The organism is Saccharicrinis aurantiacus, from assembly GCF_001660705.2.
Classification (GTDB): Bacteria; Bacteroidota; Bacteroidia; order Bacteroidales; family Marinilabiliaceae; genus Saccharicrinis; species Saccharicrinis aurantiacus.
In genome coordinates this window covers 57672-169010 of the sequence record NZ_LYBV02000036.1, presented here as the reverse complement: position 1 = coordinate 169010, position 111339 = coordinate 57672, and the positions used below count along the sequence as shown (strand labels likewise).

General features: G+C 36.0%; 90 protein-coding genes and 1 pseudogene (1 of these 91 cut by a window edge). 32 read left to right on the top strand and 59 right to left on the bottom strand.

The genetic code is table 11. The annotated features are described in order from the left end of the window. From A8B35_RS19575 to A8B35_RS19520, 12 genes are all read right to left on the bottom strand, one after another. The coding region (locus A8B35_RS19575) for an efflux RND transporter permease subunit (RefSeq protein ID WP_139314947.1) at window positions 1-1002 on the bottom strand (1002 nt) is incomplete at its 3' end. A 159-nt stretch (window positions 1003-1161) separates the two neighbouring features. Beyond that, the gene (locus tag A8B35_RS19570; protein WP_068475252.1) at window positions 1162-1545 is read right to left on the bottom strand and encodes a hypothetical protein; all 384 of its coding nucleotides are present in this window, start codon (window positions 1543-1545) and stop codon (window positions 1162-1164) included. 147 nt (window positions 1546-1692) lie between these two features. Continuing rightward, complete coding sequence (locus A8B35_RS19565) at window positions 1693-3453, bottom strand: S41 family peptidase (RefSeq protein ID WP_075603780.1); 1761 nt, start codon at window positions 3451-3453, stop codon at window positions 1693-1695. 74 nt (window positions 3454-3527) lie between these two features. Then, window positions 3528-4856: a MutS-related protein gene (locus A8B35_RS19560; protein ID WP_068475247.1), complete on the bottom strand. Its 1329-nt coding sequence runs from the start codon at window positions 4854-4856 to the stop codon at window positions 3528-3530. Window positions 4857-4934: 78 nt separating this feature from the next. Then, complete coding sequence (locus A8B35_RS19555; protein ID WP_068475244.1) at window positions 4935-5471, bottom strand: lipocalin-like domain-containing protein; 537 nt, start codon at window positions 5469-5471, stop codon at window positions 4935-4937. Between the two features lie 178 nt (window positions 5472-5649). Next, window positions 5650-6387: a YqjF family protein gene (locus A8B35_RS19550; RefSeq protein WP_068475241.1), complete on the bottom strand. Its 738-nt coding sequence runs from the start codon at window positions 6385-6387 to the stop codon at window positions 5650-5652. A 222-nt stretch (window positions 6388-6609) separates the two neighbouring features. Further along, a complete protein-coding gene (locus A8B35_RS19545) occupies window positions 6610-7182 on the bottom strand; it encodes a hypothetical protein (RefSeq protein WP_068475238.1) in 573 nt (190 codons plus the stop codon). 254 nt (window positions 7183-7436) lie between these two features. Then, entirely contained in the window at window positions 7437-7820 is a 384-nt protein-coding gene (locus A8B35_RS19540; protein WP_139314946.1) for a hypothetical protein, read from the bottom strand. 378 nt (window positions 7821-8198) lie between these two features. Beyond that, window positions 8199-8879, bottom strand: coding sequence for a hypothetical protein (locus tag A8B35_RS19535; protein ID WP_068475232.1), 681 nt, complete (start codon window positions 8877-8879; stop codon window positions 8199-8201). Window positions 8880-9097: 218 nt separating this feature from the next. Continuing rightward, window positions 9098-9910: a hypothetical protein gene (locus A8B35_RS19530; protein WP_068475226.1), complete on the bottom strand. Its 813-nt coding sequence runs from the start codon at window positions 9908-9910 to the stop codon at window positions 9098-9100. A 200-nt stretch (window positions 9911-10110) separates the two neighbouring features. Then, window positions 10111-10725, bottom strand: a complete 615-nt coding sequence (locus A8B35_RS19525) for an outer membrane beta-barrel protein (RefSeq protein WP_068475223.1) — start codon at window positions 10723-10725, stop codon at window positions 10111-10113. Window positions 10726-10806: 81 nt separating this feature from the next. After that, the gene (locus tag A8B35_RS19520; RefSeq protein WP_068475220.1) at window positions 10807-11685 is read right to left on the bottom strand and encodes a LysR family transcriptional regulator; all 879 of its coding nucleotides are present in this window, start codon (window positions 11683-11685) and stop codon (window positions 10807-10809) included. Window positions 11686-11866: 181 nt separating this feature from the next. Between A8B35_RS19520 and hutH the strand changes: the two genes are divergently transcribed. From hutH to hutG, 4 genes are all read left to right on the top strand, one after another. Beyond that, window positions 11867-13357, top strand: a complete 1491-nt coding sequence (gene hutH, locus A8B35_RS19515) for a histidine ammonia-lyase (RefSeq protein ID WP_068475217.1) — start codon at window positions 11867-11869, stop codon at window positions 13355-13357. Window positions 13358-13359: 2 nt separating this feature from the next. Continuing rightward, a complete protein-coding gene (locus A8B35_RS19510; RefSeq protein ID WP_068475214.1) occupies window positions 13360-15357 on the top strand; it encodes a urocanate hydratase in 1998 nt (665 codons plus the stop codon). Then, window positions 15357-16595 carry an imidazolonepropionase gene (gene hutI, locus A8B35_RS19505; RefSeq protein WP_068475210.1) on the top strand — a complete coding sequence of 413 codons (1239 nt, stop codon included), beginning with the start codon at window positions 15357-15359 and terminating at the stop codon, window positions 16593-16595. Before A8B35_RS19510 ends, hutI begins: the two co-directional genes overlap by 1 nt. Window positions 16596-16777: 182 nt before the next feature. Further along, window positions 16778-17731, top strand: a complete 954-nt coding sequence (gene hutG, locus A8B35_RS19500) for a formimidoylglutamase (protein WP_068475207.1) — start codon at window positions 16778-16780, stop codon at window positions 17729-17731. A gap of 150 nt (window positions 17732-17881) precedes the next feature. On the opposite strand, the gene A8B35_RS19495 is transcribed toward hutG, so the two are convergent. From A8B35_RS19495 to A8B35_RS19475, 5 genes are all read right to left on the bottom strand, one after another. After that, window positions 17882-19258, bottom strand: a complete 1377-nt coding sequence (locus A8B35_RS19495; RefSeq protein WP_068475204.1) for an alpha/beta hydrolase family protein — start codon at window positions 19256-19258, stop codon at window positions 17882-17884. 278 nt (window positions 19259-19536) lie between these two features. Further along, window positions 19537-20013 (bottom strand): MEKHLA domain-containing protein, encoded by a 477-nt coding sequence (locus tag A8B35_RS19490; protein WP_068475201.1) that lies wholly within the window; start codon window positions 20011-20013, stop codon window positions 19537-19539. A 7-nt stretch (window positions 20014-20020) separates the two neighbouring features. Then, window positions 20021-20869 carry a hypothetical protein gene (locus tag A8B35_RS23065; RefSeq protein ID WP_083634557.1) on the bottom strand — a complete coding sequence of 283 codons (849 nt, stop codon included), beginning with the start codon at window positions 20867-20869 and terminating at the stop codon, window positions 20021-20023. Between the two features lie 232 nt (window positions 20870-21101). Next, complete coding sequence (locus A8B35_RS19480; RefSeq protein WP_068475197.1) at window positions 21102-21713, bottom strand: indolepyruvate oxidoreductase subunit beta; 612 nt, start codon at window positions 21711-21713, stop codon at window positions 21102-21104. Between the two features lie 2 nt (window positions 21714-21715). Then, window positions 21716-23518 carry an indolepyruvate ferredoxin oxidoreductase subunit alpha gene (locus A8B35_RS19475; protein WP_083634554.1) on the bottom strand — a complete coding sequence of 601 codons (1803 nt, stop codon included), beginning with the start codon at window positions 23516-23518 and terminating at the stop codon, window positions 21716-21718. A gap of 472 nt (window positions 23519-23990) precedes the next feature. Here A8B35_RS19475 and A8B35_RS19470 point away from each other — a divergent pair, with 472 nt between their 5' ends. Then, a complete protein-coding gene (locus A8B35_RS19470) occupies window positions 23991-24383 on the top strand; it encodes a DUF302 domain-containing protein (protein WP_068475192.1) in 393 nt (130 codons plus the stop codon). Window positions 24384-24467: 84 nt separating this feature from the next. Here A8B35_RS19470 and A8B35_RS19465 read toward each other — a convergent pair whose 3' ends face one another. The 9 genes from A8B35_RS19465 to A8B35_RS19425 form a co-directional block, all read right to left on the bottom strand. Then, window positions 24468-25010: a dihydrofolate reductase family protein gene (locus tag A8B35_RS19465; RefSeq protein ID WP_068475188.1), complete on the bottom strand. Its 543-nt coding sequence runs from the start codon at window positions 25008-25010 to the stop codon at window positions 24468-24470. A gap of 46 nt (window positions 25011-25056) precedes the next feature. After that, a complete protein-coding gene (locus A8B35_RS19460) occupies window positions 25057-25914 on the bottom strand; it encodes a hypothetical protein (RefSeq protein WP_068475185.1) in 858 nt (285 codons plus the stop codon). Window positions 25915-26022: 108 nt separating this feature from the next. Continuing rightward, entirely contained in the window at window positions 26023-26733 is a 711-nt protein-coding gene (locus A8B35_RS19455) for a hypothetical protein (protein WP_068475182.1), read from the bottom strand. Between the two features lie 492 nt (window positions 26734-27225). After that, on the bottom strand, window positions 27226-28458 hold the full coding sequence (locus A8B35_RS19450; protein WP_068475179.1) for a LamG domain-containing protein: 1233 nt from the start codon (window positions 28456-28458) through the stop codon (window positions 27226-27228). A gap of 360 nt (window positions 28459-28818) precedes the next feature. Next, window positions 28819-30219, bottom strand: a complete 1401-nt coding sequence (locus A8B35_RS19445) for a flotillin family protein (RefSeq protein ID WP_139314945.1) — start codon at window positions 30217-30219, stop codon at window positions 28819-28821. An 18-nt stretch (window positions 30220-30237) separates the two neighbouring features. Further along, entirely contained in the window at window positions 30238-30798 is a 561-nt protein-coding gene (locus A8B35_RS19440) for a hypothetical protein (RefSeq protein WP_068475174.1), read from the bottom strand. 154 nt (window positions 30799-30952) lie between these two features. After that, window positions 30953-31357: a DUF5684 domain-containing protein gene (locus tag A8B35_RS19435; RefSeq protein ID WP_222844188.1), complete on the bottom strand. Its 405-nt coding sequence runs from the start codon at window positions 31355-31357 to the stop codon at window positions 30953-30955. 116 nt (window positions 31358-31473) lie between these two features. Then, complete coding sequence (locus A8B35_RS19430) at window positions 31474-32358, bottom strand: alpha/beta hydrolase (RefSeq protein WP_068475171.1); 885 nt, start codon at window positions 32356-32358, stop codon at window positions 31474-31476. Window positions 32359-32374: 16 nt separating this feature from the next. Continuing rightward, a complete protein-coding gene (locus A8B35_RS19425) occupies window positions 32375-33394 on the bottom strand; it encodes a J domain-containing protein (protein ID WP_068475167.1) in 1020 nt (339 codons plus the stop codon). Between the two features lie 321 nt (window positions 33395-33715). Between A8B35_RS19425 and queC the strand changes: the two genes are divergently transcribed. From queC to A8B35_RS19380, 9 genes are all read left to right on the top strand, one after another. Beyond that, window positions 33716-34384 carry a 7-cyano-7-deazaguanine synthase QueC gene (gene queC / locus A8B35_RS19420; protein ID WP_068475164.1) on the top strand — a complete coding sequence of 223 codons (669 nt, stop codon included), beginning with the start codon at window positions 33716-33718 and terminating at the stop codon, window positions 34382-34384. Between the two features lie 23 nt (window positions 34385-34407). After that, entirely contained in the window at window positions 34408-35265 is an 858-nt protein-coding gene (locus A8B35_RS19415) for a 7-carboxy-7-deazaguanine synthase QueE (RefSeq protein ID WP_068475262.1), read from the top strand. A 32-nt stretch (window positions 35266-35297) separates the two neighbouring features. Further along, window positions 35298-36182, top strand: coding sequence for an NADPH-dependent 7-cyano-7-deazaguanine reductase QueF (locus A8B35_RS19410; protein ID WP_068475161.1), 885 nt, complete (start codon window positions 35298-35300; stop codon window positions 36180-36182). A gap of 45 nt (window positions 36183-36227) precedes the next feature. Continuing rightward, window positions 36228-37160 carry a ketopantoate reductase family protein gene (locus tag A8B35_RS19405; protein WP_068475260.1) on the top strand — a complete coding sequence of 311 codons (933 nt, stop codon included), beginning with the start codon at window positions 36228-36230 and terminating at the stop codon, window positions 37158-37160. Window positions 37161-37337: 177 nt separating this feature from the next. Beyond that, on the top strand, window positions 37338-38501 hold the full coding sequence (locus A8B35_RS19400; RefSeq protein ID WP_083634552.1) for an efflux RND transporter periplasmic adaptor subunit: 1164 nt from the start codon (window positions 37338-37340) through the stop codon (window positions 38499-38501). Between the two features lies 1 nt (window position 38502). Then, a complete protein-coding gene (locus A8B35_RS19395; RefSeq protein ID WP_068475155.1) occupies window positions 38503-41670 on the top strand; it encodes an efflux RND transporter permease subunit in 3168 nt (1055 codons plus the stop codon). Next, a complete protein-coding gene (locus tag A8B35_RS19390) occupies window positions 41660-43060 on the top strand; it encodes an efflux transporter outer membrane subunit (protein WP_068475153.1) in 1401 nt (466 codons plus the stop codon). Before A8B35_RS19395 ends, A8B35_RS19390 begins: the two co-directional genes overlap by 11 nt. Window positions 43061-43167: 107 nt before the next feature. Beyond that, window positions 43168-43770 (top strand): porin family protein, encoded by a 603-nt coding sequence (locus tag A8B35_RS19385; protein ID WP_068475150.1) that lies wholly within the window; start codon window positions 43168-43170, stop codon window positions 43768-43770. 29 nt (window positions 43771-43799) lie between these two features. Beyond that, on the top strand, window positions 43800-44942 hold the full coding sequence (locus A8B35_RS19380) for an acyloxyacyl hydrolase (protein ID WP_068475148.1): 1143 nt from the start codon (window positions 43800-43802) through the stop codon (window positions 44940-44942). An 83-nt stretch (window positions 44943-45025) separates the two neighbouring features. Here the strand turns inward: A8B35_RS19380 and A8B35_RS19375 are convergent, their stop codons facing one another. After that, on the bottom strand, window positions 45026-46561 hold the full coding sequence (locus A8B35_RS19375; protein ID WP_068475142.1) for an acyl-CoA dehydrogenase family protein: 1536 nt from the start codon (window positions 46559-46561) through the stop codon (window positions 45026-45028). A gap of 307 nt (window positions 46562-46868) precedes the next feature. On the opposite strand from A8B35_RS19375, the gene A8B35_RS19370 reads away from it, so the two are divergent. From A8B35_RS19370 to A8B35_RS19360, 3 genes are all read left to right on the top strand, one after another. After that, window positions 46869-48311: a T9SS type A sorting domain-containing protein gene (locus A8B35_RS19370; protein WP_068475139.1), complete on the top strand. Its 1443-nt coding sequence runs from the start codon at window positions 46869-46871 to the stop codon at window positions 48309-48311. Window positions 48312-48487: 176 nt separating this feature from the next. Beyond that, window positions 48488-49888 (top strand): sulfatase-like hydrolase/transferase, encoded by a 1401-nt coding sequence (locus A8B35_RS19365; protein WP_068475136.1) that lies wholly within the window; start codon window positions 48488-48490, stop codon window positions 49886-49888. Window positions 49889-50031: 143 nt separating this feature from the next. After that, entirely contained in the window at window positions 50032-50505 is a 474-nt protein-coding gene (locus tag A8B35_RS19360) for a hypothetical protein (RefSeq protein ID WP_068475133.1), read from the top strand. 109 nt (window positions 50506-50614) lie between these two features. Here the strand turns inward: A8B35_RS19360 and A8B35_RS19355 are convergent, their stop codons facing one another. From A8B35_RS19355 to ahpC, 5 genes are all read right to left on the bottom strand, one after another. Next, a complete protein-coding gene (locus A8B35_RS19355) occupies window positions 50615-51598 on the bottom strand; it encodes a methyl-accepting chemotaxis protein (RefSeq protein ID WP_171973239.1) in 984 nt (327 codons plus the stop codon). A 639-nt stretch (window positions 51599-52237) separates the two neighbouring features. Further along, entirely contained in the window at window positions 52238-52753 is a 516-nt protein-coding gene (locus A8B35_RS19350; RefSeq protein WP_068475126.1) for a GNAT family N-acetyltransferase, read from the bottom strand. Window positions 52754-52756: 3 nt separating this feature from the next. Next, window positions 52757-53698: a bile acid:sodium symporter family protein gene (locus A8B35_RS19345; RefSeq protein ID WP_068475123.1), complete on the bottom strand. Its 942-nt coding sequence runs from the start codon at window positions 53696-53698 to the stop codon at window positions 52757-52759. A gap of 106 nt (window positions 53699-53804) precedes the next feature. Further along, window positions 53805-55367, bottom strand: coding sequence for an alkyl hydroperoxide reductase subunit F (gene ahpF, locus A8B35_RS19340; RefSeq protein ID WP_068475120.1), 1563 nt, complete (start codon window positions 55365-55367; stop codon window positions 53805-53807). 932 nt (window positions 55368-56299) lie between these two features. Beyond that, window positions 56300-56863 carry an alkyl hydroperoxide reductase subunit C gene (gene ahpC / locus A8B35_RS19335; RefSeq protein WP_068475117.1) on the bottom strand — a complete coding sequence of 188 codons (564 nt, stop codon included), beginning with the start codon at window positions 56861-56863 and terminating at the stop codon, window positions 56300-56302. Between the two features lie 297 nt (window positions 56864-57160). Between ahpC and A8B35_RS19330 the strand changes: the two genes are divergently transcribed. The 3 genes from A8B35_RS19330 to A8B35_RS23210 all read left to right on the top strand — a co-directional run bounded on the left by A8B35_RS19330 (window position 57161) and on the right by A8B35_RS23210 (window position 59710). Further along, the gene (locus A8B35_RS19330) at window positions 57161-58084 is read left to right on the top strand and encodes a hydrogen peroxide-inducible genes activator (protein ID WP_068475113.1); all 924 of its coding nucleotides are present in this window, start codon (window positions 57161-57163) and stop codon (window positions 58082-58084) included. A gap of 352 nt (window positions 58085-58436) precedes the next feature. After that, window positions 58437-59306: a hypothetical protein gene (locus A8B35_RS19325; RefSeq protein ID WP_068475110.1), complete on the top strand. Its 870-nt coding sequence runs from the start codon at window positions 58437-58439 to the stop codon at window positions 59304-59306. Continuing rightward, entirely contained in the window at window positions 59303-59710 is a 408-nt protein-coding gene (locus A8B35_RS23210) for a hypothetical protein (RefSeq protein WP_139314944.1), read from the top strand. Before A8B35_RS19325 ends, A8B35_RS23210 begins: the two co-directional genes overlap by 4 nt. 206 nt (window positions 59711-59916) lie before the next feature. Here the strand turns inward: A8B35_RS23210 and A8B35_RS19315 are convergent, their stop codons facing one another. The 5 genes from A8B35_RS19315 to A8B35_RS19295 form a co-directional block, all read right to left on the bottom strand. After that, window positions 59917-60132 carry a hypothetical protein gene (locus tag A8B35_RS19315; protein WP_068475104.1) on the bottom strand — a complete coding sequence of 72 codons (216 nt, stop codon included), beginning with the start codon at window positions 60130-60132 and terminating at the stop codon, window positions 59917-59919. An 82-nt stretch (window positions 60133-60214) separates the two neighbouring features. Beyond that, window positions 60215-60790: a nucleotidyltransferase family protein gene (locus A8B35_RS19310; RefSeq protein ID WP_171973238.1), complete on the bottom strand. Its 576-nt coding sequence runs from the start codon at window positions 60788-60790 to the stop codon at window positions 60215-60217. 29 nt (window positions 60791-60819) lie between these two features. After that, window positions 60820-61845: an XdhC family protein gene (locus A8B35_RS19305; protein ID WP_068475098.1), complete on the bottom strand. Its 1026-nt coding sequence runs from the start codon at window positions 61843-61845 to the stop codon at window positions 60820-60822. Between the two features lie 294 nt (window positions 61846-62139). Further along, window positions 62140-64266, bottom strand: a complete 2127-nt coding sequence (locus A8B35_RS19300; RefSeq protein WP_139314943.1) for a xanthine dehydrogenase family protein molybdopterin-binding subunit — start codon at window positions 64264-64266, stop codon at window positions 62140-62142. A 25-nt stretch (window positions 64267-64291) separates the two neighbouring features. Then, on the bottom strand, window positions 64292-64759 hold the full coding sequence (locus A8B35_RS19295) for a (2Fe-2S)-binding protein (protein WP_068475092.1): 468 nt from the start codon (window positions 64757-64759) through the stop codon (window positions 64292-64294). Window positions 64760-65105: 346 nt separating this feature from the next. Between A8B35_RS19295 and A8B35_RS19290 the strand changes: the two genes are divergently transcribed. Genes A8B35_RS19290 through A8B35_RS19275 form a run of 4 tightly spaced genes read left to right on the top strand, consistent with a single transcriptional unit; the run spans window position 65106 to window position 69282 of the window. Next, the gene (locus A8B35_RS19290; RefSeq protein WP_068475089.1) at window positions 65106-65672 is read left to right on the top strand and encodes a TetR/AcrR family transcriptional regulator; all 567 of its coding nucleotides are present in this window, start codon (window positions 65106-65108) and stop codon (window positions 65670-65672) included. A 31-nt stretch (window positions 65673-65703) separates the two neighbouring features. Further along, complete coding sequence (locus tag A8B35_RS19285; RefSeq protein WP_068475086.1) at window positions 65704-67137, top strand: TolC family protein; 1434 nt, start codon at window positions 65704-65706, stop codon at window positions 67135-67137. A 27-nt stretch (window positions 67138-67164) separates the two neighbouring features. Next, window positions 67165-68118, top strand: coding sequence for an HlyD family secretion protein (locus A8B35_RS19280; protein WP_068475083.1), 954 nt, complete (start codon window positions 67165-67167; stop codon window positions 68116-68118). A 12-nt stretch (window positions 68119-68130) separates the two neighbouring features. After that, window positions 68131-69282: an ABC transporter permease gene (locus tag A8B35_RS19275; RefSeq protein WP_068475081.1), complete on the top strand. Its 1152-nt coding sequence runs from the start codon at window positions 68131-68133 to the stop codon at window positions 69280-69282. Window positions 69283-69359: 77 nt separating this feature from the next. Here A8B35_RS19275 and A8B35_RS19270 read toward each other — a convergent pair whose 3' ends face one another. The 10 genes from A8B35_RS19270 to A8B35_RS23935 all read right to left on the bottom strand — a co-directional run bounded on the left by A8B35_RS19270 (window position 69360) and on the right by A8B35_RS23935 (window position 86281). Continuing rightward, on the bottom strand, window positions 69360-70073 hold the full coding sequence (locus A8B35_RS19270; RefSeq protein WP_068475077.1) for a hypothetical protein: 714 nt from the start codon (window positions 70071-70073) through the stop codon (window positions 69360-69362). A 79-nt stretch (window positions 70074-70152) separates the two neighbouring features. Next, window positions 70153-71424 (bottom strand): flavin reductase, encoded by a 1272-nt coding sequence (locus tag A8B35_RS23060; RefSeq protein WP_083634548.1) that lies wholly within the window; start codon window positions 71422-71424, stop codon window positions 70153-70155. A gap of 9 nt (window positions 71425-71433) precedes the next feature. Continuing rightward, window positions 71434-72579 carry an FMN-binding protein gene (locus A8B35_RS19255; RefSeq protein WP_068475074.1) on the bottom strand — a complete coding sequence of 382 codons (1146 nt, stop codon included), beginning with the start codon at window positions 72577-72579 and terminating at the stop codon, window positions 71434-71436. Between the two features lie 141 nt (window positions 72580-72720). Next, on the bottom strand, window positions 72721-76860 hold the full coding sequence (locus A8B35_RS19250; RefSeq protein ID WP_068475071.1) for a hybrid sensor histidine kinase/response regulator transcription factor: 4140 nt from the start codon (window positions 76858-76860) through the stop codon (window positions 72721-72723). A gap of 166 nt (window positions 76861-77026) precedes the next feature. Further along, entirely contained in the window at window positions 77027-78661 is a 1635-nt protein-coding gene (locus A8B35_RS19245; RefSeq protein ID WP_068475068.1) for a sulfatase, read from the bottom strand. 18 nt (window positions 78662-78679) lie between these two features. After that, window positions 78680-80179 carry a family 16 glycosylhydrolase gene (locus tag A8B35_RS19240; protein WP_068475065.1) on the bottom strand — a complete coding sequence of 500 codons (1500 nt, stop codon included), beginning with the start codon at window positions 80177-80179 and terminating at the stop codon, window positions 78680-78682. A 24-nt stretch (window positions 80180-80203) separates the two neighbouring features. After that, window positions 80204-81676: a sulfatase family protein gene (locus A8B35_RS19235; protein ID WP_068475062.1), complete on the bottom strand. Its 1473-nt coding sequence runs from the start codon at window positions 81674-81676 to the stop codon at window positions 80204-80206. A gap of 538 nt (window positions 81677-82214) precedes the next feature. After that, window positions 82215-83282 carry a T9SS type A sorting domain-containing protein gene (locus A8B35_RS19225; protein ID WP_075603777.1) on the bottom strand — a complete coding sequence of 356 codons (1068 nt, stop codon included), beginning with the start codon at window positions 83280-83282 and terminating at the stop codon, window positions 82215-82217. A gap of 855 nt (window positions 83283-84137) precedes the next feature. Further along, a complete protein-coding gene (locus A8B35_RS19220; RefSeq protein WP_068475053.1) occupies window positions 84138-85637 on the bottom strand; it encodes a reverse transcriptase domain-containing protein in 1500 nt (499 codons plus the stop codon). Window positions 85638-86125: 488 nt separating this feature from the next. Beyond that, window positions 86126-86281: a T9SS type A sorting domain-containing protein gene (locus A8B35_RS23935; RefSeq protein WP_083634559.1), complete on the bottom strand. Its 156-nt coding sequence runs from the start codon at window positions 86279-86281 to the stop codon at window positions 86126-86128. Window positions 86282-87282: 1001 nt separating this feature from the next. On the opposite strand from A8B35_RS23935, the pseudogene A8B35_RS23790 reads away from it, so the two are divergent. From A8B35_RS23790 to A8B35_RS19180, 8 genes and pseudogenes are all read left to right on the top strand, one after another. Continuing rightward, window positions 87283-87495, top strand: a pseudogene (locus A8B35_RS23790) (helix-turn-helix domain-containing protein); the annotation flags it as partial. 57 nt (window positions 87496-87552) lie between these two features. Then, window positions 87553-87966 carry a helix-turn-helix transcriptional regulator gene (locus tag A8B35_RS23785; protein WP_262506990.1) on the top strand — a complete coding sequence of 138 codons (414 nt, stop codon included), beginning with the start codon at window positions 87553-87555 and terminating at the stop codon, window positions 87964-87966. Window positions 87967-88441: 475 nt separating this feature from the next. Beyond that, window positions 88442-88930: a putative adhesin gene (locus A8B35_RS19205; protein ID WP_068475047.1), complete on the top strand. Its 489-nt coding sequence runs from the start codon at window positions 88442-88444 to the stop codon at window positions 88928-88930. A 570-nt stretch (window positions 88931-89500) separates the two neighbouring features. After that, window positions 89501-90124, top strand: coding sequence for a hypothetical protein (locus A8B35_RS19200; protein WP_068475044.1), 624 nt, complete (start codon window positions 89501-89503; stop codon window positions 90122-90124). Next, the gene (locus tag A8B35_RS19195; RefSeq protein ID WP_068475042.1) at window positions 90124-90753 is read left to right on the top strand and encodes a hypothetical protein; all 630 of its coding nucleotides are present in this window, start codon (window positions 90124-90126) and stop codon (window positions 90751-90753) included. The genes A8B35_RS19200 and A8B35_RS19195 overlap by 1 nt, the downstream gene beginning before the upstream one ends. A gap of 12 nt (window positions 90754-90765) precedes the next feature. Continuing rightward, the gene (locus A8B35_RS19190) at window positions 90766-91530 is read left to right on the top strand and encodes a hypothetical protein (RefSeq protein WP_068475040.1); all 765 of its coding nucleotides are present in this window, start codon (window positions 90766-90768) and stop codon (window positions 91528-91530) included. A gap of 31 nt (window positions 91531-91561) precedes the next feature. Beyond that, window positions 91562-92182: a hypothetical protein gene (locus A8B35_RS19185; protein ID WP_068475037.1), complete on the top strand. Its 621-nt coding sequence runs from the start codon at window positions 91562-91564 to the stop codon at window positions 92180-92182. A 19-nt stretch (window positions 92183-92201) separates the two neighbouring features. Further along, window positions 92202-92822: a hypothetical protein gene (locus A8B35_RS19180; protein WP_068475034.1), complete on the top strand. Its 621-nt coding sequence runs from the start codon at window positions 92202-92204 to the stop codon at window positions 92820-92822. Between the two features lie 114 nt (window positions 92823-92936). Here the strand turns inward: A8B35_RS19180 and A8B35_RS19175 are convergent, their stop codons facing one another. From A8B35_RS19175 to A8B35_RS19120, 12 genes are all read right to left on the bottom strand, one after another. Beyond that, window positions 92937-94571 (bottom strand): sodium:solute symporter, encoded by a 1635-nt coding sequence (locus A8B35_RS19175; RefSeq protein WP_068475031.1) that lies wholly within the window; start codon window positions 94569-94571, stop codon window positions 92937-92939. A 28-nt stretch (window positions 94572-94599) separates the two neighbouring features. Next, entirely contained in the window at window positions 94600-96123 is a 1524-nt protein-coding gene (locus tag A8B35_RS19170; protein ID WP_068475028.1) for a cellulase family glycosylhydrolase, read from the bottom strand. Window positions 96124-96201: 78 nt separating this feature from the next. Beyond that, a complete protein-coding gene (locus A8B35_RS19165) occupies window positions 96202-97224 on the bottom strand; it encodes a glycoside hydrolase family 130 protein (protein ID WP_068475025.1) in 1023 nt (340 codons plus the stop codon). Window positions 97225-97320: 96 nt separating this feature from the next. Next, window positions 97321-98844 carry a cellulase family glycosylhydrolase gene (locus tag A8B35_RS19160; protein WP_068475022.1) on the bottom strand — a complete coding sequence of 508 codons (1524 nt, stop codon included), beginning with the start codon at window positions 98842-98844 and terminating at the stop codon, window positions 97321-97323. A 74-nt stretch (window positions 98845-98918) separates the two neighbouring features. Further along, window positions 98919-100631, bottom strand: a complete 1713-nt coding sequence (locus tag A8B35_RS19155; protein ID WP_068475019.1) for a hypothetical protein — start codon at window positions 100629-100631, stop codon at window positions 98919-98921. 23 nt (window positions 100632-100654) lie between these two features. Beyond that, the gene (locus A8B35_RS19150) at window positions 100655-102160 is read right to left on the bottom strand and encodes a RagB/SusD family nutrient uptake outer membrane protein (protein ID WP_083634542.1); all 1506 of its coding nucleotides are present in this window, start codon (window positions 102158-102160) and stop codon (window positions 100655-100657) included. 12 nt (window positions 102161-102172) lie between these two features. Next, window positions 102173-105262, bottom strand: a complete 3090-nt coding sequence (locus A8B35_RS19145) for a SusC/RagA family TonB-linked outer membrane protein (protein ID WP_068475255.1) — start codon at window positions 105260-105262, stop codon at window positions 102173-102175. Window positions 105263-105749: 487 nt separating this feature from the next. Beyond that, entirely contained in the window at window positions 105750-107387 is a 1638-nt protein-coding gene (locus A8B35_RS19140; RefSeq protein WP_068475013.1) for a sodium:solute symporter, read from the bottom strand. A 2-nt stretch (window positions 107388-107389) separates the two neighbouring features. Beyond that, a complete protein-coding gene (locus tag A8B35_RS19135; RefSeq protein ID WP_068475010.1) occupies window positions 107390-108907 on the bottom strand; it encodes a cellulase family glycosylhydrolase in 1518 nt (505 codons plus the stop codon). Window positions 108908-108936: 29 nt separating this feature from the next. Continuing rightward, window positions 108937-109767 carry a sialate O-acetylesterase gene (locus A8B35_RS19130; RefSeq protein WP_068475008.1) on the bottom strand — a complete coding sequence of 277 codons (831 nt, stop codon included), beginning with the start codon at window positions 109765-109767 and terminating at the stop codon, window positions 108937-108939. A gap of 445 nt (window positions 109768-110212) precedes the next feature. Continuing rightward, window positions 110213-111226: a glycoside hydrolase family 130 protein gene (locus tag A8B35_RS19125; RefSeq protein WP_068475006.1), complete on the bottom strand. Its 1014-nt coding sequence runs from the start codon at window positions 111224-111226 to the stop codon at window positions 110213-110215. Between the two features lie 108 nt (window positions 111227-111334). Further along, on the bottom strand, window positions 111335-111339 hold the end of the coding sequence (locus A8B35_RS19120; protein WP_068475003.1) for a hypothetical protein. Its footprint extends 1522 nt past the window's final position; 5 of the gene's 1527 nt are visible here — the last part of the coding sequence; its start codon lies beyond the right edge, outside the window — the gene reads right to left on this strand; the stop codon is at window positions 111335-111337.

The following is a 111339-nucleotide window of genomic DNA, read 5'->3' as shown; positions in this document are numbered from 1 at the left end:
CACTAAATCTGATCTATCTAAGTAGGGTTTTATAACTACTCCCTCGGGTAAGGAATTGTTTACTTTTACGATACGCTGTTTTACATTATCGATAACCTTATTGGCATTGGCTCCTTTTAACATTAGGGTGATCCCTCCTACTGTTTCTCCTTTACCATCCTTTGTCATTGCTCCATAACGCACTGGGCTTCCGAAGTTAACTTTAGCTACATCACGCATTAAAATCGGAATATTATTAGGGGTACTTACCACAATACCTTCAATATCTTCAAGGCTTCTTAACAAACCTTCTGCTCTAATGTAGGAAGCACGATCCCCCTTTTCGACATAACCACTACCTGTGTTTTGGTTGTTATTTTCGAGAGCCTTTATAATATCCTCAATGGTAATATTAAATTGGTTTAATCGCGATGGATCTATGGCCACCTGATACTGTTTTAAATAGCCTCCAAAACCGCTTATTTCAACAATTCCTTTAATACCGGATAATTGTCGTTTCACTATCCAATCGTGAATAGTACGTAATTCTGTGATAGTATATTGGTCTTTAAATTCTTCCTCTACCTCAAGTGTATACTGATAGATTTCGCCCAAGCCTGTTGTGATTGGCATTAGCTCGGGTGTTCCATATTCGGCAGGTATCTCGTCAGAAGCTGTTATAAGCATTTCGCTAACCAACTGACGTGCATCCAAAAGAGGAAAAGTCTCATCAAAAACGATGGTTACCACCGATAATCCATAACGAGATATGGATCTAATATTATCAACTCCCTGAATGTTGGCCATGGCCATTTCCACCGGAAAAGTAATGAATTGCTCTACCTCTTCGGGAGCTAATGATGGTGAAACGGTTACTACTTGTACTTGGTTATTGGTGATATCTGGTACTGCATCAATCGAAAGATTTTTCATGGCAAATATACCCCATATGCATAAAGCCATAGTAAAAAGCAGCACAATAAATTTATTCTCGATGGAGAATGCTATTATTCTGTTGATCATTATAAGATTGTTTAGTGCGCAAAGCGCAATATGTATGATACGATAGACACCTTTATGGTACAAAAGGTGTTACTAGAAGTAATTTCAACACGGCAAAGCATAACACGACTTATTAATACTATAATAAGTGATATATGCTAAATGTTGAAATTGTATAAGTTATGATTGAAAGTATGGGGAGCCTCGGAAATGATTACTCGTTTTTAAATATTTACCGAGCTTTGTAAAAGATCTACAATATTTATAAGTATCACCTACCGGTAAGGTATTGATTTCTTCTAAAACAAACTGGCAGTTTATAAAAGGTAAGATGTTAGTGCATACAGCAACATTGCTATATTCATCTTGCTGATGTTTTGTAATGTTTTCGATGGTTTCATCACCACCTGCAAAAGCGAAAACATCCTTCAGAAATTCTAAAATACCTTCTTCGTGTGCTGGCTTCTCATGAAAATGGCCTTCGTGATCATTATGACCCACAAAATTGTGCATCATTATAATTACTACAGCTGCTATGAGTCCTATCTTTTGTATTGCCTTCACAGCTGCAAAAATAGATTTTTTCTTTAATATATCCTATGTAATTAATGTTTATGGGCTTGTTAATGGAGCATCATTCTATTTCATGAGTTAATGAAGATCCACTAACAGAGATACGACTATAAGCACGAAATTGATAAAAATATGATCTTATTTTTTTGCCAACTCCAATGCTTTTTCTAAAAACTCATTTCTACCATCCTTAAGTCCTTGTATTGTTTTCTCCAAATAAAAATCGGGCAATATACCAACACCATGAAGTTGCGAGCCATCATGTTTAATCACCTTCATTCCGGTCCAACTAATATTGTATCCTCCAGGCAAACTAAACCAATTAACATTTCCGTTTGTACCTGCAGTGGGTTGGCCAATTATTGTAGCCAAATTATATCCTTCAATATAGCCCATAAAACTTTCGGCATAGCTAATAGCCCGACCATCAATAATGAATATTATTTTTTTACCACCTAGATAAGGATTTCTAGGCACTACATAACCAAGCCAATTATACTTTTTATATTGAGTGATGCTATCCTGATCTGGATAAATAATTTGCGGCACTTGCATCCAAGCTGATGTTGTGTCGTCTATTGCCATAAGGTTAGTGATAAAGCCTCCACTTTTATTTGGGTATCCTCTTAGGTCACAAATTATAGATTTACTATCAGCTAATTTAGGCAATAAGCTATTTATTGTATCCATATCAATTTTATCCAAATTAAGATACCAGACACCTGTATCTATTTCGTTATGTGTAGGTTTTTTATCTATACTCTGCAACCAATCGTACTGATTAACGGTTCTTTTAAGTTGATACTCTTTGCCTTCAATTTCTATTTTTATATAGCTACAATAATCGCCTAGCAAGCTTTTTTTATTGGCTTTATGGTTTAAATATCCAGCGGTAGCTGCAGAAATCCGAGAATACACTTCTTCGAAATACTGGGTGGAATTCTTACCATTTATATGCGTAACTATATCTCCTACTTTAATGGAATCATTTTCTTGTTCAACATAGGTAATGACTAACTTATTTTCGAGCCATTCCCAAACGATAGGAGGCGCAGAATTATTTCTAATTGAATTATTATAAACCCCAATATGACCATCCTTAAGCGATGCTGTAAGTTTTTGCAGTGTAATTAAGTGGTCTAATTTAGTTTCGTCAGTATAACTTTGTTTAAGTGCGTTTCTAAGTTCAGCTTCCCAGTGAACATCAACAACATCAAAATACGGGTAAAAGTGCTGAAAAACATTATACACATTTACCACATTACCCAACCGGGTATGCAAGTCAAAGTCCTTTGAATCCTTAATAGACTCTATTTTACCTTTTAAACTTGCTAAGTTATTTTGATTAGCTTGCGGAAAAGTATAAACTCCATTACAATATAATGCAATGGGAATTTGGCAATATATACCTTCGCCAATTTGTTTAATAGTGTATTCATTAATATCCGGGCAATAGTCGAAAAGTTGGGCATTCTCCTCATCGTTGTTTCTATTTATCCTTTTACTTTCGTAAATACTTTTCTCATTATTCATTCCGATTCCCACCCCTCTATGCTGCCAAAATGTGTATCTGAACCCTTCTGTACTAGCAGGCTTGGTTAAGGTTGAATCAAAATCTGAAATATTGGTTGAAAATTTAATAGTAGGCGCTATTGGCTCAAATAGTTTTTCTAGTACCTGAATAACATCATTTGTTGAGCGGCATTTATCCATTTGAGCAGCACCATATATTGCAAAGCTTTTCCAATCGAGTTCAGCCGATTCATCGCTAGGGTGAAAGTATTTTACGTATCCGTATACTTTTGAGAATATGATTTGATTTTCTATTCTTCTTGATTCTCTAATACATCCCATTAATAAAATAATGGAGATGACTATGCAATAAAATTGTGTTTTCATTTTAGTTCGGTTTATATCCTCAAATAAGAATTTCGGTTAAAAAAATATGACGCATCACATGCGAGATGAAAAACTTAGTTTTCATTAATTGACTCCAATATTTCCAATATTTGTTCGTTTTTTAAAATGTGCATTCCTAATCGCTCATGAGAAACCCCTTCTTCGAGCAGAAACTTATAGTGCGGAACATTATCAATAATTTTAGAATCGAAATAATTAAAAGTTACAGAATCAATATCTTTAATTTCTTCAGCAACTTCAGTAATATGAGTTGATACACAAAAATTACAGTTTTTAATTTTTGCAAATGCCTTTATGATGATTAATGAAGCTTCAAATGCATCTTTAACATTAGTGCCCCTGAATAGCTCATCAAAAATTATAAAAAGTCTTTCTTGTTCTTTTATTTTTATAGCCGTATCCTTAACTCGCTTTACTTCGCTATAAAAATGGCTATACCCTTTATTCATATTATCTGATAGATTAATGGTTGTAATTAAACCATTATAAACTGAAGTAGTCATGCTTGAGGCTGGCACAGGAAACCCGAGGTGTGAAATATAAATTGATAAACCTATCGATTTCTGAAAAGTTGATTTTCCAGCCATATTTGGTCCGGTTAAAAAACAAAGGTTTTTATTATCGCTAAAGTTAAAATTATACGGAACTGCATTATCAAGTAAGGGATGATAAAGGTTTTTGATTGCTAAGCTCGGAACCGAAGAATGAATATACTCAGGGAAGCTAAGATTCTTAATGCTCGCAACTTTACCTACAGAATTATAGGCGTCAAATTTATCAAGAATAGACATCAGTTTTTGTAATTCTCCCTTGTATTTATCTCGGAATAAATTGTCAAGTCGGTTTAAAGATCTGGTTTTTATCTTGTCCTTAACTGTATTAAATACCTTAAAATCAGATTTATTAATAAACCTTGAAATAAAGGTAATATCATCGTTTAAAATTTCGGGGATGTTAAATTGTTTAATATCATTTACGCATTCTTTCAAATAATTGAATAATTTTTTGAGATACAAAATTCCAGCTTGAATAAGGTAATATTCGTTGCTTGGTTTTATTCTGTACGATAACTTTTGAATATAAGCATCTACTATGTTATCCTTTAATGTAGCAACGTTTAAATCACAATAGGTCTTTATAAAATCTATTTGATTATCGTTAAAAACTAAGTCAATTCTATTATTTGCAAAAAATTGAAATGCACTTTTTCTACTATTAAGTTTCTCTAAATCGCTTGTGGGGTTGCGCATTATTCTCATCAAATATTCTTGGCCACCTCTTGTTCTTGTGCAATTGTAAAAATCGAAAATGGATTTTGAGGATTTTCCTCCTCCAAATATTTCAAGATCTTTTATGGTTTGTTGGTCTAGTTCAAATTTCATTAATCTAATTAAGTTGGTAGTTAAAACTTCTTATAAGAGCGAACGAACATATTTACAGAACTGTAAATTGCCCATTAATTATTCATTTGCATTAGTAACCTTTATCCATAGAAGCCTTGTTCCTGCAAGTTCCTTTTCAATAGGTTGAAGTATTAGGGTATCACCTAAGAAAGAATATTTCCGCAATACAGTCTCGCTCCACATGTGTGGGTTTGAATGTGAGATTCTTTTATGCGCTATTATTTTCTTTTCCTTATCGATTGTATAATTAGCAAAATAGCTATAGGAAGTTGCGTGATGTTTAAGGGCCTCAATGGATAGAGAGTCAATAATAATTGGAAATTTTAGATCCGTTTTTTCATAAGCTTTCGGCACCAAATGTACCGACATGTGATTGGCATTGTCGTAAAGTATGCTTCCTTTCAGGCCATCAGAGAAACCAATTTCAGCATTTTTAAATTCGCTCCATTCTTTGGTTTGAGGGTTATAAAATTGCATTTGATATAAGGACCATAACCCAGCGAATTGGTTTATATTTTCGCTATTTGACTTGTTATTACAACTGAAAAATAAGCTTGTTAAGATGATGAGGATTAAAGGCTGTATTGTTTTCATAAGTATATAATTTGTGGGTTTACAATTAAAGAGTGACAGTTAGTATATGAGGCTTAATTTAACAGTATTATGTGTTGTTTTTTCTAAAATTTCAGTTTTATTTTAATTTTCATCATTCGTGTTATGGTGCTGAAAACTACTTTATGGTATTTGCTAGGCATTACAGACTGTTCATATCCTATTTATTATAGCTAGTTTTTTCTTTTCTACACTTTCCCCAAGCGATTACTTTTACTCCATTTGAATATTGAATTTTATTAGGCTCGCTTTTAATTAGTTTGTTAAATCTTGCATAGTTAAATTCTAAATTTTTTACTTCAATTTCTTTAATTGGCCATTCTAAATGATGAATCTCAAATTCGTTAATTGATTTTTCTGTGTCTTGGAAAAGAACATATCTTTCAGTGAGCCATTTGTCCAATTCCGTTTTCTCCGTAATTTTCTTTCCAACCGTGAACTGAACATTTAGTTGGTCTTTAAATTCCGAATTGTTGGATTTGTATTGATTTTCACCTCGTTCTATTTTTGAGAATCTATATGGAAGTTCTGATATTCCTTTTGCAACTTTGCAAGACAATTTTTTTCCACCTTCAATACTCAAAAAGTAAACACCCGTTTTATTATTTGATTTCACATATGTTCTAATATTTACTTCATCAAAATCTGAAATTGGTGCAAAAGAAGGTAGATTTTTCGGTCTTATCTTTTCCATTGTAAAAGCCACAACAGAAACCCAAGGTTTTCCCCCAAAAAGGTCAATTTCAAGTTCTTTTGGAACAAACTTTTTCAATTCAGATAACTCCACTTGCCAATGAAGAAATATTACGTTATTCCATTCTTGATAAAATTTCCATTTTTCAGTCGGCATTTTCCAAGGCCTGTGTTCAGTCGTATTTAATATTTCTCGGATTGTCATTTTCTCAAATTGGCTACGGCTACTTGTATGAACTGTGTGGAGATAAAACCTAAATCCACTTCCGAGATCCTACTGAGCCAAAGCTTGTTATTTTATTTGTAGGTTTTAATTCCAAATGGAATGAAAAGCGTTAGCGGAACTGGTTTCGCCATAATAGACTACCAAAATCGAACTGCCCCGCATTGCATAAACAAAATATTAGCTACTTTAATTTTACGTATTTTAAAATTCAATATTTTCAATGGTATCTTCAATAATCTCGATTGGCCAGTAAGGTTCATAAATTTCCAAATCTGGATATAACCTATGCATTATTGAAATATACAATCTGATATATTCTGAGTTTATCGAATCGTTTGATTTGTCAATTGCATAGAAATTACTCCATTGATTTAATTTTCCTACAGATATGATAATTCTGCGAGATTTTATTGAATCCCTGGAATTCACCTTTATTGATTCCGCTTTGTTTAATAGATATTCAAAGCTAACTGAGTCACTTGGTGATAATTCATATTTGATTGGAGTTTTAAAACCTTCATTTTCAAATAGCTCATTTTTAATTTCTGTTGTCAAAAAAAGTTCATCTTCAACCTTAAAGAAACGGACAAAATCCAATCGTCTGGAAATACTACCTGATAAATTAAAAACAAAAGTCAATGTGTCACTTTTATTCACCAACGAATAAATTGATTCTATACGGTTTGTTTCCGTTTGATTTTCAATTGACTTTCGTTTACAACTAATTGAAAGTATTAAAGTCAATATTATGGCTATGAGAATATTCTTGTTCATTGGTGATCTTTATCGTTGACGTTACGGATACGAGGCTGTAAGCTGATTTGAAAAACAAAACCTTCAAACACCACTTAGCCGTAACTTTTGTTTGGTTATAAATTTATTGCTTTCACTAGCCGAAACAAAAGTTTTGGCGATTTTATTAAATAAACTTAACGCCCAAATATATACTCACAGCCTATGAACTTTAGTTCTTTGTTGTAGCCCGTAATTTTTTGGTTTCTATTTAATATGAGAAATTAAAAACTGTCTCATATTCCATATTTTATGCCATTCATTTTAGAGTATGATTCAAGAGTTTTTAATATCTCAAAATTGTTTACGTCTGAATATTTACCTATTATCAAGTTATCGTAGTCAGCATCGTTTATCAGAATGTCCGCCAAAACAAAATGGTAGTCTTCATGACTAAAAGGATGCTTAATCCTTCTAACAACATTAATCTTTCTAATATCATTAGACGTCAATATTATATCTTTCCCATAACTATTCAACACAATATTATTGTTTTCGAATTTCAATTTTCCGACTGCTCGTAAGTCTTTCTTAAACTTTTTTACCAATAAATAACCGATAATAGCAATAACGACTCCTGGTAAGAAAAATAACAGATAGATTGACGATGAATAGGACATAATATCCTTCATAAAAAAGATATTCGTGTATATCGCTAAATAAGCTATTATGAAAAATCCGTTGAATTTTCTAATATTCCGGATTACAAAATCGACTACTTTTTTGTCTGTTGAATAAATATTAAAACTGCTCATAGGTGCATCTGTTTTGGGTTTGTATTATAGGCTATAACGGCTACTTGGATGAACTGTGCGGAGATAGAACCCAAATTCTCTTCAGAAATCCCACCAAGCCGAAGCTTTTGTTTTGGTTATAGATTTCATTCTAAACGGAATGAAAAGCGTTGGCGGAACTTGTTTCGCCATAATTCACTTCCAAATCACCACCGCCCCACATTGTTTATTCCAATTTGTTGTGGCTAGTTCGTTTTTACCACTTCATTCAAATTCAACTAAAAACTCTTTTGAAAGGAACTCTTTTAATTGATTAATAGTTTCACTCATATCTTCCGCATTAGTTACTTTCAAGTTTTCCACAATCTTATCTAGGTCCTTCTTCGTTTTAATCATTTCAAGTTTTCCAATTGTTATTTTCCGAGTCTGAAAATCCACAGAATGTAAAGCTTGAATAAAACCTTTGGTGTTTTCAACTGCTACCTTAGGAAAAACTCTATAAAAGTATTCTGAGTATTCAGCATTCCTATTGTTATGCCGATAAAGTATAGCCAACATTCTTATAGCACCTGTGTCTTTTAATGCTATTTCTTCGAGAGCATTCGTAAACTTGTAAAGTATTATTCCTTCACTGTTGCCGTTAGGGAAATAGCATCCTTCTTCATTGTTACTATTAACTTTGAATGCATTTTCAAACTGACTAATATTAATGGAATCAACATTATTACTATTCAATACAGTATTAATGACATTAAAAATATACTGAACATTTTCACAACTGTCTTTTGATGTATAGTTTACAGGAGTCAGTTCTGTTTCTAATTCTATTCTATGTGGGATAGAATCACTTTTCACAACTGTTTTCTCTTGCTGAATAGCCTTAGTTTGAACATTCTGACAACTCAATAAGGAGATAATGGTCAATATTAAAAAATAGTTTTTCATAATGCTGTATAAAACTAGCCACAACGGCTACTTGGATGAACAGTGTGGAGAGTAAACCTAAATCCACTTCCGAAATCCAACCGAGCCAAAGCTTTTTATTTTATTTGTTACTTTTCATTCCCAAATGTAATGAAAAGATTTGGCGGAACTTGTTTCTCCATAATACTTTCCAAATAATCTGCGCCCCCACATTGTTTATTCCAATTTGTTGCCAACAGTTATTTATATTTAAAATAATATTCGTTTTCATTCAAATATCTGTTAATCATTTCTGACAATAAATAACTTTCTTCCAAGTGCTTCTTATTTATAGATATAAATGATTCAAACAGTTCGGATGAATTATCATATGTATAATTAGTACCCAATTTATAAATTTCCTCATATGCCTTTTTGCCTAAGCCAAATTGATAATCATAGACAGAATATTCATTCTCTTGCTTTCGCCCTTTATCAACTACTAGAACCTTCATCTTTCTACTAAAAGATGACAAGGTAACCAGATAGTCTTCATCAAAATATGAAAAATCCTTCTTGTGATTAAGAACCATATTATCATTGAGAATTCTTATTAGTTGAACAAGCGTTGATTTCCCAAAATAACCACAAAACCTACTCTTTTCATTAACTTTGTTTAAAAGTACAACACCTTTATTACTCCCTTTAAATTCTTCATTATATAAAAAGAACAAGTTATGATAATTCCCTGCCCAACTATGTTCTAAGCAATAATATAGTTCGATAAAAAAAAAATCAGGATTAAAAGATATTGTATCCCTAGTCAAATATGTTTCGGTTTTCTTTAAACTATCTAATTTAAAATCATAATAAAGCCAATTATTGTACATAATTGACGTATCAGACTCTGCTATTTGTACTGTACAACTTCCTTTGTATTTTATTATGTCGTAAATTTTTAAATTTTTAGAGCTATGAAAAGTATCAACTTGAATTACTTGACCAAAGTTAGTCGTAGGAATTAGAATAATAAATAGGGATAGAATGAGTCTAAATATTGTTAAAAGTTTCATATCTCTCTTGAGTTCAATTGTTGGCAACTTGAATATATCCTCACACTATGCATATATTACCATAGAGTATATCTGTATACTCACCTTAAATGGCAATATATATGCCAGTGGGGGATACACAATTTGGCTATGAAAATAGCAAAACTTTAATTATGTACATCTACATATGTTAATTTAGAACTAAAATAAATAGGCCTTTATCACATATTAGGGTCTCCTAAAGCTGAAAAGGTAAGGTATGGGGCTGTAAAGTTGGGGTATGGTAGCAAAAAGCGACTCTTTGTCAGTAAAAGGCGAGGTATGATCATAAAAAGGCAAGGTATGGCGGTACAAAGTTTAGGTATGGCGGCAAAAAGTGACTCTTTGTCATAAAAAGCTTTGTAGAAATAAAATATTCCTTTTTCCTTCACTGAAAGAAGTACTCCACCATAAACTCCTGCAGATAAACTAATACGCTTACTTAAATAAAAATCAAACAGTAATGGGACTTGTAAGTAGCTTACATGTCGACTCCCTTTAAAAGTTACGACTCCTAACTCTTCATCAATCTCAGTATTAATCATTATTAAATTTAATCCTGAAGTAAACCCTGAACGTTCACCTGAACGTAATGAAACAACTGAATTAATAAAGTAACCAAAATCAGAATAATACTTACTTCCTAAGCCTTCACTATTAGCTGAAGCAGCTACAGAAGATTGAGACGGAATAGAAAGACTTGTCCCTATATTTAATTGGTAATATAATTTCTTAGATTCTTGACTTGCTGCATTTATACAAAACAAAACACAAATCAACAATAGGAGTTTCTTCATAGTTAGGAATATTAAAGTTATGTTAGATTTTGTGCGAAAATAATAAATTACTCCCTTAATTATTGTTGATTACTTAAATATTTAGATCAACTCCAAAAAAGTACCCAATACTGGATTTGGGTTATTCTCGTTCCATATAATTTTTAGCGAAGTACGCTGCGGTATTTTATCCAACTCAATTACCTTAATGGCCATATCGTAACCTTGCACCAGGGAAGTGGGCACAATAGACACGCCCAACTTATTTTCTACCAAGCGAAATATAGAACTGGCATTTACCGTAGAGTGCGAAATAATGGGTGTAAACCCACTATCGTCGAATATTTGCATTACTGTTTCGTAATACGATTCGCTGTACTGCGAGTCGAACAAAATAAAATGCTCATCCTTAAACTGCGAAAGCCCCGTAAAGGTATCTTGAGTGATGGGGTGCGATTTAGGCAATACCACCGCAAAGGTTTCTTCCTTGGTTTCCTTTACGCCAATGTGCTTGGGCAACCAACTTTGGCGCACAAAACCAACATCAATGCCATTGTTCAGTATGGCTTCAACTTGGGTACTATTATCCATCTCCTTAAGGGTAATCAGCACCTTATTATTTACTTCCTGAAACTTTAATAACAAATCCGGAATCTCACGCTGCATGGCCGATCCCACATAGCCAATGGTAAGCTTTCCGGCCATGCCATCGTTCAGTAATTTGGTGTGCTCAATCACTTCATCAAGCATTTTAAAATGCTTCTCTAGGGCAGATGCAAAATAAGTACCTGCTGGCGTTAACTCCACCTTTCTATTGTGACGTTCAAACAGCTTCACCCCCATATCATCTTCCAATTGCTTAATCTGCCTGCTTAAACCAGGCTGCGATATGTACAATTTCTCTGCCGCCTTACGAAAATGCAATTCCTGAGCAACAGATAAGAAATATTTGAAGTGACGGTACTCTATTTGATAACTCATAGTTATTAATTGGTGATTAATATAGTCTTGTTAGGCATCAAAATTAGAGATAATTTTGCAATATATCTAGTTGAGTTGATTAGATATTAGATGAGTGACAATAGGCTTGTAGCTAGAATCATAAGCTTAACTCAAACCCTACCATCTATTTAATTATAGAATAATACAAAAAATAAATACGATGTTTAAATACGGAATAGATTCCCTTACCACCGAAAAAGTAATGGCCTTAGCCACTGGCGAACTTAAAGGCGCAATTACTGACGAAGCCATAGAAAAAGTAAACGCCTGTAGAGCCAAAGTAGAAATTATGGCCAACTCAGACCAAGCTGTTTACGGTATCAATACTGGTTTTGGCCCCTTGTGCGATGTGCAAATTACAGCCGAAGAAACCAGTCAATTACAAGAAAACTTACTGATTTCGCATGCCGTTGGCGTAGGTAATCCCATCGATAAAAAGCTATCTAAAATCATGATGATTTGTAAGGTACACGCTTTATGTCAGGGTTTCTCGGGCATCCGTTTAGAAGTAGTGGAACGCATCATCTATTTCATCGAAAACAATATACTACCTGTTGTTCCTGAGCAAGGTTCTGTAGGCGCATCGGGCGATTTAGCACCACTTTCTCACTTATTTTTGCCACTTTTAGGCGAAGGCGAATTTTGGGTTAAGGATGAAATTATTCCTGCTGCTGAAGTTTTAAAACAACACAATTTAGAGCCAATTACACTGCAAGCCAAAGAAGGTTTAGCCCTAATTAATGGTACCCAATTTATATTGGCGCACACGATTATGGGCATCGAAAAAATGGCCTACCTATTAGAGCTTGCCGATGTGGCTGGTGCATTTACCTTAGAGGGTTACAAAGGTAGTGAATCGCCATTTATGGAAGAACTGCACACCATCCGTCCTTTCAAAGGAAGCTTAGAAGTGGCTCGCCATATGCGTCGTTTATTCGAGAAATCACAGAACATTGCCTCGCACAAAGATTGCGAACGCGTGCAAGACCCCTACTCTATGCGCTGTATTCCACAAGTACACGGAGCCTCGCGTAACGCCTGGTATCACCTTAAGGAATTGGCCGAGGTAGAGATGAACTCCGTTACTGATAACCCAATTGTATTGAGCGAAACAGTAGCCATTTCGGGTGGTAATTTCCACGGACAGCCTTTGGCAATGGCCTTGGATTATGCCTCTATTGCTGCTGCCGAGTTGGGTAATATTTCCGACAGAAGATGTTTCTTAATTATAGAAGGTAAATATGGTTTACCGCGTTTATTAACCGAAAAAGGCGGCTTAAACTCTGGTTTTATGATTCCGCAATACACAACAGCCGCATTGGTTACTGAGAACAAATCATTATGTTTCCCGCCTTCGGCTGATAGTGTTCCAACCTCATTGGGTCAGGAAGATCATGTTTCTATGGGAAGCATCTCTGGTAGAAAGTTTAATCAAATTCTAGGTAACTTAGATAAAATATTGGCCATTGAATTAATGTATGGTGCGCAAGCAGTAGAGTTCAGAAGACCAAATACTTTCTCTGATATTATTGAAGAGGCTTACGCATTAATCCGCAGCAAGGTGGATAAATTAATGGACGACCGCATTTTAAAGGACGACATTAACAACATGATTGAATTGGTAAAAACAAAATCGTTTAGGGTAAATTAATTATGGATTTTAAACAACAGATATTACAAGGAATCCCTTCTCAACTTCCTGAAAAAAGGGAATATCCTATAGGTGCCAACCGCGCTCCAAAAAGAAAAGATATATTATCGGCCGACGAAAAAAAGTTGGCCATCAGAAATGCCTTGCGCTATTTTCCTGCCGAGTGGCACGCTGAATTGGCACAAGAATTTGCCACCGAATTAATGGAATATGGTCGTATTTATATGTATCGCTTTAAGCCTGAATATAAAATGCACGCCCGCGCCATTTCAGAGTATCCGGCAAAAACGGAACAAGCAGCAGCCATTATGTTGATGATTCAAAACAACTTGGATCCCGCAGTGGCACAACATCCCGAGGAGTTGATTACCTACGGTGGTAACGGTGCTGTTTTTCAAAACTGGGCGCAATACTTGCTTACCATGCAGTATTTGACCAACATGACCAATGCACAAACCTTACACATGTACTCGGGTCACCCAATGGGATTGTTCCCTTCATCGGCCGATGCACCACGTGTAATTGTGAGTAATGGTATGATGATTCCGAATCATTCTAAACCCGATGATTGGGAAAAATACAATGCCCTTGGCGTTACCCAATACGGACAAATGACAGCGGGATCGTATATGTACATTGGCCCACAAGGTATTGTACACGGAACTACCATCACGTTAATGAATGCCTTCCGTAAAATTCTGAAAGCAGACGAAAAGCCACAAGGTAAAGTGTTTGTTACAGCAGGATTGGGTGGTATGAGTGGTGCGCAACCCAAAGCAGGTAACATCACCGGATGTATTTCTGTGGCTGCCGAGGTAAACGAAAAAGCAGCACGTAAAAGACACGAGCAAGGATGGGTTGATGAGTTGATTGAAACCATGGATACCTTGGTGGAAAGAGTAAAACAAGCCCAAGAAAATGGAGAAACCGTTTCCATTGCTTTTATTGGTAATGTGGTGGATATCTGGGAGCAGTTCTATAACAAAGGTATTTTCATCCATGTGGGTTCCGATCAAACGTCGTTACATATTCCATGGACAGGCGGTTACTACCCTGCGGGCATCTCGTACGAAGAGGCCAACACCATGATAAAAGAAAATCCTGCTTTATTTAAAGAGAAGGTTCAGGAATCACTGCGCAGACATGTGGCAGCTATTAACCAACATACAGCCAAGGGTACTTACTTTTTCGATTATGGAAATGCCTTCCTACTTGAATCATCAAGAGCTGGCGCCGATGTAATGGCCGAAAACAATATTGATTTCCGCTATCCATCTTATGTGCAAGATATTTTAGGTCCAATGTGTTTCGATTATGGCTTTGGTCCTTTCCGCTGGGTTTGTGCCAGTGGTAAAGCCGAAGACTTGGCCAAAACAGATGCCATTGCAGCGCAGGTTTTAGAAGAAATTATGCAGCAGTCGCCACCAGAAATTGCATTGCAGATGCAAGATAATATTACTTGGATTCAGCAAGCTGGTGCCAATAAAATGGTGGTAGGTTCGCAGGCCCGAATTTTATATGCCGATGCCGAAGGACGTGCAAAAATAGCCTGTGCCTTTAACGAAGCCATTGAAAAAGGTATTATTGGTCCTGTGGTATTGGGTCGCGACCACCACGATGTGAGTGGAACCGATTCGCCATATCGCGAGACTTCGAACATATACGATGGTAGTAAATTTACTGCCGACATGGCCATACACAACGTAATTGGCGATAGCTTTAGAGGCGCCACATGGGTTTCTATCCATAACGGTGGCGGCGTAGGCTGGGGCGAAGTAATGAACGGCGGTTTTGGTCTCCTACTCGATGGCAGCGAACAAGCACAAGAGAAAGTGAAGCGTATGTTGTTTTTTGATGTAAACAACGGTATTGCCCGCCGAAGTTGGGCACGCAATAAGGAAGCCATGTTTGCCATAAAACGCGAAATGGAACGTTCGAAAACACTGCGCGTAACGCTTCCTAATATAGTTGATGATAAATTACTTGAAACCTTATTTTAATGGAAAAGCTATTTATCAATATTAAAGAATTGGTACAAGTTCGTTCAGAGGCACCGCAATTTGTTGCGGGTGCCCAAATGAACGAACTTCCGATTATTGCAAATGCTTTTTTATGGATTAAGGATGGTCTTATAAAAGAGTACGGCAGCATGGATGCTTGTCCTGCGCTAACTGATGTGGAAACCATTGATGCCACCGGAAGATTAGTACTTCCAGCTTGGTGCGACTCGCATACGCATATTGTATATGCCGGCAACCGCGAAGGTGAGTTTGTGGATAAAATAAAAGGTTTGTCCTACGAGGATATTGCCCAAAAAGGTGGTGGTATTCTGAACTCAACCAAAGTATTAGCCAACACCTCTGAGGATGAGCTGTACGAGCAAAGCAAAGAGCGCTTACTTGGTGTTATGCGCGAAGGTACGGGTGCCATCGAAATTAAATCGGGCTATGGACTAACGGTAGATTCGGAGTTAAAAATGCTTCGTGTTATTCAACGCTTAAAAGCGGAATTTAATCTCCCTATAAAAGCTACATTTTTAGGAGCTCACGCCATTCCCGAAGCCTACAAAAACAATAAGGAAGGCTACCTTTTGTTATTAACAGATGTACTTTTACCTGAGATCAAAAAAGAAAACCTTGCCGACTACATTGATGTGTTTTGCGAAAAAGGCTATTTCTCGGTTGAGGATACAGAACGATTGATGCAAGCAGGAGCCGCTTTGGGCATAAAAGCAAAAATTCATGTAAATCAGTTTAACGCCATTGGTGGTGTAGCAGCAGGTGTAAAAAACAATGCCTTGTCGCTCGATCATTTAGAGGTAATCAACGACGAAGATATTGTAGCTATTAAGGATTCTAAAACCATGCCTGTGGCTTTGCCAGGATGTTCTTTCTTTTTAAATATCCCTTACACACCAGCGCGTAAAATGATTGATGCAGATTTACCTATAGCTTTGGCTAGCGATTACAATCCGGGTTCAGCGCCATCGGGTAATATGAATTTTGCTGTGGCAGCGGCTTGCATCAAAATGAAAATGACCCCGGAAGAGGCCATCAATGCAGCAACCATTAACGGAGCGTACGCCATGGGGGTAGAAGCTGAGGTGGGTTCAATCACTGTAGGTAAAAAAGCCAATTTATTGTTGACGGATAAAGTAAATTCGTACCACAGTTTACCATATAACTTTGGCAGCAATTTAATTGATAAAGTTTTTATTAGCGGTGAAGAGCATAGCTAGATTAAAGATTTTAGACATTAGATAAGAGGCATATACTGTATTAACACAGAGACACGATATTGCGTCATCGCGATGAAAGAAGCGATCTCAAGGCGAAATTTATAAATATCTCTAATTACGCCTTGAGATTCCTTCGTGCCTCGGAATGACGAGCAGGCTGGTTAATCAAAAATTAAAAAGAAATGACAACAAAAAACCACATACCAGCATCCAAAGAGCTTTGGCAAGGACGAGCGACTAGCGTTGATAACGAATATTGGTATCAAATTATTGATTGTTTGCAACCAACGGATTCTCTTAGCAACTACAATTATGCTATTGTGGGTTATACCTGCCACGAGGGTGTAAAACGAAACCAAGGACGTTTAGGAGCAGCCAAAGGTCCTGATGCCATCCGTAATAAACTGGCTAAAGTTCCCGTTCATTTCAATGATATCAAAATTGCAGATGTGGGTAATATTCCTTGCATTGACAATAACATGGAAGCTTGTCAGGATGACTATGCAACGGTGATTACCCAAGCCTTAAATGCACAGTGTTTTCCCATTGGTATTGGTGGTGGTCACGATATTGCCTATGCTACTTTTAAAGGTATATGGAATAGCTTTGAGGCAGACAACAAACCAAAAATTGGCATTATCAACTTTGATGCGCACTTCGATTTTAGAGTAAAAACTGCAGCTGGAAACTCGGGCACACCCTTTTATCAGATTATAGAAGAACATCCACGAAACGTAGAATATTTAGCCATTGGCATACAGCAACAAGGCAACACTCGCGCTTTATTTAACTATGCCGAAAGCAAAAAACTAAGCTTTATCCCTTGGGAAAACTGCGAAGAATATGGTGATGGATTTGAGAAAATCAAGGCAGAATTAAATCAATTTGCAAGTAAGGTAGATCATCTTTATATCACCATCGATTTAGATGCTTTCTCATCGGCGTTTGCACCCGGAGTGAGTGCGCCATCTGCTTTGGGCATTACGCCAAAGTTTGCCTTAAAAGTGCTCACTGAGTTATTAAGCAGCCAAAAGGTAATCGCCTTGGATATCGCGGAGTTAAATCCATCCTTAGACCAAGATAATGTGACTGCAGGATTGGCCGCACGTATGATTGATTATGTGGTAAACCAATAACTATTTTTTTTGGGCGTGCCCCTAAAGGGTCGGGCTTTTCGTTTCAACTCCTCGCTGCCTTCCGCAGCTGTGGGGTTTCCACTTCAATCCCTCACGCAGCCGGGTACTTGCCAAGTGATGCTTATTTGGTTCTCATAACTAATTTAATCCTCAGTTTACCTGAAGCTTAATCCAAGCTAACATTTCCTCTAAAGCAATGGGCGATATGGTTTGCTCAATAATACCATATTCAGCAATAGCTCCAGTTTCACATTCCTGAAACAGATGATTCAAGCCATCCAATTCTTTAACTATCATTTTAGTGTTTCCTGATTGCGTGGCAGCTTTTTCAATTAAACTTAGGTTCTCTTCTGCGGGAACTTGTAAATCTTTACTGCCATTAATGGCCAATAATGGGCATCTAATCTGACTTAAGTAATCCATAGGATCCAAACGAATAAACTCTACCATCCAAGTACTTGTTAATTGATTTACCATACCCATTTTTTGTTGCGGCGTTATAACAGCATCATACTTAAGCGTATAATAATTCATCAAACTATCTTTGAGTTTATGATTACTGAATTCCTCGTTTAAAATAATCTGATGAGCTCCTAATGCCATTTCCTGATTTTGTTTTATCACGGTAGGATCCATTCCCATTTGCGCTGAAATTTTCTCCGCTTGCAACAACAATAACTTATCGCCGCGTAAAACTGTGCCCGCCATTAAAACAGCATAATTCACATCGTTATTTTGCGCAGCAACAATGGAAGCGATAATGCCACCTTCACTATGCCCAATTAATCCTAGCTTATCCTTATTTATTTCTGGTCGCGACTTTAAGTATTCAATGGCACTTTCTACATCCTTAGCAAAATCATAAGTACTCGATCCAACAAAACTACCCTCTGACTCTGCCGTTCCTCTATCATCAAAACGGAGCACGGCAATACCATTTTTAGTAAGATAGTCTGATAAAACTAAAAAGGGTTTATGCCCAAATAAGGCTTCATCTCTATTCTGAGGTCCACTCCCTGAAATAAGCACTACTGCAGGAAAGTGACCCGTTTTAGCTGGCATAGTTAAAGTACCAGCCAATTGAATGTTATCCTTTGAATTTCTAAAGGTAATATCCTCGCTATAGTATGTATAAGGTTTGCTAGGTTCTTGTGGACGAAGGACAGCCTTGGTTTCCGTACTCTTTTTTGTCAACTCCAAGGGCAAAGTAAATGTCCCTTGTTTAAAGGTACCTTCAAAAATACCTTCAGCATTTAAGTGTGCGTTATAATGAATACCTAAGTTTTGTACTTTTATATTCAACTCTGAATCAGTATATGTAATTGTACTTACAGGAATTCCCATAGCGCCCTGAGCTGGGCTATCCAATGTTGCGGCATAAACAGCATCAGTTTGTGAAATATTAAATACCAAAGGTAAATCTACACCTTGTATCTTTAAGGTTCCATGCCAACTCCCAACAATTTCCTGAGCATTAAGGGCAATGCATAAAGATAAGATAGTGATTAGCGTAAATAGGTTTTTCATGATTGTATTTTTTGGAGAATTAGAGTTAATACTTTTGGTACGTTTATCCAAAACTAATCATTTTTGAATATTTGTAATAGTGCATAAAGCAAAACCTCGACATATTAAGATAAAAAACCTAACACTGAGACACAGGGTCACAGAGGTTTATAATATGGTTCATAAAAAACTCTGTGTCTTTGCGCCTCTGTGTTTACCTTTTATGCATAAATGCGGACAATCATTAATCATTTAACCCTATTAATACATCATTACTTAGATGCTTAAAGCAAATATGCCTATAGGTAACTGTATTCTTTAAATAAAGCTGCTTGCCCTATTCTATTGTTTTCAGAATCATAAACATTCCAAAGCATAACATCTTTAATTTCAAACCTTCTTCCAGTTTTTGAAATTCTAATACCTGAGTAATCCTTCGAATATCCTTTTTCGGCAACTTCTGCCAGAAACTTTTCTCTTTTACTTCGCTCGTCACTTTCTGCAGAATATCTAGAATGCAGATTAGTCATTTCTTCCCAAGTCATTTCAAAAAGGTTGAGAGCCGTTTGATTTGCATAGTTAAATATAGGATCATCAGTTGCATTATGAGCTAACAACACATAATCGGAATTAAAAGCTTGCTTTGCCTGTTCTTCCAAATTTAAAGAAAAATCAACAATCTCAATATCCGCGAGTTTCTTCAAGCTACTTGTAATATGACTAACATACTCCTTCAGATAACTATTCTCACTATTAGGCAAATGATTCTTCTTCATGGCTCAATTAAATTAAACTTATAGCCTCTTTAACACTCATCTTTACTTTGATGTTTTTAGAGCTTGCGAGCTGATTACAAACCGTGATAATTCCATTAGCAAGTATATCGGCACCATTAAAAATCTCTGCACTCATGCAATCCACAGTACAAGCTAAAATTCCGGCTTCACTTAGTGAACCTAGACTTTTTACACCTGCATTATTTTTTCCAATTCCGGCATCGTTAAAAAATACGGCTTTAACACCACGCTTTTTTGCATAATCGCCAGCACTCAATCCGCCGTGTGATCCGCACACAACAATATCGCCTGAATTATTCTCGTTTAAAAAAGTGATACTATCTGTTACTGTAACATCAACTCCTGCAATTTGTGTTTGCGCTTGCTTTTTTAACTCGCCCTTGCTACTATCCTCCTCTTTATTATCAATATGAGATATTGAATCTTCACTAACCTGAACTGAAGAGGTTTGAATTATATTATCACTTATTTTTGAAACGGCCTCTTTTACCGAGTCACCAATTTGAATCCCGGCTACTTCTGCTTGCGGGCTAATGTGACTTATAACCCCATTCTGCCAAGTATCTTGAGCAATACCAATTTCAGCACTAAAATTATCCACAGCACAAGCTAGAACATTCTCTGATTCATAGTGCTGAAGACCTCTTATCCCAGCCTGGTTTTTTCCTACCCCTGCACTATTGAGAAAAACAGCCTTTACACCACATTTATTTATGTGAGCGGCAAGGTCTCTATTCCCACCACAGTGTGATCCACAAACAAGAATTGGATAGCTATTACCGACTTGCAAATCGCCTAAACTATCCAAAAGCACAATACCCTTAGGTAAATCCATGTTATTAAGTTAAATGTAACTATACAGTATAAAGTATTAAGACATAAGTATAAAGATTTCTAATCATTTAGCATTATGTGAAGTTATGGTTAATTAATTATTTTGCAATGATAATGCAATTCGTATAGATTTCTATAGATATTAAGAAATTTACATTTACTTAAATTATTAGGTCTTATATCTTTATACTTTTGTCTTACTACTAAACAGTTACGGTTAAATATTACGATTACTATGAAACTACCAATTCAGCTCGAGCAATAGCAGAACCTTTTTCGTAAGCTTTTATATTTCCCTCAACAAACTTAGCCGGAACACTTTCCTTAACAATTTGAATCATTTCATCATGAGAATAACCTCTAAACTCGGCATAGTAACCAAGCATGAAAATATTCATCATTTTGTTGATATTAAACTCTGAACTTTTATTCTCTTCAGGATCAATAATAAATGTTTTATTTTCTGATCGCTTGATGATATCTGTTTTCGATTCAGGTAGATCTTTTTGCAATCGTGTATTTACACTACTCGAAGTTAATTCGTAGGTACTTGAAAAAACTACGCCTTCTTTTTTAAGACAATGTAAATGACGCAGTGTTTCTGTTTGCTCAAATGAAATCACATAATCCACATCGCCTGCTTTGATAAATGGCGAAAGTACGGGTTTGTTTGAATAACGAAAATGACTTTCAACTCCGCCACCACGCTGACCAAGACCAATCACGTCAGAAGTTTTTAACTCGTACCCAAGTTTCATATAAAACTTACCCAGAAGATTACTAAAAAGGAGTATCCCTTGTCCTCCTACACCCGCTATTATTATATTTTTTCCTGTGTCTTGCATTATTATGATTTTATGGCTTCAAACTTACATGTGGTAGAACACAATCCGCAACCTGTGCAAATATCTTGGTTAATAACAATATCAACTAATCCATCGTTTGTTTTACTCTCAATGGCTAAACATCCGATACCTACACATTTTCTACACTTCGTACACTTATCCTGATCGATATAACTTGGAGTTGCTTTAGGTAGTTTGAATTTGGTAACACACGGCTTTTTAACAATTACAACTGAATTTGTTTTTGCATTTACCGAATTAAGTATTGATTCTTCAAGATTATCAAATTCGTAGGCGTCTACACTTACAATATCGCTAACCCCAATAGCTTCGCATACTTTGGCAATATCTAACTTATTTTCTGGCTTATAATTAAAACCAAACTCACTAGAAGCCACATGTTGTCCTCCTGTCATGGCAAGACAGCTATTATCTACAATAATCACAGTTGATTGACCATTATTGAATATCAAGTTCATTAAGCCATTAATACCGGTAGCCCAAAAACCTCCATCGCCAATCATGGCTACAAAGTTTTCATCTTGTCCTTTGGCCTTATTATAACCGTGTGCCAATGCAATACTTGAACCCATACATTTTTGTAAAGAATAGGATTCCATATGCGGAAAGCAACCAATAAGACCGCAGGTAACATCTGCAGCTGCTTTTATTTTATGTTTCTTTAATATGCGCGATACAAAAAGATGCGAACAACCGGCACAGCTCACTGGCAACCTAAAAGGAACATCCTTCATTGGAGTTCTTTTAACAGCGCCAGGAACCAATTTTTCCTCAATGATATCAGGAGTAAAACGCATCATATCTGGAAATCTTGGAAATAACTCTTTTCCTATTACTGACACTCCTAAATCCTTAATATTCTTTTCTATAATATCATGTCCATCTTCAATCACATAGAGTTTATCTACATGTTCAGCCAGCTCTCTGATTTGTTTTTCGGGCAAGGGCATAACCAAGCCTAGTTTTAAAACTGAAGCCTCTGGTAATACCTCTTTCACATAATAATAGGGAGTACCTGCTGTGATAATTCCAATCTTTGTACCATTCAACTCCAGCTTATTAATAGCAAAATTGTTGCTATCGTCAGCTAAACGCTTCATGTGTGCTGTAAAATTATTAAAGCATTTGGTCAATTTAGGATGCTCAGAACCTTTTGCCTTAGTCATAATGGTTGTCATTATAACTTTACTGAAACTTACTGGATATTTTTCTCTATGTCTGACCTGGAAATTGTATTCCTCATCAATAACAACTCTACTGGTAGTTTTACATGTTACTGATGTTATTTTAAGAATAACGGGTGTGCTATATTCTTCACTAATCTCAAAAGCCTTAACCATAAGATCCTTGGCTTCCTGACTATCACTTGGTTCTAATACAGGGATATTAAACATGTTTCCGTAATGACGACAATCGTTATAATCATCACCAGCAATACGACCAACATCATCGCCAACTACCAATACCAGTCCGCCATTGATTTGACTTCCGGCAGCTCCACCTAAAGCATCAGCTGCCACGTGTAAACCTACGGTTTTCATTATAGCCATGCTGCGGTAACCCGCAAATGAGGCGCCAATAGCTACTTCTAAAGCTACCTTCTCATTAGTAGACCATTCACAATAAATATCTGGATATTTAAGATTAGTATAATCCATTACTTCTGTGGATGGTGTTCCGGGAAATCCGGAAGCAATTTTGACACCTGCCTCGAAGGCACCTCTGGCAACCGCTTCATTACCATTCATCATTTTCATCGCGGCAAACTCATTTCCTGTCTTCATAAAAGTGACCTCTCTCCCTGTTGCTTGTTTTTTCTCTGATTTAGTAATGCGGCAAAAATAGATTATTTATGATTAGCTCCAAAATTGAGTGATGTTTTATTTAAAAAAAACAGGATTTTTATCATATTCGAAGGTGATAAAGGAGGAGTTACTTCTTTGGCTGATACGCATGTTAACACCATCAAGATCGCTTTGAAATAAATATCTGTAATAATGATTGAGTCTAGAGCATCATCCTCTAAATGAATCGAAAGAAATAATATTAAAGCTAATAAGCTATGGTCTTTATTTAAAGCTAGCACATCAAATATGATGTAACTATAAATAGAATTAGATAATGAATTCTTGTGTATTTTATCGTAAATTAGAAGAACTACAAACCAATCATATTGGTATGAGATTATGCTTGTATTAGACTAACCTTCAGTACTTTTTTTAAGCAATGCCCAGAATGAATTTAAAACTATAAAAGATGAACTATTATTTTAACACTGTATTGAGCAAAGTTAACTTTGATGAAGCCATTGAAAAAGTAACTGCAGAACTTAAAAAAGAAGGTTTTGGCGTTTTAACTGAAATTGATATTCAGAAAACTTTTAAAGCAAAATTAGATATCGATTTTAAAAAGTATAGAATACTTGGAGCCTGTAATCCACAATTTGCACATAAAGCCATTGAGGCCGAAGATAAAATTGGGGCCTTTTTACCTTGCAATATTATTGTACAACAAGATGTAGAAAATGCTGTGGAGGTTTCTGCCGTAAACCCTATTGCTATGATGAGCAGTGTAGATAATAAAGAATTGGCTGGTTTAGCTATAGAAATTGAGGCGAAACTTAAGCGAGTAATTAAAAATTTAAATTAACACCCTAATATAATATTTGCTTGTCACTAGAAATGATTCAAAGTACAAAGTCAATATATTGACTTTGTACTTTGAATCATTTTTTTATTCTCTCACTCTCTTATATCTAATTTGAGGTACTTTACCCAAAAATACTTTTGTTGAAACATACTCAAAATTTAAAGGTGCTTTTAAATCACCAAATAAAGAAGAGCCTCCACCTAACAACACGGGTATAGTAGTAATAATTAAATCATCAATTAAATCTTCCTTTAAGAAGCCCTGAATAGTGCTTCCACCATCAATATACAAATGATGATACCCTTTTGCATGCACTTGCTGCAATACCTCTGTTAAGGAACCTTTCATTAAAAAAGCCTTTCCCTTATGTGATTCGGGAATTTCGGTAAGTTGTGTGCTCAATACAAATACCGGTTTGGTATATGGCCATTCACAATCAAAACCGAGTACTGTTTCAAAGGTTGTTCGCCCCATGATGAGTGCATCCACCTCATCTATAAATGGCAAATATCCCATATCTTCCTGATCAGGATTTGGGATGCTATGCAACCAATCTAAACCGCCATTTTTATCAGCAATATAACCATCAAGACTAGTGGCAATAAACACTTTATTTCGATTTTTCATATCTTAATATTTTTAACAAATATATTAAGAATAATAGTACTATAATTTACATATCAAAAATATAGCCTATAGAAAATGAAAACAAAGAAGTATTATTGTATTCATAAATAGGATCCAAGGAACGAGGTAGATTATAAGTATATGCTATTTCTAAATCAAAATTATTTATATTCAGCATTAAAGGAAAAGTTATTTCTGTATTCATCCAACCGAACTCTGAATTGTATGTAAACTCTTCTGATTCTGTAGCATAAACTACATCTTCTGAATCATAAAAAAACGATATTTCAGGTACAAACTGAAGATTGTTAAATGAGCCAAAATCAGCTATGCGAATAGATGCATACACATCCCAATTTAAAGTGGCTTTTGATGCACCACCAAATAAATAATTTAAACTTGCCCGCGCACCAAACCACTTAAATCGGGTAGTTGCACCCATATGTAAATTATTATTATACGTAGAAGAATAATCAATATCATTACTAATGGCAATATATCGGCTATATGACATATTATATCGGAACCACTTGTTTTTTTTCAGGGCTTTTCCGTAACCTACCATAATGGCATTATTATAATTAGCATTTCCACTAGTGCTAAATAAAGTACCTGAACTTGTACCCAAACCTGCAAAAAAACCATGAGAGTTAAAATAAGAAATCTGCGCAGCTAAAAAATACTGAGGATCTCCAATCTCGCGACCTGCATAATAGGTTTTATTGCTATAGCTTGTATTAACGTACAGAAAATGATAAGCCTTATCCACCTCAATATTCACATTTATCAACTCATTATCATCATAGTACATTACCTCATTTAATACAGAATCAATATAACTTTCTTGTGCTATAAGGGGAGATAACAAATACACACTTAGAATTACAGTTAATAAGCTCTTCATACATTTCTTTTAGCGGAAAAAAGTACAGGCGGGGGTACCTGTACTTATTATTTTGGGTAGTGTAACACATTGAATTAAATTTTATAATTCAACTCTATTTATAACAAATTATCCGTTTTTACGATCTCCTTTTTTTCTCGCTCGTTCTTTAGCTTGTTTCTTAACTGCTTCTTTTTGTTCTTCGGTTAAAGTTTCTTTTACCATTTGGCGATTTTCTTTCATTGATTGTGCGTTAGCTTTTCTAAGCTCCTGTTGCTCTTCTGTTAAAGTAGCTCGTAAAGCAGCTTGCTTTTCTTTTCTACCTAACTCTTCATCTTTCATAATTGCTAACTGCTCATCTGATAATGTAGCTTTAAAAGCTTCATGGTTGGCATCTTTATCAGCTTTTGATGAAGCTATTAACTCTTTTTGTTCTTCACTTAAAGATTCTTTAAATTCTTTACGCTCTTCTTGTTTATGCGCTTTAATAGCTTCTTTCTGCTCGTCGGTTAAGGTAGCTCTTAAAGCATCTCGATTGGCTTCCATGCTTTCTTTATTGGCTAATCGCATCGTTTGCTGTTCTTCACTTAACGACTCAGCAAAAGCTTTCATTTTCTCATGCTTGGTCATTTCTTTGTTTTCTAAAATAGCCAATTGCTCATCCGATAATGTAGCTTTAAAAGCTTCGCGGTTAGCTTTGCTCTCCTCTTTATTTGCGACTGCCAACTCCTTTTGTTCCTCTGTTAAAATTGGGGCTTTAACTTCTTCTTGGGCATTAACAACAAGTGCTGCTGAGAATAACACAACCGCAACTCCGAATACTTTAAAATAACTTTTCATTGTAATTATTATTTAAATGAATTTAAAATATGAATGTTTATATGAATACCGAGACAAGGCACATCTACCCTACTTTTTTTTTATTGTTTTTTTTATAAAAGTCCACATGTAATCACCATTAATAACTAACATACAGGACTTTACACTGATATTCTTTTTACTTTTTCGAGATAAAAAAAATGTAACTATATAACTTTAATGACCTCTACTGACCTGCACCGCTGACAGGAACGACAGCCCTTTGTTATTGGGTATTAGTGGCGCTTGGTAAGTGGATGCGACAGGGGAGCACACGCATTGCCTAGCAACACTTATACAAAATAATAAAGGCTATAGTGGATGGCGGCTTAAGGTGCCCTAGTTATAGATAGAATGTATCTGCGTTGCTAGATTCACAAATTACTTAAGTGATATTATGGCCTATAAAAAAAGCCAAACAGCATCAACTAAAATGGTTGACGTGTCTGGCTTAAGGGTATTTTATTTATTCGTTTATTGTACGTTTAGCACAATAGCACTTGTATTTAATGCTTCTTTTTTTGTGGAGTTTAAGGGACGAATGTGGGCAATTAAAGTGTAGGGTTTCCCGGGCTCTAATTTGGTAATGGTGTTGAAATTAAACTCGAGATTTGCGTATCCGGCATGTGCTTCATAGGTTGCATCAGCAACCTTCTTGCCATCGGCATCTTTCAATAAAAAGTGAATATTTCGTTTTTCATTGGCCTTATAGCTCAGTGGGATACTAATATTTTTACTACTCTTTACATTGAGCTCTACTGCCTTAAACATTATGTCTTCGTAATAGAGGTTTATTTCTTGCTCTAATGTAACTTCGGTTTCATTGGCTACGTTGGCATCAACTAATTTATAGGCGCGAACCCAATCGTAATAAACGACATTTTTATTTGGATCAGCTAGCTCTTCATCGTTGGGTAACTCAATCCATGGGAAGGGGTAAGTTTCGGAAACCAAACGCATATACATTGGCTTATCGAAGGGTTTATCGCTTACTTTATTGTAGAACTTTTGATATTTTGGTTCGCCATTATCATAATACAGGCTAGCCATGGTTTCATCGTGCCACCATCCGCCATAGGTGTGAAAGTTGGCTGATGCTAATTCTTTATCTTCGAATTTTACTTGCTCTGCTCTGTAATCGTGCTTCTCTTTATCGCAATCGGTATACCAATAGTGTGCATTTGAGTGCATTCCCTTAGCAAAATATTTACCATTAAAATCTCCTTCGCGGCCAATACATTCTTGAATATCCCATTCTTGTCCATAGCTATCGCATGCATTAGGCCCCTCGCCACCTTTACCTGAGAACCAGAAGGTTGTAGACATGGTAGTTGCTGCAGCCTTGGCACGGCACTCGTAATAACCTAAGAATACAGATTTCTTTGAAACTACAGCTCCACCCTTAATGTTAAATGTAAGATCGCGACCATAGGCGTGGATTATGGTATCTTTTTCCATCTTCTCCCCTCTAATTTGCAGATAACCATCGGCAACTGAAACTTGCGAAGGCATAAATAAACCGGGTTCGCGCCCTTTCCATGTAGGATGGTGATCGAACCATTTGGTGGCATCCAGTTCTGAACCATTAAATTCATCAGAGAAATCGGGATTCATAACCCAACGCTTACCTAATGGGGGCTCTGGAGGATCGGCAAACAAGAAGGTGGTAATTGCTAAAAAGCATAATGTTACTAGAATGTTTTTCATAATTGAGATATTTTAAAGCTTATTGTTCTATCAATGTTAACTCTAGTCCAATTCTAGTTCAAACAAACCTTATACTATAAATGGTCAGCTTATTTTTTACGTACTTTTTACTTGGCGACTACACTTGCTAATGTAAACAACTTTAACACTTTAATAGGGAGAGGTATTTGTATAAAAAGAGGGGAAATAAGCATTCTATTATTTTTACAACATTCCTCTATTAGAAAACAGCGCTTAACTGCTATCTACTATGAATCAGATAAAAATCATCTTTTTGTGAGTGAATTAACTAGACATTTTAACACAATAAAAAAAGGCAGGCTCAAAAACTGAACCTGCCTTTCAATATTAATTAATGCTTTACTCTATAATTTCAGCATCCTCTTCTTTAGTTTCAAGATCTTTCCCTTTTAAATAATCAGGTAATTGCATACCTGCCATATTAAACATCTCTTGCATTGGAGGAATAGATCCCATCATACCAGATAAAAAGTTAGCTGTTGATGTTTTTTCACCATCTTTTCCACCATTACCAGAATCCCAAACCGTAACTTTATCAATCTTAATGTTTTTGATAGCTTCAACCTGAGTAGCAACAAGCTCAGGCAATTTATCGGCAATCATAAGCATTACAGCTTTATCAGCCTCAGAACCGGCAGCATCAACAAGCTTTTTAAAACCTTCTGCTTGTTTAGATAATAGCTCAAAGTTACCTTTTGCTTCTGCTTCCATTTTTGCATAAATCGCATCAGCTTGACCTTTTGCATGACGACGAATTTTCTCAGCCTCAGCTTCAGCTTCAATTTCTACACGTTCTTTGTCAATTTGTGCAGGAATAATAATATCTGCTTTCTGTGTAGCTGACTCACGTTCGGCACGGTTAATCTCTGCTTGTCGCTCTGCTAAATAAGCTTCTTCAAGGGCTTTTGCAATAGAAACTTTCTCTGCTGCCGATGCTTTTCTTTCAGCTTCTGCTTCGTTCTCTCTTCTGCTTGCATCAGAATTTGCAACTGCTACTTTAGAAAGGTTTTCCCCTTCAACAGCTGTTGCTTCAGCTTTGGCCACTTGTACACGTTGATCTTGCATTGCATTAGCCTCACCAATGGCACCCTCACGGTTTTTCTCAGCTACTGTTTTCTTGGCATCATTAATTGCTTTGGCAGCAGCTTCTTTACCTAACGACTCGATATAACCTGATTCGTCGTTAATATCGGTAACATTAACGTTAATCAACTTTAAACCAACTTTCTTAAGTTCAGCTTCAACATTGGTTGATACTGCTGCAAGGAATTTATCGCGGTTATTGTTAATTTCTTCAATATCCATGGTAGCCACAACCAAACGCAGCTGACCAAAAATGATATCCTTTGCTAGATTACTAATGGCTTCTTGACCTAAGCCCAATAACCTTTCGGCAGCGTTATTCATTACGCCCGACTCCGTTGAAACTGCAATAGTAAAAATAGACGGTACATCTACACGAATATTCTGCTTACTTAAAGCATTGGTTAAGTTAATTTCAATTGAAATTGGTGTAAGATCTAAAAAAGAATAATCTTGAATAATTGGCCAAATAAAAGAGGCTCCACCATGTATACACTTGGCTGTTCTTGATTCGTGTCCGCCACCTTTACCTACTTTACCATAAACAACAAGCACCTTATCTGAAGGGCATCGTTTATAACGTTTTAAAAAACTATAAATTAGTGCAAAAACACTAATACCAACTACTGCGGCCAAAATACCTAAGTATTGTCCCATTTCTTCCATAATAAAAAACTATAATTTGGTTACTAATAAAATATCATCGTCAATAACATCAACAATTTTTACGATACTGCCTGTTGATAATTCGCTTGCATCATCGGTTAGCGCATCTAAGGTTTGATACCCTTGCGCTTTAACCTGTATTTTACCCAATGCGCTTCTATTGCTTGGTATGCTTAAATAAACTGTTGCTGTTTTATTTATGGTGCTTGATATGTTGAAATTTCCTTTTTCAACTAGTTTACTCATACTATAAGCGATATAGGCCATAACAAACATTATAGATAACCCAGCAGCTAGAGCTACCAATATGGTAACGGTGGTGGACCAACCTGAATTTAAGCCCATAATTCCAGTCCACCCAAACATGGTGAAAAATGAGATGAGATTTTTAATGGTTAAGAATTGAAACTCTATATCACTATCTAAATCACCATCGTCAGCATCACCTCCAAAAAATGTAAGAATGCTTTGAAATAAAAATAATACTGAAAATGGGATTGTGATTACCCAAAGGGTTTTGCCTAATGTAGTGAGATCGAGCCACCAGCTTGAAACATCTAATAAAATCATGATTTAGTATTTAGGGAATTGATGATTGGTAAATATACTACAGTGCGAATATATGCATAATTATGTAACGCATTTAATATTTACACCTACTTTTGGGCACAAAAAAAGCAGCTTTTATGTAAAGCTGCTCCTAAAAATTTAATCGAATAAGTTCTTATGCTGCTATTGGTGCTGGAGCACCGGCAGGACCTTGGTATTCTGCACTTCCAAACGCTAACATTGGATAGAATATAATTGGTAAAAAGATTAAACCTAATGTATAACCAACATCTTTACCAAAACTCTTTGATAATAAGTTAACCATCATAATAGCAAATACAATATTTACACCCGGAATAATTAACATGATAATCCACCATGCTGGTTTTCCAATAATCTCAAGTTGCACAATTAAACTATAAATAGGTATCAAACATGCCCAACCTGGCTTATCAGCCTTTGTATTAATTTTCCATGCAACGATAATGCTAAATGCAATTAGCAATAAATACACAAATACAAATGCAGCACCCATACCTGCTAATAATCCTGCTGAATCTCCGTAATCCATTGTTTCCATAAAAATATAAATTAGTTTGTTCTCCTACTCTTAAGGTTTTTCGGTTCCACCCCGCAATAAAACGGATTCAATATTTTTTATGTACGCAAGAAATAAAATATTGTTATGTATAACAATTATTTTTTCATGATAAATTCAATCGGGATATTAAAACGCTTTGCCCAATCGGTTTCCTTATGTGCTTCGCCCTCAAACTTCTTTGTTATCCAATTCTCTGAGCTGTACCCCTTTTTAATTAAAACACTATCAATCATTAACTGATAAGGTTCATATAAACTATCAAGCGTTTCTGTACCATAATCAAAATAAAACTTATGCGTTTCTGCACTTGGCAAGTTATTGCTCATATATGCAGCAAATGCCATAGGTATTTCTTCATTTGCAAAATAAGTACCTGGCCAATGGGTTGATAAACATGCTGCGGCATCAAATACATCTGGATACTCGCAGAGTGCATACATTGATATTAAACCACCCATACTACTGCCGGCGATAAAAGTGCTCTCCTTGCCCGAATTTGTGCTGTATGTTTTATCAATATATGGCTTTAACTCTTCAATAATAAACTTTAAGTAATTATCCGATAATGGGGCTTGTGCTAATCTTTCTTCGCTTAGCACATTTTTTACTGAATCGCTTAATAAATCGTATGCTTTGCGAGGGAAGTACTCTATGGTTCTAAGTTCACTTATATTCCAAATGCCTACAACAATGGTTGGTTTGATAATTTCATCGCTTATTAGCTGCTGCATGGTTTTGTCTACCTCCCACTCTTGTCCATTCCACGTTTTGGTACTATCAAAAAGCATTTGTCCATCGTGCATGTACAAAACGTCATATTGTTTATCGCTAGTATAACCTTCAGGTAACCAAACAGAGATATTTCTATCTTGCACATACTCTGAACTAAAATTTTGAATACTATCTATGCGTGAACTTGCGGCAGGTGGTGTACACTTATAAAATGTAAGTGCCATTAAAACAAAAAATAAATATTTCATATCAATTCATATTAAATTAGTGAGTACTATTAAACTCAACATTGTGTACTGTTTTCAGGCCGAATAAACCATCGGCTAAGGTAAAATTAATTTGAGAACCATCTTTTAGCTCCTCATCAATTAAGAAAAAACGCATGCCAATATACTGATCAAATTTGTTATTATCTATAACGATTTCTTTAAAAACTGGCGACCCCATCTTGTAGGTATACCAATGCTGCTGTTCGTGTTGATTGAAAGAAACCCAATAATTAATACAAAAAAACAAATTAACAATTCCAGGGGCTAATAAAAATTTATAATAAACTCTGGTAAAATGACTTTTATATCTTTTACTTAAAAATAAAGCAATGGTAAACGTCAATAAATAGAGCCCTAAAATCACATATATATTTACTAAGGTATTCAGTACTACATTAAAAAACAGAACCCAATTAAGTATAAATAATACCACAAATGTTATTGTCTTTGATTTTAGAGTTGCCTCTTTCTTAATATAAAAACTTCGTAGCTTACCCGTACTTAAAGTCCTAACAATAAAGCGAAACCACAAAGGAGAAGTAGGTAGTAAAACAATACCTGATATTATTAAAGCTATATTGCCATGTTCAATATATGTAAACACTGGCAGACCTATTATAAGGAACACTATAAAAATTAAACCAATAAAATCGACCACCACATTTATAGCTTCTGTAGTTTTATAAACATCTGATTTAATATAGGCTTCGTATTTCATTCGCGCATACTCTTGCGCTTTGGCACGTGCTTTTTCCCTCTCTTTTTGTTCCCACTCTTTTTTATAGGCCGCTCGGCGTTGGGCTTGTTGCTGTTTTTGCTTAGCTGTATTTGTATAAGTCCCTGCTGTATTTATCAGAAACTCATAAGCCTCGGTTAATAATACAAACGCTTCGTGCGCATTCTCAGCCTTATTAACATCAGGATGCAATAATTTTGCTTTAGCTCTGAATGCTTTTTTTATTTGAGCTGAAGTTGCATTAGATGTGACTCCTAATATTTGATAATAGTTATTCATGTAAGGTTCTTAAGTCGCGCCTAAACTACACAAATAATTTTAATCGTACTTACATCAATCCCTCATCAGAAAAACCAGACAAGCTGATTATTATCAACTCTGTAAGAAAAAATATGGTTTTAAATATTGAAGAAGAGCTACAATTAAGTTTTTTACCTATCTTTGCGGCGTTAAACAAAAGACAGTTCATTTACACCATCCTGTCTATAAACAAAACTAGGGTATGATAAGAAGAATTTCTTTGCGCATTTCTGCGCCATACTTTCGTGTGTTTATAACATTGGTGGCAATTGAGCTTATTCATACTTGAAAAATTAAGTTATGCAAAAGGCTGTTGTATTATTATCGGGCGGTTTAGATTCCGCAGTAGCTTTATATTTGGCTAAAAGTCAAGGATACGAGGTGCATGCTGTATCGTTTGATTACGGTCAGCGACACGAAACAGAACTAAATTACGCTAAAAAAAATGCTAAAAAAGCAGGTGTTGCTGCTCATAAAATAGTAACCCTTAATTTAGGTGATTTTGGTGGATCTTCGTTAACCGATAAAAACATTGAGGTTGAAGATGGTGATGTAAGCCGTAATGATATACCGGTTACCTATGTACCTGCACGTAATATGGTGTTTTTATCCATTGCAGCATCTTATGCTGAAAGTATTGAAGCCCAAAATATATTTATCGGCGTAAGCGAGGTTGACTACTCTGGTTACGTTGATTGCCGTCAGGACTTTATAGATGCCATGGAAGCAGCTATTAATAAAGGTACGGTAATGGGTGCCGAGGACAATAAACCCATTAAAATACATGCTCCTTTTGTTAACAAAACCAAAGCTGAAGAAATTAAACTCGGCATGGAATTAGGGGTAGATTTTAGCTTAACATGGAGTTGCTACCGCGGTGGAGAAAAACCTTGTGGCACTTGTGATAGCTGCCTACTTAGAGCGAAAGCATTTGCTGAAGCTGGGTTTGAAGATGGATTATTGAAATAATAGTGGCTGCAAGAATAGAAGAAATGGAAAAAGTAGTGTTGGTTGGTGAAGGTGTATTTCCTATTGTTAAGGATGCTGATGGGAAGTTGATTGGTGATACTTTGCAAACAGGTTTAGCTGTTGCGGGTACCATACAAGGAGAAGGAAAATTAGCTGGCACGCCCTCTTTATTTATTCGGCTAGCAAGCTGCAACCTGCGCTGCATATGGCAAATGAATGATGGTAGCTTTTGCAAGTGTGATACCTCATACGCCTCATTTAATCCTGATGTAAAAAAGACTTATAACATCAACGAAATTGTTGCCATCGTTAAAAACAACATAGGCAACATGCATCATGTTGTAATTACAGGTGGAGAGCCATTATTACAAAAAAATGGAGTTCTAGCACTCAGTAAAGCTTTAAAAGAAGAACTTGATGTACATATTACCATTGAATCGAATGGTACCTTGTTTGATGAAGACTTAACAAAGTATGTTGATTTGTTTAGCATCTCACCTAAATTAAGTAACTCAAACCCTACTGCTGAAAAATTGAAATTCTATAATCAAAAAGAGTCTGGTGCCTCTAAATTCCATCACGAAGTTAGACGAAACATTAAGGCGCTTCAGGCCTATGTAAATCATTCGCAAAAAGGAGATATTGATTTACAGCTTAAATTTGTGGTAGGAAAACAGCAAGCCGCTGATGAAATTATTAGCGATTACCTAAATATATTAGACGGTTACAAAAAAGACGACATTCTACTAATGCCACTGGGTGCTACGCATGAAGAACTTGAGCAATCTATCCCATTGGTATTAAATATGTGTATACAAAATGGTTGGAAATATACACCGCGTATTCACATTGATATTTTTGGTTCTAAACAAGGTGTATAAATATTATATAGCAACTTTATTTTAATTATTCCATGTCAACTCAAGAGCAAATAGAAGGTAAGGTATTAGGAAAACAAATCAATCACCCAAAGCAATATGCCCCTGAAATACTAGTGGCAGTGCCCCGACACCTCAATAGAGAAAGCTATAATATTAAAGATGATAACCTACCTTTTATAGGTTACGACGCTTGGCATGCCTACGAATTATCATTCTTAACTGAGAATGGACTACCTGTTACAGGAATCTTAAAATTAGTTTATCCGTGCGATAGTGAAGCTTTAGTAGAAAGCAAATCATTAAAACTTTACTTGAACTCATTTAACATGGGTAAATATGGTAATAATGCTAAAAACGGAATAAAGCTAGTACTAGAAACCGTTACTAAGGACCTTAGTGATTTATTGAATACAATTATCAAAGTTTCATTTCATCAGAACTACAATACCGAATATGACTTTGACGATTACAAATTACTTGAAGGACAGCTTGAAGCAGATAACATCCTATTTACAGACTATACAGAAACACCATCTTTACTAGGTGGAGAGGTATCTGAAAGCGAACATACTTATAAGATAGCGTCAAACCTTCTTAGAAGCAATTGTAAAATAACGCATCAACCAGATTGGGGAAGTGTATTTATACACATCAAATCTAAGTACACAATAGATTTAGATGGTGTACTCCAATATATTGTATCAATAAGAGATGAAAATCATTTTCATGAAGAAATTTGTGAAATGATATACAAACGATTATTGGATAAATTTGAGCCCAACAATTTAATGGTAGCCTGTTTGTACACCAGACGTGGCGGCATTGACATTTGTCCTGTACGTAGTAATTCCGTAAATCTACTGCCTAAAAACATCATTCAATCACAAACTCTTACAAAACCTGCTTTCCGACAATAATCTTTTTGTACATTTACAGTATCCAATATGTAAATGTATATCAATATGCGAATAGCAATAATTGGTGCTGGTGGAGTTGGAGGATATTTTGGAGGTAGATTAGCACAAGGAGGAAATAGCGTTACCATAGTTGCCCGTGGAGCGCATGGTGAACAAATTAAAAAAAGCGGATTACATATAAAAAGTCCAAAAGGGGATGCTATAATTACCAACATTCTTGTGGTAAAAACAATAGCAGAACTTATGGGCTGTGAGTTAATAATACTCGGCGTAAAAGCTTGGCAAGTTAAAGATGTTGCAAAAGAACTTTGTAACATAGTAAATAGTAACACCATCGTAATTCCCTTACAAAATGGAGTACTCGCTGCTAAAGAACTATGCGAATTCCTTCCTACAGAAAATGTAATGGGCGGCTTATGCAGTATATTTTCTAAAATAGAATCCCCAGGGGTGATTAGTCATATGAGCGCAGAGCCTACCATTGTTTTTGGCGAACTTGATAATTCTATTTCTGAGAGATCCTTACAAATCAAAAAAACTTTCGACACTTCCCATATCACAAACAAACACTCAAATTATATTCAGGGTGATACTTGGAAAAAGTTTGTTCTCATTTGCCTTGGCGGATTAGGAGCTCTAACACGCTCAAACTATGGAGAATTATTACAAACACCAGAACTCAGGAGCATGCTCTTCGAGATGCTAAATGAGATGTATGCTGTTGCCATCAGTGAAGGAATTGAACTGAAAAAATCAATCATAGATAACACCATGTCCATAATGGACAATTTTTCACCAGATGCCAATTCTTCAATGGCAAGAGACATATGGAACGGAAAACCATCTGAATTAGAATACCAGAATGGTACGGTTGTAATGCTAGCAGAAAAAAATAAGATTGAAGTACCTGTGAATTACTTTATTTATCAGGCATTATTACCCAGCGAAAAACGCGCGAGAAATACAGTTTTAAATTAACAATGTTTAATATAATAGAGCGAGAAAAAAGTACTTATTTAGAACGCTAGTGATGCTCCTATGAGGATTTCTCCTTAATTTCTGAAATTGACTAAGATAAGAGATAAACAATTTTCTAATTTCTTATGTTTTATTTTTACTAATGAATCCAAAATAAAATAAATAACACTATTTACAATGAATATCAATAACTCAATGAAATTCAAAAGTATCCCATTATTAGTATTTACGCTGATATTATTTGGATGCTCAGGTAATAAAAGTAATCAACGACCTCCGTTAGAAATTCCTGTTGTTGAGGTAATACAAAAGAAAATCCCTATCACTGATGAGTTTGTTGGACAAACCTATGGTTACTTTGATATTAGTATCAGAGCTCGTGTGGAAGGTTTCCTTGAAGGACTTCATTTTAAAGAAGGAGGTAGAGTTAAGAAAGGTCAGCTATTATATACTATTGATTCTGCACCATTTGATGCAAAACTAGCCGAAGCAAAAAGTAAATTAGCGGAGGCGCAAACTCGCTTAGTGCAAGCGCAAGGCGATTATAATCGTATAAAACCCTTAGCGGAAGAAAAAGCAGTTAGTCAGAGTGAATATGATGCTGCCACGGCAACTCTTGGTGCTGCCAAAGCTTCAGTTACTGCAGCAAAGGCACAAATAAACTTTGCACAAATTGAACTAAGCTACTGTAATATAAAATCTCCCATTAGCGGAATCATTGGAATTACTCAAGCCAAAACAAGTGAATTTGTTGGTCGTGAACCGAATCCTGTAGTTCTAAATGCAGTTTCACGTATTGATACAATCCTTGTTCAGTTTACTATTTCAGAGATGAAATATCTTCAGTTTTTGAAATATGCAAAAAAGAATGCAGATATATATAAAGGAAAAGATAGTGATAAAGCAATTGAATTACTGTTTGCTGACAACTCTAAACACCCCTATGATGGTAAACTAGATTTTGTTGATCGTAATATTGATCCAACTACAGGAACTATCTTGCTTCAAGCTTCGTTTCCAAACCCAGATTTTACCGTACGCCCTGGACTATTTGCTAAAATTAGGCTAATAGTTGATGATGAGTCAGAGCGCATTATTATTCCTCAAAGGTGTATACAAGAACTTCAAGGGAAATTCAGTGTATTAATTGTGGATAGCGAAAACACTTTACAATACAGAGAAGTAGAAAAAGGTCCATCGTACGGTGATTTGCAAGTTATTGAAAGCGGATTAGAAGTTGGAGATAAAATTATGCTGGAAGGATTTACACAAGTAAAGTCGGGAATGAAAATCGTTCCAAGATTAGAGGTTTTTAATTCGGTAACATTAAACAAGGAGTAAGATGGGAGAGTTTTTTGTACGCCGACCTATAGTGGCTATGGTAATTGCCATTGTTACTGTTATTGTAGGTGTTATTTCAATATTAGATTTACCAATGGAGCAATATCCTGATATTACTCCTCCAATGGTAGAAGTGAGAGCTAACTACACAGGAGCCAATGCTTTAAATGTAGAACAATCGGTTGCCACACCACTTGAACAACAAATCAATGGTGTTGATAATATGTTATACATGAAATCCATCAATGCAAATGATGGAACAATGGCCATTCAAATATCATTTGATGTAGGTACAGATCCGGATATGAATACGGTACTGGCTCAAAACAGAGTATCGGCAGCAACAGCGAAATTACCTGAAGAGGTAAAACGTTTAGGTGTTACAACTCAAAAAAGTATGAGTAGTATTATTCTTGCTTTAGGTTTATATTCTGATGGTCGATACGACCAAGAATTTTTAGGAAACTACGCTTTAATTAACATACAAGACATTCTAGCTCGTATTAAGGGTGTTGGACGTGTAAATGTTTTGGGTGCCAGTGACTATTCAATGCGTATTTGGGTACGCCCAGATAGATTATCTCAGACAGGGATCACCGTACCTGAAATAATGGGAGCCATAAAAGAGCAGAATGTTATTGTTCCTGGTGGTAAGTTTGGTGCAGAACCAGCTCCTGAAGGAACTGAATTTACTTATACAGTAACTTTACCGGATAGATTACAAACTGAAGAAGAGTTTGAAAACATTGTTATCCGAACAGATAGTAAAGGCCGACAAGTTCTTTTAAAAGACGTTGCACGTATCGAACTCGGTGTTGAAAGTTATAATACAAGTGCTAAGTACGATACTAAGCCTTGTGCCCTTATCACCATCTATCAAGCTCCAGGTACTAACGCCGTTGACCTTCAAAAGAAGATTCTTGAAACCATGGATGAGTTATCCGAATCCTTCCCTGAAGGTGTTGAATATGATATGGCTCTGGATGCAACTCTACCTATTACCGCAGGTATTCAAGAAATCGCCATCACCTTGCTTATTGCACTTTTATTGGTGATTTTAGTAGTATACTTATTTATACAAGATTGGAGAGCTACTTTAATCCCAACAATTGCAATTCCAGTATCCTTAATTGGAGCTTTTATTGTATTTCCAATGCTCGGATTTACCATAAACGTACTCTCCTTGTTAGGACTTGTACTAGCTATTGGTATTGTTGTGGATGATGCCATTGTAGTGGTAGAAGCGGTGCAAGTTAATATCGCAAATGGTATGGACAGCAAAACAGCTACCATACATGCCATGCGGGAAGTAACTGCACCAGTAATTGCAACAACATTAGTTTTAGTGGCTGTATTTATTCCGGTTGCTGCGATGGGCGGAATTACAGGGCGTTTATACCAACAATTTGCTATAACTGTAGCTGTTTCTGTTTGTTTTTCTTCTGTAAATGCACTTACCTTGAGTCCTGCCTTATGTGCATTATTATTGCGTAAACCAACAGAACCTAAAGGTTTGTTAGGTAAGTTCTTTAATGGGTTTAATAAAACATTTGATCGATCATCGGTTAGTTATATGAAGGGAGCAAATCTTTTTGCCTCTAAAATTAAACGAAGTATGATTTATCTTGGCCTATCTGTTGTGGCTATTGTTGCAGTAGGGCAGTTTATTCCAGGTGGCTTTGTTCCTGAAGAGGATCAGGGATATTTAATTGTAAACCTACAACTACCTAATGCAGCTTCTATTCAACGTACTGATGCAGTGATTGCTAAGGCAACAAAACTTATCGAAAATTTACCAGAAATTAGTGCTATAGCAAGTGCTTCTGGTTTTAATATATTATCAGGTAGTAGTAGTTCTAATTCTGGATTAATGTTTATTCCTTTAAAAAACTGGGAAGAACGGGATATCACAGCAAACGAATTAGCCAGAAAGTTAAATGGTCTCTTCTACATGAATATTAAAGAGGCGCAAGTTTTTGCATTTGGTCCTCCTGCTATTCCTGGATTAGGAAGTGGATCAGGGTTCTCCTTAATGCTACAGGATAAATCTGGACAATCGGTGGAGTATTTGGCAAAAAATACGAACAAGTTTATTGCCAAGGCGAGTGAAAGACCTGAGATCGCAAATGTATTTACCACATTCCGTGAGGCCACTCCTCAAAGAAGGCTAGAAGTAAACCGCGACAAGGCTTTAAAATCTGGTGTTCCGTTAGGTGATTTATATACTACCATTAGTGCCTTTTTAGGTGGTGCATATGTAAACGACTTTAATAAGTTCGGACGCTTATACAAAGCTTATATTCAAGCAGAACCTGAGTATAGAATAAATGAATCACACTTAAACATGTTTTATGTTAAAACTACAGATGGTGCAAGTGTTCCTTTATCCTCACTAGTTAATGTTACTCCAAGTTCTGGACCTGAATACACAAATAGGTATAATCTATACCGTTCTGTTGAATTAACGGGTGCTGCAGCTCCTGGTTATACTTCAGCTCAAGCATTAGATGCTCTCGAAGAGGTGGCACTTGAGATTTTACCTCCAGGAATGGGCTACGAATGGAGCGGCATGAGTTACCAAGAACGTAAGGCATCTGGATCTGGTAACATAGTATTTGTATTCGCCTTAGTATTCGTATTTCTTATTCTAGCAGCTCAATATGAGAGTTGGTCGCTGCCATTTAGTATATTATTGGGTACACCGTTTGCTATTTTGGGTGCAATGCTATTTGTATTTATAGCGCGTTTCTTCAGTACCAGTTTTGAAAATAATGTGTTTATGCAAATCTCTCTTGTAATGCTTATTGCAATGGCTGCTAAAAATGCGATCCTGATTGTGGAGTTTGCCAAAATTAAATTTGATGAAGGACTTAGCTTATATGATGCCGCAATGGAATCTGCCAAGTTAAGATTTAGACCAATTTTAATGACAGCTTTCTCTTTTATTTTAGGAGTATTTCCATTGGTATTAGCTTCTGGAGCTGGTGCCGAAGCGCGTAAAGTAATGGGAATGGCTTTATTAGGAGGTATGACCATAGCTACTTTGCTAGGTGTATTCTTCTACCCTATGTTCTTTGTATTAATTGGTAAACTAGCTAAGTATGAAGAAAAACGAACATTAGAAGTGTCAAGTTCAACAGTTCAAAATCCGACAAAACATGAAGACTAGATTAATATATTTTATTTTTGCGGGCTTGCTACTAAACTTATCATCATGTATGGTAGGTCCTAAATTTAGTGCCCCTGAAACGGATAACCCAGAAGTGTTTGCTAATGATAATATCGAGGGTGATTCAACAGTCAGTTTAGAATGGTTTGAAGTATTGGGAGATTCAATACTAATAAACCTCATTGATTCAGCTTTAAGTAATAATAAAAACTTACTTATGGCAGCCTCTCGCATCGAACAATCTCGTGCGTACTTAGGCTTTACCAAAGCAGACATGTATCCTTCATTCGGCTACACTTTTGAGAGTCAAGGTGCAAACTTTAATCCTAACACAGGAGCCAAAAGTGATTTTAATATGCACATGGGAGGAGCTAGTGTAAACTGGGAAATTGATTTCTGGGGCAAATTTAGAAGATCAAATCAAGCTGCAAGAGCTGATTTAGTAGCTGATGAATTTGCCAAAGAGTGGATAAAACTGACTTTAATTTCTGATGTTGTTGAAGCTTACTTTCAATTGTTAGATTATGATAGAAGGGTAGAGATTTCACAACGTACATTAGATTCTAGAACTGAGTCATTAGAAATTATAGGAAAAAAGTTCTATCGAGGCGTATCACCAGAGCTTGACTATAACCAATCGCAAATACAACAAGCGATGGCAGCACAAGCTGTTCCTCTTTATAAACGTCAGGTTGCTATTACAGAAAATCGCTTATCAATTCTTTTGGGACAGAACCCAGGGCCAATAATTAGAGAGCGAAATACTAATCTTACAATTGATAGTGTCAACATACCCGTTGGTTTGCCATCTGAATTATTACTGCGTCGTGCCGATGTACAAGAAGCCATGCAACAACTAAAAGCTCAGAATGCACGTATTGGAGTTGCACAGGCAATGCGTTTTCCTTCAATCAGCTTAACTGGTGTTCTTGGAATTGTTAGTAATGATTTAAGTACCTTGTTTGATAACGGAGGTATATATCAGGTGAGTGGTGGTTTATTAGGACCAATATTTCAGTTCGGAAAAAATAAACGAAGAGTTGAAATGGAGCGTGAAAAAACTAACCAACTTAGATTACAATACGAACAAACTGTATTGGTAGCCTTCCAAGAAGTTGAAAATGCCTTAATAAGTGTAAATACCTTAAAAGAAGAATATAAAGCCATTACAGATCAAGTGGAAGCCGCAAAAAGTGCAGCAAACCTTTCTAACAAACGTTATGATGGTGGTGTTACTAGCTTTCTTGAGGTGTTAGATTCTGAAAGATCTTATTTTAATTCTGAAATTACAGCCTCTGAAGTTAGCATGCAGCGATTAAGTGCTTATGTACTTCTTTATAAATCATTAGGTGGAGGGTGGAAAATACCCGAAGAGTTAATAGAAGAATAATTAATAGGCCCCAAAAATATTTGCTATTTTTGGGGCTTATTCTCTAAAAATAAAGAACTATTAATCAGATTAATGGTTATAAATTCTAAACATTTATTAAACTAATCATGAAAAAACTTTTAATACTGTCAATTATACTTGTGTCTTTTACACAAATAAATGCTCAAGATAGAATTGCTATTGGACTAAAAGCTGGAATAAATAGTACAAAACTAAAACTATCAGAGATTCCTAGTACAAAGCAAATTAAAAACGAAGCAAAAACCGGTGGACTTTTCGGTGCCTATGCTAAACTTCGTTTAATTGGAGCCTTATCTGTACAACCCGAATTATATTATGCAAAAAAGAACACTACTTTATATGATGGAGATATTTCTAGCGAAGGTTCTTTTAAAACCTGGGATATACCTTTATTAGTGAACCTACAATTAGTAGATTTAAAGGTTCTTAAAATATATGGAATTGCTGGACCTGTTGCCTCCTTTATTTCGAAAGCAGATTTCAAAGAACTTGAATTTATTACTGAAGATAGTTACGAGAATACAAACTGGACATTTCAGGCTGGTGCTGGAGTAGAATTTTGGCGCTTGACAGCAGATTTTAGATATGAATGGGGATTAAAAGATATTTCTGATATTCCAGATTTTGATATCGGCCAAAAAACAGATGTATTTACTTTCACGGTTGGTTTTAAAATCCTCGGAATATAAGCTGAATCAATCCTTCAAAACAAATCAATATGAGAATTAAACATATATATATCATTACGCTTCTTATTTTTGCAGGTATCTCTTTAAATGCCCAAATAAATGAGGATAGCACTTATGTAAAACCTACAAAAACCTATATAAAGTATTTAGATCTTAGGTTTGAAAATGGTGCTATGATGGGTAATGGAAATACAATTGGTGACCAGTTAATTGAGAGTTCATACTACAACGGTATGGATGTTAGGTTAGGTTTTAGAAAGTCGGATAAAGATAATGTTTATAGCAATGTATACCGTCGTCCCTATTTAGGTGTAGGTTGGTATGCATCAACCTTCCACAACGAGAGTATCGGAAATCCGAATGCATTATACTTCTTTTTAACAATACCATTTGCATTTGAGTTTGACAAGCGTCTTACCTTTTCATATACGGCCGCATTTGGTTTATCTTATAACTTTAATGCCTTCGATGAAGAAACAAATCCTGAGAATATTTTCCTTGGATCGCGAAACAATTGCTATGTGCATCTAGGATTTTTAGCTAACTATAATTTCAGTGAAAGATGGTCGGCTAATGCAACAATTGGATTTAAACATTTTAGCAATGGTTCTTCAAAACTACCTAACTTAGGTTTAAACTTACTTCCTTTTACTTTGGGTGTTAGCTATAAAATGAATAAAGAACCTGAAATGCAATTATCGCCAGGTACTATAGCAAAATATATGCAACACGATTTAATAAATGTTGCATGGTATAACGGAAGTAAGAACTATACGCAAGGCGAAGAACAAAACTATTACAAAACCGGTATTGGTATTAACTATTTACGCCAAATTAATTACAAGTATCGTATTGGTTTAGGGGTTGATGTTTTCTATTCTCCACACATGGAAGAAAGAGGAGCAGAAGGTAATTCTGTATCCACAGCAATTGTAGGTTCATGGGAATGGGCACTTACCCGTCGTTTATACGTTCCTATTGGCTTAGCTGTTTACCTAAACAGAAACGAAGCTAATGGAGAGAAAGCTCCTTATTATGAACGTGTAGGTTTAAGATACCGAATTACGGATCATTTAAATGCCGGAGTCACTATTAAAGCACACGGTGGGGCTGCAGATTTCTTTGAGTGGACTATTGGATATTCCTTTTATAAAGATCCGAACAAGTATTAATTATAATACATACAAAATAAGAAATGGGCACTTGAAAAATCAAGTGCCCATTTTATTTTTATACTATCGAAAATGATTATTCTTTAAACTACAAAGTTTAACCAATTTGAGTTTTCTCTATAATCTTCTATTACATTCGTTTTATTAGAACCGTTAAAAGATGCCATTAATTGATCAATCTCTTGTCGTAAACATGCAGTTGCTCCATCAATTAGTTTAGGTGCAAAACCTTCGTTACTTAAATCAAGAACTTGATTAATTGAAATTACTCTGGCTATAACCTGACCTAAATCAACCAACTTACGTTGTGGCATTCCTAAATCAATATTAAAGTTAAACTGCTCTTTTAACATTGAACTAGCCTTACTTGTAAGATCAAAGTTTTTAATAAAATCAAATAAATTCGTTTCCTTTTGCTTACGCATTAACTTAACAACACTCTCTGATATTTGAGAATAAAGCATATCATTCGATCCTTCAAAAATCTGAAATGGTCTACTATCTGTTGTTGATCTACCCGCAATATGATTTAATCGATATCCTTTTGCTCCTACCAATTGTAACAAAGTTTGCGAAGCTGACTGCATCATATCAGTAGCAATACTTTTTACCGCATTAGCTTCAATGCCAATTCCCGATAAATCATATTTCAAACCTGCTTTTTTACTACTATTCACACAAAATGCAGATACTGTTGTATAATACGCCTGTAATTGTGCCAATCGCTGTTGAACTTGATCGTAACCTAATAAGCTCTTTCCTCCAACAAAACGCTGCTGACAATGCGTTATGGCTTCGTCAAGCATACGCTGTATAAAACCCATTGCCATTCCAGGGAAAGACATTCGGCTTCTGTGTAGTAAATCGAGCATTAATTTAACACCTGACTTTTCAGGTACTAATTTATGGACTGATGGGATCTGAACATCAATTTTATTTCTACCATAAGGAATTTGATATAAACCTAAGTTCTCAAAAAACTCCTCCACTTCAATTCCTTGATTGGGTTTAGTAACATCACAAACAAAGAAATCTAAATCTCTCGCTAAACGACCTTCACCGGTATCTTTACGAGCTGTTAGCAACCAAAAATCAGCCCAACCTGTTAAACCAGCCCAATGCTTTGTTCCTTTTAAATGATTATATGAACCATGATCAGAATATGAGGTTTGCATATTTAATGCATCACTACCAAAATCGGGCTCTGTAATCATTAATCCGCCCATATTTTGTTGTGTGATAAAACGATTGGTTACCTCTCGCTTAGTATCTTCTTGGCCTGCTTTTAAAACGGGCTGAAGAAATAAGGCCATATTTATTCCAAAAGTTAAGGATAGCGCTAAAGATTCATATGAAGCAGCACTCATTAAAGCAATACTCTGAGTTACATCGCCACCTAATCCACCATATTCTTTAGGAATTACTGCGGAAAATGGATTTACTGACATGATCTCACGCATTACAAATGGAGGCATACCTCGGGTAATTGCAAGTTTATTAATATCGCCGCGTTCGTGATATACGCTTTTAAGTTTCTGCTTTAATCCAGATAATAGTTCTGAAAAACGGGTATTTAAAGGAGTCAGGGTGTCCTCTTGTATCAATTCGTCTGTAAGCATTAATTTGTTTATTTTGTGACACTTGGATTAAAAAAAAGACTTAACAATCTGTTAATCCTAAACATCTGATTGAATTGTATAAACAACAGATGACGATTAATGTTCTTTGAATATTCAATTTAACCTTCGTTTAACCTATAACAAAAGCCTTATTCTTATTAGTCTTTGGAAAATAAAATGACTCTATTTCATGGCTAAATGCTATAATTGAACCATGTAGTATACCCCCGTAATTTATTTCAATATTAAAATTTATTGTCTACCTTATATTATAACTTTAACTAGTTAACTTAAAATTTAATTTATTATGAAAAAAAGAAACCTACTTGCTCTGTTCCTATTTGCGATCTGCTTAGGCGCTGTAGCACAACCCACTGCTCCTTCTGGTAAGAAGTGGCAAAAAGTAAATATTTTATCAGACGAATTTGATTCGTTTGATAGTAGTAAATGGCAAAAAGGACATCCTTATTGGTCAGGAAGGAGCCCAAGCCAATTTAACGACGATAACATAAGTTTCGGATCGGGCAATATGTGTATTACTGCCACACTAAAAAATGCTGATAGAACAGATGACTGGGTATGGACAGGATGTTTAACCTCTCAAACCAAAGCCTTTAAAAAGGGCATGTATGCCGAAGTTAGAATGAAAGCCGCAGATTTAGCAATTGTATCTTCGTTTTGGATGCAAGGTAGCTATAGCGAAATTGATGTAATTGAGAACTGGGGAGAGGTTAAAGAATCAAATTGGTATTTAGATTATACTATGATGAGTAATACACATTACTATAAAGATGGGTGGGATAATGACATAACTACTCCTAAACACTTTACTAACCCTGATAATTCAATGAATTCTGAAAACTACCATGTATTTGGTGTTTGGTGGGAAGATGCTTGGACCATTAATTTTTACAGAGATGGTAGTTATGTTGGTACTGCAACTCCAGGAGGTGCTTTTGAAGAGGATATGTATATGTTCTTCGATATGGAAACCTTTACATGGGGCCCTGGCTTACCATCTAATGAAGATCTTGAAAATTGGACTAAGAGTACTGCTTTCTATGATTATGTGAGAACTTATGAACTGGTTGAGGATGCAACAAGTACAACTCAAAAAGTTTCTCTAAAAAACCAAAACAACAATTTATATGTATGTTCAGAAAACGGTTTACAGGAGATGACATGCAACAGAAGCTCTGTGGGCGATTGGGAAAAATTTGAATTTATTGACTTAGGCAATAGTGTATTTGCCCTCAAAGGCAATAATGGCTTATATGTAAGTTCAGAAAATGGTGATAAAGCCATGACCTGTACAAGAACGGATATTGGTGCATGGGAGCAGTTTACACTTGAACATAAGGGAGATCAGGTTTATGAACTTAAGGGTAATAACGGAAAATATATATCTTCTAATATGTGGTGTAATAGCAATGGGGGTTCCAATTCTGATCAGTTTTTATTCACATGGGGGCTTAAATCTGCATCAATAACAACTTCTGCCATAAATGAAGATAAACAAGCTGAAATCAAGATTTACCCAAATCCGGCTAATAATTATTTTACCATTGAAACCAATGGTATTGAAGAAGATGAATTACCCTTATCAATTTACTCAATAAGCGGAAAGCTATGTAAAAAACAAGTATTCAAAACAAACAGTAGTTTCCAAATTAACATTAGCGATCTAAGCTCTGGTATGTATTACGTAAAATGCGGTTCTCTTTTTAATAAAAAACTAGTTATAAAATAATCCCTTCGTTATTTTAATATCAAGCCACCATTGTATCAATATAATGGTGGCTTTTTGGTTTCAGATAAACAATCACTATTGGGTAAAATAGTCTTATTATAAGGTAAAATTGATGAATACAAATCCTTAGATAATTCTGAAATTAGCATTTTTAATCATCAATATTACACAACACTATGCGTTCAATAAAACTTATACTATTCTGCTTATTACTTTCTGTACCAAGCTATGCAAAAAAGAAACCCAACATTGTTTTAATCATATGTGACGATGCGGGTTATGCTGATTTTGGTTTCCAGGGCAGCACTGAAATGAAAACACCTCATTTAGATAAGGTAGCACGTGAAGGTGCACGTTTTACCGAAGGCTATGTAACCTCATCAGTCTGTGCTCCATCAAGAGCTGGTATAATGACCGGAAGATACCAACAGCGATTTGGCTACGAACACATTAACGTGGTTGGGTTTATGTCTGAAAACTCGGCCCTAGACGGCGATGCCATGGGCTTACCTATTGAAGAGGTAACTGTTGCTGATCACCTAAAAAAACAAGGCTATGCAACGGGGTATTTTGGGAAATGGCATTTGGGCGATGGCGATCAATTCCATCCCACGAAAAGAGGATTTGATGAGTTTATTGGTTTCAGAGATGGATCAAGAAGCTATTTTGCTTACCCTGAAAAAGCGTTGAAGAACAATCCTAGTTTACACAGAAAGAGATTAGAATGGGGCTTCGATAATTATAAAGAACCTGATTATTATTTAACCGATTTGTTAGGTGATGAAGCGGCTAAGTTTATTGAGAAGCATCAAAAAGAACCTTTCTTTCAGGTGGTAGGCTTTAATGCGGTGCATACTCCTTTAGAATTTCTTCCACAGGATACTGCTCAATTCCCTGATTTAATAGGAAAACGAAAAGTTTTGGCCGGAATGACATTGGCACTCGACAGAGCTTGCGGAACCATTTTCAATAAGCTGGAAGAACTCGGATTATCTAACAATACTATTATTGCATTTGTAAGTGATAACGGCGGCCCTACAGATAAAAACGCTTCAAGCAATCTACCCTTAAGCGGTACCAAATCAAACCAACTTGAAGGAGGTATTCGCATTCCGTTTATCATGCGTTGGCCAGCTTCAATTCCGGCCAATACTACCTATACCTCGGCGGTATCCACAATGGATTTTGCCTCAACCTTTATGAAGGCAGCTGGTATCGATATAAAAAAGCATCCTGAACTTGAGGGCGTTGATCTAATTCCTTATTTAAACACTAATCATTCAATGCCTTCACATGATCCGCACGATGAACTATATTGGAAAAAATCGTGTAGAGCTACTTTTAGAGAGGGTGATTGGAAATTACTACGCTTCCCAGATAGACCCGCACAACTTTATAATATTAAAGATGATATTTCAGAAACCAATGATTTAGCGAGCCAATATCCTGATAAGGTAAAACGCATGTATAAGAAGATTTGGGAATGGGAACAACAAATGCCACAACCCAAATGGTTATTACGACGAGAGTTTGAGGTTAATGACATAAACCGGATGGATAAATACCATTTAAAATAAACCAATTTAAAACGCAAGTCTACTTTCCATAAAGACTTGCGTTTTTTAGTTCTGCAATTGTGTAAACTATTTCTTATATTTAAGTGTTTGGCACACAAAGCCATCATACATAATCTAAAGATTAACTTAAATATTCATCAATTATGGAAAATGCTAGCAATCCAAATCAAGGACAAATTAGAACCCTCAAAGTTGCAACTGACTCACTCGACTTTGAGTATATAAGCAACGGAATGTTGCAGGACACAAAATCTATTAAAGGTGGTAAAGAGTATATTTTAAGCACCTATTTTATGGATGAATACCCTACCGAAAAAGATATTACCAAAGCCTTAAACTACATAGAATACGAGCTAACAGCCGACAAAACTTTAATGAATAACAACGAAACGTTAAAGTGTGAAAACCCTATTTTAAAAGAATTATTAAAAGAAGCGGGCAAAACAAAAGTTGATCGTAACTATGTTGAAGAAGTTTTTAATAAATATGTAGATTGCTCAACCGGTGAGCCTGCTCATTTATTAGGGATTGAATTCTCCAAAGAAAAGCTAGCAGTTATAGTGGTGGTAAGGGTTGTAATGTATTACCTAGGTTTTAACGAAATTAGTATTGAATAATTTAAGAATCTTTGATATGAAAACAGTGAAGTATATTTTATACTTCGCTGTTTTTTTATTTATTATTTAATCCCTTTTAATAGTAATTATTCATAAAAGTAATTGACGACTACCTCTCTAAACTAAAGTAATCAATCATTTCTTTTAAATCTTGAGCTTGGCTATCCAACTCACTGGCACTGGCTGTTAATTCTTCGGCGAATGACACATTTTGTTGTGTAACTGTATTCATTTCCTGAATTGCAAAGTTCACCTGTGATACACCTGACGTCTGCTCTGAACCTGCTGCTGTAATTTCTTTCATCAAATGATTGGTTTTAGTAATCTTGGGAGAAATCTCGTCCATCAGCAATCTAGATTTATGAAACTCATTTTGTGTATTGTTAGATGAAGCCTTAATTTCATTAGCTGCTATTTTACTTGTTTCAGCTAACTTTCTTACTTCGCCTGCTACAACAGCAAAACCACGGCCATACTCACCGGCCCTGGCAGCTTCTACGGCTGCATTCAATGATAAAATATTAGTTTGATTAGCTATATCATTAATTACCTTGATTTTTTCGATAATAGTATTCACAGACATAAAACTATTCTTAGTTGAATCTTCCACCTCTTTTATGCCATCATATAGAGCCAAGGCTATTTTTGAAGTCTCCAACGAATTGGTATTTGTTTGATCGATGTTACTAGTAATTTCCTCCATTGTTGACGAAATCTCCTCTATTGATGAAGCTTGTTCAGCAGCTCTTTCTGATATCGATTCAGATGTAACACTAAATTCCTTGCTAGCCATAGCCAAATGGTTGGCATGATTCTTTATTTTACTAATAACACCCTTAAGATTCTGAGATAAAGTATGTGTTGAACTATTTAACCTTTCAATTTCATTTGAGTTCGCACCAAGATTAAATTCAATATTCAAATTACCTTCAGCTAGTAGTTTAACGTTCTCATTTACTTTCTCTAGAGGCTGTTTAACCCAAACACTCATTAACCATATATTTACTGCAGCTACTAATAATAAAATTACGAAAGACACAATTGGGTTAATATAACCATGCGATTTCCATGTAGTTTCTATGGTCATTACCATAGCTGAAATAATGAAAGTTATACCCAGTTTACGCAGGATAGAATTCTTTAAAAAAACACGTAATAAGTAGTAGCAAATGGGAATTGATATTAAAAGTTGTAATAATTGGACAATGATAATTTCTTGAATTTGTTGACTTAACATTAGAATAAAATTATAGTTTTTTCGAATACAGACACTCATTAATATGAATGAATGTTCATTTTTAAAAGTGGTTTCGATTATTACAAATTCTATTCCATAAAAAAGCGATCGAAGTTAAAATGTATTTATTTGAGCTCAATCGCGTACTAGAAGTATTTATATAATGTGCTGCACACCTTGTTTAGTATCGGCCTCAGCCAGTGAACCAAAAAACAGGATTGAAATGACGGTTAAAAATTGTTTTCTGTTTGAGCACTTTGAGGCACGAAAAAGTGCGAGTTTAAAACAATTTCAGTCATGAAACCTAGTTTTTTGAGTGAAATGGGTGCAGTCGACGGTTTTTTTGTCTACTTTTTTGACTGTAGAAAAAAGTAGAAGCCTTCACGGCTTGAGTGAAAATTTAACTAGGACAATATTGATTTAAGCTTCAAAAAATATCACCAACTAACTAAAACACTTTTAAAGAAATAAAAACAAATACTAAACACCGTTCAACTAATAAGCTAATCCTGTCAGTTCATAATGCAAAAACGCCTTACCATTGGGCGCTAAGCCGGCATCTACCCTCTTCATGCCGCATTTTTCGGCTAGTTTTACTGAGGCCACATTATCGGCATACATTCGTGCAGCTAGGCTTTCAATATTTAGCTTGCTAAAAGAATAGTGAATGAGAGCTTCGCATATTTCATAGGCATAACCCCTTCGCCAAAAGGCTTCATCCACTATATAACCTAGCTCAAGCTTTTTATAGGTATCAAAAGAATTGAATAAACCCACCTCGCCTATAATCTCATCTGTATCTAATAAAACAACAAGCCACAAACCAATACCAAAAGATTTATCGGCATTAAAGCGATGGTACTTTTGCTTTAATTCATCAAGAGTCCAATTACATTTTCCATCGGACACATAGCGCATATTTATCTGCTTATTGTAAATCTGTAGTAATTGCGGATAGTCGGCATCACAAGCTTCTCTGATACACAAACGTTGGGTTAATATAGGCTCCATAACTTAGTTATCTTCTGGTAATATTCTTTTCGACCATCTATTGGCTAATAACAGACCCGACAAGATATGCCATATCCCCCACCATCCGGCAATAATAGCCATACCACCAGTGCCTAGTTCGGGCGAAAATATCTTCGGGTTAAAAATCAATACCAAGGCCAACCCACTATTTTGTATGCCCGTTTCAATGGTGATGGTTCTTCTGTTTTTTCGGCCTACTTTAAATAGAGAAGCCATATAATACCCTATAGATAAGGCAATAATATTGTGAATTAAAACCAAAATAAAGACATATTTAATGGCCTTAATGAAATGTTCAAAATTGGCAGAAAAGGCAATAATCACATAAAATGCAAATATTACAATGGAGATGATCTTTATGGGTTTCTTGATTTTTTCAGTAATGTTTTTGAATCTGTGATTGAACAGTATGCCTAAAATAATGGGTAATCCCGATAGTAGTAATAAGGTTTTAAACATATCAAAAGAATCAATCTCGATGGGCACAAGCAATGGGTTGGCATTGCTATACATGCTGCCCCAAATCTCAAAATTTAGGGGCGTTAAAAAAGTAGCTAATATGGTAGCAATGGCAGTTAGGCTAACTGATAAGGCAGCATTTCCTTTGGCTAAGCTCGATACAAAATTAGAGATATTTCCGCCAGGGCAGGCCGAAACCAATATCATGCCCAACGCAATCCCTGTTGATAAATAGGCATTGAATAACCATACCAGTAAAAAAGTAATTGCTGGCAACACTAAAAACTGAGCTGTTAATCCTACTAAGGTAGCTTTGGGCTTGGTGAAAACTAACTTTAACTGCGCTGGTTTTATATCGAGCGCCACACCAAACATCACAAAAAATAAGGTGAAATTTAAGGCGTGTAAACCGCCCTGGTTAAAATTTAGTTTTAATGCATCTAATCCCTCTAAGCCTTCTAACATCTATAATTCCTTTGTATTAAGATGCGAAAGTACTACAATATGTTCAAAACCAAAAAAGTCAGTACTACCGAATAATACTGACTTCTGTTATTTATCTTATAATAATTTAGCCTGCCAACTGCAAACCTTTTATCTGATCTTCGAAGGCCGATAATGCCGCCTTTGAGCCCTCGCCCATGGCAATTACAATTTGTTTGTAAGGCACCACCGAAACATCGCCAGCAGCATATACCCCTGCAACATTAGTTCGACAAGTGGCATCAATCAATATTTCGCCCATTCTGTTGGTCTCCACCACATCGGCAAAGGCGCCACTATTGGCTTTTAAACCTATTTGCACAAAAATACCATCGGTAATTATTTCGTGCTCTTGCTCGCTCACTCTATCTTTATATTTAATACCCGTTACCTTAGCGCCATCGCCATCAACGGCAAGTGTTTGGGCATTGGTAATAATTTTTACATTCGGCAGGGTGCTTAATTTATCTTGTAGCACCTGATCGCCCTTTAGGGTATCCATAAATTCGAGCACGGTAACTTCTTTGGCTATGGCCGATAAATCAATGGCGGCCTCCAATCCTGAGTTGCCTCCACCCACAACCACTACTTTTTTATCCTTATAAAAAGGACCATCGCAATGGGTACAAAAGGCTACTCCAGCGCCAATGTATTCCGATTCGCCCGGAACGCCTAACTTTCTCCAGCTCGCACCAGTGGCAATAATTAATGCCGGCGTTTCAATTTTTTCGCCCAACGAAGTGCTTAATTTCTTAATACCATTCTCTAGCTTTACTGATTCCACCATTCTGTTTTCTAGTACATCGATGGGATAATCTTGTAAATGCTTCATTAAATTGGCCGATAACTCTGCTCCCGTTGTTTTGGGCACCGAAATCATATTCTCAATAGAAACAGTTTCAGTTACTTGTCCGCCCACTTTCTCAGCAACAATAGCCACTTTAAAGCCCTTACGCGCCGAGTAAACCGCCGAAGAAACTCCGGCAGGACCTCCGCCAACCACCACTACATCGTAGTTTTTAGTAGCTCCCTGAGCTGTTACATTACCACTTACACCCAACTGTTTTTCAAGTTTTGATAACAATTCGCCCAAAGAAGCACGCCCCACATGAAGCGCCTCGCCATTGGCATAAACACTAGGTACCGCCTGAATATTTAAGGCATCAACCTCATCCTTATTAATGGCGCCATCAATAATTTGATGTTGTACATTGGGGTTAAAAAGCGTAATTAAATTTAAGGCTTGCACTACCTCAGGACAATTGGTACAGGTAAGCGAAATATAACTTTTAAGCTGAACGGGAACATTAATCTGCTTTATTTTATCAATAATAGCGGTATCCGGAATATTTTTTCCCTTGCCATCTAAATTTAAAATAGCCAGCAATAATGTGGTAAACTCATGACCTGTTGGAACGGCTCTAAAAGCAATGTTTGTGTCCTCGTTATTTTTAAGAATGGTAAATTCTAAGGCAGAACCGGCTTCTACTTCAAGTGTAATTTTATCAGAACACGATGCTACATCTTCTAATAACTGCAGCAATTCAGTTTTACTTTTATGCGATTCTGATACTTCTACCTTAAGCGTATAGTGTTGTTCTAAATTAGAGAATACGCTTATAACTTGGTCTTTCATTGCTTGTTCCAACATGATCTTTTATTTTTTTATTATTAGATGTTAGATAATAGATCTTAGACTGATTAGCATAGTCACTATCTCGTATATTTTCACGCTATATTTCTTAGAATATTGCGTCATCGCGAGGCACGTGGCGATCTCAAGGCGCCTTTATTGGCCTATTATCTGGATTCTTTATTCGTTTTGTATTGGGCTGTCTGCCCAAACCTGCCTACCGGCAGGTAGGCCTGACTTCATTTTTTATCTTGATATAAAAAACGGAAGCAAAAAACATCAAGGCTGCTTTCCAAAAAACTTTCTTATTTATGGAAAGCTTAAGTGCGGCCAGGTGATTTTCGAGCAAAGCTCTCAACTTCCTGGTCTTACTAAAGCTTTCAATAAAACAAAAGCTCTTTGTAAAGAGGCCGCCTATCCGAGGCGCTTATTCTTAAGATTTCTCATTGTGCGCCTCGTCATGGCGAGGGACGTGGCCATCTCAAGGCACCTTTTGTTAGCCTATTATCTGTATTCTTTATTCATTTTGTATTGGGCTGTCTGCTCAAAACCGACAATTTACAATTCAGGTACTGTTATCTTTTTGCATCTACCTTTTTCGCCATGGTTGAGTGGCCTCTTTTTAAATGGATGCTTATTTTAATACGCCTTTTAGTAAGACTGGGAAGCTGAGGGCTTGACCCGAAGATCACCCAGCCGCACTTAAAGCGTTTTAAATTAAGCAGACTTTTTAAAAAGCAGCCGACGGGCTTTTTGTCTACTTTTTGGGCTGTAGCAAAAAGTAGAAGCCCTGCGGCTTGAGCAATTTATAATTATCAATTAATAATGTGCTTTACAGCTCTACTTGAGATTCCTTCGTTCCTCGGAATGACGTGTCGCTTACGGCATTGCGTCATCGAGAAGAACGCGGCGATCTCAAGGCGCTTAGCTAAAATCTTCTCTCTAGTTGATTAAATCACACCAACTAAATCAATACTTGGCTTTAAGGTTTCGTTTCCTTCTTTCCATTTAGCAGGACAAACCTCAGCTGGGTTAGCCGCTACAAATTGTAAAGCTTTTAGCTTACGTAATAACTCATCGGCATTACGACCCACGTTACCAGCTACTACTTCGTACGATACTATTTCGCCCTCAGGGTTCACAATAAAAGTACCACGCTCAGCTAAACCAGCTTCTTCAATCATCACATCAAATCCTCGTGATAAAACGCCTGTTGGATCGGCAAGCATTGGGTAATTAATTTTTTTGATAGTCTCCGAAGTATCGTGCCATGCCTTGTGTACAAAATGTGTATCGGTTGATACAGAGTAAATTTCAGCACCTGTTGCTTTAAACTCATCGTATGAGTTCGCTAAATCTTCTAACTCAGTTGGACAAACAAAAGTAAAATCGGCTGGGTAAAAGAAAAACACTGACCATTTTCCTAATACGTCTTCTTTTTTTACTGTTTCGAATTGATTGTTTACGAATGCTTGTACTTCAAAATCTACTACTTGATTACCAATTTGTGACATAATTTTATGTTTTAAGTATTTATATTATTTGTTCTTGTTTGAGAAACTTCTTAATATTTATCTTTCAGTTTTATTGGTCCTCTTTCTTATCAAATTATTGTTATTTTATCGGTACGTAGCTAAGGCTATGCACCTCAAAAATGCCTTAATTTGATTAAGAAATAGACTTCAATAATTCCTAAAAACAAATCTTAAGCTGTTTCTAAATTTCTGATACAAACATATTGCTCTTTCAAGTATCAATCAAACAGATATTATCTATATTTGCATAGATATAATTTATAACTCCACATTATCATGACTATACAGCAATTAGAATACATTGTAGCCGTAAATAAATTTCGTCATTTTGTAACTGCCTCTAAAGAATGTGGCGTTACGCAGCCTACTTTAAGCATGATGATAAAGAAATTGGAGGAAGAATTGGATGTGGCCATCTTCGACCGATCGAAACATCCGGTGGAGCCCACCAAAATGGGCGAACGCATAATTCTGCAGGCCGAAAACACTTTGCGTGAGATGCGAAAAGTGAAAAATATTGTGAGCGACGAAACGCAATTATTATCGGGCCCCTTGCATATTGGTGTAATACCAACGCTTGCGCCTTACCTTGTGCCACACCTTATTGGCGAGTTTAATACCAATTACAAGGATGTGCAATTATCCATATCAGAACTTACCACGGCCAGTTCTATTGCTGCGTTAAAGCGCGATGAGATTGATTTTTTTATTGCCGCCACCCCATTAGATGAATCCGATTTTTTTGAGATACCTTTATATTACGAGCCATTTGTGGCTTATTTTGCCAAGGATCATCCATTGCGAAATCAAACTTTAACGGCAGATAATATGCCCCAAGAAAACCTTTGGGTATTGGGCGAAGGGCATTGCCTGCGCGATCAAATTTTTAATTTCTGCCTAAAAACCATGCCCTATAACCAAACCTTTGAGGCCGGAAGCATAGATACTCTCATCCGCATTGTTGATAATAATGGCGGATATACGGTAATACCCGAGCTACACCTCGATTCGTTAAACGAAAAACAATGGGAAAACGTGCGCGAAATATCAAATCCTCCGGCCATACGCGAAGTTTCCATCGTAATTAAAAAAGACTTTATTAAAGAACGATTAATTAATGCTGTGGCCGATAGCGTTAAAGATATTATACCGCACCACATGTTAGATGAACGCTTGAAGAAGTTTTCGATTAAATTGTAGGTGTGCTACAGCCCTTATGGGCTGGCGATCTCACGCCCAAAAAGTCAATCTCGCACTAAGGGAAGTGAATCTCGCATAGGGGGAAGCCAATCTCGCATGGGTACTTCATGAATCTCGCATGCAGGTAAGGCGATCTCGCACCTCCGAAGGTGAATCTCGCATCAAGGATACCCAATCTCGCTAGCGAGATTCATAATAAGATGATGGTTTTCGTGATTTTTATCGATGAGTAAAACATTTTCATATCAGAAAATCATGTACTAAAAAGACTAGACTCATTAAAAATGAGTACATAGTCCTGAAAAGATTTATATTTGTTTGCTCATTTTTCACAAAACCTAAAAATCTACCAATGAAAAAAACAATTGAGAGTAAGTTCGAAATAAGGTTGGACTTCAAAAGAGAAACAGTCGACCCAAGCCGGTTATTTATTTCATTTGCAGAGATTATAGAAGGTCTTAAGGGTTTAGATCATCTAATTTCTGAGAGTGTAAATTCGAAAATAAAATCTAATATTATACTAGATGATATAGAAAAAGGGTCTTTAATAGGTAAATTCTATGATAGACTAATAGTTAGTGAAGAGGGTGCTATTGATGATGCTCATAATGAAGAAAAAATAGAAGAATTTGTTGAAAATTCTCGTGCTGAATCATTAAAATTTCTTGCAGATGAAAAATCTAGTGTTGAAGATTTAGATATCCTTAAAACTAGAATTGAAGAAATAGCTGAAGAAACAGAAATAGCAAAAACATTTAATTATTCAAAGCCTGATATTTTAAAACTAGCAAAAGTAATAAACAACATAAATGACTCAACCGAAAAGCTAAGTCAACATGAATCATATGAACTTAAAAGCAACAGAAACGAAGTTAAGGGAATAAAAACAGGCACACCAAAAATTGATATTGAAGCCGTTGAAGACTCCTTAACTGAGGATAAAATCATTAATGACTCTACCTTATTTTACTTAATAAAAAAGCCTGATTTTCTTGGGGACTCGGCATGGGGATTTAAACTTGGAAAAAAAGCAATATCCGTTAAAATACTTGATGAAAAATGGATAAAAAAATTTCATGCAGGACAAATTGTTGTAGTGCCTGGTGATTCATTAAAAGTATTAGTTCGGCAAACCTCAAAGTATAACAGAAACCGTTATTTAATTTCGGAAAAACTAGAAATTTTGGAAGTGTTGGATGTCATTCACAATAGTAAATTATGAAACTTGATAAAACAGTAAAATATATTCTTACTTCTGAATTTTTATTCACACTCTTGCCGATTATTATATTACTCATCGTCAGGAGCTATGAAGGCAACTTTAAATCTCTCTTTTTTAACACCGAGTGGTCTATAATTTCACTTATCCTTTTTGGACAATCTGTAGTAAAATTCTCATCTGGGATATCAAATTCAAATTCAAAAACAAGATGGCAGTTAGTTGCATTAACAATCTCAATAATTATTATTTTTGGACTTGTACCATCTTCAATTGTACTGGTTCTTAACTTAACAAGTGACTCCACTTCTTTAGGATTGCATATTACTCAAATAATTCTATTCTTTACTAGCTGTTTTACTTTCTTTATTGTTGGCGCAGTTGGTCAGAAATTATTAAACGAGTAAAAAACGAACTAAAGCCAATGTCTGACTATTCTGAGGTAACAAGCATACTTCTTACACGCTTAACTTATACCTTAAAAAATATAGAGATTGAGATTAAAATTCTGCATTTTTATAATGATGTAAATTCTAAGGTAAAAATACAAATCACAAAAAAAGGGTTCCGCTAGTGCGAAACCCTTTATGCCTTTATAAAAACAAGTACTCATTTATTCCTGTTTTTCTTTTTTTGAACGTTGATAAGCAGCAGCTCTATCTCTTTTGTATTTACTGCCATAAACTTTCACATGATCAGCATCGTTTCTGAAAACAAATCGACCATATTCATAAACCTCATCAACCACTTCTTTAAGTAAGGTAAATGCCTTATCACGCATTTCTTTTCGGTGCTCTTCAACATAAGCATGCCCGTTAATTATACTCAATGTTTCCGATAGACAAAGACACTGATTAATTAGTTATAGCATTTTAAAATTATGAGTACTTATATGATGCAACCTGCACAAGCTATTGATTTTGCAATAAGTTCCGATAATCCTCAGGAGTATCAATATCTAAATACCCCTTATCTAAATATACCAGCGTAACAGCATCCTTGTTGGAGCTAATAATGCTTTTTGCCCCTTTATTATCTTGTAAATCCATTAAGGCTGAAAAATACCTTTTACCAAACACAGCAGGTACACCAATGCTTTCTTCGGCTTTGGTGGCTATTATTGATGTAACATTACTCTGGAACTGCATTAATAGCTTTCGATAATGTGCCAAGGGAATAAGGGGTTGATCGGCCAAGCTAATGAGCACAGCATCATAGGTATCCATTTCTGAAATTACCTGCGTTGCCTTAGCTATTGACGCACCAATTCCCTTCTCCCAATTCTCGTTATAAATCATATGAACCGATGGTTCTGTCAGGGCATTTTCAATACGCTCTTTATGCGCACCCACAACAAGGTACACGTCCTTAGCCCCTAGCTCAAGGGCTTTATCCACCTGATGGTTAATGAGTGCTTTGTTTTTATAGCGCATCAATTGCTTGGCTTCGCCCATCCTCTGGGCTTTTCCTGCTGCTAATATTATCAAAGCTATATTTTGTGTGGGCTTTATCATCGCTAAACTGAATGTATATTGCCCATCAATTCTTTTAAGGGATGGGCATTTTTATTTCGTTGTACAGCTACTATTTCTGAACAGATGGATAAGGCAATTTCTTCGGGAGTTTCTGCACCAATATTTAATCCGGCAGGGCCATGTAATAAATCTAAAAATGCCTCATCCAAGGAATTGGTTTGAATCAGAAAATCGTTGATGAGTTTTTCTCTTCGGCCTACAGAGCCCAATAAACCAATATAACAGGCTTTGGTGTGCTGAATGGCCATCAGGTAACTTAAATCTTTTGCGTAGTTATGCGTCATCAGAATAAGCGCGGTATTGGCATCTATTATTTCGGCATTAAATTGCTCGCCCGTTGCCTGAATCACATCCGTAGCTTCGGGAAAATTATTGCGGGAGTAGGCATCAAATGGCGTGCTCACTATCAGCACATCCCAACCTAACTTACTGGCCATCTCTGATAATACCACAGCATCATATTCTGAACCAAAAATAATGAGCTGAAACTTGGCACTTTTAACTTGCTCTAACACCAAACTACTGCCATATTCATCAAGCTCAAAATTGTAGTTTGCATCAAAACAATGCAGGCTATCTTCTATTTGAATAAAAGATCTCAATCCATTTACTGAAGCCAGCTCGCGCTGATAAAAGTGTTTTATAACAAAGGGTTTTCGATTTACGATAAGAGCTTCAATGGAGAGCAACACCTCATCCTGAATAGTAAAAGGCTCAATCAATAGATATAAAGTTCCTTCGCAGCCCAAGCGGTAACGCCCATCGTAGGTCATCATTTTAGGTTCTGAAGTTTTGAACACCTCTTGTGCTTCTCTTAAAACCTCTTTCTCAACACAACCTCCACTTACTGCACCTACCATGCAATCATTTTGTGCAATAAGCATACTCACCCCTGGTTTGCGGTACGATGAGCCGTCGAGGGCAACCACGGTGGCTAAAACACATTTTATGTTTTGAGATTTAAACAGCTGATAGGCTTTTAGTATTTTTTGAAACTCGTGAGTCATTTATTTTTCCTGTTGTAGATTTCTTTATTCTTGATGATAAATATTGTCTTGGGATTTCATCCCAAACCCTGACTTCATTTTCTTGTCTTGACACAAGAAAACAGAAGCAAAAGAAAGTCAAGGCTGCTTTACAAATCACTTTCTTATTTATCTAAATCTTAAGTGCGGCCAAGTGATTTTCGAGCAAAGCTCTCAACTTCTTGGTCTTACTAAAGCTTTAGCTAAAACAAAAGCGTTATGTAAAGAGGCCTTTCTCCGTGGCGCTTATATCAAATAAGCCTATTAAAAAATGATTTACCCAAACACTTCTTTATTTTTAATAAATGGTTGCTTGGTAATTCTCACTCCTGTGGCGGCAAATATGGCATTGGCAACTGCTGCTCCGGCAGGAGGAAGAGAAGGTTCTCCCAAACCACTCGGTGCCAAATTGCTTTGTACAAAGTGGCATTCAACCTGCGGGGTTTCATTCATCCGTATCAGTCTATACCTATCAAAGTTTGTAACTGTTGGTCGGCCATCCTTTATGCAAAAATCACTATACATGGCATGTCCAATACCATCAATAATCCCACCGACCACTTGGTTTTTAGCACCCAAGGGATTCACCACTAAGCCACAATCAATGGCACAAATAACACGGGTAATCACAGGTATGCCATTTCTTAGTTCCACTTCAGCCACTTCGGCCGCATAGGTTTCATGACTAAAATATTGAGAAAAGCCTTGATACACTCCTTCGGACTGATTGCCCCAATTGGCTTTTTTAGCCAGCAGTTTTATTACGCCTTCCATTCTTTCTGGCTCATATACCAGGTGCTCATTATCGGATTTCTTTGCCTTTTCAATCAATTCTAAATGAAAGGCAATGGGATCTTTTTTAAGCTTAAAAGCCACCTCATCCAAGAAGCATTGTTCTGCAAAAGCATAAACATTAGAAATGGGTGCGCGCCAAGCTCCGGTTGTGATTGAAGATTTATTTCTAATACTCTCTAAGCGCACATTCGGTATTGCCCCAGTTGGAAAGCGATTGGCAAACCTTCCTTTTAAAGAAGTACTTCCAACTTGCCTTAACTTATAAGCACTGACCTGGTTACTTTTAATGGCTCCACTAACTTTGTAAGAAATAGCAGGACGATAGATCCCCCCCATCATATCCTCCTCACGCGAGTATACCAATTGAATGGGATACTTAGATTTGTGAGAAATAATAGCAGCCTCCGGTGCATAATTACCAAATAATCGACGACCGAAACCTCCCCCAATTCTCGTAAGTTCTAGCGTAATATCTTTTTTATCGCGCTTTAGCGCATTGGCTACTCTGTTTAAAGCATTCTGTGGGGTTTGAATGGGACCTGCTAACTTAATCCAATCGTCGGTAACATGGGCAAAAAAGTTCATTGGCTCCATACAGCTGTGCGGCAAATAAGGCGTTTCGTACACCTGCTCTATTGTGGCCTCAGCACTAGCAAATGCTTTATCTACATTACCGGTACTCTGAATTAAATCGTATTTAGAATCCTGTAACAAGCTTTTTATTTTCACATTTTCCTTTTCTGAATCGGCTGCTCTTTTGGTGGCTTCCCAAACGGGCTTTATCAGTTTTATGGCTTTCATTGCAGTGAATGTGTCTTCTGCCACAACAGCAATACTATTTTGCATAAAACTAAACGCATCCACTACACCTTGCAGAGCAAGCGCCTCTGTAGCATCAAACGATTTAAGTTTATAACCGAAGGGAGCACGCATCATGCAAGCAATCTTTTTGCCATCGTACTCATAATCTAAACCAAACAGCGGCTTACCTGTGACTATATTATTAGCATCAACATTCTTAATATTTCGTCCGATAATTGTAAAATCCTTAGCATCCTTAAGCTTTACGTCAGTAGGTATTTCAAGCTTGGCCGCTTCTTCTACCACTTCGCCTATGCCAATGCTTATATTACCATCGCAGGTAATTATCCCTTCTTTTATGGTGCATTTACTAGGCGCAACACCTGCCTGCTGAGCTGCGGCATTCACTAACATCTGACGGGCAGTAGCACCCACCTCGCGCAAAGGCAACCATCCCATTAATATGGAGGTACTCCCCACCGACATTTGACGATAGTATGCCTCATCTAAGTTGGCTTGCTTCACTAAAACCGAATCCCAAGAAACACAAAGTTCTTCGGCAATTAGCATGGGTAAGGATGTTTTTACACCTTGCCCTATTTCCGGATTGGGCGCGTAAATGGTCACAGCTCCACTTGGTGCAATCTGTATATAAGCATTAAAGTCTTTATAATTGAGTTTTGAAATATCATCGGGCAACTTGGCTGAATTCTTGCAACTTGAGAAAAGGTTAAATCCAATGAGCATTCCTCCAGCTGATAAGGCTGATACCTTTAAAAAGCCTCTTCTATCTATCTTCTTTTTCATGATTATTTAGTTTTGAGAGGAGCACTTATTGTTGTTTTAATTTTTGAGCTGCCAAAACAACTGCCTTTTCAATTCTATTATAAGAAGCACAACGACAGATGTTACCACTCATGGCCATTCTTATTTCGTCTACCGATGGCATGGGATTAGTTTTAAGAAACGATGCCGCACTCATAATCTGTCCGCCCTGACAATAACCGCATTGCGCCACATCTTCTTCAACCCAAGCCTGCTGAACGGGATGATCTCCATCGGGCGAAAGCCCCTCTATTGTTGTTATTCGCTTACGTGCCAAACTAGAAACAGGCAAACTACAACTGCGAGCTGCTTCACCATCAATATGAACCGTACACGCACCGCACATGGCAATACCACAACCATATTTGGTGCCTTTTAATTTAATATGATCGCGCAAAACCCATAACAGAGGCGTATCTGGTTCAACATCTACTTCGTAATGGTTATTATTAACCAATAAGGTATACATGGACATATTTTCTTTATTAGAATTTATTACAATAGGGTAATTCGACACTCCAATATCTTAACTTAATTACATTATTCCTATCTATACACCTGTTAATTAGTTGTTAATATGCAATCATTAAAAAAATTAATTACTCAATTTAAATCGAATTCTGCTTACTAAATTGCTAGTATCATTACAAACCACTTTAGCATTTTTTAACACTTTAGATAACTTACTCATTGTCTTTCCAATATCTCATTAAACAATGAACGTTCATTCATTATGAGCATAACACAAATGAATGAACGTTCATTTCTTTGAATAAAAGCGTATATTTGCCCACGTTAAACGACAAGTTTAGGAGATAGAAATGATTGAGAATAAAAAGATTGACAAAAAAGAAGCCATACTTGATGCTGCACTTACGCTAATTACCAAATTTGGTTTACATGCAGTAAGCATGAAAATGATAGCTACCGAGGCCAAGGTTGCCGCTGGTACTATTTACGTGCATTTTAAGAATAAGGAAGAAATGTTGGCTTCTCTCAACAATATTTTAACACAGAAGATCAATGATATTGTTGAAAACAACTTTAATGAGGCACTCACTTTTAAGGAGAACTTTAAAACCTTATGGTCCATTATTTTGGATGTGTATATCACAGACCAACGTATTCCTGATTTTGTAACACAGTACTCTTTCTCGGCCAATAATGCAGAATCAGACACCATACAACTTTTGGCTCCTATTTATAAGTTACTAGAACGTGCACAACACGAGGGGATTGTAAAAGAAATTCCAATACCTGCTTTATTGGCATTGGCTCATGGTCCCATTACTTCGCTCATAAGAATGGTGCGCAGAACCAACCTTGAGATTGAAGACATAGACATTGAAACCTATGCAGAAGCCTGCTGGGATGGCATTAAAAAATAAGTAAGTACGTATATTTTAAACGAATAATATAATGAAGAAAAAAACTCTATTGCTGGTATGCCTTTACGGCTTCTTTACTTTTGGGAGTAAGGCGCAAACTGAGGTTCCAGACAGTGTATTAAACCTGCAATATTTTATTCAGGCGGCATTAGATCACAATAAGCAGCTTAAAAATCAACGCCTCAACGTTGAGAAGTCTGACATTATTAGAAAACAAATAAGACATACTTACATCCCAACTATTGAAGCAAGCGGAACGTATGCTTATTCGAGCGGCGAAGTGAATATGGATACCGATCCTATTCCATTTAGCATCCCTAGCATGACTTTACCGGTGCCCCTACCTCCTCCAATTGGAACTTTACCGGTAACTACTCCGCCCATTAATTCAGCCATTCCGGGCATTAACGAGTCGCTAGATTATAACGGAAGTTTATGGATGGGTGGTTTAACTGCCAAGTGGACTTTATTTACGGGCCTAAAAGTGCCTTATTTAAGCAAGGCCATGAAACATAAAATTGCTGCGGAAGAAGCCATGCTTGCGCAAAGCGAAGCCGAAATTATTGCTGAAGTATCAAGCTACTACGATAAAATTGCCCTTTTAACACAGGCCAATACTATTTTATCGGAAAGTGAGAAAAGATTGGTTCGCGAAGAGGAAGTTGCCAAAAGAGCCTTACAAGAAGGCCTAATTACACAACACGATTTTCAGAAAATTGCCATTGCCAAACTTGAACTGGCTTCAAAGCAAATTGAATACGCTGGTAGCAAAAGCCTCTTACATTTAAAACTACAGCAATTAACTGGTTTATCCCTATCAATTGTAGAAGCTTTGGATGTGAACTTAGATCCGTTTAACCCAAAAGTAGGCAACGGTAGCTACCTTAACCGAGCTGAGCTAATAGCCTTAGACGAAGCTATAATTGCATCAGAATACAAGCTAAAAAGTGAAACTAGTGGTTACTTACCAAAGGTGCAAGCTTTTGCAACTCACTCGTATGCGGGCGTAAAAAATGGTGCACTAGGTCCACTAGGATTTAATGAAATTAGTGCCTACCCTATTAATGCCGTTGGTGTTGGTTTTAAGTGGGAATTGTTTGATGGTTTACATACGCACGAGCAACGTCAGAAAGCAAAAATAGAATTGCTGCAAACTCAAAATAAGAAAGAGGAAGCTGCTGAATTATTAATGTTGAATTATAACAATAGCTTAAATCAGTTGCAGGTTAACAATGCCAAATTAAACTTGCAAAAGTTACAGCAAGAGTCTGCTAAAAAGAGTTTAGAGATTTCGTACAAAGAATACCAAAACGGTTTAATTAAGATCAGTGAGTTCCTTGAGGCTCAGGCCGATTACGAAAAAATGGTACTAAATTATTACCAAACCATTTATGATCAACGCCAAAGCACTATTCAGTTATTAAATGCAACGGGCGAATTAAACAGTACTTCATTACAAAACTAGAACAGATTTTATCAATACAATATAGCTATGAAAACAATAATAAAAATTCAAATATTAAGTGTACTAGCCCTATTAAGCTCTTGTGCACCAAAAACCATCGAAGGCGAACAAGGAAAAATTAAACGCGATGCCTTAATGGTAGTTTCTAAATACCCAGGTCGCATTATTGAGATATATGCCAACGAGGGTGACAAAGTAAACAAAGGGGATACTTTATTTTTATTAGATATGCCTGAGGTTGAAGCCAAAATGAACCAAGCACAAGGTGCAGTTAACGCTGCCGAGGGTCAGTATAAAATGGCACTAAAAGGGGCTACTAACGAGCAGTTAGAGCAAATTATGGCCAAGTTAGATGCGGTTACTGAGCAATATAAGTTTGCCGAGAAATCGTACAACCGTATCAACAATATGTTTAAGGATAGCATGGTATCTGTGCAAAAGCACGACGAGGTTTACATGAAATACCAAGGTGCAAAAGCACAATATGTAGGTGTAAAAGCCAAATACGAAGAAGTGAAAAATGGCGTGCGCGATGAGAAAATACAAATGGCATTAGGAACTCTTGAACGTGCCAAAGGTGCTTTAGAAGAAGCTAACGTGGCCTATAGCGAGCGTTTTTTAGTGGCTCCACAAGCCATGACTATCGAAACCATTGCCTTACACCCAGGCGAGTTGGTGTTACCAGGTTATGGTGTGGCCAATGGTTACGAACTATCAAAAGCATACTTCCGTTTTACAGTTACAGAACACAATATTGCTAAATATAAAGTTGGGGATAAGGTAGATATAGAATCGCCGTTCACCAACGAAAGCTATAAAGCAAAAATTGTATCTGTAAAGCAATTAACACGCTATGCCAATATTACTTCAGCCTTCCCTGAGTACGAGTTAGGCGAGTCTATTTACGAAGTGAAAGCAGTACCTGCTGCAGGCACAAACGTAAATAACATGATTACCAACATTACTGTTTTACTGAAATAATAAAGCCTTAGCATGAATAATTTCTTTTCGTTAATTAAAAGAGAGTGGAAGCTCTTTACCAGCAACTCCGTTGTTGTAGCCATATTTTTGGGTGCTCCGCTCTTGTATGGTTTATTACTGGGTGCAGTATACAGCAAAGGTAAAGTAGATAATTTGCCGGTTCTTGTGGTTGATATGGACGATACACCCATGAGCCACAAAGCCATTGAGATGCTTGATGATACTGAAGTACTCACCGTAGATGTGGCCTTTAATACGGCTGATGTTAAAAATTTGGTGATCAGCAATGGATACGATGCTATTATTACGATCCCAAATCGTTTCGAGGCAGATATCATTCAAAAGCGTCATCCAGAAATACAAGTAGAGGTAAATACCGCCAATATACTACCTGCCAACTATGCCGCCAAAGGTATTCAAGTGGCTTTGGGTACCTTAAATGCGGGTATCGAAATTTCTAGTCTTACTAAAAAAGGAGTGCCTGCTGTAACTGCCAAAGAGCAATACGAAGCCTTTGGTGTAAACTACGCACGCTTCTTTAATAAATCGGCCAATTACATGATGTTCCTTTGGCCGGGTGTTTTGGGTGTAATTATTCAACAGGTGTTTATGTTGGCTTTGGCCTTGAGTTTTGCTCGTGAGTTTGAAGAAAAAACATTCTTCAGCGAATTTTATAGCAAGGTACAAAACCCATGGATGGCTATGTTCATCAAATCTGTACTGTTCTGGATTATGGGAGCAGTCATCATCCTATTACTATGGAGCATGTTCCCACTATTTAAAGTGCCACTGCATGCTAGTCCATTAGCACTAGTTAGTCTATTATTGGCTTTAATAGTATCAGTGAGTTTTATGGGAATAGCAGTTAGTTTGGCCATTCCAAGTCAGCTAAAAGCTACGGAAATACTTATGGTAGTAGCCACGCCTAGCTTTATATTAAGTGGATTTACTTGGCCTCTATCGCAAATGCCCGAAAGCATTGTGATGCTAGCCAAAACCATTCCGCTTACGCACTTTCTTGAAGGATTAAGAAAGGTAATGCTTTACGATGCCAACTTTAACGATGTGTTGCCCGAACTAAAAGGCTTGCTATATATAACATTGTTTTTTGCCATAGTTTGCTACATCATATTTAAAATAAAAGCCCGCAAACAAAAAGCCTAATTCATTCCGATTTAAATAACAATAATTGTAGAGCTTGTCTGTTAAAGGCAAGCTCTTCTTTTTAGAAGCTATCTAATTTAGAAGCCTACTTTTACAGAACCTCCTGTGATATTTTTAGCCCCTGGATTATCAAAAACATGCCTACTATTCACACCCACTTTAACCTTGGGGCTCACTTTATACATTAACGAAGCTCCTACATTTGATTGTTCAAAAAGATGATTACCCACAAATGGATTACCCTTAGGTCCTGCCAAATACTGACCTTCGGCTTTAAATGTTAATCGCTCTGTGATAGAATAATCAAAACCAGCATGCCCCCCAAAACGATAATAAACTTTACCATCCAAAGCATCAACCTCCGTAATAAATAAACCATTTGCAAAAAAGGTTAGTTTATCGTTAGAAATCCATCTAATTCCTAGCGTCAAAAAGTAATACTCTCCTATTCCTAAAACCTGATCTTTTTTATTTCGATTATAAACATAAAGGTCATTGTGTAGCTTGTAAGTTCCGTCTATATCATAAAAATCGCCTCGTACTCCACTAATTGTATTCGCAATATTAGGATCTACCTCAGCATCCACTTCAACTGTGTTTAATTCTATTTCTTCAGAATTAACACTGTTCAACATTATATTTTGATAATTTCTACTAACTCCTGTGTTTTCTGTTTCTATTTCTGAATCTATATTTAACGAATCGGTTTTAGTACCACTATTTTCTTGTGCTACAAGCGTACCTGCAATTGTTATAAGAAGGAGCAAAAGAGCATTATGTTTATTAATCATGAGTTAAGGTTTAATGAATAAGAATTTCAATTTAAAATTTTATATTTAACATAATTTAAATGTCTAACTTTTAGATTGGTTATTTCATATTTTGCCAATAAACATTCTCTGGCTTCCATTTATCTTTTGGCTGATCCTCTCCTGTTGGATAACCAATTGGAATAACATTAAGCGGTACCATATGCTCAGGAAGTCCTAAGACTGTTTTTACAGTTTCAATACGTTCCTGCCGAGGAAAAACCCCAGTCCATACTGCACCTAAACCAATAGATTCAGCCGCTAATAGTATGTTTTGGGTTGCTGCAGAACAATCCTGAATCCAATAGTCATCCACCTTAATGGCCTTGTTTAAATCGCCACAAACCACAATAGCTGCCGAAGCTTGAGATAACATTTTAGCATAAGGTAAATCTTGTTCAAGCTCATTTAAAACAGCTTTATCGGTGATTGCAACAAATGCCCAAGGTTGTTTATTAACCGCAGTTGGTGCGGCCATTCCTGCCTTAAGTAATACTTCTAGTTGAGTGTTAGTTACTTTCTGATTGGTAAAGTGGCGCACGCTTTTTCGCTCATGAATGGTTGCAATAGTAGCATTTGTATATTGCTTTGGTTTAAAGCTTGGGTTCTCCCCTTCTACAAATAGTTTATACGCATCCCAAGGTTTGGCAACTGGTATTCCGTACGAATAATAATACTCATCTTCGTAAAAAACAGGCTGCAAGGCTTCAATATCAACAGCTCCATTTTCTTTAATAAGATGTGCATCTACCTTTGTATCTATAACCTTACCTATAAATTGAGTGTGCGAACCTAGGTTTATTACCTGAGTAACTTCACACTCTATGGCAATAGGAAACTCTTTAATATATGGTGCATTTACATACTCTCCCTTCATCGGCGTTAAGCCTAATTCTTTAAACTTATCAACATCGTGTCCCGAGATATTTCCTACGTAATCCATTTCCGCAACTAGAGCTGTTGATGGCACATTTACAGTAAATGATTTAGTTGCCATAATATTTTCATAACTCAAGCGCGATTCGCGAATAGACACTGCTATGCTCAATGGATTTGAATTGCAAATACCTGCCCAAGCTGCAGTCATAATATTCGGATTTCCATCAGCACCATACGAACCAATAACCAAAGCTGGCTTAGGCATAACGTGTCCTTTAACGCCCACCGATATTTTAGTTTGTTCACCTAAATTAGAAGCAATTGATTGATTAACCGGGCTTTCTTCTTGCTTGACTGATGGCTGTTCTTCATCGCTTTGTTTTGTTAATTGATAAACAAGCACAACTATTATAATTATGAATAATACGTTTAATATATTGGATTTATTCTTCATGATGTATTTCTATTTTTTTTGTTTAAAAGATGGGATCGAATCTAAGGCACATCCTGTTGGACAAAGCGCACACCAAGGACGGTTAAAAAATAAGGATACTATTATAATTAGCATACCTGCCCCAATCATAAGCCATCCGGAAACAGAATAGGCAAAGGCTAAAAATGGTTCCATTGATGATAAGGGCAAGCTTATTCCCATTAAAATGGAAGCCCATATAAAACATAAATAAATGAGACGCAGATCAATATTGAATACCTTCTTCACAAACTTTCGTTTCTTAAAAGGAGATAGTTTAGATACGATCATTTGTAATGCTCCCATTGGACATAGGTAGTTACAATAATATTTATGCTTCCCTATAAAAGTCATTATAATTGAGGCTACAAGAATAAGTATTAACTCAACATTGGTGTACCATGGTAAGCCGTTTTGTAGCCAAGTTTCAAAGATGCTTAGGGATAACATTTTGTTTGTAAAAAACCCAAATACCAGTAGAACTGCCAGTAAATAGTAGAAATAATAGTTCTTAAAACGCTTGGTAAAAACCATTATCAATGAGCACAGCATTAATATGAATACAAGCACCAATTGTGTTATTCTAAGCCAATTTAATTGATGACTTTGTTCAATGGATAAATAAGTTGATAAAGTAGCATTTACGCCTTTTATAATAGCTTCGCTACTATAGGTTGCCCCACTTATGGCATCCACTTTGCGTTGAATTAATGTAGTATCAACCTGCTTCCCATCCCATTTTGATAGTAAATTGCTATCATATACATGCGACATAAATTCTCCGGTCTCACTATTATCCAGAACCGCAATGGCTTTTACTTTGTGATCAAGATCAAGCCCAATTAAAATGGGCAATACATCGTTGTACCCAAGTTGGGAAGTTTCATAAATCACAGATGAAAGTATTGTACCTATCCGCTCTGATTTATCGGAGCGAACCTCAATACTTTTATCCGATTTTAATCGATAACTAGATGCATTTGGAAATACATTTTGAATATCTGTAATTTCGAGCTGCCGCTCTTTGCTAGGAGCAAACCATTCACGCGCTCCTCCTAAGCGCAAAGCAATAGCCAATAGTATCAATACAATTGTTATGCTTTGAAGTATCTTTTTAGATAAAGTTGTTTTACGCATTATATCACTTACTTATTTTGTCGGATTACAAAAGTAAGTTATCGAAAATGCATAATGAGTTATAAAACTGTTAAAATATAACCTTTCTTTAATTTACATTGATGATTAAGAATGTTCTATTATTAAACCAAGCAACACCAATTATATATTTGTATCATTGAGTTTTTGTATTTGATCGGCTGCATATTTACTTGGTGTAACCTGATAACGCTCTTTAAACACCTTATTAAAATGGGTTCGGCTTTTAAAGCCTGTCATTATAATTACATCACCAACAGAAGCTTTATTCTGAACTAGCATTTCAGCAGCTTTGGTTAATCTATATTCCTTTAAAAATTCAAATGGCGTACAGTTTGTGATGGCTTTAACTTTCTGATAAAAATTGGTTCTATTAAAATATAAAGCTCGGGCCAATTGGTCCACATCTAAATCTTGGTTATCCAAATTCTCGTTTATCACTTCATAAAGCTTTTCTAAGAAAATATGATCACTTTGACTTTGTTCTTGTTCGCGCTCTAACCTAAGTGGCATACTCATCTGAAAGCGCTCACGAAGCTGCTGTCTGCTTTGCAATAAGGACTCGATACTACTTACCAAATGCTGCATATTAAATGGTTTTTTGATATACGCATCAGCTCCTTCGTTAATCCCTTGTATTTGTTCATCAATTGAAGTACACGCGGTTAATAATACTACCGGAATATGACTTGTTTTAATATCCGTTTTTACCCTTCGGCACAATTCAAAGCCATTTACCTCGGGCATTAACACATCACTAACAATAAGGTCGGGCCATGCTTCTTGCATTTCATCAATGCACTCTTGTCCGTTGGCAAAGGTTTTAACATTAAAGAATTCCGACAGGGCTTTTGAAACAAACATGCGCATATCATTATTATCCTCCACTAAATAAACTATGGTTTTAGAATAATCGTGATTCAGCTTTAATTCTACTTTTTGCTCCATTTTAATCTCCGCTAATTCAAGTTTACCAGCTTCTAAAACTTCCTTTTCTTTTTTAAGGATTAATTCACTTGGTTGCTCCACTATAATTGGTAAATCAACCGTAAGAATGGTTCCCTCACCAAAAGTACTTTGCGCAACTATTTTACCTAAATGCAATTCGGCCAAACGTTTTGAAAATGCCAAGCCAATTCCTGAACCACCGGTATAGGCACTATGCGCCTTTTTAGATTGATAAAAACGCTCAAAAATAAATGGTAAATCTTCGCTATCAATTCCCTTTCCTGTATCCTCAACCCACAGTTGTAAAGAACGCGCATCTTGTTTATACCCTACGGTAATTGTGTCGTTCTCTTTGGTGTATTTAAAGGCATTATTCAGAAGGTTGTTATATATCTTTTCCAACTTATCCTTATCTGCCAAAACATATATTTCCTCATCGGGCTTATTTACCTGAAATAGCTTATTGGTACTTTGTGCCAAGTGCTCAAAATCGGCACACAAATCATCAATAAAATTATTAAATGAAAAAGTACTGTTATTCATTTTTAGCTGATTGGCATCGGAACGTTGAAAATCATGAACCTGATCAATGAGCTGCGTAATCTTTTTTGATTGGCGCTGCACAATGGCTAACTTCTCACTTATTTCACCATGTTTTTTATACTTCTCAACCAAGGTTTCTACTGGTCCGGCAATTAAGGTTAATGGTGTTTTAATTTCGTGAGAAATATTTGAAAAGAAGCGCAGTTTGGCGGCATTCACTTCTTTTACATTATCAATCTCGAGTTGCTCAATTTCTAGACTATGATTCAGGCCTTGAATACGCAAGCGAAATGCTATAATAATATACACAATAATGCTCAGCAAGGCTAAGTATAGTATAAATGCTGCTGGCGTTCGCCAGAAAGGCGGTTTCACATTAATTTTAAGCTCTTTTACTGGAGTCCAATTATTTATTGAGTTTGAAGCACGCACTTTAAAGGTGTAATTACCCGAACGCAAACCACTATATTGAACCACATTTTGATTGGATGGAACCTTGATCCACTCTGTATTAACGGGTAACATTTTATATTCGATAAAATGATTACGTGGATTAGAATAGTGAATGGATTTCAGCTCAATGGCAATGGAGTTTTCGAAATGCTCCAAGGTAACTTCTTCGGTGTTGTTGATATTTTGAGCTAATATTACCCTATTGTTTACGGTATCTAAGGGAAGAACTTCTTTATTATAAATGCGTAAACTCCCAAACTCAAGATTGGGTAATTTCTCAGTATCTCTAATGTGTTTGGGCTTGAAATAACAAATTCCTTCGTAGCCATAAAAAACAATGGTCCCGTTCTTTAGCTGAGCTGATCCGTACTTATAGGTTTCAAAGGGCACTCCATCATCCTTACTGAAAATTCGAAATCGTCTGTCGGCAGAAACAAATTTATTGATACCGTGATTGGTACTCAACCACAGGTTACTCTCAGAATCGAAAGACAAACCGGTAACCACGTGATTGGATAAGCCATCCTTCTCTGAATAAGTAATAAACTCAGCATCGGTATTGGCATTAATAAGCTGACAAACACCACCATGGTTGGTACTTAACCACAACTCCTTATTAGGCAGGCGTGTGATACCTGAGATAAAATTACTTGAAATAGATTTTGGATTGGTATCATCTTTTAAATACTGCGTAACATCAAATTGGTCAACACGCGTATTGTTATAAATTCGAACTCTGTACAAGCCACGAGTTTCTGAGGCTATCCATAACAAAGAGTGGTATGGATCGGCATAAACACTGCGAATATCAACCAATGATTTATCCTTAAAAAATGGATTTTCACTTAAGTCTTGCATTTTAATTAGGGTAGCATTGTCGCTCATTGTTAACCTGAAAACCCCTAGCTTACCGCCAATCCAAAGGTTCCCTTCATTATCTTCAGAATAAGAACGAACAATATAATCTAAGAACTTATAGGTACCATTTGACAGTACTTTCTCAAGCCGTTTTTTTCCGTTTTTTACTATGAATAAACCCTGAAACCCAACCTGAAGCCATATATTTTTATCTCTATCAACATAAACAGACTTCACTTTTTCTTTGTCTCTGCGCCCAAACTCAATTGGTATTGGTTCAAACGCTTTGGTTTTTGTGTTGAATAAAGATATTCCTTTATTGAGCGTGCATATAAACACTCTATTACTATCGAGTTCTGCAACACTCATTATATTATCAGACCCCATATCGTAGGGCAAATTTTGCTTGATACTATAATGGTTAAAATGCACCTCTTGCTCCTTAAACTGATACAATCCATTATTAAATATAGTACCTAGCCAAAACCCACTACGAACAGTGGATGCCATGCAGTTGATATTTAAATTACCACCGCTATTATTAAAACTTTTAATGGTATAATTACCTCCTGATAAGAACTGATTGGCACTACTTATTTTTTGTACTCCGTTATTTCTAGTAGCTACCCAAAGACTTCCCTTTGTACCTAAAATAGCATTGGTAACTCTATAATCAGTTAACTTATTAAGCCCTTTTGAGTAAGTTATAGAATCTGCACTTTGATGGTAATCAAAAACCAAAATCCCCTCATCGGTGTCGGTTAATATTGAATTTCCTACTACAGTAACGTAGCCACTATATTTACGAGGTGTTTCTTTAACAATGCTAAAATGGGTATTCTTTAAGTTGAAGTTTAAAATTCCGAAAGAAGTAGAAAGAATATAGTTCGATTTGGGTAATACCTTAATATCGTAAATACTAATCTTGGTTGTATTACGCGGAATTATAGCATTGGGGTAGAACTTATTTAGCAACTCAAAATTGTGACTGAACTGTAATAAACCCGATTGTTCTGATGCACAAATAATGGTATTACTTTCCTTATCCTCGGTAATGCTAAATACTCTTGGTCCGGTTGCGCCTCTTAATATTTTTGAGTGAGAATATACCTCAATAAAGCGTTGGGTTTTATAATCATAAATAGATATTCCTCCTTCAGTACTTATCCATATATTTCCGTTTGAATCTTCGAATAATGCATATATTCTGTTACTGATAAATAAATGTTTATCGCGCGTGTTTTTATAAGCAACAAATTCGTAGCCATCGTAACGATTTAAGCCATCAAAAGTACCTACCCAAACATAACCATGTGAATCTTCAAGAATACATGAGATACCGGTATGCGACAATCCATCATCAATGGTAAAGTGATTTGAATATCTAAGCGATTGATTTTGTGAAAGTATCTGACCGGATATCAGAATAGCTATAATTAAAAAGTAATTTCTGATTGGCATAATTTTAATAGCTAATAATTAAAAAAACATACGAAAGTTTAAATCTACTAAATAAGACCTAAACGCTTGTTATAAGAACTCATGAATTTCATTAAACCCTCTACGGGTTAAACGCAGAAAGGGGTACTCAATAAAGCACCCCTTTTAACCTTATTTTATTGCCCTATTAATTAGGCAAATTACCTTTCCAACCTTTTTTAAACTGCGCATATAATGCTTTCACTTTTTCAGGATTATCATCAGCAACATTTACGGTTTCATATGGGTCATTAGTATGATCATACAACTCATAGAATATAGGTTCGGCGCTTGGTATGGTGTAATCTTTCCAAACCACAAAACGATATTGCTCGGTGCGCATACCGTAACCCATCAATCGGTTTTCAAATAGGTCTCTATCCCATTTGTCGCCCATTTGTTCTTTTATTTTCTCTTCAACCTCTTCAATGAGAGGGCCAAAATATGTTTCGCGCATTCCCTTTGACAGGGGATTTGCTGCCCACTCTCTTAGGGCAGGATTAGGAAACTGACTAAAAACTGCCTTCTTCCATTCTTGATTAGGATTATCAATTAATGCAGAAAAGCTATGCCCTTCAAGGTGAGAAGGAGCTTCGAGACCAGCCAAATCAGCTAAGGTTGGATACATATCTACCAACTCAACTAATGCTTTACTATGCGAACCTCTTAAGTCTGCTTTCATATCGGGAGTCCAAATCATTAGTGGCACACGCGTTGATATTTCGTAATTGGTTGCTTTACCCCAAATGCCCATATCACCAAGATGCCACCCATGATCGCCCCAAACAATTATTATGGTATTGTCTCTTACACCGGCCTCGTCTAATGCATCAACCATTTTGCCCAATTGCGCATCAACATAGCTCACGCAAGCTAAGTAACCGTGTAATAAATATCTTGCCAAATCATCATCAAAATCACCCTGCTTTGGAACACCCGCTCTGGCACGCATCTCAAAGGATGGATGTAAACCCATTGCTGCTCCATTTACGGGTGCATCCTTAAACTTTGCCAACGGAATTTCGTCTTCGTTATACAAATCCCAATATTTTTTAGGCGCAATAAAATTCAGGTGCGGCTTTTTAAATCCTAAACCCAAAAAGAAGGGCTTATCCGGGTTTGTACTTACCATCTCTTTTAAAGTTGCTATGGCACATTCTGTGTTATAGCCATCTTCGTAAGTATAATCAGGCACATCAGCCGATTCGCAAACAGGACCTTGAGCCAATCCGTTTCTCAATGCATTTTTACCATATTTGGCTTCCATCTTAGCACGATCTTCTTCCCAGAACTCTTGATTTTCTTTGAGTGCAAATCCTCCTTTGGTTTGTATGCGATCTAGCTTAGGGTGCACCGCCTTACGCGACCAGGATAAGTCAGGGTCGTTATACTTACCATGATAAATTTTTCCAGCGTAAGTGGTTTCATAACCATTTTGTTTAAAGAACTGCGGAAGGGTTATGATATCTGGATTTTTATCGCGGAAATATGTATAGTTTTCAACTACGCCAATGGTTTCGGGGCGAGCACCCGTCATTAAACTTGCTCTTGATGGACTACAAATGGCCTGCTGACAATAGGCATTGTCAAATATTAAACCATCGTTTCCGATAGCATCAAGATTAGGACTTTGCACCTCATTAACGCCATAGCATCCGAGTTCAGGACGTAAATCATCAAATGCAATAAAAAGAATGTTTGGTTTCTTCTTTGGTTCTTCTTTGGTAGCACAACTCACAAAAGTAACTAATGCTATTGCCAAAATAATTAGTCTGTTATTCATATTTTTTAGATTAATCTTTTAATTCCCCTTGGTAAATTTAATCACCTTATTAACATTTGAAGTCGCCACCTTTAACAAGTAAACCCCATCATTTAATGAGCCAATAGATAAAGTTTGACTCACCTCTCCGACCGTAGTTTTTGTTAACACATGTCCTCCAAAAATATTATAAAGCGATAATTCTGTTTCTTGATTAGGCAATCCTTTTACTGTTATCCTATTGGAAGCCGGATTGGGAAATACAGATAGTTCAGATAAAACATCCTCTTTAATACCCACATATTCTTCAACCAACTTAATTCCCTTAAGGGGCTTGTCTAAAACAATATCAGTTCCTTCGTTTATCGATGATGTAAACTTAGGTATGATCTCATAATAATTACCTTCGGGCAAATCCTCAGTAAGATCGTAAGAACTAATATCAAAACTAAAAGTAACATTGCCACCCTGTTGGCCAATAACCGATGGGTTCTCTATTTTATCTTCACTTATAATATCTCCTTGGGCATTCTTCTCAAGCAATATGGCCTCTATACCATTATAGCTATCGGCAATTACTTCATGTCCACTTCCGGCATCAAAATAACACTGAAATACCAATGGTAAATTAATAGGAAATTCATCATTTTCGTATTTTTCGTAATCCACTATTATTTGAGGTTGCGCTTCCCAAACCCTAACATAATCGCAATACATTTCTGTTGGAAAACCCGGTTCTGGTGTTTCCTCAGGATAAGGCATTATGGTTCTTACGCCATCAATATACTTCTCGTAAGGCGTTCGCAAGCCCATTGAAACCGTTATACGCATTGGTAAATGCCAATAATGATTTTTCTTAGCGCCGCGTTGCACGCCATCAACATACCAAAAGATAGAATCTACCCTATTCATTACTCCATAAGTGTGGTATTCATCGCTAGGGTGCCAAGGTGCATCCCAACTATTGTGACACAATTCGGTATTACCCTGACCGGGGCGTTTCCAAACAAAGGCACCATCCTCGTATATGCGAGTATGCAAATTCATTTCAAGAGTCTGCTCTTTATTTGGAATCTGAAATATTTCAATCACATCAATCTCTGAATATTGAACGTAGCCCTCTTCCTCAACTTCAGGGATGCTACGACTATACAACCAAAAAGCCGGACAGGTACCTTGCCCCTTTGATGAGCCTTTCATTCGCGCCTCAAAATATCCATAGGTAATGGTTTCATCAATTTGCGCAATGCCCGAAGTAAAGTAAACATCTTTACCAATATCGCTTCTCTTTTCTTTTTGACGCATGCGTATGGCCAAAGATCCATTATTCACATACGTATTTTCACTTTCCCAAGCCCAAGTACCCCAATCTCTCACATCGGTAGTCCACTTTTGATCCAAAGTAGCGCCATCAAACTCATCTGAAAAATGCGATAAAAACTCCCATTTCATATCAGGATGCGAAAGTGGTAATTCCTGAGCGAATAAGCTACCTGAAAAACATAGTGTACATAATAATCCTACCAAATATCTTCCCATTATCTTTGCTTTAAAAATTAAATTCTAATTAAAATTAAATGTCTCATCCCAATGCGGCATCTTTTCTTCGTACCATGCAATACCAGTTGCTTCATCGTGCCACCACTGCGGTTGCTGATGTGTTTGGCTCCATCTTTGCGCTTCTAATACCATCTGCTTTAAAACTTCAGGATGTTCGTTACTTAGATTCTTAGTTTCCCCTAAATCTTCGCTCACATTATATAAAGCCCAAGGTTGATTATAAACTTTTAACGCCTTCCAGTTATCGCGTCTAAGGCCCACATCACTCCAATGCTCTCTGTGCCTTAAGGCATAAATATATTCGCCTTTGCGCGCATCTTTACCTGCAAGCACATCATCCCAAACATCTTTACCATCTAACTTTTTGTTTTCGGGAATATCGGCCCCAGCTAAACGGGCAAAGGTTGGATAAAAATCGAGTGCTGAGATATTGAAATCGTATTTCTGACCGCCCTTAATTTGGTTTGGCCAATACCAAAACATAGGCACTCTATAGCCTCCCTCGCAGGTGCTTCCTTTTCCTTCTCTTAGCGGGAAATTAGTGGCTCCTTTACTTGTTTTACCGCCATTATCGCTAAAAAAAACAATTAAAGTATTATCTAACTGATTGGTTTCTTTTAAGGCATTCACTATTTTTTGAACGCCTCTATCAACAGCATAAACCATTGCTGCGTATGTTTTACGAGATTTATCTTCTATGTTCGGGAACATGGCTAAATCTTCATCTTTCGCCTCTAAGGGCGTATGCGGTGCATTGTATGCCAAATACAAAAAGAATGGATCTTCTTTTTTAGATGCATCGTTTACAAAACGAACGGCTTCGCGCGAAAGCGCATCGGTAATATATTCTGTTTCTTTTACTTCTTCACCATTGTGTTCGAGCGGATGTAAATACTCGAAAATGACTTCTTTACCAGCGGCCTTTTGTTTCTGATAAGCTTTTTGATATTGCTCAGGAAAGTAGTTATGTCCTCCTCCTAGAAAACCATAAAAATCATCGTATCCGCGTACGTTAGGATGATATTGAGCCACTGAGCCTAAATGCCATTTACCAATTGCTCCGGTATAATACCCAGCATCTTGAAGCACCTTACTTATGAAAGTTTCGGAGGTAGGAATGCCTTTACCAATGGTTTCGCTATTGGGTGGTAAATTAAATTGTGCTCCTAATTTGTGCGGGTAACGCCCTGTCATTAAACCAGCTCTACTTGGGCCGCAAAAAGGATGCACCACATAGGCTGATGAAAATACGGTTCCTTCATTCGCAAGTGCATCTAAGGCAGGAGTTGTAATATCTTTTGAGCCATTAAAACCCACATCAGAATAGCCTAAATCGTCGCATAACACAACAAGAATATTGGGCTTGGGTGCTTGCTCTGTTGTGTTTTTATCATTTGATTTGGTATTGCTGCACGACATTAATGCTAATGTGAAGGCAGAAAATAAACTGATCTGGAAAATGGATGAAAGTCTCATAATATTACAATAATAATTTAACGATGCTTTAGATTATAGTTCGTTAGTTTGATGGCTGATGTAAGTAGTTGATTTAATAACTAAATACTTACACTTTTTAGAACAGCAAAATATTTCAAAACCGACGAACTATTTTTATAAAAAGAGACTATCTATTATAAGGAATAGCTAGCCTCTTTAGCTTACAAACTATATTTACTTTTAAATTCTATGTTGTCTGAATAATAATACGTATTGGGTTGTCAACCCAAACCCGACTTCATTTCTTGCCTTGAAGCAAGAAACAGAAGCAAAGAAGTTCAAGTCTGCTTTCCAAACACCTTTCTTATTTAAATTAAGCTTAAGTGCGGCCAGGTGATTTTCGAGCGAAGCTCTCAACTTCCTGGTCTTACTATAGCTTAATTTAAAACAAAAGCTTTTTGTAAAGAGGCCACTTATCATACCGCTTAACATCACAAAACCCAATAGAATTTGTATTACTAATAACATGCAATCAATTTCTAGGAACATTTAGAACTCAACTACTTTTAAACCTGGATTACTTTACTAATAATTTTGTGGTTTGTGCTTTACCATCTGTTGTAACTTTAAGCACATACATTCCTTTTGCTAAATCAACTACTGAGATATTTTGTTTACTTGATGTAGTAGTTAAAGACTTAACAACAGAACCTGCTACATTGCATATTTCAACCAAACTGCCCTCTGCTGCCTCAACAAAAACATGGCTTGATGCAGGATTTGGATATACTTTGAATGCTGATGTTTCTGGTCTGCCTATTGAAGTTGGGGTAGTTGAGAATGTAGTCTGAATCTGTATTTTTGTATCATTTAAAATAGCATCATTACCACCATTTCCATCGTTAACAAAAAGTACAAAACTTATATTACCTACACCATCAACACAATTAACTCCACTATTATTTTGCGTAACAACATTATAAGTTCCTGAATATGGGCTTGTTTCTCCTGTTAATACAACTTTATTGGTTTGAACCCACTTGGCACTTGCTTCACCTTCTAGCCAATTAGTTTGCAGTATACCTAGTTTATACTCGTTCCCATCATCTGGATAAGAAAATTCAACAGTATAACTAAGTGGTGTACCAAACTGCACATAGGGTTGCCCAACATAAGATCCTGAGGTGATAGTTGGACCATCTGGAGTTGGTGCAGCCTCAGTAAAGGTAACAGGCTTTTGTCCTCCTGTTCCAATATTATCATTATTTACATCTTTAAAAACTACTTTAAAAAAACTAGCTCCTACCTCGGCATTCCCATCTGCTTTAACATCAAAATCAAAGGCTGTTTGCTGACTGTTTCCTTGAGGTATAGTAGGCTCACTATTCTGAGAGTACGTTTTTACCCATGTGGCAGTTCCTGCCAATTGCATAAATATAATTTTACCTTCCACATCAGAACTTGTGGTCAACTCAACTTTTATTGTAGACCCTAACTGAACATCACCATCATCTGCTATTTCAGCACCTTTTGAGCCATCGCTGTTTTTGTAGAATAATTTAATTTCGTCGCATGTTTGTGCATTGGCAATACCACCAACTAAACACATTAATAATAAGCTAATTTTAAGTAACTGTTTTTTCATAATATGATTTTTTTGATTTAACATTACTGTAAAACTATACACACTTCGGCCTATGCATATACACATAAGTCCAAACCGTATTAACATTTATACATACAAATACAAACAAACACAAACCCCTGAATAACTACACCTTACAATTATAAATATTTTTATTTTCCACTAAGATATTAGGATATTCTATCATCAAAATGAACGAAATAATTACATCTTCTCATACTTTTACCGCTTGCTTTGCACCTACTTTGTGCTAGGTATAATACGGGGTATTTGCTTTATTATGAATGGGATTGCGTGAACGATGAAAAGTCGGTTAGTATTTTATAGTTTTAAGAGTAATATCACTTAGCAAATGCCTCTTTTTGAGAAAGAGTGACTTTGCAAAAAACAAGCCCATACGATAACTCATTAATAATCAACCAACTCCTAAATACGCAAGAGACTTTTAAATTTTGAGGCTTATCCCATATAGATTTTAGCAACCGGCGAAGCAAACAGCCTTCGCCCATATGGGATATTGCCTACCGACAAGAATTTTAGCATTATCGTATATACGCAAAGCACTTCCGGAAAGAATTTAGGCAATAATCTATATACGCAAAGCGCTTCCGGCGGGTTTTTGGCCAATAATCTATTTAGATTATGCCTTCCGGCAACAATTTGGGCTTTCGCCCATTTGGGATAGGGTAAAATTCAATGATCAGTTAGCGATAAAGTAGTATGACATGTGGATAATACTATGAACCGAATTCAGTTTAGACTATAATTTATTGTTTGGCGAGTTTATTTTAGGAGTTAAACTAAGAAGTTTGTACCAACAGCCAATATCCTTTAGTTTTATTAAGGTATCATGCTTTATTCGTCATAATAAATACTTGATTTAGGATGCATAACTTTTTCAATACCTTCATTTGTAACTCCCATTTTTAATGCTTTATAAATTCTCATAAAGGAAGGTAATTCGATGAGACCTTTTTTACCATATATTGGTGTAGTTCTACACTTTTCTATCAAGTCATTCTTATCGCAGTCAAAAGGAAATTGATTAACGTTAAAATTCGAGTTGTGAGTAATCAGTATCTTCTTACGCTTATTCAAAGTATTCAGTACAGTGCTTAAAAACCATTTGTCTAATTCAACCATCTGTTTTTCATCCGTAATGAGAGGGTAAAAACTCATTATTCCTTTAAAGGAAAGTCTCTTATATGTTCCATTAAGATACTTTTTTAAAGTTATTTCAGTCATATTTCCATACAAATATCTTCTTACTTGCATTAAAGCTGTAATAAAATCTTTATCTAATCCATTAGCTGGTATATTCATTGCTTTGAATGGACGTGCCTGTATTGGTTGAATTAAATTCCTGTATAATAGATAAGAGACCTGCTTTTTAATCTTATGTACAGCATCTTCTTTAATTCCAACATTTTCGCACGAAATCCTATAACCAAGAAATTCAACAAAGCTCTTAGAATTATGCAATTCAGATCTTAAACCAGACTGTTGCAATAAACTTATCCCATCAGACTTATTATAGTTCACTTTAATACCCGTTTGTTTCGAGAAGTCCACTATTATATCAAATGCTGCTGATATTTTTGAATAATGACGAGACCAAATAATAGTATCATCTGCATACCTAGCAAATCGAATTCCTGCGTCTTCGAATTTTCTATCTAAATTCCAACATGCTACATTTGCTAGAAATAAGGAGATTGAAGTACCTAACGGAATTCCTTTGTCAAATGGTTTTAAAAAAGATTGAATAACATGCATCTCCAGATCACTTACCAAAAAGGAATTTTGCTCTAATTGTTTAAATAAATATTCATGATTAATTGAACCAAAAAAATCACTAAAATCAAACTCCGCAACATATATGCGAGGAGTACTTGTCAATTCGTGCGCTATATCTTGTATCCCAAAATGGATATTTCTATCGTTACGATATGCATATGATAAAGAACTAAAACGGTGTTTATTTTTACTTAATAAATTATAATAAAATCTATCAGACACTGCAGAGTCTGGAATTTGATAAATATTTATTGTTCTTTTACCACCCCCCTTTTTAGGAATCTCTTTTACAAATGGTTTGTTAGGTTCATATGTTTTATTGAGCAACTTTAAAGCAATTGATTTTGCAATTTTATCTTTATGCTTTAACACATAAAAAGGGTTAAATTTCTTATCAACAGACCATTCCTCAGGTACTTTTATTTCTTTTGGAGGAGCATCCTTAACTCTTCTACAGTTTCTAAGATAATTGAGATGTAAATAATTGTGATAAGTTTGGTGAGCGATTGCCTTTTCCTCAGCTTCTTTTTTTATCTCATGTAAGATTGTTTTTTTCATATCTCAAACTTAAAAACAAAAATCTCCACCTCTTTTAGAGAGGAGGAGATTCACACGGAAACTACAAATAAAAATAAGTTTTCATTTATCAAGTTTATTTGAAAAACTAACCTGAACCTGTTCCTAACATTTCAATCAGGAGTTGTAACTTCCGTTTGTCCCCTTAGGACATATCTTCATTATTTAGTTAAATATTTTTTAAAGAAATGTAAAATTATAACTTAGAATCACAATAACTAATATATTGGGATTAATTATACAAATTCTATAAGATTCTTACGAATATGGCCCTAACATCTTTATCTAAGCATATATTTCACATACGCCATTACGTCAAATATAAAAACATTTCTTACACCTCTATAAATGTTAACCAAGATTACAATGAAGTATTGCCATAAATTACTCACTAAGAGGAGAAAATTGCGGGCATAAAAAAGGCCAACTAATTAAATTAGCTGGCCCATGATATTGTATTAAATAGTATGCTATTTTACCAATAACTTACTTGTAAATGACGAATCATCCCCCTTAACCTTAATTATATACATTCCTCTATCTAAATCAGAAATTGAAATATATTGTAGCTCCGAGCTTGAAATTTGAGTTTTTATTACCGCTCCTGTTACGCTACATATTTCAATTAAAGCACCGCTTTCTGTAAGCTAATACAATTCCGTATCCTTTGATTCAATTACATTTTACAACTCTCCAAGCTCCTTATCATAAGGAGCCCTTTCCGTTAATAGAGCATATTGCAAACTTGATATCAATCGATCATCCAAGAATGTTGCAAGACAAAACAATTACCTGATTCATCCTACCCGAATTAATTAGTTACAAACTGAAGTATCAGTAGCGCATCAACATTTTTATATCCTACACAAAGCATGGCTTAATCCTTTCATATACAGACCAATTTATCAAATATATAATTTGTTAAGCATTTCAATTTTATTTACATTCGATAGTTAAACAAAAAATACATTTAATTAAATATTAAATAATGATTGAACCTAATAACACCAACTTTAAGCTTATCTATAATAATTCACATTATTATACAAGAAAAAATTCTAACACAACATTTAAGCCGCTAAAATTATCTTAAGTACTTTAAATACTAGAACACAGGTTAATTTAATACTGAATTGGCAATTACGGTTAAATAAAGTCCATTATAATTCTACTCGCTAATAAAAATTGATGATTAGCAGAATTATTTGGTACTACAAGCCTAAAATTAATGTAGAGTTCATGCGTTCAATAGATATAGCATCATTTTCAGGCTTTGTCTAAACTTCACACCTTTCAAGTCTCTTCAACAATCCTATAAATACACAGCTGGTAATTAAATATGAGTTGATGAGTCAAATTGCCAAAAAGTTGCTCGTTTTATACAATTTAATTAAGACATCTCACAATAACTTAGATTTATAATAATTCAATAATTGTAAAACTAGAATCTACCAAGATTAAGACTCTTTAAGGATTCCTGCTACTCTAAAAGAAAAATACATTTAATTAAACAAAAAATAATGAAAGAAGCCAACACCCACTGTTCCAAATTAATGGATAAAATCCATCTTATTATACAGGAAAAAAAACGGACTCAACATTCGGAGTACAACAATTATCCGAATTATTAAAAATTAGCAAAACACGACTTAATAGAGACCTAAAAAATCAAACCGGTAATTCTGCTGGGAAACTAATTTTGAAGTATAGGATGGAATATGCACAACAAATATTAAGAATAAACACATTATCGATAGAGGAAATAGCTCTTAAATCTGGCTTCAGTAGTTTAACTGTGTTTAGCCGGAAGTTCAAAGTAGAGCTTGGTATTAGTCCGTTTGCATATCGCAAAAAAGCATTAAGAAGTAATCCTAAATTACTGAATTGGGAATTCCCCTTGAATGAAGTTCATTTTAAGCAATTAATTCAACTTGCTAATAAAAATTTATGGCTAACCAAACTGCTAACTATCGTAGTTGAGAAACTAGGCAGTGAATCTCTTTACGCAGAATACTTGGCTCAAAATATTTTTATGAGCTCTTCAAAGCTAAATAGAAAGTTAGTGACATCACTTGGTATTACAACCATGACGTTAGTCCGAAATTTACGATTACAATATGCAGCCGAATTAATTGCGATACAGAACAAATCAATTTCAGATGCAGCATTTCTCTCTGGATTTTTTGACGCTTCACATCTTTCAAGGCACTTTACCAAAGCCTTTGACTGCACAGCCGGTGAGTTCAATGATGAAATCTATTGCTATGTATCAGAATTAAAACATGAGTTGCTGAGTCAAATTGCTAAATAATTGTCCGTTTTATACAATTTGAATAAAAAACATTACGATAACTTAGATTTATAATAATTCAGTAATTGTACAATTAGAATAAATGAAAATCAGAAACTTACACTGCAGGTTTGGAGCTGATAAAAAATGAAATTTAAACAGGAAATGATCCAACAAATGTACCAGGCATACAATATGCCAAGTTTTATAAGCATACACTATGGTTGTAGCAAATCCTATTTGAGATTCATTAACAAAACTTACTTATAGGTGTGCTAAATGGTAAAAATAGACGTATAAAAAACCTTAAATCAAGCGCAAATAAAAGTAATAACTGAAATAAACCATTACAGTCTCAAAAAAGACCTATCCGTATATTGCATTGATTTTCTGATACTTAATGGAATATTTACTCTATTTAGTTTTAATAGATAAAGTGTAAATAACGACTACTAGAAGCACTAGTAGCGAAATAAATAAATAAATAAATAAAATTATGAGTGTACTTGTTAATAACAATGATTTAGTCCTTTTAGGACATGGTAGTTATCCAGGCGGACAGTTTAATATGCTGCTTCCAAAAAATATTGATCTTTATATTTTGTCACCTGTTGGATATGCTTTAACAACCTCGGTAGCAGAAACCTTAATTGATCAAATTGAAATTAAGACGCTAACATTGCATCATGATAATGGTAGTGGAAATACAATTATAGAGCCTCCCTTTGTGATTTATACAGGTGGGTCATATTCACCTGATTTTACACTATATAACTTAGGAGATCTTAGTAGCTGGGGTGAGGTTGTTATAGGAGAAAAAGAGAATGTTGTTACGGTTGATAATCCTACTTTGCTATCTGATTTAATAAAAACAGATAGCAAAATCCAAGATGCATTAAGAAAATTAGGGGATGGAGAAAAACTTAAATTATACTGGTCTGCTTGTGTTAATCAGGTATCAGGTAACTATGCTGACCTGAATTAATAGTTTTGTGAGATCGTTTTTTATTTTCTTTAATTAATGGTAGCAACAGTAGTTTAAACTACCAAAAACTAATTGATGATATTAGTAATGTACAAATTGTTTTGTTATTTGAAAAGTATAAGATTTTCACGCTCTCTCATACTTACTTTTTACTGCTCAATTAACATGCCTTAGTAATAGTTAAACATTCGCTTCATATGCAGAATGACTAAACGCTTATAATGAGTCAAATTGCTAAAAAGTTGCATGGTAAGTACAAAGATACCACGTGACAGTGCAGTAACTTTAACATACTGAAATTCAATAACTGTACAAATAGAATTTATGAAACCCATGAGCTGGTACTGCAGATCAGAACATGCGCTTACTATGAATAGTTTAAATACGCTAAGTTACCCAACAGTGTGCATAAGATATTTATCTTAAACAGAAAGACAAGCACAGTTTTATTGCTTAAGTATGCGTATTAAACTATCCATAATTTAAACCCAGAGCGATCGTTAAACAACGGAAGCGAGTATTAATAATAAAATACAACCATGGAAAAAGAAAAAATGAAAGGAGCTTGTTATGCACCATAGCGACGTAAAGATAACCTATGTCAATAATTCCTTAAATGAGGATAGGCCTAGCATATTTGTTTTCACCCAAAATGAGTTGCCATCTTTTGATGCTATACGCGATGGTGTAGCATGGAAAGTAATTAAGAATATTGGAAGAGGTTCGCGTAGTACTTTTTTATTTCCCTCAAAAACTAGCATCCTAGCAACGTGGGAAGCAGGAGCGAATGAAACCAATCAATTGACATGTGAAATTGGCAAGCGGTATACAGTAAAGAAAAATGCTACTGGAATTTTATTGATGGAAGATGGAAATGCGATTAGCCCCAAGGATATTGAATTAATGAATAATATCCAAGTAAAGAAAGGTATAAGCGCACAACTCCTTAAAGGTGGCAATGTGATTGTGAAAAAAAACATTGTAGCTTATGAGCAAAAAGCTTCCTTTCAATTAGCACCTAAAATTTATTGGGGTATTGCCTCTGAAATTAAGGTTTCCCAATCTATTTCTTCTGCTGTGTTAGATAGTGTTCAATTTTTTGAACAGGATTTAGCAAATGTTAGTGCTGCAACAGTTTCTTTAAATGGGAATGCAGAAATTGGTTATCACTTTAAAATAGATCATCAAGAATAATGGATAATTTAAAAAGAGGAACCAAGATTTGCTACATTAATAACTCGGTGAATAAATCCTTGCCCCAAGTGTTTGTTTTTGCTCAAAATGAAACGCCTAATTTTGATTGTTTGGAAGAAGGTGTTGCGTGGAGTGTAATTAAAAATATAGGCAGGGGATCCCGTTCTACCTTTTATTACAATGATCAATTTAGTGTGCAAGCTTATTGGGATAACTTTTCTAATAAAACAGCACAAATTACTGCTAAAATAGGAAGTAAATATCAGGTTATGCAAGATACAACTGGTATTGTATTAAAGCCTGATGGTGAAGCTTCGGATGAAAAGACCATTGAAATAGAAAATACTATAGAAGTTATTGATGGAATATCAGCTCAATTTTGCAATAGTGGTAAAATACTATTAGCAAAGAATCAGGTAGGATATGGACAATCTGCAATATTTAAGCCTACCAATAAAATTTATTTTGGATTAGCATCTGACATAACTAGAGGTAGTAGTTTAAAATCGGCTGTGCTTAGTAGTACTAAATTTTTCGAATTAGATCTTACAGGATTTACTTATGTAGAGATTTCTTTAAATGGGAATGCGCAAAAAGGCTATCAGTTTCAAATAGAAAGAGGAAGCTAAAACATATGTAAAATGAAAGATTATGCATTTAAAATATCTGGTATTCTGAATGTTAATAAAATCTTACCGAACAATGGTAATTGGAACTACCGTTTTTTAGATAACGGAAACATCTTAATTCATGGAAGTCCTTCTGATACTGATATTTTTTCACACGAAGAATATAATAGAAAAATAATAGAAAACGGAGGCAAATTAGAATGTAACAATGGTATCACAAACATAAAACAAATAAAAATGAGTGAAACAGCAAATACACCAACCGAAGAGTTGATTGATATTGAAAAAGGAATTGAAAGTTATTTAGAAGAGGGTAGTGAACAACAAGTTGAAAATACTTATGTATCAATTGTTCTAACATCAAATAATAAAATCCCTACACCCTCTAGTGGTTTCCAAAAAGATTTGATGAGCTTTCTGGGAAGTAAAATGAACGATGAAATTCGGACAAGAATAAAATCAAAGTTAGAACAAATAAAAAGTAATTTAAAGTCAGGAAATATTACAGGGGCAACAATTACTCTACCTACCTGCAATCCTGAAATAGGAGATACAAAAATTACTATTAAAGATGAAGACTACGTTTCTGGAAGCTTAAAAATATCGATAGAAACAACTATTGCTGATGTTAAATGCCTGTCTTCAAAGAGTTATCCAGTTTCTGGTAATAAATTTTCTTCACAGGATATAATACATGCACTAACAGAATTTTCTGCAGGAAGAACATTTCTTAAAGGGTTAACAACTTCAGTTGAAACTTTTAAGCCTAAAGAATAATTATTTTTAATAAACACTAATAAATAAAAACATGTCAACAGAAATTAAAATTACCTACACTAATAAGTCTATGAATAAAGACTTACCAACGGTTTTTGTATTTACAAAAAACGAGATTCCTACCTTCGATGCATTAAAAGAAGGCGTGGCGTGGCGAATTATTCCTGATATAGGACGAGGCTCTTCTAGTAGTTTTGTATTCCCAATAAGTACCGAAGTCGGTGCTACTTGGCAAGAAGGAGTAAATAAAACCCAAATTTTGCTTTCGGATATTGGAAAACGATATACAGTGAGCAAAAACGATACTGGTATTGTACTTGCTCAAAATGGAAATGCTTCTGACACTAAATCGATAGAAGTAAATAATGATGCTAATATACCTGATGGTGTGAGTGCCTCATTATACAAAGACAACAAATTAATGATGACAAAAAAAATTGTTGGTTATGGTCAAAAAGCCACGTTTGTTCTTAAACCCAAATTGTATTGGGGTATTGCATCGGAGATTCAAGAGGGTGAATTAATCAACTCAGCAGTGTTAAATACCGATCATTTTTTTGAGCAAGATTTAGAAGGCGTAAGCGAAGTTAACATATCCTTAAATGGAAATGCAGAAGATGGTTATTCCTTTAAAATTGATAGTCAAAAATAAACTCTAAATTAATATTATTATGTCAACAGAAATTAAAATTACCTACACTAATAAGTCCATGAATAAGGACTTACCTACGGTTTTTGTATTTACAAAAAACGAAATCCCAACCTTCGATGTACTAAAGGAAGGCGTGGCATGGCGAACTATTCCTGATATAGGACGAGGTTCTTCTAGTAGTTTTGTATTTCCTATTATTACAGAAGTAGGAGCCACATGGAAAGGCGGAATGAATAAGACTCAGGTTTTATCATCGGATATTGGAAAACGATATACAGTGAGCAAAAACGATACTGGTATTGTGCTTGCTCAAAACGGAAATGCTTCTGATACTAAATCAATCGATATTAATAATGATGCAAACATACCTGATGGTGTAAGTGCATCTTTATACAAAGATGGTAAATTGATGATGACCAAAAACATTGTTGGTTATGGCCAAAAAGCCACTTTTGTTCTTAAGCCCAAATTGTACTGGGGAATTGCTTCAGAGATTCAAGAGGGAGCATTACTTAACTCTGCAGTATTAAATACCGATCATTTCTTTGAGCAAGATTTAGAAGGCGTAACTGAGGTTAATATATCCTTAAATGGAAATGCAGAAGATGGCTATTCCTTTAAAATTGATAATCAGAAATAAACCCTATTTATAAAAAAAGCATTAGATATAGGAAAATATGATGCTATAAATAGAAATAAAAATAGGGCTATCTCTGCCGAGATAGCCCTAATAATATTACATTATTCTTTCTGCTTAAAAGAAAATAGCGTACATGGTAAAACAAGCAATAACCAAGGCTAAGGCTAAAACTCTAAAGTTTTTATACCAAACTACACCTTCTAGTTCTTTGCTTTCTTCGTGCCATATTTTTCTCGTCCAAGTGTTTTGCGCCACTTGTACCGGATTTGGCGCAGGAGTTAATAAACTAACTACCACATTAACTGCCACACTAAATATTAACACAATTGGCGCTAACAATAAAAAGTGAAGTGTTATTTCTACGCCTAACACATATTTTGCAATCATTATGGCTGCGGCAACAAATAAACCTGATAACAAACCAGACATGGCGCCTTTTGCATTTGATCGTTGCCAAAATAAACCTAAAAAGAAGGTTCCTACAATTGGAGGTGCTAAATACGACATTACCTCTTGATAATACGATACCAACGAATCGAACTGCTGTATTACAGGCGCCCAAAAAATAGCAAATACCAATACTACTATTGATGTGATACGACCTACACGAACCAACTTTTTACTATCGGCATTTTTATCAAATCGTTGATAAAAATCCATTGTAAATAGGGTAGATACTGAACTTAAGGTAGCACTTAAGGTCGAAGTTAAGGCCGAAATCATAGCTGCCAAAATAATCCCGATAAGCCCTACTGGTAACAACTTCACAATCATACGAGGGTATACTTGATCGGTATTGATACCGAATGCCGATTTTAAAGTACTCCCATCAACCATATGTTGTGGTAGGCCCTCAACATCGAATAAGTTGATGCCTCTTCCGATTAATCCTGGAAGGATAAAAATAAACAATGTGAATAAGTAAAGGAAGCCTACAAATAAAACACCTTTACGACCGTGATCTATCGATTTTGCCGATAAAACACGCTGCACCATAACTTGGTTATTGGCCCAAAAGTAAAAGCCTAAAATTGGAATACCCAACCACATGCCTAACCATGGCACAGTAGGATCATCGAGCGGACGTGTTAACTTAAGCCAAACGCCATCGTTAAAACGCATTGCCAATTCTTCCCAACCGCCAATCTCATGAATGGCAAAAAAGTATAAAATACCTGATCCTATAATGAGGATGGTAGCTTGAATAACATCGGCATTAATGGCCGATGATAATCCACCAACAATGGTGTAACTACCTGCAATAATTGCCATTATTACAATTATCAGGAATAAATCAACCTCAGGAAAAATTAGTTTAATAATTAATGAACCCGTGTATAAGGTAGCTGCAGCATCTAAGAATACATTACCAAAAATGGTGATGAATGAAAAGTAGTATCTCGACTTTTTATCGAATCTGCGCTCTAAAAACTCAGGCATTGTGAAAATACCCGATTTAATATAGAATGGTAAAAAGAAAAGTGCGAAAAACACCATTACCAATACCGAAATCCAATTGTAATTAAAAACAGCTATACCAGAAATAAACCCTTCGCCTGAGTGCCCCATAAGGGTTGAACTGGATACACTAGCGGCAAATAAAGAAAGACCAATTATTGGCCATTTCATACTTCGCCCTGCTAAAAAATATGAATCAGAATCTTCGCTTTGTCCATTGCGGAGTGCCCACCAAATGATGCCCACCAAGAACACTACTAAGATTGTGATATCAATTGTACTAATACTCATTTATATTATTTTACAGATTAAAATAGAACTAAAAGCTATAGGTTGTTAATAACCTAAAACTATTAGCGGCAACCGAAATATCTAATTGATTTTGCTTAAAGCTAAGCTTGTTTTGCTCAGCAACAGGGAATTCTTCAGCATCAACTTTATAGGCATTTTCTTCGTAAACAAATTCCTGAAATAAGGCATTTGATGCAACATCAGCATTTAAAGTCAGGTTATGATCAGCCTCTGTTGTGTTTACAATACCAATTGTTACTTGCTTACCATTAACTGCTGTTACAACGCGCAAACCTTCGCAATTAAGCACCTCGGTTTTAACAATTGAACTACCCGGCTGTATATATCTACAAGTTAAAGACCATGTATAGAACCACGGACGAATAGCTTCATCGGCAGGGTTGTTACATAGCTCCGTTCCTAATGAATTCCAAAAGCCCCATCGCTTAATCTCATTTTTATTACCAAGGTCGTTTAAGGTATGCATGGCATCATCAGCAGCCCAGGCAGCAGAACCATGAAAACCAGTGTTCATAACCTGAATGGTAGCATTTGCCATATCAATTCCGTAAGAAAAATCGTAAACATCCATTTGCGAATCTTCACAAGCATATGGATCTTTCGCTACACGAGCTTGGTTTTCGGCACTATTTCTATCTGTACCTAACTCACCAAAAAGGATAGGTAAATTTACTTCACGTGCTTTCTCTGCTAAATTCGCATAGTCAATCTCAATTCTTCCTTCTCTAATAATATGAGCCTCGAGATACGCATGAATTTCGAGTGCGCCCATATCGTCTTTTAAATCATCAGCGGCTTGGTGAATCCACTCCATACCCGTATAATCTGATTTATGATTATCGCAATGCGCAACGGCATCTGGTCCGGCAATGGTAACGGTTTTATCTAAACCTTTATCGCGTAAAGCTTGGGCCAACATGCTCGCTCCTTCTCTCCATTGATCGTAATCGCCATCAACGGTAGACCAATCGCCATTAGGCTCGTTTACTAGGTTGAAATAACGGATGCAAGTATACCCTTTAGTATTAATTAAATAATCTAAATGATCCACAATCATCGAAATCCATACAGGATCGTTCGCTCCCTTTAATATTCCTGAAAAGCCAGCATCCACATCATGCACCTCATAAGGTACTCCCCACTCGCCAAGAAGAACGGTAATATTGTTTTTTTCACAGTAATCTAATAATTGCTCTAACACTTTTTCCTCATCAGTATCAAAATCAATTATTGGATTATTGTTTTTATCAAACCCTTTTAGATATCGCCAGTTTGCCTGATCAACAATACGCATAAAATGCGGCTGCATATAATCTAAACGGTGATACACACGGGCCCATTTTTCAGGTGTCATTAACAAACCCCAATCAGCATCTTTAGTGTCTGCATGCGGATAAGGATCGAGCTGCACACCGTTTCCAATAAAATTTTCTGTTACTATATCTGTAGTATTTATATTTACAGTAACCTGATTTTTAGGCGTACAAGACATGATGGTTAATGCAATTAATATTGCCGAAAATAATCTCATGTGACAAATTTTAATTATAAAACAAAAAGCCACCCCTATACCAATAAATAAATCAAGTATAAGTGGTGGCTAAAAAAATTATTTTTTAGAATTCGACTTAACGAATGCTAAAATTTCTTTTACGCTACATGTTGCTAAACCAATATATTTATCAGCACCACCATAGTACACGTAAAGTGTATCGTCGATAATTACATTTCCTGTTGGGAAAACACATCCTTTATAGAAACCTTCTTTTTCGTAATCGTGCTCCGGCTCCATAATCCAGTCCTCAGCACGTGCAATTACTTTTGTAGGATCTTCAAGATCTAATAAAGCAACTCCAACACGATAATAACCTTCTCCGCCGTTTTCAACACCATGATAGATTACTAACCATCCTTCTTCAGTTCTTAACGGAGGAGTTGATCCACCCACTTTTTCTTCCCAGGTACCATTGATACCACCAATAAGCATTGTAGAAGGCTCGTTCCACACCATTAAGTCATCAGAAAAACGAATCCAAATAGCTGGTTTCTCCACGCCATAACCTTCGCCAATCCATTGTTTAGGGCGGTGAAGCATGGCGTATTTGCCGTTAATTTTCTCTGGGAAAAGAATTACATCACGGTCATCTAAATTAGTATCGGTTACACGACCCAAACGACGCCAGTTTTTAAAATCTTTAGTTACTGCTAAAGCTGAGTTAGCAATATTGTCTTTCATCACTGCAGGTGAGTGCTCGTTAGTTTCTGGTAAAAGAATAACATCGTGAGCAAATTTCCAATACTGACCTGGGTGATGTGGACGATATGCATAAGTTACATAAAAGTCATCGCCAAATTTAACAATACGAGGATCTTCAACGCCACCTTGATCAGGACCGTCAACAGAAGGACCAAAAGTAGGCTCATCAGAAACTCTTTCGAAGTTTACACCATCAGTACTTACAGCAGTACCCATGCGAATATAATGTTCTTCATCGTCACCTGCGGCGCGATAAAGCATAGTAAATTTTCCGTTTTCGTACCACACACCTGGGTTACATACCACAAGGTTTTCCCATGGATTTGTTGCGTGAGGTTTTAAGATTGGGTTGTTTTGATGTTTCGTTAATTTCATCTTTTCGTATTATTAATTTTAATATTTCTTAGTTTGATATTTAAGAGCTCCTTTGTTTTTTAATGTAAAAACTAAGGAGCAATTGTATTTTATATGCTACTGCATATTTGTTAAGATTATAACTGATTGTGCTGCTACGTTGATATTGTAGTTGCTGAAATCGATATTTATATTCTCTTCACAAGGAATTGGAAATCCTTCAGCATCAGTCTCGCCTTCGAATGAGCCATCACTTTTAGATATATATTCGAATTTGTTTACGCCTGAGAAATCGAAACTTACTTCAGCTTCAATATTAATATCTGGATAAGATACCACGTGCGAATTAACAATGGCCATGGTATATTCACCACCTTTTTCGGCAACTACGGCACGTACCCCTTTACGGTTTGGTAATTCAACTTCGTAGATATTTGATTCAGCAGGGAAATAACGACACAATAAAGAAACTGGGAAATAGAAAGGACGTAACTCTTCGTCTTCAGCACTTTCAAAGGCCTCTTCGCCAAGAATATTCCAGAATCCCCATCTTTTTAATTTCTTTGAATTATTTCCTTCTGGCTGATTGTACATGGCATCATCCATATCCCACACCAATGCGCCTGAAAAACCAGCCATCATGGTTTGAATAATTGCATCCGATACATCTACTCCATAAAAACCATCGTAGATAAACATATTACTATCATCTGAAGCGTATTTATCTGCATCAATTCTGCTTTGATTCTCATCTTGTAAATCTGCATCAGCATCGTAGTACTTTAGGCCAATTTCGCCCATTACAATTTGCTTTTCGGCCGGTGCTGCTTTTCGGTATGCTTCAAGAACACTCATATACCCGCTTCCATTAACCACACTTTTGGTTGGATAAGTATGAATTTCGTACATGCCCATATCATCGCCAAAATCGGCTGCTGTTCTGGTAATCCAATTTGTAGCATTGGCATCGCTAAACACAGCAATATCAGGCCCTGCTAACTGCACTTTATTTATCAGTCCGCTTTCTACTAGCTTTGCATGATATTTCTGCGCTACCGTTTTCCACAAGTTATAATCAGAATTGGTTGATGACCAATCTCCGTTTGGCTCATTAACCATATTGTAGTGCTTGATACAAGTATAACCACGCTCATTAATAAGCATGTCTAAAAACTGAATAGAACGATCTAACCATTGCTCATCAATGTTATTTCTATCTCCATCGATAAACTGGTGGCCCCACTCGCCAAACATCACTGTTATGTTATTATCGGTACAATATTGCAGCATATTATGGAAGGCTGCAGTAGACTTTTCTGGTGTATACTCACCATTGGTAGTATAATTCCAATTGGCATCAATCATGATTCGGATAAAAGGAGGACGCATAAAATCAATGCGCTTCTTCATTTTTGCCCAATCTGCATCGTTAAAGTCATTTGAGCCGGTCCACTCTTCGATAATATCGTAACCGCCCCATTGTGCTCCATTACCAATAAAATTGGTAGAAATTGGAGTGGTATTTTTGATAACGAAAGCCGCAGCATTATTATCGGGCATACCGCTTGAAGCGTCATCTTTACATGCCCACAGGGTGCCTACAGCAATGCAAATACTAACTAATATTAATAACTTCCTCATATTACTCTCGTTTTTTTATTCGTGATTTAAAACCATTTGCAATACGTATTGCAAATGGTTTATCTGGATAATTATTAGTTTGCTTTTACTATGCTATAGTTTATGTATTTACTTAAGTGCGCAATTATTTGGTAATTCTGACGGATTTCATCTTCCGAATTCCATTCGTCCCAACTGAAGCCATCAAACTCATCTTCCAACGCAGCTTTTATAGTAACTCCACTATTGCTATAATCTAAATCCATAGTAACAGACTCTCCACCAACTGTAAGAATTAATTGATTGGTTTCTCTATCTTGTTTCCAAGTACCAGAACCTGTTGGGAATTGGCGCATACGCTCGTTAAAATCCCAACCTTGTGCAGTATTTGTAAACTCACCAAAAGCGCCATCATTACCTGCCTGATGTTCAAAAGTACCTTCGGCAAAACCATTGTTGTTTTTGTTAGTTACTGCAAATACAAACTGGTTATCCATCTCAGCTTGTAAACCAGGTAAGGCATTTTCACCTAATAAATTAAGCGAACCCCAATATCCCCAATCGTCCCATGAGAAGAAATCGTATGAAGTTTCAATTCCTGAGATATTCCAAGTTCCCTCTAAAGAAATATACGATGGTGTTATTTCAATAGTCCATTCAGCAGTTTCACCACTTTCAGAAGTAACGTTTACTTTAGCCTTAAAATCATTAGAAAAATCAAGTTTTGAACCTATCTCAATATTTGAAGTAGCTGCGTAAGAAATTCTATAATCTAATACCTCAACACTTGATAAATCGCTAATTTCATTCATATCAACTGTAAGACTTACATATTTTTCCTCTTCGTTGATATACTGATCTCCCTCTTGCTCTTCTAATAAAATGTAACTAATGCTATTACCCGTTTGAGGCTCATAGTTTTTAGTTAAAACATACCACATTGGGTTTGACATATGTGCCAACTCTTCGTAAGTATAATCTGTGTTATCCCAATCAAAATATTCAGGTGTATAAGGGATGGCTGCATTAAATTTAAGCTCTTCTGTCTCTTCTAAAATTTCAAGATCGATTGTATACTCTGCTCCATCTTCACTTGTAATGATGATTTGATTGCGAGTAAAATCGCGTAACCAAGTACCTTCACCTGCCGGAATTTTTCTGAAACGTTCGTTAAAATCCCATCCTTTTGAAGCGTCAGCAAAATCACCAAACTCACCATTCGGACCAGCATCGTGAATATAAGTACCTAAGGTATTTCCATCTTCGTCAGAACCCATTAAAACAAAGGTTATGGTGTTATCAAATTCAGGCGATACAGCTGGTAAATAATCAGCAATTGGTACTGTTTTATCCCATCCCCAGTCTTCCCAGGTAAATAAATCACAGTACATTCCTATTTCTCCAATATACCAAGTACCTTCAATATCAGATGAAAAATCGTGCATTTCAACAATCCACTCTAGGTCTTTTCCTTCATCAGATACCACTGTTATTGTAGTAGAACCTGTTGTAAAATCGAGCCCACTTCCGATTGTGGCGGACGAAGTTGCTTTATAGGCTAACTGGATATTTTTAATTTCAACATTTGATATATCTTCAATATCCTCTTTAATAGTGTACACCTTAATTTTAGCGTCGTCAAAATCGCGTGTTATCACTGCTGTACCTAATTGACCTTCTAATTGTAGTACCTCAATGTTACACTCTTTACTCCAACCTCCATCATTGATATCTTTAAGGAGATCTTGTTTACAAGCTCCTAGCACTACAAGTAGTGCTAGAGCTAATATGCTAAGTATTTTATTCATATCTGTTTTAATAAGAAGATTGATTAATTAGGAATATTTGGATTTAGATCCTTCTCTTTTTGTGGAATCTCAAAAAAGGCAGCATCATCTTCGCTTAGTGTAGCATTAGGAACATTGGCTGTAACCGATGCCGTACGACGAAGATCATATAAACGTTGCGCTTCAAATGCGAATTCATACTTACGCTCTTCAATAACCGCTTGTCTGAATTGTTCTAAACTCATTCCTGAAAGTGGGTTAAGTCCAGCTCTACCCCTTACTCTGTTTAACCACGATAAACCTTCACCTGGCCCCACAGCCTCTGCATATACCAATGCGATATCTGTGAAACGGATCATAAAAGGTGTTACACTTGTTTTTTGATTATCAGAAGTGTGATCAACATACTTCACTGAGAAACGGCTTAAAATAGTAGTGATTGTATCACTCTCTGGAGTTACACTTCCTGTAATAACACCATTCTCATCGTATATATCGCCTTGAATAAATGATTTTCTCAAATCACCCTCTTCAAAAGAATTGTAAAACGATTCCTCTATCTCAAAAGAACCAAAACCATTTGCCGTTTTTATAAACTCCTCTGAATTAGGAACTTTTAAATGATACGCACTACCAGCTCCATTGGGTAAAAATAACATTGGTATTTTAGAGTACTCACCTTCATCAACACCAGATTTATCCATGCTTAATAGCCAAATATGCTCCTGACCATTTTTCTTATTCACATCGTAAATAGTTCCTAAATCCTCTTCAAAACCATAAGAGCCTGATGACATTACTTTACCTGCCCACGTAGCTGCCTGAGCATACATATCGTTAGCATCCTTAGCCATTGTGCGGTATCCTGCAGCATTATTTGCTTTACCTGATGCTATGGTTATGTAAACCTTTGCTAGTATAGCTTGAGTACCAACTAAATCAAAACGACCTTCAATTTTATTTTCCTTAAGAACCTCCGTGGCAGCCGTTAAATCCTCGATAATAAAATCGTATAACTCATCAAAATCCTCTGGCATTGGTAGTATAGCCTGGTCAATTGACTCAACTATTGACTTAGATAGAGGAGTTAAACCAAAAACTCGCACTAAGCTAAAATAACTCCATGCTCTAATTACCTTTGCTTCGGCAATAAAAGCTTCCTTATATTCATCAGAAAAATCACTATTAGGCACCTTTGAGATGATTGCATTGGCTCTGTTTATACCGATGTAGCAATATTTATAAAAGTTTTCGAGGTCAAGGTTAATACCATGCGACTCTGTATTCCAATTATTTAAATTATGCCAATCTACTGACTCGTCATTTTTAAGATCTACAAGATCAGCCGGTAATTCTCCAATACTGAAAATACCACGGTGATACTCAATAAAATTGAAGGTATTGTAAGCATAATAAATAGCTGCTTCAGCATCTGATACCGATTTGTAAAAATTATCGTCGTGATAAATTCCCCTTGGGTTCTCGTCAAGATTACATGACGAAAACAATACCGTTAGGGCTAGTACTATTTGTATATATAATTTATTCATGATAACTGTTTATTAGAATGATACATTTAGTCCGAAAGTGAATCCTCTTAAGAGTGGATAGCCACCATTGTAGATACCATTTAAGCCTACTTCAGGGTCGTAACCTTCGAACTTACTCCATGTAAATAAATTGGATGCATTTACATACACTCTTGCCGATGAAATAAAATCAACCTTATTAACATCAAAAGTATATCCTAACACGATGTTTTGCAGACGAACAAACGAACCATCTTGGATAAATGCATCACTAAATAAGTACTGACGTGTTGCATTTAAACTAGGGTATAAATTGGTTTGATTATCAGGAGTCCAACGTAGTGGTTTAGCATCTGGCTGATTGAAACGATCAACATATATTACATCGTTACCAAACACACCATTAAAGAACATAGATAAATCCCAATTCTTATAATTTAAATCAAGTGTTAAACTTGCCATAAAATCAGGATTAGGATCTCCGATGATTGTTCTGTCATCAGGACTAAGCATTCCGTCTCCGTTTAAATCTACATATTTAAACTCACCAGGTTGCGCTTGCTGACCAGTAAGACCTGCTGCATGTCCCTCTTCAACAGATTGTATAATACCATCCGTTTTATAACCATAAAAAACATTTAGTGGCTGACCAATAGCTAACAATGTTGCACCTTGACGAAATTGATCGATATAACCATCTCCTCTAAATCTGAATAACATTCCGGTATTCGGATCGGTTTGTAAACCTGACTCTTCAGCTGATCCAAAATCAAGAACCTCTGTACGGTTGCGCGAGAAAACAAAATTAGCGTTTAACGAGAAATCTTTAGTATTTACTACGTTAGCATCTAAACCTAACTCAATACCTTGATTTTGAATAACACCATTATTCATCAACACTTTATCGTAACCTGATGAAAGTGGAAGGTTTACTAGATCTAATAAATCCTCTGTTTTTTTATGATAGTAATCGAAGTGACCACGTAAACGTCTGTTGAAGAAGGCAAAATCAAGACCAATATCTAATTGCTTTGTAGTTTCCCACTTTAAGTCAGGATTTGACAAACCATGCCACTCCACATACTGCCAATAATCACCGTAACGTCCACCTTCATATCCAGGACCAATTCCTGTGTTCCACGATCCGTTTGAATAATATCTTTCACTTCCGTATCTACCAATTCCACTATATGGATTAATATCTTGGTTACCAGAAACACCATAACTCACGCGTGGCTTTAATTCATCAAAAACATTTAAGTCTTGAATCCACTCTTCATTATGCATTTTCCAACTTGCAGCTCCAGATGGGAAATAACCTGTTCTATTATTAGCACCAAATTTAGATGATGCATCTGAACGAATTGTACCGGTTACTAAGAAACGATCGTCGTAAATATAATTTACTCTACCATAAAAAGATAACATTCTTTCATTCTCGTAATAATTACCAATCCTATTCATTGAAGGATTACCTGTTCCCATATTTCCGTTTCCTAATGATTCGTTTACAAAATCAAAAGCACTTAAATCGGAAGTATTGCGTGTAACATCGCGATACGAATGACCCGCCATTGCAGTAAAATGGTTTTTATCATCGAACCATTTATCGTAAGTAATATAGGTTTCTGAAAGTAACTCGTGGCGCTCACTATTATTTACATAACCTGCACCATTATTAAAGAATCCATCTTCGGTATGCTGACTGTGATTATATGCATTATTGATTGAAGATTGATATCTGTAATTTAACTGGCTACTTATAGTAATATCAGAAGTAATATTATAATTTAAACCGTAATTAGAGATATAATCAACGCCTTCTGTTTTATTATCTACTAAGTTTAAACGAGCCAATGGATGCTCAAAATCCTGCTCGAAACTTTTAAAATAATCGCCATCAGGTCCATAGACTGGCCAAAGTGGATTTCTCCAATAGGCCAAACCTTCATTTCTGTCTCTGGCATCCTTTGAAAAGATTTGAGAGGTAGAAACCGTTAACCTATCGCTAAACTTATGCTGTATGTTTGCCGCTATATTTACTTTTTCGTAATCGTCGCCAACTTGCATACCTGTTTCTTTCACATAGTTTGTTGATAAACTAAACGATGTAGTTTCGTTAGCACTACGTAAAGAAACCGATGTGTTATTTGACACAGGTGCATTTCTAAATACTAAATCAGCCCAATCCGTATTATGATTCCATGCCCCTGACTCAATTTCAGAAATAGACGGGTAATATACACCATTTGCATTTGGCGCTCCTATATATAAAGGTGCCAAACCTGCATTTGTCATTTCTTCATTACTTAAGCGTGCCATTAAAGCTGGATCTTCCCAAGTTAAAAGAGTAGAGCTAAACTGGTTAATGGTTGTTTGTTGGTGCACTTCAACCTTCATAACACCCTCTTTTGCTTTTTTAGTAGTAATCATGATTACCCCATTAGCTCCACGAGAACCGTAAATAGCAGATGCCGATGCATCTTTTAATACCTCCATCGACTCAATGTCGTTAGGGTTAATTTGCGATAAATTACCAGCCTCGCCCAATGGAAAACCATCAACAACAACCAAAGGAGCATTACTACCATTAATTGAGCTACCTCCACGAATACGTACATCAGATCCACCACCAGGCTCTTGTGATGAATTAATTACCTGCAAACCAGTTACACGTCCTTGTAAAGTACCCTCAACCGAATTGGCAGGTATAGAAGACAATTGTTCTGTTTTTACTGAAGTTACAGATCCTGTAACATCACTTTTTTTCATAGAACCATAACCAACAACCACAACCTCATCAATATCTAACACTTCATCCTTTAAGATAACATCAATGGTTGTTTGCCCTCCTACTAGAACTTCCGAATCAAGAAGTCCAATTGAAGAAAACATCAAAACAGCTTCCTGAGAAGAAACCTCTATCGAATAATTACCATCAAAATCGGTAATAGTACCTCCAAAAGTACCTTTCTCCACAATATTAACTCCAGGTAGTAATTCCCCAGAAAAATCCCTCACGGTTCCTGTTACTCGCACACTCTGCGCCACCCCTACGGAAGAGAAGCCGCAAAATAACATTGCGAGAAAAGCAACATTCAATACCCAATTTTTTTTATTCATATTATTATAAAAATTATGAAATGCCTTCACAGACATTAACATCTATTTAAGAAAAAATTAACTCCAACTTTTTAAAATAACAAACACTACAAATAAGACTAATTTATAATGATATAATGAATTTTTCACTTAGGTATTTAGGAACACAAACACACTCAATGCTTGATATACTTGACTTTGCAATTACTATGCCAAGTTATACTATAAAGAACAATTAACCACAACTATTTTAACACACAGCAATACTTACAGGACTAAATTGAGATATTGACAATAACGACGATGGGTATAATTGATTATTACTTAACAAGTTTATGAACATTTATTAACATAAATAACAAATAATCATAAAAAGGTTTTTTTCATTTAAGGAGTAATTTAACTCACAAAACAAACCTTCATAAAGAAGTTATTACTGGTATAAACAAAAAAAGGCTGCCTCTATTGAGGCAGCCCTACACAACAATATATAAATTGTTAGTTTTTTTTAAAAGAAGATAGCGTACATCACAAAACAAGCGATTACAAGCCCTAATGAAATAATACGGAAATTTTTATACCAAACTACACCTTTTAGTTCTTTGGTTTCGTCAATCCAAACTTGTTTAGTCCATGTATTTGCAGCTACTTGTACTGGGTTTGGAGGAGGCGTCATCAAACTTACTACCACATTTACAAGTACACTAATAACCAATACAATTGGAGCTAACAATAAGAAATGTAGCCCAATTGGCATGTCAAATACATATTTAGCAATCATTATGGATGCGGCTATAAATAAACCTGATATTAAGCCCCAAAGTGCACCTTTGGCATTTGAACGCTGCCAAAATAAACCCAAGAAAAAGGTTCCTACAATTGGCGGCGCTAAATACGAAACTACCTCTTGATAATAAGACACCAAAGAATCGAAACGCTGAATAAAAGGCGCCCAGAATATTGCAATCACCAATACTACCATTGAAGTGATTCGCCCTACTTTAACCAACTTTTTGCTATCTGCATTTTTATCAAAACGTTGATAAAAGTCCATTGTAAATAAGGTAGAAACCGAACTTAAAGTAGCACTTAATGTGGATGTTAAAGCAGAAATCATAGCTGCTAAAATAACACCGATCAGTCCCACTGGCAATAATTTCACAATCATTCGAGGATAAACCTGATCAGTATTAATTCCGAATTGAGATTTAAGTTCACCACCTGGAATAATATCCATTGGTAAATTTTCAACTCCAAACAAATTAATACCTCTACTAATTAATCCCGGTAGGATAAAAATAAATAATGTAAATAGATATAGGAATCCTACAAACAAAACCCCTTTTCTACCGTGATCGATATTTTTTGCTGAAAGCACACGCTGTACCATAACTTGGTTATTGGCCCAGAAATAAAATCCTAAAATAGGAATACCTACCCACATACCTAGCCAAGGAACTGTTGGATCATCGAGCGGACGCGTAAGTTTTAACCAAACACCGTCGCCAAATCGATTATACAACTCTTCCCATCCACCAATTTCGTGTAAGGCAAAGAAATAAAGAATACCAGAACCTATAATTAAGATAATGGCCTGAATCATATCTGCATTAATAGCCGATGACAAACCTCCTACAATTGTATAACTACCCGCAACAATTGCCATAATTACAATTATCACAAATAAATCTACCTCGGGGAAAATTAGTTTAATTATTAACGCCCCCGTATATAAAGTAGCTGCAGCATCTAAAAATACATTACCAAAAATTGTAATGAATGAGAAATAGTATCTTGATGTTTTATCAAATCGCTTCTCTAGAAATTCAGGCATCGTAAAAATCCCTGACTTTATATAGAACGGTAAAAAGAACAAGGCAAAGAACACCATTACCAAAACCGAAATCCAGTTATAGTTAAAAACAGCAATACCCGTAATAAAACCCTCACCGGAGTGCCCCATAAGAGTAGAACTAGAGACACTGGCTGCAAAAAGCGAAAGACCAATAACAGGCCATTTCATATTACGCCCTGCTAGGAAGTACGAATCCGAATCGTCGCTTTTACCATTGCGTAATGCCCACCATATTATACCTATTAAAAAGGCCGCAATGATGGCTATATCTATTGAACTTATATTTATCATTATTAATATTTTAAAGAGGTAAGAAGAACAAAACTCTTGGCAGGAAGAATAACTTCGAAATTATTACTTGCTTTGATATTTGACGCCACAGCCATGGGAAAACCATTGTCATCCACCTTTGAATTACCCTCTTGGTAAACAAACTTTTGAAGGTGAGTAGCCATTGATAAATCAAGAGCAAGAGTATCTTGAACGCTTGAATTATTAACCAAAGCAACTGTGATATCTTCATTTAAAACTCCGGCTGTGATACGAACACCATCTTTACCAGAAGCATCCGTATTTACAATTGCACTCCCCGTTGGGAAGTAACGACACATTAAAGACCAAGAATAGAACCAAGGGCGGATATTTTCGTCCTCTGGATTATTAGCTAACTCTGTGCCTAAGCTATTCCACATGCCCCAACGCTTAATTTGGTGCTTAAACCCTAAATCATCTAAGGTATGCATCGCATCATCTAGCGCCCAAGCTGCCGCCCCTGAATAACCCGCATTCATACTTTGAATTAAAGCATCGGCCATATCCACTCCATAACTATAATCATACACCTCCATTTGGCTATCTTCACACGCAAAAGGGTCTGCTTTAGCGCGCGCTTGATTTTCTTCACTATTGCGACTAAAACCTAATTCGCCAAATATAATTTGCTTACCGGCGTCTTTAGCATACTTAGCGATATCGCCATGGTATTTTTTAAAACCACCTGATCGAACCAATTCATGGTCGGTATAATCATGCACTTCGAAAATACCAATTTCGTCACCTAATTGCTTAGCTGATTCTTCAACCCAACCAGCACCTGTGTATGTTGATCGTGGATTATCGTAACGAGTTACAGCATCGGGTCCAGCTACTGATATTTGTTTATCTAAACCTTTTTCTTTTAAAGCTGACACTAACATTTTAACACCCTCGCTCCACTCAACAAAATCGCCTTTTACACTAGCCCAATCGCCGTTTGGTTCGTTAACCAAATTATAATACTTAATACAGGTATATCCTTTGGTATTGATTAAATAATCGAGATAAGCCACAATGCTATTGATCCATTTAGGATCGTTGGCACCAAAAAACTTATCGGAATGACCTGCATCTTTATCGTGCATTTTATAGGGCGTTCCCCATTCGCCTATTAAAACCGTAATATTGTTTTCTTGGGCGTAATCAAATATTTTTTCAACTGCTTTTACCTCCGGAGTATCGAAATCGAGAATTGGATTGCCTTGCTTATCAAACCCAACCATATAACGCCAGTTGGCCTGATCGCAAACTCTAAAAAGCTTCGGTTTCATGTAGTTTAGTCTAGTGAAATTCATATCCCACTTTTCGTCAGTCATTAACTTCCCCCAAACAGCATTCTCTGTATCTGCATGCGGATAAGCCGACCACTGAACTCCATTACCAATAAAATTGGTACTAATTACTTCACTGGTTTTTATTTTAATCACATCTGCATTTTCATGACTACAGGCAGCAAACAACATTACCACAAGTAGCATTGAAATAAAATATCTCATCTTAAATTCTTTTCTATTACAATTGATTATTAATATCCTAAGATTGAAAGCATCTCAGTAGCATATCTTCTACCTAACTTTCGCACACCCGCAGAGTCAAAATGCACATTATCTTCACTAACGCTACATTTACTTGAAGAAATAACATGGGCCGTAGGAATAGTATATGGTAATGTATTAATGATTGTATTCATACTTGAACACTGTCCTCCCATATCAGCATGCACAACTTCGCCAGCTAACAAAGGAACATCTTCTGCATTAAGCGACAAATCACGCAACATATTATCGTATACTACCTTTACATACTTAGGCCAGTTCTGATCTCTTTCGTTGGTTTCGCCCTGATGCAATAATATGCCCTTAATTACACCATCCTTTTGAGCTTGCTTTGCTAAGCTTATCAATCGCTCATAAGGATTACCTCCGTAAGCATTCACCTGATCAATAAACCATTGTGCCGGATAAGAATCTGTATAATCTTGATAAATTGCTTTGTCGAATAAACGAATATCAGAACCACCAACAGCAACACTAATTACACCTACCTCAATACTATCTGGTGTACAAGCAGCCATGGTTCGTCCGAAATAATCAGAAGGTGACAACCTTGCCCAACACTGACTTAAAGGGGGTACAGCATCGTACCAATTCCCTATTTCTCGTCCGTTTTTATCACAATCAGTAGAAGCCATTACTTTAAACCCTTCAACCGGAAGCTTATCCTGCTCCTCAATATCGGCAGAGCCCTCCATATTAGATTGTCCGAAACATAAATAAATATGGAAATTAGGATTTTGAGATTGCATATTTACCGCAATTATAAGAAATAAAACAAATGTGATTAATCTTGATTTCATAATAAACTGATACTTTAATTAAAACAAAGCTTACCTCATGCAAGGTAAATGCAAACGAGGTAAACTTTGTGTTTATTTTTTTACAATATTAAGCTAATTAAATAATAGAGCCCTAAATAACAATATCGTATTGGGATTTCATCCCAAACCCGACTTCATTTTTTATCTTGATACAAAAAACAGAAGCAAAAAAGATCAAGGCTGCTTTTCAAATAGTTTTCTTATTTAACTCAAGCTTAAGTGCGAACGGGTGATTTTCGAGCACAGCTCTCAACTTCCCGTTCTTTCTAAAGCTTTCATCAAAACGAAACCCATTCGAAAAAGAGGCCGTTAAACGAGGCGCATAAAACAACCTCTTTTAATGCTAATCACGTATACACTATTTGATAAAAATATTGTGCAAATTCAATTAGAATACTCTTACTAAATAAACTCAATATTTCAACTATCCTTTTTTAACAAAGTCTAATATTTCAGAAACCTTACAAGTAGCTAATCCTACATATTTATCAGCTCCACCATAATACACATATAATGTATCATCAACAATTACATTACCTGTTGGAAAAACACATCCTTTATAGAATCCTTCTTTTTCGTAATCGTGCTCCGGCTCCATAATCCAATCCGAGGCACGTGCAATTACTTTGGTAGGATCTTCTAAATCCAATAAAGCAACCCCAACTCTGTAATAACCCTGTCCACCATTTTCTACACCATGATAGATTACTAACCAACCATCGTCGGTTTTTAACGGAGGGGTTGAACCACCAACTTTCTCTTCCCAAGTACCATCAATGCCACCAATTAGCATTGTACTAGGCTCATTCCAAACCATTAAATCTTCTGAAAAACGAATCCAGATCGCTGGTTTATCAACACCATACCCTTCACCTACCCATTGTTTTGGGCGGTGTAACATAGCAAACTTTCCGTTTATTTTTTCTGGGAAGATAATTACATCTCTATCATCTAAGTTACTATCTGTAACTCTACCCAAACGACGCCATTTTTTAAAATCTTTAGTTACCGCCAAGGCTGAGTTGGCAATATTATCTTTCATTACCGCAGGAGAATACTCATTGGTTTCTGGCAATAAAATTACATCGTGAGCAAATTTCCAATATTGCCCAGGGTGATGCGGACGATATGCATATGTTACGTAAAAATCGTCGCCAAACTTAACGATGCGAGGATCTTCAACTCCACCTTGATCAGGACCATCAACTGAAGGTCCAAAAGTAGGCTCGTCAGAAACTCTTTCGAAGTTTACACCATCAGTACTTACGGCAGTACCCATGCGAATATAATGTTCTTCATCATCGCCTGCGGCGCGATAAAGCATAGTAAATTTTCCGTTTTCGTACCACACGCCTGGGTTACATACCACAAGGTTTTCCCATGGATTTGTTGCGTGAGGTTTTAAAATTGGGTTGTTTTGATGTTTTGTTAGTTTCATAATTATTTTGATTAGGAGATAATTGAAACCACTACAGGTGATTTCAATTATCCTATTATTTTGTCTTACTCGTATTATTTATTTTACCTAAAGGAATTACAATTATTCCTACT

Coding starts and splice junctions, on each gene's coding strand:
- A8B35_RS19565 (WP_075603780.1), bottom strand. CDS start 3,453: ATGAAAACACAATTTTATTGCATAGTCATCTCCATTATTTTATTAATG.
- A8B35_RS19560 (WP_068475247.1), bottom strand. CDS start 4,856: ATGAAATTTGAACTAGACCAACAAACCATAAAAGATCTTGAAATATTT.
- A8B35_RS19555 (WP_068475244.1), bottom strand. CDS start 5,471: ATGAAAACAATACAGCCTTTAATCCTCATCATCTTAACAAGCTTATTT.
- A8B35_RS19550 (WP_068475241.1), bottom strand. CDS start 6,387: ATGACAATCCGAGAAATATTAAATACGACTGAACACAGGCCTTGGAAA.
- A8B35_RS19545 (WP_068475238.1), bottom strand. CDS start 7,182: ATGAACAAGAATATTCTCATAGCCATAATATTGACTTTAATACTTTCA.
- A8B35_RS19540 (WP_139314946.1), bottom strand. CDS start 7,820: ATGTCCTATTCATCGTCAATCTATCTGTTATTTTTCTTACCAGGAGTC.
- A8B35_RS19535 (WP_068475232.1), bottom strand. CDS start 8,879: ATGAAAAACTATTTTTTAATATTGACCATTATCTCCTTATTGAGTTGT.
- A8B35_RS19530 (WP_068475226.1), bottom strand. CDS start 9,910: ATGAAACTTTTAACAATATTTAGACTCATTCTATCCCTATTTATTATT.
- A8B35_RS19525 (WP_068475223.1), bottom strand. CDS start 10,725: ATGAAGAAACTCCTATTGTTGATTTGTGTTTTGTTTTGTATAAATGCA.
- A8B35_RS19520 (WP_068475220.1), bottom strand. CDS start 11,685: ATGAGTTATCAAATAGAGTACCGTCACTTCAAATATTTCTTATCTGTT.
- hutH (WP_068475217.1), top strand. CDS start 11,867: ATGTTTAAATACGGAATAGATTCCCTTACCACCGAAAAAGTAATGGCC.
- A8B35_RS19510 (WP_068475214.1), top strand. CDS start 13,360: ATGGATTTTAAACAACAGATATTACAAGGAATCCCTTCTCAACTTCCT.
- hutI (WP_068475210.1), top strand. CDS start 15,357: ATGGAAAAGCTATTTATCAATATTAAAGAATTGGTACAAGTTCGTTCA.
- hutG (WP_068475207.1), top strand. CDS start 16,778: ATGACAACAAAAAACCACATACCAGCATCCAAAGAGCTTTGGCAAGGA.
- A8B35_RS19495 (WP_068475204.1), bottom strand. CDS start 19,258: ATGAAAAACCTATTTACGCTAATCACTATCTTATCTTTATGCATTGCC.
- A8B35_RS19490 (WP_068475201.1), bottom strand. CDS start 20,013: ATGAAGAAGAATCATTTGCCTAATAGTGAGAATAGTTATCTGAAGGAG.
- A8B35_RS23065 (WP_083634557.1), bottom strand. CDS start 20,869: ATGGATTTACCTAAGGGTATTGTGCTTTTGGATAGTTTAGGCGATTTG.
- A8B35_RS19480 (WP_068475197.1), bottom strand. CDS start 21,713: ATGCAAGACACAGGAAAAAATATAATAATAGCGGGTGTAGGAGGACAA.
- A8B35_RS19475 (WP_083634554.1), bottom strand. CDS start 23,518: ATGAAGACAGGAAATGAGTTTGCCGCGATGAAAATGATGAATGGTAAT.
- A8B35_RS19470 (WP_068475192.1), top strand. CDS start 23,991: ATGAACTATTATTTTAACACTGTATTGAGCAAAGTTAACTTTGATGAA.
- A8B35_RS19465 (WP_068475188.1), bottom strand. CDS start 25,010: ATGAAAAATCGAAATAAAGTGTTTATTGCCACTAGTCTTGATGGTTAT.
- A8B35_RS19460 (WP_068475185.1), bottom strand. CDS start 25,914: ATGAAGAGCTTATTAACTGTAATTCTAAGTGTGTATTTGTTATCTCCC.
- A8B35_RS19455 (WP_068475182.1), bottom strand. CDS start 26,733: ATGAAAAGTTATTTTAAAGTATTCGGAGTTGCGGTTGTGTTATTCTCA.
- A8B35_RS19450 (WP_068475179.1), bottom strand. CDS start 28,458: ATGAAAAACATTCTAGTAACATTATGCTTTTTAGCAATTACCACCTTC.
- A8B35_RS19445 (WP_139314945.1), bottom strand. CDS start 30,219: ATGGGACAATACTTAGGTATTTTGGCCGCAGTAGTTGGTATTAGTGTT.
- A8B35_RS19440 (WP_068475174.1), bottom strand. CDS start 30,798: ATGATTTTATTAGATGTTTCAAGCTGGTGGCTCGATCTCACTACATTA.
- A8B35_RS19435 (WP_222844188.1), bottom strand. CDS start 31,357: ATGGAAACAATGGATTACGGAGATTCAGCAGGATTATTAGCAGGTATG.
- A8B35_RS19430 (WP_068475171.1), bottom strand. CDS start 32,358: ATGAAATATTTATTTTTTGTTTTAATGGCACTTACATTTTATAAGTGT.
- A8B35_RS19425 (WP_068475167.1), bottom strand. CDS start 33,394: ATGAATAACTATTATCAAATATTAGGAGTCACATCTAATGCAACTTCA.
- queC (WP_068475164.1), top strand. CDS start 33,716: ATGCAAAAGGCTGTTGTATTATTATCGGGCGGTTTAGATTCCGCAGTA.
- A8B35_RS19415 (WP_068475262.1), top strand. CDS start 34,408: ATGGAAAAAGTAGTGTTGGTTGGTGAAGGTGTATTTCCTATTGTTAAG.
- A8B35_RS19410 (WP_068475161.1), top strand. CDS start 35,298: ATGTCAACTCAAGAGCAAATAGAAGGTAAGGTATTAGGAAAACAAATC.
- A8B35_RS19405 (WP_068475260.1), top strand. CDS start 36,228: ATGCGAATAGCAATAATTGGTGCTGGTGGAGTTGGAGGATATTTTGGA.
- A8B35_RS19400 (WP_083634552.1), top strand. CDS start 37,338: ATGAATATCAATAACTCAATGAAATTCAAAAGTATCCCATTATTAGTA.
- A8B35_RS19395 (WP_068475155.1), top strand. CDS start 38,503: ATGGGAGAGTTTTTTGTACGCCGACCTATAGTGGCTATGGTAATTGCC.
- A8B35_RS19390 (WP_068475153.1), top strand. CDS start 41,660: ATGAAGACTAGATTAATATATTTTATTTTTGCGGGCTTGCTACTAAAC.
- A8B35_RS19385 (WP_068475150.1), top strand. CDS start 43,168: ATGAAAAAACTTTTAATACTGTCAATTATACTTGTGTCTTTTACACAA.
- A8B35_RS19380 (WP_068475148.1), top strand. CDS start 43,800: ATGAGAATTAAACATATATATATCATTACGCTTCTTATTTTTGCAGGT.
- A8B35_RS19375 (WP_068475142.1), bottom strand. CDS start 46,561: ATGCTTACAGACGAATTGATACAAGAGGACACCCTGACTCCTTTAAAT.
- A8B35_RS19370 (WP_068475139.1), top strand. CDS start 46,869: ATGAAAAAAAGAAACCTACTTGCTCTGTTCCTATTTGCGATCTGCTTA.
- A8B35_RS19365 (WP_068475136.1), top strand. CDS start 48,488: ATGCGTTCAATAAAACTTATACTATTCTGCTTATTACTTTCTGTACCA.
- A8B35_RS19360 (WP_068475133.1), top strand. CDS start 50,032: ATGGAAAATGCTAGCAATCCAAATCAAGGACAAATTAGAACCCTCAAA.
- A8B35_RS19355 (WP_171973239.1), bottom strand. CDS start 51,598: ATGGTAATGACCATAGAAACTACATGGAAATCGCATGGTTATATTAAC.
- A8B35_RS19350 (WP_068475126.1), bottom strand. CDS start 52,753: ATGGAGCCTATATTAACCCAACGTTTGTGTATCAGAGAAGCTTGTGAT.
- A8B35_RS19345 (WP_068475123.1), bottom strand. CDS start 53,698: ATGTTAGAAGGCTTAGAGGGATTAGATGCATTAAAACTAAATTTTAAC.
- ahpF (WP_068475120.1), bottom strand. CDS start 55,367: ATGTTGGAACAAGCAATGAAAGACCAAGTTATAAGCGTATTCTCTAAT.
- ahpC (WP_068475117.1), bottom strand. CDS start 56,863: ATGTCACAAATTGGTAATCAAGTAGTAGATTTTGAAGTACAAGCATTC.
- A8B35_RS19330 (WP_068475113.1), top strand. CDS start 57,161: ATGACTATACAGCAATTAGAATACATTGTAGCCGTAAATAAATTTCGT.
- A8B35_RS19325 (WP_068475110.1), top strand. CDS start 58,437: ATGAAAAAAACAATTGAGAGTAAGTTCGAAATAAGGTTGGACTTCAAA.
- A8B35_RS23210 (WP_139314944.1), top strand. CDS start 59,303: ATGAAACTTGATAAAACAGTAAAATATATTCTTACTTCTGAATTTTTA.
- A8B35_RS19305 (WP_068475098.1), bottom strand. CDS start 61,845: ATGACTCACGAGTTTCAAAAAATACTAAAAGCCTATCAGCTGTTTAAA.
- A8B35_RS19300 (WP_139314943.1), bottom strand. CDS start 64,266: ATGAAAAAGAAGATAGATAGAAGAGGCTTTTTAAAGGTATCAGCCTTA.
- A8B35_RS19295 (WP_068475092.1), bottom strand. CDS start 64,759: ATGTCCATGTATACCTTATTGGTTAATAATAACCATTACGAAGTAGAT.
- A8B35_RS19290 (WP_068475089.1), top strand. CDS start 65,106: ATGATTGAGAATAAAAAGATTGACAAAAAAGAAGCCATACTTGATGCT.
- A8B35_RS19285 (WP_068475086.1), top strand. CDS start 65,704: ATGAAGAAAAAAACTCTATTGCTGGTATGCCTTTACGGCTTCTTTACT.
- A8B35_RS19280 (WP_068475083.1), top strand. CDS start 67,165: ATGAAAACAATAATAAAAATTCAAATATTAAGTGTACTAGCCCTATTA.
- A8B35_RS19275 (WP_068475081.1), top strand. CDS start 68,131: ATGAATAATTTCTTTTCGTTAATTAAAAGAGAGTGGAAGCTCTTTACC.
- A8B35_RS19270 (WP_068475077.1), bottom strand. CDS start 70,073: ATGATTAATAAACATAATGCTCTTTTGCTCCTTCTTATAACAATTGCA.
- A8B35_RS23060 (WP_083634548.1), bottom strand. CDS start 71,424: ATGAAGAATAAATCCAATATATTAAACGTATTATTCATAATTATAATA.
- A8B35_RS19255 (WP_068475074.1), bottom strand. CDS start 72,579: ATGCGTAAAACAACTTTATCTAAAAAGATACTTCAAAGCATAACAATT.
- A8B35_RS19250 (WP_068475071.1), bottom strand. CDS start 76,860: ATGCCAATCAGAAATTACTTTTTAATTATAGCTATTCTGATATCCGGT.
- A8B35_RS19245 (WP_068475068.1), bottom strand. CDS start 78,661: ATGAATAACAGACTAATTATTTTGGCAATAGCATTAGTTACTTTTGTG.
- A8B35_RS19240 (WP_068475065.1), bottom strand. CDS start 80,179: ATGGGAAGATATTTGGTAGGATTATTATGTACACTATGTTTTTCAGGT.
- A8B35_RS19235 (WP_068475062.1), bottom strand. CDS start 81,676: ATGAGACTTTCATCCATTTTCCAGATCAGTTTATTTTCTGCCTTCACA.
- A8B35_RS19225 (WP_075603777.1), bottom strand. CDS start 83,282: ATGAAAAAACAGTTACTTAAAATTAGCTTATTATTAATGTGTTTAGTT.
- A8B35_RS19220 (WP_068475053.1), bottom strand. CDS start 85,637: ATGAAAAAAACAATCTTACATGAGATAAAAAAAGAAGCTGAGGAAAAG.
- A8B35_RS19205 (WP_068475047.1), top strand. CDS start 88,442: ATGAGTGTACTTGTTAATAACAATGATTTAGTCCTTTTAGGACATGGT.
- A8B35_RS19200 (WP_068475044.1), top strand. CDS start 89,501: ATGCACCATAGCGACGTAAAGATAACCTATGTCAATAATTCCTTAAAT.
- A8B35_RS19195 (WP_068475042.1), top strand. CDS start 90,124: ATGGATAATTTAAAAAGAGGAACCAAGATTTGCTACATTAATAACTCG.
- A8B35_RS19190 (WP_068475040.1), top strand. CDS start 90,766: ATGAAAGATTATGCATTTAAAATATCTGGTATTCTGAATGTTAATAAA.
- A8B35_RS19185 (WP_068475037.1), top strand. CDS start 91,562: ATGTCAACAGAAATTAAAATTACCTACACTAATAAGTCTATGAATAAA.
- A8B35_RS19180 (WP_068475034.1), top strand. CDS start 92,202: ATGTCAACAGAAATTAAAATTACCTACACTAATAAGTCCATGAATAAG.
- A8B35_RS19175 (WP_068475031.1), bottom strand. CDS start 94,571: ATGAGTATTAGTACAATTGATATCACAATCTTAGTAGTGTTCTTGGTG.
- A8B35_RS19170 (WP_068475028.1), bottom strand. CDS start 96,123: ATGAGATTATTTTCGGCAATATTAATTGCATTAACCATCATGTCTTGT.
- A8B35_RS19165 (WP_068475025.1), bottom strand. CDS start 97,224: ATGAAATTAACGAAACATCAAAACAACCCAATCTTAAAACCTCACGCA.
- A8B35_RS19160 (WP_068475022.1), bottom strand. CDS start 98,844: ATGAGGAAGTTATTAATATTAGTTAGTATTTGCATTGCTGTAGGCACC.
- A8B35_RS19155 (WP_068475019.1), bottom strand. CDS start 100,631: ATGAATAAAATACTTAGCATATTAGCTCTAGCACTACTTGTAGTGCTA.
- A8B35_RS19150 (WP_083634542.1), bottom strand. CDS start 102,160: ATGAATAAATTATATATACAAATAGTACTAGCCCTAACGGTATTGTTT.
- A8B35_RS19145 (WP_068475255.1), bottom strand. CDS start 105,262: ATGAATAAAAAAAATTGGGTATTGAATGTTGCTTTTCTCGCAATGTTA.
- A8B35_RS19140 (WP_068475013.1), bottom strand. CDS start 107,387: ATGATAAATATAAGTTCAATAGATATAGCCATCATTGCGGCCTTTTTA.
- A8B35_RS19135 (WP_068475010.1), bottom strand. CDS start 108,907: ATGAGATATTTTATTTCAATGCTACTTGTGGTAATGTTGTTTGCTGCC.
- A8B35_RS19130 (WP_068475008.1), bottom strand. CDS start 109,767: ATGAAATCAAGATTAATCACATTTGTTTTATTTCTTATAATTGCGGTA.
- A8B35_RS19125 (WP_068475006.1), bottom strand. CDS start 111,226: ATGAAACTAACAAAACATCAAAACAACCCAATTTTAAAACCTCACGCA.